The following is a 115,343-nucleotide window of genomic DNA, read 5'->3' on the forward strand; positions in this document are numbered from 1 at the left end:
CGGCCGCGAGATCAAGCGGCAGGAGCGGCGGCGTAACAAGGTGCCGTCGGTCGCGATCGCCGGATACACCAACGCGGGCAAGTCCTCGCTGCTCAACCGGCTCACCGGCGCGGGCGTGCTGGTGGAGAACGCGCTGTTCGCCACCCTCGACCCGACCGTGCGCCGGGCCGAGACCCCGAGCGGCCGGATCTACACCCTGGCCGACACGGTCGGATTCGTCCGGCATCTGCCGCATCACCTCGTCGAGGCGTTCCGCTCCACGATGGAGGAGGTCGGTGACTCCGATCTGATCGTGCATGTGGTGGACGGTTCGCACCCTGCGCCGGAGGAGCAGCTGGCCGCCGTGCGCGAGGTGATCCGCGATGTGGGCGCGGTGGACGTACGCGAGATCGTGGTGATCAACAAGTCCGACGCGGCCGATCCGCTGGTGCTCCAGCGGCTGCTGCGCGCGGAGCGGTACGCGATCGCCGTCTCGGCGCGTACCGGCCAGGGAATCGGCGAACTGCTCGCGCTGATCGACGAGGAACTGCCCCGGCCCGAGGTCGAGGTCGAGGTGCTTCTGCCGTACACCGAGGGCGCGCTGGTCTCCCGGGTTCATGCCGAGGGCGAGGTGCTCTCCGAGGAACACATCCCGGAGGGCACGGTGCTCAAGGCGCGTGTTCACGAGGAGCTGGCCGCCGCGCTCGCTCCGTATGTGCCGGTGGCCCGCTGACCGTAGGCCCCGGCAGCCCGCACAGGACGAAGGCCCGCCCCCTCCGCGAGGAGGAGGCGGGCCTTCGTGCCGTACGGCCGCTGTCCGCGCCGTTGCCGGCTGTTACTGGCCCGCGAACTTGTCGCTCATGGCGGTGTAGATCTCCTCGGCGCCCGCGCCGAGCCTCGGGCCCGCCAGCCAGCCCGACGTGACCGGGCCGATGGAGGTGTTGGAGACCAGGACGAGCTTGCCGCCCGGCTGCGTCGCGAACCATCCTCCGCCCGAGGAACCGCCGGTCATCGTGCAGCCGATCCGCCACATCGTCGGCGTACCGGGGGAGACCGAGAGCCGGCCGGGCCTGTCGACGCACTTGTGCATGATCAGGCCGTCGTAGGGCGGGGCGGCCGGGTAGCCCCAGGCGCCCATGCCCTCGACGTTCGCCGCCTCGGGAAGGTTGAAATCGACATCGAGGGCGACGCCCACGGTCTCTTCGAGCGACTTGCCGCCGTTCTCCGGCTTGACGTGCATCACGGCGTAGTCGTACGCGGCGCCCGCGCCCCCGGTCGGACCGCCGTCGCTGATCCACTCACCGGAGGTGGAGACCCAGTCGGCCCAGTAGACACCGTACGGCGCGATCTCCTGCGGCCGGGCGTTCTCCAGGGCGGCCGCGGACTTGCCCAGGTCGTTGTAGGCCGGGACGAACGCGAGGTTGCGGTACCAGCCGCCCTCCTGGCCCGCGTGGACGCAGTGGCCCGCGGTCCACACCAGGTTGGACTTGCCGGGGTTCTTCGGGTCCTTGATCACGGTCGCGGAGCAGACCATCGAGCCCTCGGGAGCGTCGAAGAAGACCTTGCCGACCGGCGCCGCGTTCTGGTGGTACGGAGTCTTCTCCGCCTCGGCCCGGACCGGGCGGGGCTCCGGGTCGGTGACCCCCTGGTCGCCGGAGATATCACCGGCCGCGAGGGTCTTCGTCGGTGACTTGGCGCTCTTCATCCGCTCGGGCTTCCACATACCCTCGATCACCGGGTTGACGAAGTCCTTGGCCTCACGCAGCCAGGTGTCCTTGTCCCAGTTCTTCCACTCGCCGTTCTTCCACTTCTCCGGGTCCACGCCGTGCTTCTTGAGCGTTTCGGCCAGGTCGCCGGGGATCTCCGCGCCGCCCTGGCCGGCGGCGGGGCTGGAGGCGGCGGGTCCGGCCGCTCCGTCCTCCTCAGGTCCGCAGCCGGTGGCCGTCAGCGCGAGGGCCGCGGCCATGCCTGTGGCGGCCAGCAGTGGACGTATGGATCGCATGAGACAAGTCCCCCTGAGAATGCTGAGAATGCAAAGGTGAAGCGATTGGCATGAGCGTGTCATGTCGAGGCTCGGCGTCCCCGCGGGAACCTTTGGCGGGGGCCCTCGGCCGTCGTGCCGAAGGCCCCCGGTGGCCTCGTACTCGCCGGGCCCATGACGGGCCCGCGCGTCACTGACCGGCGAACTTCTTGCTGACCCCGTCGTAGACACCCTTGGCGACATCACCGAGACGCGGCCCGGCGAGCCAGCCGGCCGTGACCGGGCCGATGGAGGTATTGGACACCAGGGCGGGCTTGCCGTCCGCGCCGTTCGCGACCCAGCCGCCACCGGACGAACCACCGGTCATGGTGCAGCCGATCCGGTACATCGTCGGGTCGCCGGCCGTCAGCGACAGCCGGCCCGGCTTGTCCTCGCACTGGAAGAGCTTCTGGCCGTCGAACGGCGGCGCCGCCGGGTAGCCGGTCGCCGTCATGGCGTCGATCTGCGGGGTGGCCGGAGCGTTGAACTCCACGGGCAGCGCGGAACCGACCGTCTCCTCCAGGGACTTGCCGGTGCCGCCCTTCTCCGGGGTGACATGGATGACCGCGAAGTCGTACGGAGCGCCCTGGCCGCCGGTCGAGGCGCCCTGCGAGATCCACTGCTCGGAGGTCTGCGCCCAGTCGGCCCACCACACGCCCTCCGGAGCGATCTGCTCCTTGGGGGCCGTCTCCAGATCGGCCGTCGACAGACCGCTGTTGTTGTACGACGGGACGAAGGCGAGGTTGCGGTACCAGCCGCCGGTCTTGCCCGCGTGCACGCAGTGGCCCGCGGTCCACACCATGTTGGACTTGCCGGGGTGGGCCGGGTCCTCGACCACGGTCGCGGAGCAGACCATCGAGCCCTCGGGACCGTCGAAGAACAACTTGCCCGCCTCGGCCGCGTTCTCGCGGTACGGCGCGTTCACCGCCTGCGCGGTGACCGGCTCCGGAGTCGGGTCGGTCACGCCCTCGTCGCCGGAGATGTCCTGGTCGTCGACCGGCTTCTCCGGGTGCTTCTCCGCGTCCCGCATCCGGTCCGGGTCCCAGAGTCCCTCGATGATCGGGTTGATGTAGTCCTTGGCCTCACGCAGCCAGGTGTCCTTGTCCCAGTTCTTCCACTCGCCGTTCTTCCACTTGTCCAGATCGAACCCGCGCTCCTTGAGCCGGTCCTTGAGCTCGTCGGGTATCTGGATCTTGCCGTCGGGCGAGGCGGTGGCGGCGTCGCTCGCCTGGCCGGTGGCGTTGTCCTCCTCCGGCCCGCAGGCCGTGGCCGTCAGCGCGAGCGCCGTGGCCATCGCGGCCGCGGCGAGGACGGGGGAGGTTCTGCGCCGCGTGCTCCTTCCACGGCGTGCGGAGAGCGTGGAGCGAATGGGTCGCATGGCGTGAATCCCCCTGGGACTTCGGACAATTCGGAACAGTGAAACGGATGGTGCGCCCCGGCGGCGGTGCCGGAGCCGGGACACGGCCCCCCACTATGCCGGTGCCGATGGGGACGGTGTGCGGCAGGGCCGCGGTTCCGCGTCCCAAGGATCTTTCGACTGCCCGTGATCCCGGGCACTCCCCGTCGTTTGTACGTACGGGACGGGCGCTCCGTCTCAAGTCGGCGTCCCCCGTCGAACATTCGGCGGGTGAGCGCCGTACTGACAGGCGACTGACTGTGACATGAAGTGTGACAACGGGAGGACCGACAGCCGTGGCCGTGACCGAACCCCCTCCAGCGGCACCGACCGTCGCCCACGAGGGCATTCTCCGGCGGCAGTCCTTACGGGAGTCGGCGGCCCGCACGTATGCGAGGTCCCTCCCGATCGTGCCCGTGCGCGCACGGGGGCTGACCATCGAAGGCGCCGACGGGCGGCGGTACTTGGACTGCCTGTCCGGCGCGGGCACGCTGGCCCTGGGACACAACCATCCGGTCGTTCTCGACGCGATCAGGAAGGTCCTCGACTCCGGGGCCCCGCTCCATGTCCTCGACCTCGCCACCCCCGTCAAGGACGCCTTCACCACCGAGCTGTTCGCCACGCTGCCGCCGCGGTTCGCCGAGAACGCCCGGGTGCAGTTCTGCGGCCCCGCGGGCACCGACGCCGTCGAGGCCGCGCTCAAGCTCGTCCGTACCGCCACCGGCCGCGGCGGGCTCCTCGCCTTCACCGGCGCGTACCACGGGATGACGGCCGGCGCCCTCGCCGCCTCCGGGGGAGCCGAGGACGTACGGGTGACCCGGCTGCCCTATCCGTACGAGTACCGCTGCCCGTTCGGCATCGGCGGGGAGCGCGGCGCCGAACTCGCCGCGCGCTGGACCGAGAACCTCCTCGACGACCCCAAGGGCGGTCTGGCCGCCCCCGCCGGAATGATCCTCGAACCGGTGCAGGGCGAGGGCGGGGTGATCCCCGCCCCCGACAGCTGGCTGCGCAGGATGCGCGAGATCACCGCCGACCGTTCCATCCCGCTCATCGCCGACGAGGTACAGACCGGGGTCGGCAGGACCGGCACCTTCTGGGCCGTGGAGCACAGCGGGATCACCCCCGATGTGATGGTGATGTCCAAGGCCATCGGCGGCTCCCTTCCCCTGGCCGTGATCGTCTACCACTCGGATCTCGACTGCTGGCCGCCCGGCGCCCACGCGGGCACCTTCCGCGGCAACCAGCTCGCGATGGCGGCGGGCGCGGCCACCCTCGCCTACGTACGGGAGAACCACCTCGCCGACCGCGCCGCGATCCTCGGCGCGCGCATGCTGGGGCAGCTCCAGGGGCTGGCCGCCAACCATCCCTGTATCGGAGACGTACGGGGCCGTGGTCTCATGATCGGTGTGGAACTCGTCGCCCCGGAAGCCGGCGACCCGGCCCCGCCGGATCCGGCCCTCGCCACGGCCGTCCAGCGGGAGTGTCTGAGCCGCGGCCTCATCGTGGAACTGGGCGGACGCCGGGCCGCTGTCGTACGGCTGCTCCCGCCGCTCACGCTCACCGACGAGCAGGCCGTCGCGGTCCTCGACCGCTTCGCCGACGCCCTGGCCGCCGCCGAGCGCGCGGCACTCCGCCGGAAAGAAACCGGCCCCTAGAACTGCCCCCGGACCCCCCCACAAGGAAGCCCCTCCGTGAACTCCACTCCCGCACCTGACGCCCCCGAGGCCGCCGGCCGCCCCACCGCCCACCCCGGAGGACACGACCGGGTGCAGGACGCGTCCCACGCCGCCGGCGCCGTCGAGCCGACGACGGTGCCCCGGCAGCCGACGGGCGGCTTCGACGGCCAACTCGCCACCGGTGCCGATACGTTCGCCGGTGCCGATACGTTCGCCGGTGTCCCGGTGGCCGACCAGCTCGACCACCCCGACCCGCTGAAGGCGGCCGACGCGGCCGCCGTCGAGAATCTGCTGCGCTGCTGGGTCAGGGAGAACGCTCTGCCCCGCCCCGAGGGCCAGGTCCTCCGGATCCCCCTCCACGCCAGTGGCACCGCGCTCCTCGTCCCCGTCCGGTACTGGTCGGAGACGGGCTGGCACCGCTTCGGGATGCCGTTCCTGGAGAGCGCCCCCCGGGACGCCCCCGCCGCCGAGGCGGTCACCGTCGCCGCGCTCCTCGGCCGGGAATCGGGCCGCTACCAGGGCGGGGAGCTGGTCGGCAGGGTCGCCAACTCCCTTCTCCACACAGCTGACTTCCTCGCCGACCGGCGACGCGCCCCCCAAGCCGCGCCCGACGCCGACCTGTTCCTCACCGCCGAGCAGTCGCTTCTCCTCGGCCATCCGCTGCATCCCACGCCCAAGAGCCGGGAAGGGCTCTCCGAGGCCGAGGCCCGGCTCTACTCACCGGAGTCGCGCGGCTCCTTCCCGCTGCACTGGATGGCCGTCGACCGGTCCGTACTCGCCACCGACTCCGCCTGGACCGAGCAGGGCCGCGTCCTGCCCGCCGACCAGCTCACGGCACGCCTCCTCGGTGACGTCCCCCTTCCGGAGAACACCGTCGCCCTGCCTCTCCATCCCTGGCAGGCACGTGAGTTGAGGCACCGGCCCGCCGTGGCCCGCCTTCTCGACGCCGGGCTCCTCCACGATCTGGGCCCGCACGGCGCCCCCTGGCACCCCACCTCCTCGATCCGTACCGTCTACCGCCCCGGCGCCCCCGCCATGCTCAAGCTCTCCCTCGGGGTACGGATCACCAACTCCCGCCGCGAGAACCTCCGCAAGGAGCTGCACCGCGGCGTCGAGGTCCAGCGGCTGCTGCGCACCGGACTCGCCAAGGAATGGCAGACTGCCCACCCCGGCTTCGACATCGTCCGCGACCCCGCCTGGCTCGCCGTCGACACCGAGGACGGCGAAGCCGTGACCGGACTCGATGTCATGCTGCGCCACAACCCGTTCACCGCCGGGGACGACGCCGTCTGCATCGCCGGACTCACCGCCGCGCGCCCCTGTCCCGGCCGTACCGGCATGCGGTCGCGGCTGGCCGAGATCGTCTCCACGCTCGCCGCCCGCACCGGCCGCCCCGGCGGGGCCGTGGCCGCCGAGTGGTTCCTGCGCTATCTGGACCAGGTCGTACGCCCGGTGCTCTGGCTGGACGGTACGGCGGGCATCGCCCTGGAGGCGCACCAGCAGAACACGCTGGTACTGCTCGACGCCGAAGGCTGGCCCGTCGGCGGACGCTACCGCGACAACCAGGGCTACTACTTCCGCGAATCCCACCGTGCCTCGCTGGAACGCCGGCTGCCCGGGATCGGCGCCGCCAGCGACACCTTCGTCTCCGACGATGTCACCGACGAGCGCTTCGCCTACTACCTCGGCATCAACAACGTTCTCGGTCTGATCGGCGCGTTCGGCGCTCAGGGCCTCGCCGACGAACGCGTCCTGATCGCCGCCTTCCGCCAGTTCCTCACCGGGGCCGTACGGCTCGGGTCACCACTGCCCGAGCGGCTGCTGGAGACCCCCACCCTCCGCTGCAAGGCCAACATGCTCACCCGGCTGCACGGCCTCGACGAACTCGTCGGCCCCGTCGACACCCAGTCCGTCTACGTCACCATCGCCAACCCCCTTCGCCGTTGAAGGGCACGAATCGTCCGCACTGCCGAGAGGAGAGCGCCACTGTGCCTCCCACCGATGCCGGCACCGACACCGGAGCCGGCCCCACCCCGCGTACGGGCGGGGGCGCCGATGACACCCTCGATATGCGGTGGTCCGACGAGCTCGTCGCACTGTTCGGAGAGGGTGGTCCGATGGCCCTGACCCCGTCGTACGACGACCCCCCGGGCGGCGATCTGCTCGACGCCCCCGCCGGATGGGGGCCCGCCGCCACCTCCGCGGGCGTCTTCCAGCTCGTGCCGGTACGTGTCACCCGCGATCTGGCGCTGATCAGCCGCTGGATGAACGACCCCGCCGTCGCCGCCTTCTGGGAGCTGGCCGGGCCGGAAGAGGTCACCGCCGGCCATCTGCGCCCACAGCTCGAAGGCGACGGCCGCAGCGTCCCCTGTCTCGGAGTGCTCGACGGAGTCCCGATGAGCTACTGGGAGATCTACCGCGCGGACCTCGACCCGCTCGCGCGGCACTACCCGGCACGCCCGCACGACACCGGGATCCATCTCCTGGTGGGGGGCGTCGCCAACCGTGGCCGCGGAGTCGGCACCACCCTCCTGAGAGCCGTCTCCGATCTCGTCCTCGACCACCGTCCCCGCTGCGGGCGCGTCATCGCCGAGCCCGACCTCCGGAACACGCCCTCCGTCGCCGCCTTCCTCAACGCCGGCTTCCGGTTCTCCGCGGAAGTCGACCTGCCCGACAAACGAGCCGCGCTCATGGTCCGCGAACGCGCCCTGCGCGACCGGCTGTGAACGATCGGCTCCGCCGGCCACCCGCTCGGTAGCCACCCCGCCCGCCGCCCGCCCCGCTCGACGCTCTCGTTCCCATCGGTTCCCTCCCGAGGAGTCCACGTGCCGACGCCCCCTGCGACCCATGACTCCGCCGGCCCCACCGGCCCCATATCCCCCGGCGACTCGACCGGTTCCACCGAGCCGGCCGGGCTGTTCTCGCCACCCGAGCTGAACCCGCGGAGCTGGGAGCGGGCCGCCGGCCGTCTCCTCGCCAAGCTGCTCGGTGAGTTCGCGTACGAGGAGATCATCGAGCCGGCGCCCGTCCCGCCGGCCGACGAGGCCGCTCCGCACGCCCCGACGGACGGCCTCCCGTACGCCCTCACGCTCGATGGCGGCGAGACGCTCACCTTCCGTGCCACGCGCGGCGCCTACGGCAGCTGGCGCGTCGATCCCGGCTCCCTCGCCTGCGACGGCCGGCGCTTCACCGATCCCCTGCGCTTTCTGCTGCTGTCCCGCCGGCTGCTCGCCCTCGACGGCGCGACTCTCGGACATCTCGTCCGCGAGCTGACCACCACCATCGCCGCCGACGCCAAGCTCGACCACACCGCTCTGAGTGCCGCGCGCCTCGCCGACCTCGGCTACGCGGAGCTCGAAGGACACCAGACCGGCCACCCCTGGATCGTCCTCAACAAGGGCCGGGGCGGCTTCTCCGCCACCGACGCCGACCGCTGGGCGCCCGAGGCCCGCACACCGACCGAACTCCCCTGGATCGCGGCCAGCACCTCACTCGCCACCTACCGGGGAGTCGGCTCGCTGGAAACGCCTGATCTGCTCTACGCCGGCGAACTCGACGACACTGTCCGCGAACGTTTCGACTCCCTGCTCCGCGGCCGGGGGCTCGACCCCGCCGGCTATCTCTACCTCCCCGTGCACCCCTGGCAGTGGGACGAGGTACTGCTCCAGCTCTACGCCCCCGCCATAGCCGAGGGAGCGATCGTCCCGCTCCCCACCGACGGTGATCTCCGGCTGCCGCAGCAGTCCATCCGCACCTTCCTCAACCTCGGACGGCCCGACCGGCACACGGTCAAACTGCCGCTGTCCATCCTCAACACCCTCGTCTGGCGCGGCCTGCCCACGGAGCGCACGCTCGCCGCCCCCGCCGTCACCGCGTGGATGCACGGGGTGCGTGACGCGGACGTCTTCCTCCGCGACGACTGCGGGGTGATCCTGCTCGGTGAAGTCGCCTCCGTCACGGTGGAACACCCCCTCTACGATCACCTCCCCGAAGTTCCTTACCAGTACAAGGAGTTGCTCGGCGCGATCTGGCGCGAGCCCCTCCAGGCCCGGCTGGCACCCGGTGAGCGCGCCCGTACGCTCGCCTCCCTCATCCATACGGATCCGGACGGCCGGGCGTTCACCGCCGAACTCGTCGCGCGTTCGGGACTCACGCCCGCCGACTGGCTCCAGCGGCTCTTCTCCGCGCTGCTTCCGCCCCTGCTGCACTTCCTCTACCGCTACGGGACGGTCTTCTCCCCGCACGGCGAGAACGCCATCGTCGTCTTCGACGGCCAGGACGTGCCGGTACGGCTCGCGATCAAGGACTTCGTCGACGATGTGAACATCAGCGCGCGCCCGCTGCCCGAGCACGACTCGATGCCCGAGGATGTGAAGAGCGTCCTCCTGACAGAAGAGCCCTCCTTCCTCACCCAGTTCATCCATTCAGGGCTCTTCGTCGGCGTCTTCCGCTACCTCGCGCCGCTGTGCCAGGACCAACTGGACGTGTCCGAGGAGGAGTTCTGGTCCCTCGTACGGGCGGAGATCCTGCGGTACCAGGCGCGGTTCCCGGAGCTGAAGGAGCGGTTCGAGACATTCGACCTGCTCACGCCCCGTATCCAGCGCCTCTGCCTCAACCGGAACCGGCTGCATCTCGACGGCTACCGTGACCGCTCCCACCGGCCGCACGCCGCCGTGCACGGTACGGTTCCCAACCCGCTCGCCGTGCGGCGGCCGAGCGAGTGACCTCCGTTGTCAGCGGCGCCCCGTAGGGTGGTCGGGCTATGACGAAGCCATCACTCCCCGAGCTCCTCCACGCCGCCGTCAGCTCCGTCGGCGGTGTGGAACGGCCAGGCCAGGTCACCATGGCCGAGGCCGTCGCCGAAGCCATCGACGCCCCGTCCCATCTGCTCGTCCAGGCCGGCACCGGCACCGGTAAGTCACTGGGCTATCTGGTGCCCGCCCTGGCCCACGGCGAGCGGGTCGTGGTGGCCACGGCCACCCTGGCGTTGCAGCGCCAGCTCGTGGAGCGAGACCTTCCGCGTACGGTCGACGCGCTGCATCCCCTGCTGCGACGGCGGCCCGAGTTCGCCATGCTCAAGGGCCGCTCGAACTATCTCTGTCTGCACCGGCTGCACGAGGGGATGCCGCAGGACGAGGAGGACGGCCTCTTCGACCAGTTCGAGGCCGCCGCGCCCACCAGCAAGCTGGGCCAGGACCTGCTGCGGATGCGGGACTGGGCGGACGAGACCGAGACCGGCGACCGCGACGATCTCACGCCCGGTGTCTCCGACCGCGCCTGGTCCCAGGTCTCCGTCTCGTCACGGGAGTGCCTGGGGGCGACGAAGTGCGCCTATGGCGCGGAGTGCTTCGCCGAGCTGGCGCGTGAGCGCGCCAAGCTCGCCGAGGTCGTCGTCACCAACCACGCGCTTCTGGCGATCGACGCGATCGAGGGCGCTCCGGTGCTTCCGCAGCACGAGGTGCTGATCGTCGACGAGGCCCATGAGCTGGTCTCACGCGTCACCGGCGTCGCCACCGGCGAGCTGACCCCGGGGCAGGTCCACCGGGCCGTTCGCCGCTCTGCGAAGCTGGTGAACGAGAAGGCCGCGGACGCCCTGCAGACGGCGGCCGAGACCTTCGAGCGGCTGATGGAGCTGGCCCTCCCGGGACGCCTCGAAGAGATCCCCGAGGACCTCGGCTACGCCCTGATGGCGCTGCGCGACGCGGCCCGTACGGTCATCTCGGCGCTCGGCTCGACCCGCGACAAGTCCGTCCAGGACGAGGATGTCGTACGGAAGCAGGCGCTCGCCTCCGTCGAGTCCGTCCACAGCGTGGCCGAGCGGATCGCCAATGGCTCCGAGTGGGACGTCGTCTGGTACGAACGGCACGACCGGTTCGGCGCGTCCCTCCGCGTCGCCCCGCTCTCCGTCTCGGGGCTGCTGCGCGAGAAGCTCTTCACCGACCGCTCCGTCGTGCTCACCTCCGCGACGCTGAAGCTCGGCGGCGACTTCAACGGCGTCGGCGCCTCGCTGGGCCTGGCGCCGGAAGGCACCGAGGGCGACGACGTCCCGCAGTGGAAGGGCATCGATGTCGGCTCGCCCTTCGACTACCGCAAGCAGGGCATCCTCTATGTCGCGCGCCATCTGGCCACGCCGGGCCGGGAGGGCTCGCGCGGCGACATGATGGATGAGCTGGCGGAGCTGGTGGAGGCGGCGGGCGGCCGTACGCTCGGGCTGTTCTCCTCGATGCGGGCCGCCCAGGCGGCGGCCGAGGAGCTACGGGGCAGGCTCGACGCCCCGATCCTGCTCCAGGGCGAGGAGACGCTCGGCGAGCTGATCAAGGCGTTCGCCGCCGATCCGAAGACCTGTCTGTTCGGCACGCTGTCCCTGTGGCAGGGCGTTGATGTGCCGGGCCCCAGCTCCCAGCTTGTGGTGATGGACCGGATTCCGTTCCCCCGTCCCGACGATCCGCTGATGAGCGCGCGGCAGAAGGCGGTCGAGGAGGCCGGCGGCAATGGGTTCATGGCGGTGGCGGCGACGCATGCCGCCCTGCTGATGGCCCAGGGCGCCGGACGTCTGGTGCGGGCGACCGGGGATCGCGGCGTCGTGGCCGTACTGGACCCGAGGCTGGCCAACGCCCGGTACGGAAGTTTTCTGCGGGCGTCACTGCCCGACTTCTGGTACACCACGGACCGTAATCAGGTACGGCGTTCCCTGGCGTCGATCGACGCCGTGGCCCAGGCGGAGGGACGCTAGTCCCGGCAACGTTTGCCCCGTCGCGACCAAAATTGCCGGTCGCGGCACTAGAACCTGTTGCGCCGCTTGGAGACACAGCAGGGCCCCGGAACCGGCGCAGTGGGTTCCGGGGCCCGGTCGGAGCCGGTGGAGTACTCACACCCGGCGCAGGACCGCCACCACCTTGCCGAGGATCGTCGCCTCGTCACCGGGGATCGGTTGGTACGCCGCGTTGTGCGGGAGCAGCCAGACATGGCCGTCCTCGCGCCGGAAGCGCTTGACCGTCGCCTCGCCGTCCAGCATCGCGGCGACGATGTCGCCGTTCTCCGCGACGGGCTGGCGGCGGACCGTCACCCAGTCTCCGTCGCAGATCGCGGCCTCGATCATCGAGTCACCGACGACCTTCAGCACGAACAGCTCTCCGTCACCCACCAGCTGGCGGGGGAGCGGGAAGACATCCTCGACGGACTCCTCCGCGAGGATCGGTCCGCCGGCGGCGATCCGGCCGACCAGCGGGACGTACGAGGCGGCGGGCTTGCCGGTCGTGTCCGTCTGCTGGGTGCTCGGCTGGTCGGAGCCGCGTACCTCGTACGCCCTCGGCCGGTGCGGATCGCGGCGCAGGAAGCCCTTGCGCTCCAGAGCCATCAGCTGATGGGCGACCGACGAGGTGCTGGAGAGGCCCACGGCCTGGCCGATCTCCCGCATGGAAGGCGGGTAACCGCGCCGCTGCACGGAGTCACGGATGACCTCGATGACCCTCCGCTGCCGGTCCGTGAGACCCGAGCTGTCCGCCCTGATTCCTGGAGGCCGGCCGGGCAACGAACGCGTGGGCTTGGCGCCCTCCGGGTTCGTGAGTACGTCATTCATGGCATGCACCGGCTCGAGTCGGCTCTGGGAGCGGTCCTGGGCAGTGATGGTGGCGCTGTCTGCGGTGGTGGTCACGTCGGCCCCTCTCGAAATGTTCTCCCTAGCTGGACAACGGTAGTAGCTTTCGAAAGGTTGCGCCAAACACACGTTCGAGTGAAAAATTGCGGAGAGTCCGCATTGAGCATCTGACTGGGTGTATAGGCGGGCTCCATGGCTGCGGTACGGGGCCGCTCGCCACCGTACCGTCCCGTTCCCGGCCGCTGCCGTCCGCGGCGGGGACCAGTGTTCCACCGGGCGGTCCGGAAGGCCGCGTGGCGCGCCCTTCCCGTACTCTCGTGGCCGGTCCGTGGGCCCCGGGCAACCGTCCCGGCACCCGCCTCGACACGCGACACGCACTGGGGCTTAGGATGCAGTCAAACCCCAGATCTAGTGGTTGGATTGTCGCAGCCACCCAGAAGTTGTGGTCCCCCCGCTTTCGGGGGTGAGGTCATCGCCTATGCTGGGGGTGCTTCGAGGGGCTCGTTTCCGGGCCCTGACGAGGCTATTCAGTCGCGCTGTGAAGGAGGGTAGGGAACCATGCACTGTCCCTTCTGCAGGCACCCCGACAGCCGTGTCGTCGACAGTCGCACCACCGACGACGGGACGTCGATCCGCCGCCGCCGTCAGTGCCCCGACTGCTCCCGCCGTTTCACCACGGTGGAGACCGCCTCACTGATGGTGATCAAGCGCAGCGGCGTGACCGAACCCTTCAGCCGTACCAAGGTCATCTCCGGCGTGCGCAAGGCATGCCAGGGACGGCCGGTCACCGAGGACGCCCTCGCGCAGCTCGGCCAGCGGGTCGAGGAAGCGGTGCGCGCCACCGGGAGCGCCGAGCTGACCACCCACGACGTGGGGCTGGCCATACTCGGCCCACTGCAGGAGCTCGACCTCGTCGCGTACCTGCGCTTCGCATCCGTGTACCGGGCGTTCAACTCGCTCGAAGACTTCGAGGCCGCCATCGCGGAACTGCGCGAGCGGCCCCCCTCAGAGGAAACCGGCGTCGACGGGGCCAGCGAGGTCCCCGTGCCCGCCACCGCCGCGGACTGACCGGCCGGCCCGATCCTGGCCGCTCCGCGGTGGCAAAGACTTGTCACGGGTGCCTGTGCGCACCCGCGGCATCAGACACACACGCCGTGCCACGGGAAGAACATGGCACTTCAGCGCGTTTTTGTACGTATATGGGAGGCGGCATGACAGAGACGGCGAGCGGCTCGGCACGAGGTTCCCGGGCCAAGGGGACCAAGGCCGGCAAGGGTCTGCGTATCGAGCGCATTCATACGAGCCCCGGCGTGCACCCGTACGACGAGGTGGTCTGGGAGCGCCGTGACGTCGTCATGACCAATTGGCGCGACGGCTCGGTCAATTTCGAGCAGCGCGGCGTCGAGTTCCCCGACTTCTGGTCTCTGAACGCGGTCAACATCGTCACCAGCAAGTACTTCCGCGGGGCCGTCGGCACCCCGCAGCGCGAGACCGGCCTCAAGCAGCTCATCGACCGGATCGTGAAGACGTACCGCAAGGCCGGCGAGGAGTACCAGTACTTCGCCTCGCCCGCGGACGCCGAGATCTTCGAGCACGAGCTGGCGTACGCCCTCCTGCACCAGGTCTTCAGCTTCAACTCGCCGGTGTGGTTCAACGTCGGCACGCCCCAGCCGCAGCAGGTCTCCGCCTGCTTCATCCTCTCCGTCGACGACTCCATGGACTCGATCCTCGACTGGTACAAGGAAGAGGGGATGATCTTCAAGGGGGGCTCGGGCGCCGGTCTGAACCTCTCCCGGATCCGTTCCTCCAAGGAACTCCTCTCCTCCGGGGGCAATGCCTCGGGCCCGGTCTCCTTCATGCGCGGTGCCGACGCCTCCGCCGGGACGATCAAGTCCGGTGGGGCCACCCGCCGCGCGGCCAAGATGGTCATCCTGGATGTCGACCACCCCGACATCGAGGACTTCATCCAGACCAAGGTCAAGGAAGAGGAGAAGATCCGCGCCCTGCGTGACGCGGGCTTCGACATGGACCTGGGCGGCGACGACATCACGTCCGTCCAGTACCAGAACGCCAACAACTCGGTCCGGGTGAACGACGAGTTCATGAAGGCCGTCGAGGCCGGCGGCAAGTTCGGCCTGCGCGCCCGGATGACCGGCGAGGTCATCGAAGAGGTCGAGGCGAAGTCCCTCTTCCGCAAGATGGCCGAGGCGGCATGGGCCTGCGCCGACCCGGGCATCCAGTACGACGACACGATCAACCGCTGGCACACCTGCCCCGAGTCCGGCCGGATCAACGGCTCGAACCCGTGCAGTGAGTACATGCACCTGGACAACACCTCGTGCAACCTGGCCTCGCTGAACCTGATGAAGTTCCTCAAGGACGACGGCAAGGGCAACCAGTCCTTCGAGTCCGAGCGCTTCGCCAAGGTCGTCGAGCTGGTCATCACCGCGATGGACATCTCCATCTGCTTCGCGGACTTCCCGACGCAGAAGATCGGTGAGAACACCCGCGCCTTCCGTCAGCTCGGCATCGGTTACGCCAACCTCGGCGCCCTGCTGATGGCCACGGGCCACGCGTACGACTCCGACGGCGGCCGTTCGCTGGCCGGCGCCATCACCTCGCTGATGACCGGCACCTCGTACCGCCGCTCCGCCGAGCTCGCCGCGGTCGTCGGCCCGTACGACGGCTACGCCCGTAACGCCGAGCCGCACAAGCGCGTCATGAAGCAGCACTCCGACGCCAACGCCACCGCGCCCCGGGTCGACGACCTGGACACCCCGGTCTGGGCCGCGGCCACGGAGGCCTGGCAGGACGTTCTCCGGCTGGGCGAGAAGAACGGCTTCCGCAACGCGCAGGCCTCGGTCATCGCGCCCACCGGCACCATCGGTCTCGCGATGTCCTGTGACACCACCGGCCTGGAGCCCGACCTCGCGCTGGTCAAGTTCAAGAAGCTGGTCGGCGGCGGCTCGATGCAGATCGTCAACGGCACCGTCCCGCAGGCCCTGCGCCGGCTGGGCTACCAGGAGGAGCAGATCGAGGCGATCGTCGCCCACATCGCCGAGAACGGCAATGTGATCAACGCGCCGAGCCTGAAGCCCGAGCACTACGAGGTCTTCGACTGCGCGATGGGCGAGCGCTCCATCTCCGCCATGGGCCATGTCCGCATGATGGCGGCGATCCAGCCGTGGATCAGCGGCGCGCTCTCCAAGACGGTGAACCTGCCGGAGACCGCCACCGTCGAGGACGTCGAAGAGGTTTACTTCGAGGCGTGGAAGATGGGCGTCAAGGCGCTCGCCATCTACCGCGACAACTGCAAGGTCGGTCAGCCGCTCTCCGCGAAGAAGAAGGACGAGAAGGTCGCGGAGAAGGCCGAGGAGACCATCCGCCAGGCGGTGGAGAAGGTCATTGAGTACCGCCCGGTCCGCAAGCGTCTCCCGAAGGGCCGTCCCGGCCTGACCACTTCCTTCACGGTGGGCGGCGCCGAGGGCTACATGACCGCCAATTCCTACCCCGACGACGGTCTCGGCGAGGTCTTCCTCAAGATGTCCAAGCAGGGCTCGACCCTCGCGGGCATGATGGACGCCTTCTCGATCGCGGTCTCGGTCGGTCTGCAGTACGGCGTCCCGCTGGAGACCTACGTATCGAAGTTCACCAACATGCGCTTCGAGCCGGCCGGTATGACGGACGACCCGGACGTACGGATGGCGCAGTCGATCGTCGACTACATCTTCCGCCGTCTCGCGCTGGACTTCCTTCCGTTCGAGACCCGCTCCGCTCTTGGCATCCACTCCGCCGAGGAGCGTCAGCGCCACCTGGACACCGGTTCGTACGAGCCGTCCCTGGACGATGACGACATCGACATCGAGAACCTGGCCCAGTCGGCCCCGCGCCGGCAGGAGACGCTGAAGGCGGTGACCCCGACCCCCGCCGCGCCGGCGGCGGCCGTGGTCCCGGCGCCCAAGGAGGCGCACACTTCGGCCGAACTGGTCGAGATGCAGCTCGGCATCAGTGCCGACGCACCGCTCTGCTTCTCCTGCGGTACGAAGATGCAGCGGGCCGGGTCCTGCTACATCTGCGAGGGATGCGGCTCCACCAGCGGCTGCAGCTGAGCCGTAGCGCACTAAGCCCCCGAGGGGCGGCGGCCCGAGCGGCCGTCGCCCCTCGGGGGCTGTGGCTGCTCGGGCTGTAGGCCAGGCGCTTGCAGGTCAGGCGCTGTGGGTCAGGCGCCGCCCATCAGGGCGCCGAAGGACTGGAGGTCGGTGTCGAATCCACGGACCGTCGCGTGGAAGCGCCAGGCCCCCGAGGAGTCACGGGTGAACTCCGCGAACGTCGCGGCCGTGGAGCCCGACACCCCGGCGAAGTCATGGGCGGCCAGCTCCGTGTAGCCCTCCAGGACGCGGGCCGAGGCATTGGCTATGTCGCCGAACGTCCGCCGCCCGTCGCGCTGCTGGATGGCGACGCCCACCACCACACGGGTGTAGGAGGGCGCCAGCCGCACCAGCTCCAGCGTCATCTCCTCGTCGGAGCCGAAGCCCTGGCCCGTCCGGCTCTGCCGGTCCAGTGTGATCGTGCCGTCCGGTGAACGGCTGTCGAAATGGACCAGATAGGCGGGGGCGGCGCTCGGGGCGTCGGAGGTGTACGTCGCGGCGACCAGGTCGAGATCGTGCGGGGACGCGCCCAGGGGACTCGGGTCCCATTTGAGCGTGACCTCGATCTTCTCCACCCCTCTGTTGAGGCTGCTCACCAGTCTTCCCCCTCTTCGGAACCGGGCCGGATCTCCGAGCCTTGGACACAAGGCTAGTCCCGGGCACTGACAACCCGTGGCGCGAACAGTCCAGTTGACGCCACGTTGGCCGATACTCGCCTCGTCAGCTGTCCGTACAGCGTCTCTCTCACGTCCACAACGGGCGTGACCGATGCCACGTTCCGCGCCGTACGATGGCGCGGTGCTGGTCAAGTGGATTCGCTGCACCGTGACCGACCGTCGAGGGTTCGAACGCGGGCAGCGGAAATGGGCGGGGTTGCTCGGTGAGCCGGGGTTCCGGGGGCAGAGCGGAGGATGGAGCAGAGCGAGGCCGGGCGTCGCGCATGTCTTCTCGTTCTGGGAGAGCCGCGCGTTCTACGACTCGTTCATGGCGCGCTCACACGACCGGCTCGCCGCCGCACAGGCGGGGACACATCGCGACATCCAGGTCAAGCTCTTCGACTACCGCTTCGATGTGAAGACCGGTTTCGAGCCGCGCTTCACCGACGCCGATGTGGTGCGGGTCGCGCACTGCAAGGTGCACGAGGACCGGGTCGAGCATTTCGCGCTGATGCAGGAGAAGGTCTGGAACCCCGCGATGGCGGGGTCGCCCGGGATGGTGCGCGGGCTGTTCGGAGAGGCGCCCGGTCATGAGTTCATAGTGCTGTCCATGTGGCAGTCGGCGGCCGAGCACGGAAAGTACCGGGTCGAACGGGTGGAGCGGCTGACGCTGCGCGCGCAGACGGCCGCGGATGTGGCGGCGCTGGCGGGAGACGTCGTCGACCTCGAATCGACCTGGACGGTGTGACCCGGCCGCGTATCCGGGAGCCCGCTACGCCGGATGGTCTCCGCCGGCACCGGGCGGTCGCACGGCCCGATCCGGACCGTTCTAGGGTCGTGGCATGGCACGACCACGGCGCATCGTTCTCGTCCGGCACGGCGAGTCGGTAGGCAACGCCGACGACACGGTGTACGAACGCGAGCCCGACCATGCCCTGAGGCTCACCGAGAAGGGCCGGCGGCAGGCCCTGGAGACCGGCGTACGGCTGCGTGAGCTGTTCGGCCGGGAGCCCGTCAGCGTCTTCGTCTCCCCTTATCGCCGCACCCACGAGACGTTCGAGGCGTTCGGCCTCGACCCGGACCTGGTGCGGATACGGGAGGAGCCCCGGCTGCGCGAGCAGGACTGGGGGAACTGGCAGGACCGGCAGGACGTACGGCTGCAGAAGTCCTACCGGGACGCGTACGGGCACTTCTTCTACCGCTTCGCGCAGGGCGAGTCGGGCGCCGATGTCTATGATCGCGTCGGCGCGTTCCTGGAGTCTCTCCACCGGAGCTTCGAGACGCCCGACTCGCCGGAGAACGTGCTGCTGGTGACCCATGGACTGACCATGCGGCTGTTCTGTATGCGGTGGTTCCACTGGTCGGTGGCGGAATTCGAATCCCTGTCCAACCCGGGCAACGGTGAGACGAGGACCCTGCTGCTCGGCGCGGACGGCAGATACACCCTGGACCGGCCGTTCGAGCGCTGGCGCACGCCCGAGCCCTATGGGCGTACTGGATAGAATGACCGTGCGATGACCGCTGATCCCACTGATTCGACACCCGCTGATTGCACACCCGCTGAATCCTCAGCCGACCGGCCAACCGATCCGCGCTGCGACCGTGCCCTGGCGAGCCTGCGCGGGCTGGCCGTGGGGGACGCTCTGGGTTCCCAGTTCTTCGTCCCTTCGAACTATCCGATGCTGAAACGGCGCGAGCTGCCGCCGGGACTCTGGCAGTGGACCGACGACACCGAGATGGCCGCGTCGGTACTGGCCGTACTGGCCGCGCATCACCGTATCGACCAGGACGCGCTGGCCCTGTCCTTCGCCGCGCACCATGACTTCGACCGCGGCTACGGGCCCGCCGTGAACCGGATGCTCCGGTTGATCCGCGAGGGCGGCGACTGGCGTGAACTGGCCGCCGCGCTGTTCAACGGGCAGGGCTCGTGGGGCAATGGGGCCGCCATGCGGATCGCGCCGCTCGGCGCCTGGTACGCGGGCGATCCGGAGCAGGCCACGCATCAGGCCGAGATCTCCGCGTACACCACACACCAGCACCGCGAGGCCGTGGTGGGCGCGATGGCGGTGGCGGCGGCAGCGGCTCTCGCCGCGGATCCCGCGGGGCCGCCGGCGCCGGAGGCGCTGCTCGACGGCGTGGTGGCGCTCGTGCCGCGCAGCGCGGTCGGGGCGGGGCTGCGCCGGGCGCGGGACATGCTGGACTACGACGACGCGGGCACGGTGGCCGCGGTGCTCGGCTGCGGGCGGCGTACCAGCGCGCATGACACGGTGCCGTTCGCCCTCTGGTCGGCGGCGCGGGCTCTCGGCGATTTCGAGCGGGGGTTCTGGACCACGGCCCAGGTGGGAGGCGATGTCGACACGACGTGCGCCATCGCGGGAGGCGTGATCTCCGCGGCAAGGACCGGCGCGCCGCCGGCGCACTGGCTGCAGCGGACGGAAGAACTCCCGGGCTGGCTCTCGTCCTCGCTGTAGTTGTCACGGTCCTGCCACACCTGCCCCCGGGAACGGGGAAGGGTGGCGGCACGCGGTTACTCTGTCGGCCACGCCGCCCCCGGTGATCTTCGAGGGGCGTGCGCCGACGAGACGCCGGGCCGTACGCGCCACTCCGCTGCCGCGAAGGGACCCGGCCGGGAGGGGGTCCCGTGACAGAACCGGGCAGAAGACCGGAATCCGGCGAGGAGCAGGGGCAGGAGCCGGCCGACGGACAAGGGCCGGGCGGTGAGCAGAGGCCGGGGGACGCCGCCCGTCGGTCCTCCGCCGCACCCGTACTCACCAAGCAGCGTCAGGGCGCGCCGCCCGCGCCCGACTGGCATCAGTGGCAGCCGCAGCGCAGCGAGCCGCCCCTCTGGCTCACCGAGATCCAGCCGGGCACGCCTGCCCCGATCCGTACCGCCACGCTCTGGTCGGTCCTGGCGACAGCCCTGCTCAGCGCTCTGCTGCTGGGTGACGGACTCGGCCTGAATCTGCTGATCGTGGCGGTGCCGGCGGCGCTCGCCGCCCACTTCGCGGCCCAGGCCGCCGGGCGCCGGCCGCGCCCATGGACGCTGGTCTGGGCTCTCGGCGGCATCGCTCTGCTCGCCGTCCCTGCCCTGCGGGACGCCGGGCTGCCGACCTTCCTCGCGGTCGTCTCCGCGCTGGCGCTCGGCTCGCTCGCCCTGCATGGCTGCCGTACCTGGCCGGGCGTGGTGTTCGGCCCGCTGGGTCTGCTCGGTTCCCTCGGACCCGGCGCGGTCTGGGGGTGGCACGGCCTGCGGGCACGCGCCGGAGGATCGCGCGGTCGCGTGATGCCGGTCGTCCGTGCCGTCGCGGTCGCGGCCGTACTGCTGATCGTGTTCGGCACCCTCTTCGCGAACGCGGACGCGGCGTTCGCCGATCTGCTCGGCCAGTTGAGCCCCGACGTCTCGGTCGGAGACGGGCCGTGGCAGTTCCTGCTGTTCGCGGTCGGACTCACCGGCGCGCTCGCCGCCGCCCACACCGCCGCCGCGCCGCTGCGCTGGGACCGGATCACCGTAAGCCCCGGACGGGCCCGCGGCCGGATCGAGTGGGCGCTTCCCCTTATCGTCCTCAATCTTCTCTTCGCGGCCTTCATCGCCATCCAGCTCGCCGTGCTCTTCGGCGGATACGACAAGGTCCTGCGGGAGACCGGGCTGACCTACGCGGAGTACGCGCGCCAGGGCTTCTGGCAGCTGCTCTGGGCCACCCTGCTCGTCCTTCTCGTGATCGGACTGGCCCGGCGATGGGCTCCGCGCGACGGAGCCCATGACGCCACCCTGGTCCGGGCCGTGCTCGGCGTCCTCTGCGCGCTGACCCTGGTCGTGGTCGCCGCGGCGCTGCGCCGGATGGATCTGTATGTCGACGCCTACGGGCTGACCCGGCTGCGCGTCTCGGTGGCGGCAATGGAGCTGTGGCTCGGTGTGGTGATCGTACTGATCCTGGTGGCCGGGGCCGTCGGCGGACGGTGGCTGCCGCGCGCCGTCGCCGCGAGCGCCGGGGCCGCCGTACTGGCCTTCGGCCTGATCTCGCCGGACGCGCTGGTCGCGGAGCGGAACGTGCAGCGGTACGAGCGCTCGCACAAGATCGACATCGAGTACTTCCAGGACCTCTCGGCCGATGCCGCGCCGGCGCTCGACCGGCTGCCCGAGCCGCTGCGTTCGTGCGCCCTGGCCGGCATCGACCGGAATCTGGGGGACGCGTCCGAGCCCTGGTACGCGACGAGCTGGTCGGAGAGCAGGGCCCGCGAGATCGTGGCGAAGCGGGAGATCGACGCGACCTCCGCCTGCTACGGGCTGGGGCGCGAACTCGACAGGCCATGAGCGTCGCCTGGCGGGTACGGGGACGCCCCTTCAGGCTCCCCGTACCCGCTGTCGGCGACACGACGGTCCCTCATGTGTGTGACACGTCCGCCGCGCGATTCCACGGGCTGATTCTCGGCAGTGTCACCGAGCCGTCCGCCCGACTCGTCGGAGAGGCCGTGAACCGGGGGCCCGCGCGACGAGATCCGTCCCGATGCCACCGGCGGGCACCACGGCCGGTACCCGGTCTGTCGCGTGGCGTTCGGGCGGCGTAACCTGGCTGGTGCCATGCCGTACGAACCACCCACGCACACCGTCGAGCGCTCGCTGCGCGCCACCACCGAGGCCAGGATCATCGCGGGCGTCGATGAGGTCGGGCGCGGAGCGTGGGCCGGTCCGGTCACGGTATGCGCGGCCGTCACGGGGTTGCGCAGACCTCCGGCCGGCCTCACCGACTCCAAGCTGATCAGCCCCAAGCGCCGTACGGAGCTGGCCGATGAGCTGGAGAAGTGGGTCACCTCGCACGCGCTGGGACATGCCTCTCCGGAGGAGATCGACGCCCTGGGGATGACCGCGGCGCTCAGGCTCGCCGCCGTACGCGCCCTGGAGGCGCTGCCGGTACGGCCCGACGCGGTGATCCTCGACGGCAAGCACGACTATCTCGGAGGACCCTGGCTGGTGCGTACAGTCATCAAGGGCGACCAGTCCTGCGTCTCGGTGGCTGCCGCTTCGGTACTCGCCAAGGTGCGCAGGGACGCCATGATGGCCGAACTCGGCGCGGGGGCCGAGGAGTACGTCCCCTACGCGTTCGGCGCCAACGCGGGCTACCCCTCACCGGTGCACAGAGCCGCACTGGAGGAGTGGGGGCCCACACCGCAGCACCGGCTCTCGTGGGCCTATCTCGACGCGCTGCCCCGGTGGCGGCACCTCAAGAAGGTCCGGGTCTCCGTGGAGGCCGCCGCTATGGAAAGCGGGGGCCAACTCGGCTTCGACTTCTGAACTGCCGATTTCTGGAAGGTCCGATTTCCGGAACTTCCGGTGAACCTTGAATCTGTGTGGCTCGCGCCCGCAGACATGGGTACGAATATCCCCACCTGCCGATGCTTTTCGCACCGGTGTTTGATAGACATCCAGTCATGCCTCTCATCCCTCAGGAGCCTCAGATTCACGAGAGAGCCCAGGGTGCCAGCGCCACTCCGGCCACCGGCCGTACGGCGCCCAACCCTCGTCCTGTACCCGGTCCGCGTCCCGTCCCCGGGCCGCGCTCCGCGACGACACCGCGGCCCGGACGTCCGGGCCCCGGTCCCGCGAGGCCCGCGCCGCCGGCGCAGCGCTCGCACAACTCCGCCGGGCAGCCCCAGGCTTCCGGCGCCACCACTCCCGCCGTCCCCCAGATCCAGCTGATTCCGGCTCCGGCCGGTGGTGCGCTCGACGCCGCCGAGGAGGCGGTCGATCTGCTGCTCGACTCGGGGCGGGCGCCGGGCGACATCCTGGTGCTCACCACCGGGGAACAGCACCCGTGGGCCACCCACGAGCTGTCCTTCGGCGAAGCCGCCTACTGGGCTCAGCACGACGCCCGCGAGGACGTGTTCTTCGCGGACGGCGGCGCGGTCGCCCGTGCGCAGTCGCGGCCCGTCGTGGTCGTCGCCGTCAACGGAGGCGGTGACGACGCCGTCGCTCAGGTGCTCCCCCTGGCCAAGGAGCGGGCCGCCGCGCTGCTCGTCGTGTGCGGTGACTCGGAGCGGATCAACACCGTGCTGGGCGCGGGCGTCTGAGCCGTACGGCGTCGGTCCGGCCGTGACCCGGCTGCCCGTTCAGGGGGCGGCCGGGCCGCTGTGACGGCCCTGGCGAGCGGCGGCCGCCCGGCTGCTCAACGGGCAGCCGTGCGGCGCAGTACCTCCACCGCTCCGCCGCCGCTGCGCACCGGCGACGGCTCGGGGTCGGCCAGAGCGGCGGGCGGGGTCTCGGAGTTGGGCCGTCGGCCACCGCGGCCCTCGCCCAGCACCTGCCAGCCGCCTCGGGTCAGCGTGATGTACGCGCCACAGCGCAGTCCATGGAGGGTGCAGGCGTCCCGCAGCCCCCACATCCAGGCTCCGTCCTCCTCCGTCCAACGCTCGTCGCCCTCACGGCAGTAGAGCAGCACGGCGGTGCGTACGGGTGTACGGCGACGCAAATCGTGCGGGATGACGCGGCGCAGATGCGCCAGCAGTGCGTTGCGGAACTCCCATCCGTCGACCGGCGCGGCACGCGGTGCGAACGAGGCGCTGGCGGCGAGCCGTTCCTCATGGTCGAGTACGGCCACGACGGCGGTCGACGGGGTCGGCCGGTGCCGGCTGTGCAGACCGCTGACCACCTCACGGGGGTTGCGCAGCAGTGGAATGCCCGCCTCCGCCCATTCGGCGGGTTCGAGCATTCTGGCGAGGCGGCTGACGGAATCGGCGGGTGTACTGACCGAAGTGGCTGCGGACGGAGCGAATCCGAAGGTCACGTTCCTCCCTTCGCATACGCGCCCACAGTGCGGGCTGGGTCGGATGGGGGCGCACCGCGGCACGGCCTCGACGGACCCCGAGGGGCCGTGCGGGGGCGGTTCCAATTCTCGCTGGCGTATCGGCGTGCGGCAACGAGCAATTGGCACCGTCGTCCGCAATGCGCGGATATGGCAGTCATATCCCTGCCTGAACTCGTCCACTGGTGCTGTTCCATGTCACGTCTGAACGGCGAGGACCAGCGGAAACACCCCCTCCGCTCCGGCCCTGCGCAGCAACCGCGCCGCCACCGCGAGCGTCCAGCCACTGTCCGAGAGATCATCGACGAGCAGTACGGGGCCGCCCGCGGAGACCAACGTCTCGGCCAGCTCGGGCGGTACGGTCAGTGTCTCGTGCAGCGCCCGTACGCGCTGCGCGCTGTTGGTGCGGGAGATCCGGGAGTCGGCCGCCCCCGGTGCGTACGCGACCGTGCCGAGCAGCGGCATCCTGCCGACCTCCGCGATCCGGCTGCCGAGCGAACCCACGAGCTGGGGCCTGCCGCGCGACGCCACGGTGACCACCCCGACGGGCCGGGGCGGCGCGTCGGGCGCGCCGGAGGCCCAACCGCCGGGCCCCTTCGCCCAGTCGGCGAGCACACTCACCACGGCGGTCACCACATCGTCCGGTACCGGCCCGTCATGGGCCTGTGCCGCGAGCATCGGCCGCAGCCGGTTGCCCCAGCCGATGTCCGACAGCCGGCCCAGCGCCCGGCCCGGGAAGTACTGCTCGCCCTGCGGGATACGGCCCTTGAGGTCGACGCCGACGGCGGTGAGCCCGGTCGGCCACATCTTCCGGGGCTCCACCTCCACGCCCGGCCTGCCCAGCTCGCCGCGCGCGGCATCGAGGGCGGCGGCGGTCACCTTGTCCTCGAACCGCGCCCCCGCGCAGTTGTCGCAGCGCCCGCAGGGGACCGCCTCCTCGTCGTCCAGCTGCCGCCGCAGGAACTCCATCCGGCACGCGGTCGCCGAAGCGTAGTCACGCATCGCCTGCTGCTCGGCCTCCCGCTGGCGCGCCACCCAGGCGTACCGCTCGGTGTCGTACACCCAGGGCCGGCCGGTCGAGGTCCAGCCGCCCTTCACCCGGTGTACCGCCCCGTCCACATCGAGGACCTTGAGCATCGTCTCCAGCCGCGTACGCCGCAGCTCGACCAGCGGCTCCAGGGCCGGCAGTGACAGCGGCCTGTCCGCTCGGCCCAGGACATCGAGTGTGCGGTGGACCAACTCCTCGGGCGGAAAGGCGACCGAGGCGAAGTACTTCCAGATCGCCTCGTCCTCCCGGCCGGGCAGCAGCAGTACCTCGGCATGCTCCACCCCACGGCCCGCACGCCCCACCTGCTGGTAGTACGCGATGGGGGAGGAGGGCGAACCGAGATGCACCACGAATCCGAGATCGGGCTTGTCGAACCCCATGCCCAGCGCGGACGTGGCGACCAGCGCCTTGACCCTGTTCGCCAGCAGATCGTCCTCGGCCTGCTGCCGGTCGGCGTTCTCGGTACGGCCGGTGTACGAGGCGACCGTATGCCCGCACTGCCGCAGATACGCCGTGACCTCCTCGGCCGCTGCGACCGTCAGCGTGTAGATGATCCCGGAGCCGGGCAACTCGCCCAGATGATCGGCCAGCCAGGCCAGCCGGTGCGCAGCGTCCGGCAGCTTGAGCACATGGAGGCTGAGACTCTCCCGGTCCAGCGCCCCGCGCAGTACCAGCGCGTCCGTCCCCGCCCCCGTCCCCAGCTGCTCGGCGACATCGGCGGTCACCCGGGCGTTCGCCGTGGCGGTCGTGGCGAGCACCGGAACACCCGCCGGCAGTTCGGCGAGCATCGTGCGCAATCGCCGGTAGTCGGGCCGGAAGTCATGGCCCCAGTCGGAGATGCAGTGCGCCTCGTCGACCACCAGCAGGCCCGTGGCCGCCGAGAGCCGGGGCAGGACCTGGTCGCGGAAGTCCGGATTGTTCAGCCGTTCCGGGGAGACCAGCAGGACATCGACATCGCCCGCGGCCACTTCGTCCTGAATCGTCTCCCATTCCTCGGCGTTGGACGAGTTGATCGTCCGGGCCCGGATCCCGGCCCGTGCCGCCGCCTCCACCTGATTGCGCATCAGCGCGAGCAGCGGCGAGACGATCACGGTCGGGCCCGCGCCGAGCTCGCGCAGCAGGGAGGTCGCGACGAAATACACCGCGGACTTGCCCCAGCCGGTGCGCTGGACGACCAGCGCCCTGCGCTTGTCGGCGACGAGCGCCTCGATGGCCCGCCACTGGTCCTCGCGCAGCCGGGCGGTGCCGGTGGTGTCACCGACGAGGCGGGCGAGTACGGAGTCGGCCGAGGCCCGGAGAGCCGTGCGGTCTGCGTTGGTCATGCCCCCATGCAACCCGATGGCTCCGACAAACCGCGAATGTGCCGACCAGCCTGTGGATAAAGTTATCCACAGGGGTCGCGGGATCCGGTCCGGCGCGGGACCGTCGAGCCATGAACAAGCACCACGAACCGACCGGATCCGCCGACGAGCAGCAGATCACCCTGCGCAGTCCCGCGGAACTCGCCGACGCTCTCCCGTATTTGCTCGGATTCCACCCCACCGATTCCATTGTCATGGTCGCGCTTCAGGGCGACCGGGGACGCTTCGGCGGTCGGCTCAGGCTCGGCATCCCGCGCTCGCCGAAGGAATGGCCGCCGGTGGCCGATCAGCTCGCCGAGTGCCTGATCGAGGGCAGCGAGCGGCGCGGCGGGCGTCCCGAGGGAATCGTCGTCTTCCTCTGCCAGGACTCGCGGGCGGGGGAGACGGGCCGGCAGGTGATGGAGCGGCTGCGCCCCCTCGCACAGCGGCTGCGGACCGCGTGCGGAAGTCTCGACGTCCCCGTGCACGAGGCGCTCTGTATCTCCGACGGACGCTTCTGGTCCTACTGCTGCCCGGATGTCCGCTGCTGTCCTCCCGAGGGGACCGGGCTGGCCCTGCCCGGTACGTCGGTGATGGCCGCGGCCGCCGCGTACGCCGGTGTCCAGGTGCGGGGATCGCTGCGGGAGATGGAAGCCCGCCTGGAGCCCTGGCGTACGCCGGCCGCCGAGGAGCAGGAGCGGGCGCTGGACGACGCGGGCGCGGCGCTCGTGCCCAGAATCCTGGGCGGCGGAAGCCGGGAACGGGTCGGCGAGGACACACTGCGGCTGGCGCGCGCTCTGATCGGGCGGCTGAAGGAGGCGCCGGGCACGGGCCGGGGCGGCACGGACGCCGAGGACGACCGGCTCATCACCCACGAGGAGGCGGCCACCGTCATCCTCGGGCTCCAGGACAAGGAGACCCGCGACCGGGCCGCGGAGTGGATGGAGGGGCCCGAGGCCGCGCCCGCCCTGCGGCTCTGGCGCGCGCTGTCCCGCCGCTGTGTCGGTCCGTACGCCGAGCACGCGACCGCCCCGCTGACCCTGGCCGGCTGGGTCGCCTGGTCCACCGGCGACGAGCCCAGCGCGCGGGTCGCCCTGGGACTCGCGCTGCGGCTCGATCCCCAGTACGTCTTCGCGCGCTTGCTCCACCAGGCGTGCAACGAGGGACTGGACCCCGAGACGCTGCGCCGCTGTCTGCGCGAGGAGCGCGCCGCACGGGCGCTGCCGGGCCCGCGCAGGGCGAGCGGGCGGCCCAAGCTCCGTCCGGTGCGCCGGCCCGTCCCCCGGAAGGCACTTCCGCCCAAGGGTTCCGCGTCCGGTGCGCCGGCCGTACGCGGCCGAGGTGCCAGGCGCAGCGGCCGGCGCGGGACCAGGAGCGGCCGATGAGAGCCGTGACCCGGCCGCCCGGGCAGCCGTTCACCTCTGTGGCGAAGTCGTACGAGCCGCGCCGCCGTACACCGCGCGGCTCTCCGGAGCGCACAGAAGGCAGAGCAGACCACCCATGGCCCTCACCGCCCTTCCCTCACACACCCATGGCACCTCAAGCGGCGAGTCGTCGCGGGCCGCGCCGTCTCGTGCCGCACCGTCCGCGGCCGTACGGAGCGGGGCTCTGCCGCACGGCGAGTTGCCCGACGTACATCGCGTGCTTCTCTGTGTCGCGCTGCCGTGTCTCGCCGTCTCGCCCGAGCACGGACAACTCAACGGCCAAGGGCTGGAAGGCTTCTACCAGTCGGGCCGCAGGCTCCTCTCCCGCTGTCTGCTGCGGATCGCCGGCCGGGACCCTCTCCCGTTGCAGGGCAGGCTGGTCGCCGCCGACCGGGCGCGGTTCAGCGCGGTGGTCCGTACATCGGCGGACGCCGGACCCGATCCGGAGATCAGTGTCGAGCGGCTGCGGGACGCCGACGGCACCGAACGCATCACGCTGCACAGCTCGGCCCGCGGAGTCCGCCGGTTCCCGGTGGAGATCACTCTGGGGACGGATCTGGCGGAACTGGCCGCGATCGCGGTCGGCCGCGCCGGGCCCGAACTCCCGGCGAGCGTCCACGCCGCGGGTCTGCGCTGGGCCACGGCCGACGGCGGACATGCCGTCGTCGCCGCCGACCCGGCCCCGCAGGACGCGCTTGCCTCGGCAGGACTGCTGCGCTGGGACATGGAGCTGGCGCCCGGGGCCTCCCGCACCATCGAGCTGCGGATCCGTACGGACCGGCCGGCGCGGCCGACCGGCCGGACCGCGAGCAACCCCCTGCCGGAAGCGGGCGCCGAGGGTGACGATCCCCGGGTGCGGCAGTTGTTCGCCGCGAGCCTCGGCGATCTCAGGGCGCTCCTGCTGCGCGGGCCGGGCGGTTCCACGGATGTCCACCCCGCCGCGGGCGTTCCCTGGCGCTGCGGGCCGCCGGCCGCGGAAGCGCTCTGGGCGGTACGGATGGCTCTCCCACTCGGCACGCGGCTGGCCGCGGGCACGATGCGAACGCTCGCCCGCACCCAGTTCCGCGGCCCCGGACGCGACTTCGGGCGCATTCCCGGACCGCTGCGGGACGCGGGGCCGCATCTGCCCCCGAGCTGTACGGGAGTTGAGGCGACGCTCGCCTTCCCCGTGGTCCTCGCCGAGGCGCGCCGCTGGGGGCTTCCCGAGGGTGACCTCGCCGAGCTGCTCCCCACGGCGGAGCGCTGTCTGCACTGGCTGCGCACCGCCCTCGGTGCCGACGGACTGCTGGGGGAGCCGGGCCCCACCGGGCCCCGGCGCGTCGAGACCCAGGCCCACGCACACCGCGCCGCGCTGCTCGGGGCCGATCTGCTGGAGGCCTGCGGCCGGCCGGGGGCCGACGGCTGGCGGGAGTGGGCGGGCGCGCTGCGGCTGCGGTTCCGGCGGACGTTCTGGGCCGGCGAGTCCACCGACGGTCGTCCGGCCGCGGCGCGGTGCTCCGACGGCCGGCTGCTTCCCCACGCGAGTGCCAGCGCCGCCCATCTCCTGGACACGGGGCTGCTCGGCGGAGGGAAGCAGGCCCCGGGACTGCTGGACGCCTCGGAGACCGAGCGGCTGGTCGCCATGCTCACGGGGGCGGACCTCGACTCGGGGTGGGGGCTGCGCGGCCTCGGGTGCAAGGAGCCCGGACACAATCCGTTCGGCCACCGCGCGGGAGCGGTACGGATCCATGAGACGGCCGTCGCGATCGGGGGCCTGATCGCGGCCGGATACGAGGAGGAGGCAGGCTCCCTGCTCCGGAGCGTGCTGGACGCGGCGGAGACGTTCGGCCACCGGCTCCCCGAGATGTACGCGGGGCAACGGCGCACCGCGGCCACAGCCCCCGTACCGCACCCCGCGGCGTGCCGTCCCGCGGCTGTGGCCGCGGCCGCCGGGATCCAGCTGCTCACCGCGCTCGCCGGTATCCGCCCGGACGCGCCCGCGCGTACCGTCGCGCTGCGCCCGGTCCGCAGCGCCCCTCTCGGGGCGGTACAGCTCACCGGGCTGCGGGTGGCGGAGGAGCCCTTCTCCGTACGGGTCAGCGCGCTCGGGCTCGGCATGGTCGAGGAGGCGGCGCCCGGCCTTCAACTGGGGGTCTGAGCCGGGCGGGCACGCGGGCCGGGCCGGGGACGTGAAGATCATGAAGATGGCGAAGAAGTAGGTAGCGCGAGTGACGGAAGGAGTGTTTATCGTCAGGCAGACGACTATGATCGCGGCATGTCGCCCTACGACCCGTCGGCCTTCCCCGCGTTCGCTGTCACCGTCGACCTGGTCGTGCTCACCGTGCGCCGCCACGCGCTCTGCGCGCTGGTGGTGCGGCGCGGGGAGCCGCCGTTCCAGGGCCGGTGGGCGCTGCCCGGCGGTTTCGTCAGGGCGGACGAGGACCTCGCCGAGGCGGCGGCGCGTGAACTCACCGAGGAGACGGGCCTGTGCGCACACGACCCGGTCTCCCCGGCACCCGGGAACGCGGCCCATCTCGAACAGCTCGCCACCTACGGGGATCCCGGGCGCGATCCCCGGATGCGGGTGGTCAGCGTGGCCCATCTGGCGCTCTCGCCCGACCTTCCCGCGCCCCGCGCCGGAGGCGACGCCAACAGCGCACGCTGGGCCCCGGTGGACGCGCTGCTCAACCAGGAGGGCGGTTTCGCCCGCGAGGACGAACAGCCCGCCCAACTCGCCTTCGACCACGCCCGGATCCTCGCGGACGGGGTGGAACGGGCCCGCTCCAAGATCGAGTACTCCTCGCTCGCCACCGCGTTCTGCCCCTCCGAGTTCACCGTCGGTGAGCTGCGCCGGGTGTACGAGGCGGTGTGGGGCGTGGTGCTCGATCCGCGCAACTTCCATCGCAAGGTGACCGGCACTCCGGGATTCCTCGTCCCGTCGGGCGGGACCACCACCCGGCAGGGCGGCAGGCCCGCCCAGTTGTTCCGGGCCGGCGGGGCGACCGTACTCAACCCGCCGATGCTGCGCCCGGAGGTCTGACGGGGCCACGTGCCGGACGTCTGACACCCGGGGGCGCCACCCTGCGCCACAAGTCGGACATGTCGCGTTATCTTGCTGCGGTACCCACCCTGCCGCCGAGCGGTCTCACCTCCCCGCGAGAGAAGCGATGCTCCAGGCCATCGGACTGACCAGCAACCCCCGTCGAGACCTCCCGCCCGCTGTGGACGATCTGACCTTCGAGGCGCGGTCCGGCTCTGTCACGGCGCTTCTCGGCGCCCCCGGCGCGGGCAAGACCACCGCGCTCCGGCTGATGCTCGAACTCGAACCAGGACGCGGGGTCACCTACTTCCGCGGTCGCCCCCTCCACCGGATCGTCCATCCCGCCCGCGAGATCGGGATGCTCCTCGGCGATGTACCGGGCCACCCCGCGCGTTCCGTCAAGGGTCAGCTCCGGATGCTCTGCGCCGCCGCCGGAGTGCCCGCCTCGCGCGCCGACGAACTCCTCGATGTCGTCGGCCTGGGCGGTCTGCGCGACGAACGGCTCGGCTCGCTCTCGCTCGGCATGGACCGCAGACTCGGGCTCGCCTCCGCGCTGTTGGGGGATCCGCACACGCTGCTGCTCGACGCGCCGTCCGCCGATCTGTCACCCCGCGAGAACAGCTGGCTGTTCGGACTGCTGCGCGCGCACGCCGACCACGGCGGCACCGTTCTCTACACCACGCAGGACGCCAAAGAGGCCGCGCGCACCGCCGATCACGTCGTCACGATCGACGAGGGCCGGCTCGTCGCCGACCAGGACGTGGTCGCCTTCGCCCGTACCCGGCTGCGTCCCCGCGTCGCCGTCAGGACTCCGCACGCCGCCCGTCTCGCCGACGCGCTCAGCCGCGAGGCCCGCGCGGGCCGGCGCTCCGTCGAAGTGGTCTCCGAGCCCGGGGTGGGCAGTCTGCTCACCGTCTACGGCAGCAGCTGCCCGGAGATCGGTGAGACCGCCTTCCGTAACGGCGTCCTCGTCCATCAGCTCGCCGACGAGGTCGGCGACACGGGTCCGGCGCCGGTTTCCGCACCCGTGCCCGCGCCTGCCCCCGCCTATGACCACCCCGCCTATGACCACTCCGCCTATGACCCCGACTACGCGTACGGCTGCGAGGACGGCCCCTCTCCGCACCACGACCGCGGTCCGCTTCCGGCGCCGCTCTCGTCCGGGCCGGTACGCAGCCCTCTCCGGCCGCTGCGCTACGAACTCCGCCGTATGTTCGGGATCCGCACCACCGCACTGATCGCCGTCGCTGTCCTCGTCGCGTCCGTGGCCCTCGCCGTGCCGCTGGCCCGGACCGGCAGGACCCCGCTCTCCGGCCTGCTCGCCGCCTGGCCCGCGATCCTGCCCCTGCCGCCCGCGGCCCTCGGCGCGGGGCTGCTCGGGGCGTACTCGTTCGGCGACGAGTTCCGCTACCCCGCACTCGCCGGCGCCCGGGGCACTGTCCCGCGCCGCCTCGGCCTGCTGCTCGCCAAGCTCGTCGTGACGGCGGCGGCGGCCCTCGCGCTCGCGTTCCTGGCCGTGGCCGCCGACGCCGGGGCGCTGCGCCTGGTGTACGGCGCCGATGCCGTGCCCGTGCCCGGCAACTGGTTGGCGCTGAGCGCAGGTTGGGCCGGACTGACCGTCGGCTGCGCCTGGGCGGGGCTACTCGGGGCCGGGGTCTTCCGGGTCACGGCCGCGGGGGTGACGGCGGTCGTCGCCGTACCGACCCTGGTCGTACCGCTGATCCAGCGGGCGCTGGCCGGTCCGTCCACGCGTTCGGTCGCCGGACTCCCGGGCCGGTTGCGAGAGCTGGCCTGGCTGGACTGGCCCCGTCAGGCGGACCACTGGCTGATGGCCACGTTCAGACTCGTCGCCCAACCGGTCGCCGCGGCCCTGACGTTGTCGCTCTCGGCCCTGCTCTGCGCATATCTGCTCACCGGCCTTCGCCGTAGGGCCCGTTGGTGACCACGGAACGACCGGACCGTTCCCCGGTGTTCGCAACTCCCCTGATAACGCCCGCTTCTTTCCGATAAGGCGTCAATCGAGGGGCGAGCGCCGATCACCCTTTCGTGTGCTTTTCACCAAAGACCTCAAGGGTCGCGGAAGCAACGCCGACAAAGGATGCGTGAGTACCCTTGCGCACACCATGATGACCGCCGCCCGTTCCGTCGAGTCCGGCCTCGCCGAGCCGGGTGAACTCGACCGCTACCCCTTCGCGGAGGCGCCCGGCGCCGACCGCGTCGCCGCCCCCGTCTGGGACGGCGCCGACACCGACTTGGGCCGGGTGGGACGACGTACGACGAGCAGCCGCGGCCGCGGGCTGCACGGCCAACTCGTCCAGCAGCTCGGCCAGATGATCGTCTCCGGTGATCTGGGCGCCGACCGGCCGCTCGTACCCGAGGAGATCGGCCAGCGCTTCGAGGTCTCCCGCACGGTGGTGCGGGAGTCGCTGCGCGTGCTGGAGGCCAAGGGCCTGGTGAGCGCCCGCCCCAATGTGGGTACCCGTGTCCGTCCGGTGAGCGACTGGAATCTGCTCGACCCCGACATCATCGAATGGCGCGCTTTCGGGCCGCAGCGCGACGATCAGCGCCGCGAGCTGAGTGAGCTGCGCTGGACGATCGAGCCTCTCGCCGCGCGGCTGGCCGCCGGTCATGGCCGGGCGGATGTCCAGCAGCGGCTCTCCGACATGGTGGGGATCATGAGCCATGCCCTCGCGCAGGGTGATTCGATCACCTTTTCGCGTGCGGACGCCGAATATCACTCCCTGCTGATCCAGCTCGCCGGCAACCGCATGCTGGAGCATCTCTCGGGGATCGTCTCGGCGGCCCTCCAGGTCTCCGGCGGTCCGGTCACCGGATGCGACCGGCCCACCGAGGCGTCGCTCTCCCACCACGCGCGGATCGTCGACGCCCTCGCCGCCGGCGACGCGCACGCCGCCGAATCGGCCATGCGTCAACTGCTCACCGTCCAGCCTGAAGTGGAGCGCGTCGTTCCGGCACCGCGCGAGCACTGAGCGCCGCCGAGGGCCTGGCGTACGGGGATGTACGCGTCGTGTGTCGCCGGACCCGGAGGGTCCGGCGACGCGATTGTGGGGCCCTAAATCCCCCTTCTGGTCATTTTGTCGCAAATGGAGTGTGACTCGGGCCACGTGGAATGGGCGTAACACTCCTGGAGACAGCGCGATGACCTAAGAGGTGACAGCCGAGGAGGGAATACGTCCGCCACGCATGGCGCTGTATTCACCTCTGAGGTCCAAGCCCGCGCCGTCGGCACATCCCCAGCCGACGGTCGTCGGCTCCGGCCCGATCCTGGGCGGGGCCGGAAGCCGTTTCCATCGTTCCGAGAGGTTGTTCGTGTCGGCCAGCACATCCCGTACGCTCCCGCCGGAGATCGCCGAGTCCGAGTCTGTGATGGCGCTCATCGAGCGGGGAAAGGCTGATGGGCAGATCGCCGGCGATGACGTGCGTCGGGCCTTCGAGGCCGACCAGATTCCGCCAACCCAGTGGAAGAATGTTCTGCGCAGCCTCAACCAGATCCTCGAGGAAGAGGGTGTGACGCTGATGGTCAGTGCCGCGGAGTCGCCGAAGCGCACCCGCAAGAGCGTCGCAGCGAAGAGCCCGGTCAAGCGCACCGCCACCAAGACCGTCGCGGCCAAGACGACCACGACGAAGACCGTCGCGGCCGCCACCTCGGCCCCGGCGGCAGAGATCGTGGAAGCCGCGGCCGACGAGGCCGGCGCCCCCGCCAAGAAGGCGGCCGCGAAGAAGACCGTCGCCAAGAAGGCCACGGTCAAGAAGACCGCCGCGAAGAAGACGACGGCCAAGAAGGCCGTCGGCAAGAAGGACTCCGACGAGGCCGCCGACGGCGAAGAGCCCACAGATGAGGTGCAGGGCGGCAAGGGCGAGGAGGAGGAGACCGAGGGCGAGAACAAGGGCTTCGTACTCTCCGACGACGACGAGGACGACGCGCCGGCCCAGCAGGTCGCCGTCGCCGGTGCCACCGCCGACCCGGTCAAGGACTATCTGAAGCAGATCGGCAAGGTCCCGCTCCTCAACGCGGAGCAGGAGGTCGAGCTCGCCAAGCGCATCGAGGCCGGTCTCTTCGCCGAGGACAAGCTGGCCAACTCCGACAAGCTCGCGCCGAAGCTCAAGCGCGAGCTGGAGATCATCGCCGAGGACGGCCGCCGGGCCAAGAACCACCTGCTGGAGGCCAACCTCCGACTGGTGGTCTCGCTGGCCAAGCGCTACACCGGCCGCGGCATGCTCTTCCTGGACCTGATCCAGGAGGGCAACCTCGGTCTGATCCGCGCGGTCGAGAAGTTCGACTACACCAAGGGCTACAAGTTCTCCACGTACGCCACCTGGTGGATCCGTCAGGCGATCACCCGCGCCATGGCCGACCAGGCCCGCACCATCCGTATCCCGGTGCACATGGTCGAGGTCATCAACAAGCTCGCGCGTGTGCAGCGCCAGATGCTCCAGGACCTGGGCCGCGAGCCCACCCCGGAGGAGCTGGCCAAGGAACTCGACATGACCCCCGAGAAGGTCATCGAGGTCCAGAAGTACGGCCGTGAGCCGATCTCGCTGCACACTCCGCTGGGCGAGGACGGCGACAGCGAGTTCGGAGACCTCATCGAGGACTCCGAGGCGGTCGTCCCGGCCGACGCCGTGAGCTTCACGCTCCTCCAGGAGCAGTTGCACTCGGTGCTCGACACGCTCTCCGAGCGTGAGGCGGGCGTGGTCTCCATGCGCTTCGGTCTCACGGACGGCCAGCCGAAGACGCTGGACGAGATCGGCAAGGTCTACGGCGTGACGCGTGAGCGCATCCGCCAGATCGAGTCCAAGACGATGTCGAAGCTGCGCCACCCTTCGCGTTCGCAGGTTCTGCGCGACTACCTGGACTAGGGCCTGTCTCCAAAGTCCCGCCTGCCCGGCGACGCCCGGCACGCACGTTCGCGGCGTTGTCGGGATCTCCCCAGTACGTCCAGTACTGGGGAGACCCTCCGCCTTGCGATCGCACGCACCAGACGCTGCGGCCTGATCCGCGAAGATCGGCCGGACAGGACCTAGGCCCAGGGGGCGCGCGAAGCACGAGTGAAGGCCCGGATGCCACCGAGGATCCGGGCCTTCGCGCTGCGCGCGGGGGTGCGAGACTCGACCGGTGGGGTGACTCTGGGTAGATCGGAGTCCACCGGAGAGTCAGGAGACTGTATGCGTCGTTCCGTAGCCCGAGTGCTGACCGCCCGAGCGCTGACCGGAGGACTGGCCGTGATCACCGCGGGGGCGGTGCTGCCACTCGTCGCGCCTGTCCCCGCCGCCGCCGATCGGGTGATCGTCGGCGGTCAGGCGGTGCGGATCGCCGACAGCCCTTGGGTCGTGGCTCTGTCCAGCCGTGACCGCTTCGGGGGTACGCGTGCGGGCCAGTTCTGCGGAGGCGTGGTGGTGGCGCCGACGAAAGTGCTGACCGCCGCCCACTGCGTGGGCAAGGACGTCCTCGGGGCGGCCCCGAAGGACGTACCGGACCTCCGCGTCATCGCGGGCCGTGAGCGGCTGCGCGGCTCGGGCGGGCGCGAGATCGCCGTACGGTCCGTTCAGGTGGATCCGGCGTACGAGCCGCGCACCAACGAGTCGGACCTCGCCGTACTGACGCTCTCGCGCGCGCTGCCCGCGGAGTACGCGATCCGGCCCGCGGAGCCGGGAGACCCGGCCGCCGCGCCGGGCACCGACGCGGCGGTCTACGGCTGGGGTGATACCTCGGGCGACGCCGACTACGCTCAGGCGCTGCGCTCCGCGCCTGTGAAGGTGCTGCCGGACTCCAGCTGCGAGCGGGCGTACCCAGGAGGCTCAGGAGACCGCTACGAGGCCTCCACGATGCTCTGTGCGGGCGATCCCCGGGGCGGGCATGACGCGTGCCAGGGGGACAGCGGCGGGCCGCTGGTGGCCAAGGGACGGCTTATCGGGCTGGTGTCCTGGGGGAGCGGCTGCGGGCGCGCGGACAGTCCGGGGGTCTACACCCGGATCACCATGGGCGCGCGGCCCGTCGCCGACGCGGTCGGAGCACGGGCCCCGCGCTGATCGGAGTGCGGGCCCCACGACGACGAGAACGGGCGGTCACCCTGCGGTACAGGGGTGGCCGCCCGTCGGCCGGCTCGGGACCGGCCCCTGGCTCGTCGTGGATGCGAGGTGTCAGTGTTCCTCTTCACCGCCGCCGGCCGGTACGGCCGTCAGTCGGTCGGTCTCATCCTGTATTTCCGCGGCGATCTTCTTGAGTTCCGGCTCGAACTTGCGTCCGTGGTGGGCGCAGAAGAGCAGTTCACCACCGCTGGACAGGAGGACGCGCAGATAGGCCTGGGCGCCGCACCGGTCGCAGCGGTCAGCCGCGGTCAGCGGGCTCGCGGGGGTCAGAACAGTAGTCACGTCGCCTCTTCTCTAGCTCGACGAGCTGTCGTACCAGGGTCAACATCCAACCAGGCCGAAAACGTTCCCGCTCTCGGCTTTTCCTCGAAAGTTTCTTCCGTTGTGGCTGACTGCTGACGGTTGGCGGCGAATGGGCCGTATTGCTCGCGGGGCTTCGCACTACGGGTTTCGCGTTGCTTGACGTTGCTTGTCAGGGGGATCGCCCTCGCCGGCCGGCTTGCCGGTTGTTGATGAGGACGTGCCCGGAGCCTAAATGGTTCATGCCTGGAAGGGAACGTGATGTGTGCTTCACTCCATCGAAGGATCGAACACCTATGCGACCTTGGACTAGCATGAGAATTCGCGAGGGTGGCGTGACAACGGCTCTACCAGGCCTCTGTACCCTCTGACCGGTGACAGACGCCGGGCCTTTACCCCACGGGGGCCCATCTCAAATTCAGCGAGGAGCGAACCGCGTGACCGCCGATACGTCCGTGCCGTCCACTGCGCTGCTGACAGCAGACCGTGACGGCTCCAACTACACCGCGCGGCACCTGCTCGTCCTTGAAGGGCTCGAAGCGGTCCGCAAACGCCCCGGAATGTATATCGGCTCGACCGACAGCCGCGGCCTGATGCACTGCCTCTGGGAGATCATCGACAACTCGGTCGACGAGGCCCTGGGCGGGTACTGCGACCACATCGAGGTGATCCTCCACGAGGACGGCTCGGTCGAGGTCAAGGACAACGGCCGGGGCATCCCCGTCGACGTCGAGCCCAAGACCGGCCTCTCCGGCATCGAGGTCGTGATGACCAAGCTGCACGCCGGCGGAAAGTTCGGCGGCGGCTCGTACGCCGCCTCGGGCGGTCTGCACGGCGTGGGCGCCTCCGTCGTGAACGCCCTCTCCGCCCGGCTGGACGTCGAGGTGGACCGCAACAGCGCCACGCACTCGATCAGCTTCCGGCGCGGTGTCCCCGGGATGTTCACCGAGCAGGGCCCCGACAGCCCCTTCGATCCCGCGAACGGGCTGCGCAAGGGCAAGCGGGTGCCCAAGACCCGTACCGGCACGCGCGTCCGCTACTGGGCCGACCGGCAGATCTTCCTCAAGGACGCCAAGCTCTCCCTGGACACGCTCCACCAGCGTGCCCGGCAGACCGCCTTCCTGGTCCCCGGACTGACGATCGTCGTCAGGGACGAGCGGGGCCTCGGCGAGAGCGAGGGCAACGGCACGATCGAGGAGACGTTCCGGTTCGACGGCGGTATCAGCGAATTCTGTGAATATCTCGCGCAGGACAAGGCCGTCTGCGATGTGCTGCGGCTGACCGGGCAGGGCACCTTCAAGGAGACCGTGCCGGTCCTGGACGACCGGGGGCACATGACTCCCACCGAGGTCACCCGCGAGCTGGGCGTCGATGTCGCCCTGCGCTGGGGCACCGGGTACGACACCACCGTCAAGTCGTTCGTGAACATCATCGCCACCCCCAAGGGCGGCACGCATGTGACCGGATTCGAGCGTTCCCTGACCAAAACGGTCAATGAGGCGCTGCGCTCGGCGAAGATGCTGCGCGTCGCGGAGGACGACGTCGTCAAGGACGACGCCCTGGAGGGCCTCACGGCCGTGGTCACGGTACGGCTCGCCGAGCCGCAGTTCGAGGGCCAGACCAAGGAGGTCCTCGGTACGTCCGCGGCCAACCGGATCGTCGCCAACGTCATCGCCAAGGAGCTCAAGGCGTTCCTGACCTCGACGAAGCGCGACGCCAAGGCGCAGGCCCGCGCCGTGCTGGAGAAGGCCGTCGCCGCCGCCCGTACGCGGATCGCGGCCCGCCAGCACAAGGAGGCGCAGCGCAGGAAGACGGCGCTGGAGTCCTCCTCGCTGCCGGCCAAGCTCGCCGACTGCCGCAGTGACGACGTGGACCGCAGCGAGCTGTTCATCGTGGAGGGCGACTCCGCGCTCGGTACGGCCAAGCTCGCCAGGAACAGCGAGTTCCAGGCGCTGCTGCCGATCCGGGGCAAGATCCTCAACGTCCAGAAGTCATCCGTCTCGGACATGCTCAAGAACGCCGAGTGCGGGGCGATCATCCAGGTCATAGGGGCGGGCTCGGGCCGGACCTTCGACATCGACGCCGCCCGTTACGGCAAGATCGTGCTGCTGGTCGACGCCGATGTCGACGGCGCCCATATCCGCTGCCTGCTGCTCACGCTGTTCCAGCGCTATATGCGGCCGATGGTGGAGGCGGGCCGGGTCTTCGCCGCCGTACCGCCGCTGCACCGGATCGAGCTGGTCCAGCCCAAGAAGGGCCAGGACAAGTACGTCTACACGTACTCGGACAACGAGCTGCGGCAGACGCTGCTGGAGTTCCAGCGCAAGAACGTGCGGTTCAAGGACGCCATCCAGCGCTACAAGGGCCTTGGCGAGATGGACGCCGACCAGCTGGCGGAGACGACGATGGACCCGCGCCACCGCACCCTGCGGCGGATCAACATCGGGGACCTGGAGTCGTCGGAGCAGATCTTCGACCTGCTGATGGGCAATGAGGTGGCTCCTCGCAAGGAGTTCATCACCAGCTCGGCGGCGACACTGGACCGCTCGCGCATCGACGCCTGAGTCGGGACGCCCGGGGCATCCGGGACAACGGCCTCCACCCACGGGTGGAGGCCGTTCCTCCACCCGTGATCAACCCCCGCGCCGATGCTCCGACCTGGTGTTTCTCCGTAGCGTCGAAGTCGTTGAACTTCTTCGTCCCCGGAGGCCCCGATGTCCTCGCTCCTCAATGTGCTGGTGGCCGTCGCGGTGGTCGCCCTGATCGCCGCCCGCCAGTCCAAGCCACAGCGGGTCACCGCCGAAGGGCACCGCTGGCTGGTGATGCCCGTCATCCTGGTCGTGATCGCGCTGGGTGAGCCCGGCCTGCTGGACGCGCGGGAGCCGTCGCTGTCGGCGCTGCTGCTGGGCGTCGAGCTGGTCGTGGGGGTGCTGATGGGCGCCGGCTGGGCCAGGACCAGCCATATCTGGACCGAGCGGGACGGGTCGGTGTGGTCGAAGGGCACGAAGGCCACCGCCAGGGTCTGGATCGCCGGCATCGCCCTGCGGCTGGGGCTCATGGGCGTCGGAGCGCTGATCGGGATCCATCAGGGCAGCGGGGCGCTGCTGCTCGCGCTCGCCGCCTCGGTGCTGGTCCGCAGGGGGCTGCTGGTGTGGCGGGCCCGCGCCGCCCGGCCGTCGTACGGTGACGGCGTAGCCGCCGCACCGTGGAAGGGCCGTGTGTGACTCCCGAGGCCTGGACGAACTGGCCCGCCCGGGAAGCTCTCTCCCGGGCGGGCCGCACCGATGCGCGGCGATGGCTGAACCGGGGCGTACGCGTGCTGGCCCTCGGCGCCCTGCTGTGGTCCACCTTCAGCGAGCGCCATGTGGCCGGCTGGGGCGCGGTCGCGGCCGTCGCGGGCGTACTGCTCACCGGATTCCTCGCCTGGTGCTTCTACCGCACCACGCTGCGCAACGATCTCTGGCCGTCGGTCGGGCTGCTCGTACTGCTGATGGGCGGGGCGGTCGTCGCGCGGCACGGCGGGTTCGAGATCCCGGCCACGGTGCTCTGGTGCGGCTGCGCGGTCGTCGCAATGGAACGGCTGCCGCTCGTCGCCGCGCTGCCCACCACCCTCGTCGCCCTCGGCGGTTTCGCGGCGTACAACCAGGACAGCCGGCTCACCACCACGATCACCACCGCGGGGCTGCTCCTGGCCGGATATGTACTGCGGCTCGACGCGGAGGCGCGTGGCAACGCCCAGCGGCTGCTGGCGCAGGAGCGCGCCGCCCGCGCCGCCGAGGCGGAGTCGGCAGCCCTCGCGGAACGGGCCAGGATCGCCCGGGACATCCATGACGTCCTGGCGCACAGCCTCTCCGCGCAGCTCGTCCATCTGGAGGCGGCCCGGCTGCGGATCGAGCGCGAGCCGCACAGCCCGTTCCGCGACCAGATCCTGGAACGGGTCGTCGCCGCGCGCTCCATGGCACGCGAAGGGCTCGCCGAGACCCGCCAGGCGCTCTCCGCGCTGCGCGGCGAGATGGCGCCCCTCGGCGACTATCTGCGTGAACTGGCCGCGATGGACGGCGCCGAGGTCGAGATCGGCGGCGAGCCGAGGCCACTGCCCGCGGAGGCGTCCCAGACCGTGCGCAGGGTGGTGCAGGAGGCGCTCACCAACGTACGGAAGCACGCCCCGGGCGCGCGGGTGCTGATCCGGCTCACATACGGCGCGGACGAGGTGACGCTGGACGTACGGGACTCCGGCGGGAAGGGCCCGGCACCGGCCGGGCTGGGGGCATCGGGCTCCGGGTACGGTCTGCTGGGGATGAAGGAGCGCGCCGAACTGCTCGGCGGCACTCTGGAGGCGGGTCCCGGAGGCCCGGAAGACCCCGACGAGAAGGGTTTCAGCGTGCGTTTGCGAGTGCCCGCATGACGGCGAGGGTGATCGTCGCCGATGATCAGGCCGTGGTGCGCGAGGGCATTGTGATGCTGCTCGGGCTGCTGCCCGGTATCGAGGTCGTCGGCGCGGCGCGGGACGGCGAGGAGGCCGTGGCCCTCGTGGCCGAACTCGCCCCCGATGTGGTCCTGATGGATCTGCGGATGCCGCGCTGCGACGGCGTGGAGGCCACCCGCCGTATCCGCGCGGAGCACCCGGGCACGCAGGTCGTGGTGCTCACGACATACGCCGACGACGATTCGCTCTTCGCCGCGCTCCGGGCCGGTGCCCGCGGCTATCTCACCAAGGACGCGGGCGGTGAGGAGATCGTGCGGGCCGTCGACGACGTACTGGCGGGGCAGGCCGGGCTGGCGCCCGCCGTACAGCGCCGGCTGCTGGAGCGGGTCACGGCCCCGCCCGCCGCGCCCGCCCCCGCGGAGCTGCCCGACGGGCTCACCGCCCGCGAGGCCGAGGTGCTCTCGCTGGTCGCCGAGGGCCTCTCCAACAAGGAGATCGCGCAGCGGCTGCATATCGGGGCGGCCACGGTGAAGACCCATATCAACAACCTCTTCGCGAAGACCGGTGTGCGCGACCGCGCGCAGGCCGTGCGCTACGCCTATCAGCGCGGGCTCATCCCGCCACCCGGGACAACCATCACCTGATGGAGTGAAGCCGGGGGAGAGAAGAGTCCGGGATCTTCCCACTCTGTCCATCCTTCTTGCACGCGGCCGAAACGGTTCGCCGACAAGGAGAGTTGACCGGTGGAGAAGCAGGAAGGGCGTGCCGCCGCGGCGGTACGGCTCGACGTCCCGTGGTACGAGGCGCTGTCCCCGGACTGGGGCGAGTGGGGCGGTACGGACAGCTCCGCGGCGCCCGCCGCACAGGGCCCCGACTCCCGGGGCGCGACCGAGACCGCCGACATCTACGCCGAGGTCCGGCGCAGCGCGGCCTTCCAGGAGGTGCGCGGTCGTTACCGCCGGTTCGTCATCCCCGCCTCGCTCGCCTTCCTCGGCTGGTACGTGGCGTATGTGGTGGCGGCGACGGCCGCGCCGGAGCTGATGGCCCGGCCGGTCGCGGGCGCGGTGAATGTGGCGATGGTCGCGGGCCTCGGCCAGTTCCTCTCCACCTTCCTGCTGACCTGGGCGTACGCGCGCCATGCCCGGCTCCACCGGGACCGCGCGGCGCTCGAACTGCGCTGGGCCGTGTTCGACCGGCGGACGCGCGGCGCCGAGGGGGACGCGCGGTGAGCGGCGACCACCAGCCCCTGGCGCTGCTGCTGTTCAGCGCGTTCGTCGCGGTCACGCTGGGGATCACCACCTGGGTGAGCCGCCGCAGGCAGGGTTCCGCCGAGGAGTTCTACGCGGGCGGCCGGCTCTTCTCGCCCATGGAGAACGGATTCGCCATCGCCGGGGATTACATGTCCGCGGCCTCCTTCCTCGGGATCTCGGGCCTGATCGCCCTGTTCGGCTACGACGGCATGCTCTACTCCGTCGGCTTCCTCGTCGCCTGGCTGGTCGTGCTGTTCCTGGTGGCCGAACTCGTCCGTAACGTCGGGCGGTTCACCCTCGCCGATGTGGTCGCGGCCCGGATGCGTGAACGTCCCGTACGGATCGCCGCGGGCACCTCCTCGGTCACCGTCTCCGTGCTCTATCTGGTCGCGCAGATGGTCGGCGCGGGCAGCCTCGTCGCGCTGCTGCTCGGCGGCACCAGCGGTGCGGCGCGCACCTGGACCGTGATCGGCGTGGGCGCGCTGATGGTCATCCATGTCTCGCTCGGCGGTATGCGCGCCACCACCTGGATCCAGATCGTCAAGGCCGTCCTGCTGATGGCCGGCGCGATCGCGCTGACCGTGCTCGTCCTGGTCCGGTTCCACGGAAACGTCAACGAGCTGCTGAACACCGCAGCGGAACAGAGCGGCCACGGCAGGGAATTCCTCGCGCCGGGACTGCGGTACGGCGGGGACTGGACCGCCCGGATCGACTTCATCAGCCTCGGGCTGGCGCTCGTCCTCGGCACGGCCGGACTGCCGCACATCCTGTCGCGCTTCTACACCGTGCCGACCGCGCTCGCCGCCCGCCGCTCGGTCATCTGGTCCATCGGGCTGATCGGCGGCTTCTATCTGATGACGATCGTGCTCGGGTTCGGCGCGGCGGCGCTGGTCGGCACGGACGCGGTACGTGCCTCCAACGCGGCCGGGAACACCGCGGTCCCGCTGCTCGCCCTCGACCTCGGCGGCGGGGCGGGATCGACCGGCGGGACGGTGCTCTTCGCGGTGGTCGCGGCGATCGCCTTCGCGACCATCCTCGCCGTCGTCGCGGGCATCACGCTCGCCTCCTCGGCCTCCGTCGCCCATGATCTCTACGCCTCGCTCAAGCGTGCGCACACCGAGCGGCGAGGTGAAGTCGCCGTGGCACGGCTGGCGGCGGCCGGGATCGGCGCGGTGGCGATCGCGCTCAGTCTGCTGGCCCGGAACCTGAACGTGGCCTTCCTGGTCGGGCTCGCCTTCGCGGTCGCGGCCTCCGCCAATCTGCCCGTGCTGCTCTACTCGCTGTTCTGGCGGAACTTCACCACGCGCGGCGCGGTCTGGTCGGTGTACGGCGGGCTGATCCCGGCGGTCCTGCTGGTGGTGGTCTCGCCGGTGGTCTCGGGGAGCCCCGAATCGATCCTGCCCGGCGTCGACTTCGCGTACTTCCCGCTCCAGAACCCGGGGGTGGTCTCCATTCCGCTGGGCTTCCTCGCGGGCTGGTTCGGTACGGTCACCTCCACCGAGCCGCCGGACGAGGCGAGGCACGCGGAGACCGAGGTCAGATCGCTGACCGGGGCGGGAGCGGTCTGAGGCAGGGGACACGGACACGGGCGCCGAAGCAGGGGAGTGTCCCTCAGCCGCTCGTCGCCCAGGCGTAGCGGTGCTCCGGACGCCCCGTCTCCCCGTACCGCAGCGTGAGCCGTACCCGCCCGGCCCGCTCCAGCAGCTTGAGATAGCGCTGCGCGGTCTGCCGGCTCATCCCCGCGCGCTCCGCGATCTCCTGCGCCGAGAGCGGTCCGTCGGCGCCCATCAGCACCCTGCGCACCACCTCAGCGGTGGTGGGGGAGTGGCCCTTGGGGAGCGCAGGGGCGCTCGCGGCGGAGAGCGCCCCGAACATCCGGTCCACCTCCGACTGTTCCGCCTCGCCGCCGCCCTCCAGGGTGCGGCGCAGCGTCGCGTACGCCTCCAGCTTGGCCCGTAGCCCGGCGAAGTTGAACGGTTTGACCAGGTACTGGAGCGCGCCGTGGCGCATCGCGGACTGGACGGTGGCGACATCGCGCGCCGCCGTCACCATGATCACGTCGGTCTGATGGCCGAGCCGCCGCAACTCCTGTACCACCGCGAGCCCGTTCTCGTCCGGCAGATAGTGGTCGAGGAGGATGAGATCGACGGGGTGTTCGGCGAGCCGGTCGAGGGCCTCGGCGGCCGTGTGCGCCTGGGCCACCACCCGGAAGCCCGCGACCTTGGCCACATAGGCCGTATTGATCCGCGCGACCCGGACGTCGTCGTCCACGACCAGTACGTCGATCATCGTGTCTCCCCTGCCGTGGCCTGCTCGCGGGCCGTCCCGGGTGGCGCCCCGGACTCCGTGGTCGCGTCCGGTTCCATGCTCCCGCCCGGTTCCGCTTCCGTCAGCGCCTCCGGCAGGACGACCGTGAACTCCGCGCCGCCGTGCGCCGCCGCGCCGACCCGTGCGCTGCCGCCCTGCCGCTCGGCGAGCCTGCGCACCAGGGCCAGCCCCAGGCCGCGTTTGCCGTGGGCCGGTGGTTCCTTGGTCGACCAGCCCTCGGAGAAGACCAGTTCGCGCTGGTCGGCCGGGACGCCGGGGCCGCTGTCGGAGATCACGAGCACGACCGTACGGCCTTCGGCGCGCAGTTCCACCTCGATCCGCGGGTCCTCGGAGCCGGCCGCCGCGTCCAGCGCGTTGTCGACGAGGTTGCCGACGACCGTGACCAGGCCCTGCGGGTCGATCAGCCGGTCCGGCAGCAGCGTGCCGGTGGAGAGCCGCAGCGAGACGCCCCGCTCCGCCGCGACCGTGGCCTTGCCGACCAGCAGCGCGGCCGGCAGCGGATCATGGATCCGCTCGGTGATCTGTTCGGCGGTGGCCCGGTGCACCCCGACGACCTCGGTGACGAACTCCACCGCCTCCTCGTGCATCTCCAGCTCCAGGAGTCCCAGCAGCGTATGCATCCGGTTCGCGTGCTCGTGGTCCTGGGCGCGCAGGGCGTCGATCAGCCCCTTGGTGGCGTCCAGCTCCCGGCCGAGCCGCTCCAGCTCCGTACGGTCGCGGAGGGTCACGACGGCCCCTCCGTCGTCCGTGGGCATCCGGTTGGCGACCAGGACGCGGCTGCCCTGGACGGCCAGCAGATCCTCGCCGACCACCCGCCCCGCCAGCACCTCGGTGGTGCGCCCGGCGCCGAGCACCTCGTCCAGCGGCTGTCCGGTGGCGTCGGGGCCGAGCCCCAGCAGCCGCTGCGCCTCGTCGTTCATCAGCCGGATCCGGCCGCTCCCGTCCAGCGCCACGACGCCTTCCCGCAGGCTGTGCAGCATGGCCTCGCGCTCGGTGAGCAGCGCCGAGATATCGGAGAAGGCCAGGTCATGGGTCTGCCGCTGGAGACGCCTGGAGATCAGATAGGCGGCGAGCGCCCCGGCGGCCAACGCGCCGCCCGCGTACGCGAGCAGCCCGGGGATCGCGGCCAGGAACCGGTCGCGGACGCTGTCGTACGCGATACCGACCGAGACGGCTCCGACGATCCGCCCGCTCTCGTCGCGCAGCGGCACCTTGCCCCGGGCGGACCGGCCGAGCGTGCCGTTGTCCAGCTCCATGACGTCCTTGCCCGCGAGGGCGTCGCTGGGGTCGGTGGAGACGACCCTGCCGATCTCGTCCAGGTCGGTGTGCGACCAGCGCACCCCGCGTCTGTCCATGATCACCACATACTCGGCGCCGGTGGACTGCCGGATGCGCTCGGCCTCGGCCTGTACGGGGCCGTCGGCCGTCGGATCCGTGGCCACGAGATCGGCGGCCACATCCGTGGAGGCCGTGGTCTCGGCGATCGCCAGCGCGCGGCGCATCGCCTGGTCGTCCAGCTCGGCGCTGAAGGGCGCGAGGAAGAGGCCCGTGGCCAGCACGGTGACGCCCGCGGCGATGGCGAGCTGCATCAGCAGCACCTGCGAGAAGACCCGGCGTGGCCAGCCGAATCGCCGTCGTCTGCCCGCGGTGCTCAGTGCGGCGTTCATATGTACGAACGGTAGAGGGCCGGACGCCCTTTTCGAAACTTCCACATTGACGCAAATGACTTGCGTAATTTGCGGTGCACTTACGGTTCCCTGCTGAGCGGCCGGAAAGCGGCGCGTGAGGCACACGGGCGGCCAACTCGGGTGGGGAACCGGGTGATTTGGTTCTGTCCGGGCGGTGGACGCACTCGCATTTCTCTGCAACTCTCTGACCGCAAAACGCAAAAGACTCTGTTCAGCAGTGCAGAAATGCCTGTCCTACAGGTACGCAGCCAGAGCCGCGCCCTCGTCGCCCCCGCGCCGAGGCCGAAGATCGGGGATCCATGAGATCGCTACGCCGGAGATGGCGGGTCCTCTCCGCCGCCATAGCCACCAGTCTTTTGATGATCGGCTGGCCGTCGATGACCGCTGCGGCGGCCGACGGTCCCAACATCGCCGCGGGGCGGACCGCGGCGGCGAGCGCGACATCGGGCGACGGGACCGCCCGGAACGTGACGGACGGGGATCAGTCCACGTACTGGGAGGGCGACGGCAAGAAGTTCCCCCAGTGGGTGCAGACCGACCTGGGGTCGAGCAAGCGCGTCGACCAGGTGGTGCTGAAGCTCCCCGCAGGGTGGGAGTCCCGGAAGCAGACGCTCTCCCTCCAGGGCAGCGCGGACGGCACCAGCTTCTCGACGCTGAAGTCCTCCGCCACGTACAGCTTCAGGAAGGGCGCGGGCAACAAGGTCACCGTGTCGTTCCCGGCCACCAAGGCACGCTTCGTACGGGCGAACATCACGGGCAACACGGCGGGGAAGAAGGCCCAGCTCTCCGAGCTGGAGGTGCACACCGCCGCTGCGGCGTCCGTCAATCTCGCCCTCGGCAGGACGCTCACGGCGAGCAGCTTCACCGAGGTCTACGGGCCGGGCAACGCCAATGACGGCAACAAGGCCAGCTACTGGGAGAGCAGGAACAACGCCTTCCCGCAGTGGATCCAGGCCGACCTCGGCTCCTCGGTCCGCGTCAACCAGGTGGTGCTGCGGCTGCCGGACGGCTGGGGCGCCAGGGATCAGACGCTGAAGATCCAGGGGAGCGAGAACAACTCCGCCTTCACCGATCTGACCGCGTCCAAGGCGTACACCTTCAACGCCGCGGGCGGCCAGGCGGTGACGATCCCCTTCGACGCCGTCACCACGCGCTATGTCCGCGTGCTGATCACGGCCAACACCGGCCAGCCCGGCGGCCAGCTCTCCGAACTGGAGATCTACGGCCCCGAGACCGGTGACACCCAGGCGCCCACCGCGCCCACGGAGCTGGCCTACACCGAGCCGGTCACCGGTCAGATCAAGCTGACCTGGAAGGCGTCCACCGACAACACGGGCGTGACCGGCTACGACATCTACGCCAACAACGAGCTGCGCACCAGCGTCGCCGGCGATGTCACGACGTTCACCGACACCCAGCCCACCGGTACGACCGTCGCGTACTACGTACGGGCCAAGGACGCCGCCGGAAACGTCTCGGGCAACAGCAACACCGTCACCCGCCAGGGCGACAGCGGTGACACGCAGGCGCCCACCACCCCCGCCAACCTCGCCTTCACCGAGCCGTCCTCCGGCCAGATCAAGCTGACCTGGGGCGCCTCGACGGACAACACGGGCGTGACGGGGTACGAGATCTACGCCAACAACGCGCTGCGCCAGACCGTGGCCGGCGATGTCACCACGTACACGGACACCCAGCCCGTCGGCACGACCGTCTCGTACTACGTACGGGCCAAGGACGCGGCGGGCAACCGCTCCGGCAACAGCAACACGGTCACCAGGAACGGCAGCAGCGGATCGGCGTCGAACCTCGCCGTCGGCAAGCCGATCAGCGCGTCCTCCGTGATCCACACCTTCGTCGCGGAGAACGCCAACGACAACAGCGTCACCACTTACTGGGAGGGCGCGGGCGGCAGCTACCCCAACACGCTCACGGTGAAACTGGGCGCCAACGCGGACACCCAGAGCGTGGTCGTCAAGCTCAACCCGGACAGCAGCTGGGGAGCGCGGACGCAGAACATCCAGGTCCTGGGACGTGAGCAGAGCGCCTCGGGTCTCACCAGCCTGGTGGCGGCCAAGGACTACGCGTTCAGCCCGGCGAGCGGGAACGCGGTGACCATCCCGGTCAGCGCGCGCGTCGCCGACGTCCAGCTGAAGTTCACCTCCAACACCGGCTCCGGCGCGGGGCAGGTGGCGGAGTTCCAGGTGCTCGGCGAGCCGGCGCCCAACCCGGACCTCCAGGTCACGGCGGTCAGTGCGGCCCCCGCGGCGCCGGTCGAGTCCGACCCGATCACCCTGTCGGCGACCGTACGCAACTCCGGGGCTGTCGCCGCACCGGCCAGCACGGTCGAGTTCCAGCTCGGCGGCAGCAAGGCGGCCACCGCTTCGGTGGGCGCCCTGGCGGCCGGGGCCTCGGCCACCGTCACGGCGGACATCGGCCCGCGCGACGCCGGTTCGTACCAGCTCGGCGCGGTCGCGGACCCGGCCAATCTGATCATCGAACAGAACGAGACCAACAACTCCTACACCAGCCCCACCGCGCTGGTGGTGAGGCCGGTCTCCAGCTCGGACCTGGTCGCCGCGACCGTCTCCACCTCACCGTCCTCGCCCTCGGCCGGGGACACCGTCACCTTCTCGGTGGCGGTCAAGAACCAGGGCACGGTGGCCTCCGCGGCCGGCGCCCATGGCATCACGCTCTCGCTGCTCGACTCCAAGGGCGCCACGGTCAAGACCCTGACCGGCGCGTATAACGGCACCATCGCCGCCGGGGCGACCACCCCGCCGGTCGGCCTCGGCACCTGGGCGGCGGCCAACGGCTCGTACACCGTGAAGGTCGTCCTCGCCGACGACGCCAACGAACTGCCGGTGAAGCGCGCGAACAACACCAGCACACAGCCGCTGTTCGTCGGGCGCGGCGCCAATATGCCGTACGACATGTACGAGGCGGAGGACGGCACGACGGGCGGCGGCGCACAGGTCGTCGGCCCGAACAGGACTGTCGGCGATGTCGCGGGCGAGGCGTCGGGCCGTAAGGCCGTCACGCTCAACAACACCGGCAACTACGTCGAGTTCACCACCAGGGCCAGTACGAACACGCTGGTCACGCGGTTCTCGATACCGGACTCGGCGGGCGGCGGTGGCATCAACTCCACCCTGAACATCTATGTCGACGGCACGTTCCTCAAGGCGATCGACCTCACCTCCAAGTACGCGTGGCTGTACGGAGCGGAGACCGGCCCCGGCAACTCGCCCGGCTCCGGCGCGCCCCGGCACATCTACGACGAGGCGAACGTCATGCTGGGCAAGACCGTCCAGGCGGGCAGCAAGATCAGGCTCCAGAAGGACGCGGCCAACACCTCCACCTACGCGATCGACTTCATCAACCTGGAGCAGGTCACGCAGATCGCCAACCCGGACCCGGCCACGTACACCGTGCCGGCCGGATTCACCCACCAGGACGTGCAGAACGCCCTGGACCGGGTGCGGATGGACACCACGGGGAAGCTGGTCGGCGTCTATCTGCTGCCCGGTGACTACCAGACGTCCAGCAAGTTCCAGGTGTACGGGAAGCCGGTGAAGGTCGTCGGCGCCGGTCCCTGGTACACCAGGTTCCATGCCCCGGCGGCGCAGGAGAACACCGATATCGGCTTCCGCGCGGAGGCCGCGGCGAAGGGCTCGTCCTTCACCGGCTTCGCGTACTTCGGCAACTACACCTCGCGTATCGACGGTCCGGGCAAGGTGTTCGACTTCTCGAATGTCTCCGACATCGTGATCGACAACATCTGGAACGAGCACATGGTCTGCCTCTACTGGGGCGCCAACACGGACAGCATCACGATCAAGAACTCCCGGATCCGCAACATGTTCGCCGACGGCATCAACATGACCAACGGCAGCACGGACAACCATGTCGTCAACAACGATGCGCGGGCCACGGGCGACGACAGCTTCGCGCTGTTCTCGGCGATCGACGCCGGGGGCTCGGACATGAAGAACAACGTCTACGAGAACCTGACCTCGATCCTCACCTGGCGAGCGGCGGGTGTGGCCGTCTACGGCGGCTACAACAACACCTTCCGCAACATCCATATCGCGGACACGCTCGTGTACTCGGGCATCACGGTCAGCTCGCTGGACTTCGGATATCCGATGAACGGCTTCGGGACCGATCCGACGACGATCGAGAACGTGTCGATCGTCCGGGCCGGCGGCCACTTCTGGGGAGCGCAGACCTTCCCGGGGATCTGGCTGTTCTCGGCGTCCAAGGTGTTCCAGGGGATCCGGATCAACAATGTCGACATCGTCGATCCGACCTACAGCGGCATCATGTTCCAGACCAACTACGTGGGCGGTCAGCCGCAGTTCCCGATCAAGGACACCATCCTCAGCGACATCTCGATCTCCGGGGCGCGCAAGAGCGGTGACGCGTTCGACGCCAAGTCCGGCTTCGGGCTGTGGGCCAACGAGATGCCGGAGGCGGGTCAGGGCCCGGCCGTCGGTGAGGTCACCTTCAACGGTCTGACGCTCAACAACAACGCCCTGGACGTGAAGAACACCACGCCCAACTTCAAGATCAACATCAACCCGTAGGAGGGGGCGCAGGGCCCCGCGGGCCGTAGTGTGGTGCCGGCCGGTCGTCTCCGGCCGGCACCTCGCTCCACCGGCCCCTTTACGCCCGGATTACGCTCTCAAGCAAGTAGCTTGCATCCCTTGCGATAGTCTTGCGTGTATGACGCGACGACTTGCTCAGGTGGCGAAGAAGGTTGGGGTCAGCGAGGCCACGGTCAGCCGGGTACTCAATGGCAAGCCCGGGGTCTCGCAGGCCACGCGCCAGTCGGTGCTGACCGCGCTGGACGTCCTGGGCTACGAGCGGCCGACGCAGCTGCGCGGCGAGCGCGCCCGGCTCGTCGGTCTGGTGCTGCCGGAGTTGCAGAACCCCATCTTCCCGGCGTTCGCCGAAGTGATCGGCGGGGCGCTGGCCCAGCAAGGACTGACGCCTGTGCTGTGCACGCAGACGAAGGGCGGCGTCTCCGAGGCGGACTATGTGGAACTGCTGCTTCAGCAGCAGGTCTCCGGGGTGGTCTTCGCCGGCGGGCTGTTCGCACAGGCGGACGCCCCGCACGACCACTACCGGCTGCTCGCCGAGCGCAAGATCCCGGTCGTCCTGATCAACGCGCCGATCGAGAATCTCGACTTCCCCTGTATCTCCTGCGACGACGCCGTGGCCGTCGAGCAGGCGTGGCGCCATCTCGCCTCGCTCGGCCACGAGCGCATCGGTCTCGTCCTCGGCCCGTCGGACCATGTGCCCTCCCGGCGCAAGCTCGCGGCGGCGCTGGCGGCGGCGAAGGCGGCCCGGGTGAAGCTTCCCGACGAGTGCGTCGAGCGGACCATGTTCTCGCTGGAGGGCGGGCACGCGGCGGCGTCCCGGCTGCTGGACCGGGGGGTCACGGGCATCATCTGCGCGAGCGACCCGCTGGCGCTCGGTGCGGTACGGGCCGCCCGCAGGCGGGGTCTCGACGTACCGCGCGAGGTGTCCGTCGTCGGCTTCGACGACTCCGCTTTCATGAACTGCACCGAGCCGCCGCTGACCACCGTCCGGCAGCCCATCGAGGCCATGGGACGGGCGGCCGTCGAGATGCTGAGCGCCCAGATCCAGGGCGGCGCGGTGCCGCCCGGTGAGCTGCTGTTCGAGCCGGAGCTGGTGGTACGAGGTTCCACGGCGCAGGCCCCGCGCGCCTGACGGGCGGGCACGTCGGGCGGCACGACAGCACGACAGCACGACGGCAGGCAGGATCCGGGCCCCGCACGCGAACAGCGTGCGGGGCCCGCCGCGTTGCGGGGCCGTTCCGCATACAGATGACCGGACATGCGCACCAACTGTCAAGTATTTGCGAAATCGGGGCGACATATTGCGGACATCCGTAGTTGGTGGTTGAGTGAGCGCCGCCACACAGCGAGCAGCTGTGGGTTTCCCACGCTCCTGCCCAAGAGGGGTCCCACCGATGAGAAGTTCCGGGTTCCGCCGCACCTGCACCGCCGCCATAGCCTCCGCGCTCGCCCTCACTGGTCTGGCCGCGTGCGGCTCGGGCGGTGAGGACACCGCCGGGGGCAAGACGCGTATCACCGTGAACTGCATGCCGCCGAAGAGCGCCAAGATCGACCGGCAGAACTTCGAGGACGACATCAAGACGTTCGAGAAGGCCAACCCGGACATCGACGTCGTCGGCCACGACGCCTTCCCCTGCCAGGACCCGAAGACCTTCGACGCGAAGCTCGCCGGCGGTCAGATGGAGGACGTCTTCTACACGTACTTCACGGACGCCACGCACGTCGTCGACATCAACCAGGCGGCGGACATCACCTCGTACGTGAAGGAGATGAAGGGCTACAGCGACATCCAGCAGTCGCTGCGCGACGTCTACACCGTCGACGGCAAGGTCTACGGCGTCCCGCGCACGAACTACTCGATGGGCCTCCTCTACAACAAGAAGCTCTTCCAGCAGGCCGGCCTCGACCCCGCCAAGCCGCCGGCCACCTGGGAAGAGGTCCGCGCCGCCGCCAAGAAGATCGCGGGACTCGGCAAGGGCTATGTGGGATACGCCGATTACAGCGCGCAGAACCAGGGCGGCTGGCACTTCACCGCCGAGATCTACTCGCAGGGCGGCGATGTCGTCACGGCAGACGGCAAGAAGGGGAGCGTCGACACCCCCGAGGGCAAGGCCGTCCTGCAGAACCTCAAGGACATGCGCTGGACCGACAACTCCATGGGGACCAAGCAGCTCCTGATCCTCAACGACGTCCAGCAGATGATGGGCTCCGGCAAGCTCGGCATGTACATCTCCGCGCCGGACAACGTGCCGATCCTGGTCAAGGAGAAGGGCGGCAAGTACGAGGACCTCGCGCTCGCCCCGATGCCCGGCGGCAAGGGCACGCTCATCGGCGGCGACGGCTACATGTTCAGCAAGAAGGCCTCGCCCGAGCAGATCAGGGCCGGCCTGAAGTGGCTGGAGTTCCAGACGAACGCCCCGGGCACCGGGCTCAACAACTGGAAGCGCGCCGCCGATCTGAAGGCCCCCGTCGGTCTCCCCGAGCCCCGGCTGTGGACCGGCGCCACGGACGCCAAGGACCAGGAGCTCAAGAAGCAGTACGCCAACGTCCCGGTCGAGAACTACCAGGCGTTCCTGGACGGCAGCCAGCAGCTCACCGCGAAGCTGGAGCCGCCGAAGGCTCAGCAGATCTACTCGGTCCTCGACGGAGCGGTCTCCTCGGTCCTCACCAAGAAGGACGCCGACATCGACGGTCTCCTGAAGGACGCGCAGTCCAAGATCGACGGAATCCTGGCGCGAGGCTGACGCGTCGATGAAGACTGCCCAGGCCCCCCACCGGTCCGCCGCCGCGCCGCCCGCCACCCCGGGGCCGCGCCCGGCGGGCCGCGCCGCCGCGGCCCCTCTCCGCCGCAGGCTGTCCCATCAGGCGCGCGCCTACGGGTTCCTGCTCGGCGGCCTCATCTGCTTCGCGCTGTTCTCCTGGTACCCGGCGATCCGCGCGGTGATCATCGCCTTCCAGAAGTACACCCCCGGATCGGCTCCGGAGTGGGTCGGGACCGCCAACTTCACCCATGTCTTCGACGACCCCGAGTTCGGGGCGGCCTGGCGCAACACGCTCACCTTCACCCTGATCGCCCTGCTCATCGGCTTCGCGGTCCCGTTCGTGATGGCGCTCGTCCTCAACGAACTGCGCCACGCGAAGGCGTTCTTCCGGGTGGTCGTCTATCTCCCGGTGATGATCCCGCCGGTGGTCAGCGCCCTGCTGTGGAAGTGGTTCTACGACCCGGGCGCCGGTCTCGCCAACGAGGCGCTGCGCTTCCTCCACCTGCCCACCTCGAACTGGACCAACGGCGCGGACACCGCGCTCCTCTCCCTCGTCATCGTCGCGACCTGGGCGAACATGGGCGGCACGGTCCTGATCTATCTCGCCGCGCTCCAGGGCATCCCGGGGGAGCTGTACGAGGCCGCGGAGCTGGACGGCGCCAACATCTGGCAGCGCGTGCGCCATGTGACCGTCCCGCAGACCCGCTTCATCATCCTGATGCTGATGCTGCTCCAGATCATCGCCACGATGCAGGTGTTCACGGAGCCCTTCGTGATCACCGGCGGCGGACCGGAGAACTCCACCGTCACGATCCTCTATCTCATCTACAAGTACGCGTTCCTCTACAACGACTTCGGCGGGGCCTGCGCCCTGAGCGTGATGCTGCTGATCGTGCTCAGCCTCTTCTCCGCCCTCTATCTGCGGCTCACCCGCACCGACGACTGAGAGAGGAGCGCGGCGCATGATCCGACGTACCCCGGCCGTAGGCACCCCCGCTGTACGCACCCCGGCCGTACGCACCCTCGTCTCCCCGCTCGCGCTCGCGAGCACCCGGGGCAGGACGCTCTACTGGATCGTCTTCGGCGGTGTCGTCCTCGCGTTCGTCCTGGCCTTCCTGTTCCCCGTGTACTGGATGGCCTCCGGGGCCATGAAGTCCCCGGACGAACTGGTGCGGACGCCGCCGACGCTGGTTCCCGGCACCTGGCATCTCAGCGCCTACACCGATGCCTGGGACCTGATGCAGCTGCCCACGCATCTGTGGAACACCGTGGTCCAGGCCACCGGTGCCTGGGTCCTCCAGCTCGTCTTCTGTACGGCGGCGGCCTACGCCCTGTCGAAACTGAGGCCGGCGTTCGGGAAGGTGATCCTGGGCGGCATCCTCGCCACCCTGATGGTCCCCGCCCAGGCGCTGCTCGTACCGAAGTACCTGACCATCGCCGATCTGCCGCTGATCCACACCAGCCTGCTCAACGACCCGCTGGGGATCTGGCTGCCGGCCGTGGCCAACGCGTTCAACCTCTATCTGCTGAAGCGGTTCTTCGACCAGATCCCGCGCGATGTGCTGGAGGCGGCGGAGATCGACGGCGCGGGAAAGCTCCGTACCCTCTGGTCGATCCTGCTGCCCATGTCACGGCCGGTGCTCGGCGTGGTCTCCATCTTCGCGCTGGTCGCCGTCTGGCAGGACTTCCTCTGGCCGCTGATGGTCTTCTCGGACACCGGCAAACAACCCATCAGCGTCGCGCTGGTCCAGCTGTCGCAGAACATCCCGCTGTCGGTACTCATCGCCGCCATGGTGATCGCCAGTATCCCGATGGTCCTGATGTTCCTGGTGTTCCAGCGCCACATCATCGCCGGCATCAGCACCGGCAGCACCAAGGGCTGACCAGGACCCCAGGGCCGAACATCGTGAAAGGAAGTCGTATGGAAGGCAGCCCTCTGGCGCCCGCCGACACGCATTGGTGGCGGGACGCCGCCATCTACCAGATCTATGTACGCAGCTTCGCCGACGGTGACGGAGACGGCACCGGAGATCTCGCGGGCGTACGGGCGAGGCTGCCGTATCTCGTGCAGCTCGGGGTGGACGCCATCTGGTTCACCCCCTGGTATCTCTCGCCCCTCGCCGACGGCGGCTATGACGTGGCGGACTACCGCGCCATCGACCCCGCCTTCGGCACCCTCGCCGAGGCCGAGAAGCTCATCGCCGAGGCGCGTGAACTGGGTATCCGTACGATCATCGACGTCGTCCCCAACCATGTCTCCGACCAGCACGCCTGGTTCAAGGCCGCGCTGGCCGCCGGCTCCGGCAGCCCCGAGCGCGAACTGTTCCACTTCAGACCCGGGCGCGGCGAGAACGGTGAGATCCCGCCGAACGACTGGATCTCCGAATTCGGCGGCACGCCCTGGACCCGGCTGGACGACGGCGAGTGGTACCTCCATCTCTTCGCCACCGAGCAGCCCGACCTCAACTGGGCCCATCCCGCGGTGCGCCGGGAGCACGAGGACGTGCTGCGCTTCTGGTTCGAGCGGGGCGTCGCGGGCGTACGGATCGACTCGGCCGCGCTGCTCGCCAAGGACCCGGCGCTGCCGGACTTCACCGCGGGCCGCGACCCGCATCCCTATGTCGACCTCGATGAACTGCACGACATCTACCGCTCCTGGCGCGCCATCGCCGATGAGTACGACGCCATCTTCGTCGGCGAGGTCTGGCTGCCCGACACCGAGCGGTTCGTGCGCTATCTGCGCCCGGACGAGCTGCACACGGCGTTCAACTTCACCTTCCTGGCCTGTCCCTGGGACGCGGATCTGCTGCGGACCGCGATCGACGAGACGGTCGCCGAGCACGCGCCCGTCGGCGCCCCGGCCACCTGGGTGCTCTGCAACCACGATGTGACCCGCACGGTCACCCGGTACGGGCGGGAGGCCAGCGGCTTCGACTTCGCGGCCAAGGCGTTCGGCACCCCGACGGACACGGAACTCGGCACCCGTCGGGCGCGCGCCGCCGCGCTGCTCTCGCTGGCGCTCCCCGGCGCCGTCTACCTCTACCAGGGCGAGGAACTGGGGCTGCCCGAGGCGGAGATACCGCGCGACCGGATCCAGGACCCGATGCACTTCCGCTCCGGCGGCACGGACCCGGGGCGTGACGGCTGCCGGGTGCCACTGCCCTGGACGGCGGACGCGCCGTACGCGGGGTTCGGCTCGGAGACCGAACCGTGGCTGCCGCAGCCGGAGTCATGGGCCTCGTACGCCGCGGATCTCCAGGGCACCGATCCGGCGTCGATGCTCGCCCTCTACCGCGAGGCCCTGCGGCTGCGCCGTACGGAACAGGGCTTCGGGGACGGGCCGATGAGCTGGCTGGAGGCCGCTCCCGGGGTGCTGTCCTTCGCCCGTACCGACGGTCTGGTCTGTGTCGTCAACCTCGCGGAGGAACCGGCGGAACTCCCCGCCCACACACGTGTCCTGCTCACCAGCGGCCCGTTGGACGACGGGCGCCTCCCCAGGGACACGGCGGCCTGGCTGCGGAGCTGAGTCGCCAGGCACCCGCCATGGCCGTGCCGTAATGCCTCCGTCAAGGCCCCCCGTCCGCTCCGTTCGGATCCGTCCCGCTCAGGGCAGATCCCTGGGCGGACGGGGGCCGTTGTACCGGCCGCTCGGCCGCATCCGCAGCGGCCGTTCCCCGTACTCCTCGATGGCGTGCGCGATCCACCCCGCCGTACGGGCGACCGCGAAGACCGTCTCGCCCGCCTCGGCCGGCATGCCGGCGGTCACCGACAGCGCCGCCAGCGCCAGATCGACATTGGCGTGCAGCGTCACATGGCGGGCGGTGGTCGCCTCCACCTCGCGCGCCGCCGCCAGCACGGGACCCGCGCCCGGCAGCTCGGCCAGTACGGTGAACAGCGCCTCGGCGCGCGGGTCCCGGCCCGGATAGAGGCGGTGGCCGAGCCCCGGCACCCGGCGGCCGGCCCGCAGATGGTCCGCCACCACGGCCGCCGCGCTGCCCCGCTCCAGTACGTCGGTCAGCATCCGGTGGGCGAGGCCGCTGGCCGCGCCGTGCAGCGGTCCCTCCAGCACGCCGAGCCCCGCCGACACCACGGCATAGGGGTGCGCGCGGGCGGACGCGGCGACCCGGACGGCGAGCGTGGAAGCCGCCAGATCGTGGTCGATGAGCAGCGAAAGGGCCATGTCCAGGGCGCGTACGCCCGGTTCACCCGCCTCGCGCGCGGTCAGCCGCGACCACAGCCGGCGGGCCAGCAGACCGTCACCGTCCCGGGGCGGGCCGGCCGCGGGCAGCGCGTCCACGAGCGTCGGGATGAGCGTACGGGCGGTGGCCAGCACGGCGTCCCGCGAGAGGTCGAAGCGCAGCGGATCGGCGACCGACGCCGCGATCGCCGCCACCCGCAGCCGGTCGGTCGGGCCGCTGTGCGCGGGCAGTGCCCCGACCGCGCGCCGGGCGGCGGCGAGGGCCTCGGCGGGGGCGGTGAACCGTACCCCCGTCCGCAGCGTGTCCGTCCAGAGCCAGTCGGCGATCTCCTCGTAGTGGAAGCGCCGGGCCAGCTCCGTCGCGTCCACGCCCCGGAAGTAGTAGCGGTCCCTGTCGATGAGCGTGACGCCGGTACGGATCTGGAGGGCGTCGCCGCCCGTCGAGGGCTCGCGCCTTCCCCTGCGGACGAGCGCGTCGACCTCTCTGGCGTCGAAGGTGCTGCCGCGTCCCGTCGGATCGCGGCGGCTGGACAGCTGGCCGCGGCTGACATACGCGTAGACCGTCTCCGGCTTCACCCCGAGCCGCTCGGCCGCCTCCCGGGTGGTCAGCCGCTGTTCCTCGTCGTCCATGTCCTCACCGTACATGTATTGATTCAATCAATATTGACAGTGATTGAGTACAGCATGGACAGTCGGATCAAGCCCAAGGAGGAATCATGCCGACCACCGGGACCACCACCCCCGCCACCACGCCCGCCGTCACCCCGGCCAGCGCTCCGGCCCCCGCCGCCGTACCGCGCGGACTCGCCGGCGTCGTCGTCACCGACACCGCGCTCGGGGATGTCAGGGGAGCCGAGGGCTTCTACCACTACCGCCAGTACTCGGCCGTCGAACTCGCGCAGAAGAGGGGCTTCGAGGACGTCTGGTATCTGATGTTCCACGGTGAACTGCCGGACGCGGCCCGGCGGGCGGAGTTCACCGAGCGGACCGCCCGCCTGCGCCGGCTGCCCGAGGACGTCAGGGCCGCACTGCCTGTCATCGCCGGAGCCTCCGCCCGGTCAGGACCGCTCGCCGGGCTGCGCACCGCCCTCTCGCTCTTCGGCGCCTCCGCCGGGCTGCGCCCGCTGTACGACATCGACGCCGATGAGCGCCGTACGGACGCCCTCGCGGCCTGTGCCGCCGTACCGACCATGCTGACCGCCCTGTACCGGCTCGGCCGGGGACTGGAACCGGTCGAACCGCGCGACGATCTGCCCCACGCCGCCAACTACCTCTATATGCTCACCGGTTCGGAACCGGACCCCGAGCGGGCGCGGGCGATCGAGCGCTATCTGATCTCCACCATCGACCACGGCTTCAACGCCTCCACCTTCACCGCCCGGGTCATCGCCTCCACCGGCGCCGATCTGGCCGCCGCTCTGGTGGGGGCAGTCGGGGCGCTCTCGGGGCCGCTGCACGGCGGCGCGCCCAGCCGGGCCCTCGACACTCTCGACGCCATCGGAACCGTGGACCGTATCGACCCCTGGATCAGGGAACGCGTCGGCGCGGGGGACCGGATCATGGGCTTCGGGCACCCCGTCTACCGCACCGAGGACCCCCGCTCCCGCATGCTGCGCGAGATCGCCGAGAGCTTCGGCGGCCCGCTGACCGACTTCGCCGTCCAGGTCGAGTCCCGGGTCGAGGCGATCCTCGCCGAACTGAAGCCGGGCCGCGAGCTGCACACCAATGTGGAGTTCTACGCGGGCGTGGTCATGGAGCTGTGCGGGCTGCCGCGCGCGATGTTCACGCCGACCTTCGCCGCCGCGCGGGTGGTCGGCTGGAGCGCCAATATCCTGGAGCAGGCGGAGGACTCCAAGATCATCCGCCCGGCGGCCCGTTACGTGGGACCGCCCCCGCCCCAGCCGGTGCCGGCCGGCTGAGCGGGACGGAACCGACCCGGCACGGAGGCGCGCGCGTGAGCAGGAAGCAGATCCCGGTGGTCGTCCTCACCGGCTTTCTGGGATCGGGCAAGACCACCTTGCTCAACCATCTGCTGCGCCGCCGCGCGGGTAACAGGATCGCGGTGGTCGTCAATGACTTCGGCGCCATCGAGATCGACACCATGACCGTCGCCGGACAGGTCGGCTCGACGGTCTCGCTCGGCAACGGCTGTCTGTGCTGCGCCGTGGACGCGAGCGAACTCGACGGCTATCTGGAGCGGCTGACCCGGCCGTCCGCCCGGATCGACATCGTCGTCATCGAGGCCAGCGGACTGGCGGAACCGCAGGAACTCGTCCGGATGATCCTCACCGGCGACCATCCGCACGCCGTGTACGGGGGACTGGTCCAGGTCGTCGACGCCGCCGAGTTCGACGCCACCCGGGCACGCCATCCCGAGATCGACCGGCATATCTCGATCGCCGATCTCGTGGTGCTCAACAAGACCGACCGGGTGGCGGAGACGGAACACCGGCGCATCCTCGCCACCCTGGACGGACTGGGCCCGGGGACGCCGGTGGTCTCCGCCACGTACGGACGGATCGACCCGGAACTGCTCTTCGACCCCGCGGTCCGTCCCGACGAGGAGGAGAAGGCGCGCCAGCTCTCCTTCGAGGACCTGTACGAGGACGCGCACCCCGCCCACGACGATCACGCGTCCCACGACGGCCATCTCCACGCGGCCTACGAGAGCGTGTCGTTCACCGCCGGGGCCCCGATGAACCCGCGGCGGCTCATGGCCTTCCTCGACTCCCGGCCCCCGGGGCTCTACCGGATCAAGGGATTCGTCGACTTCGGCCCTGCCGACCCGGCCAACCGCTACGCCCTGCACGCGGTCGGCCGGGCGCTGCGCTTCCACCCGGCGCCCTGGGGCCGCGGCGAGGAACGTCTCACCCAACTGGTGCTGATCGGCTCGGGAATCGACCGGGAGGTCCTGCTCAAGGAGCTGCACGCCTGCCAGGAGACGGAACCGCGGGCAGCGCGGGACGCCGCCGCGGACCAGAGCGGCATGTGGGGCGTCCTGCGCTATGTACCCGATCTGACCGAGCCCGAGCCCGGGTACGAGACCGGCTCCGGGCCCGAAGGCCCGGAGCCGGACATGCCGTGAGCGAACCGCTCGTCAGTGCGCGGGACCGGCCAGTGACTCGACCGCCTTCGTGAACGGCGTGCCGGAGCCGTCCCGGCGCGGGTCGGGCTCCGGCAGCTCCACGGGAGCGCCGGCCTTGGTGGCCGCCCGTGCCGGACTCGCTCCCGCCCAGGCCAGGACCAGCATGTCCTCGCCCTTCAGGAACCGGTGACAGCGCACACCGCCCGTCGCCCGGCCCTTGCGCGGGTACTGGTCGAACGGGGTGAGCTTGGCCGTACGCACCGAATCGTCCAGCGTGCCGTGCGAGCCGGTGACCGTGAAGACCACGCCGTCCACCGCCGGATCGACCGCCGTGAACGAGATCACCGAGGCGCCCTCGGTGAGCTTGATGCCCGCCATACCGCCCGCGGGCCGGCCCTGCGGCCGTACCTGCGCGGCCGGATACCGCAGCAGTTGGGCGTCGGAGGTGATGAACACCAGATCCTCCTCGCCCGTCCGCAGCTCAGCGCCGCCGACGATCCGGTCGCCCTCCTTGAGGCTGATGACCTCCAACTCGTCCTTGTTGGACGGGTAGTCGGGCACCACGCGCTTGACGACGCCCTGGAGCGTGCCCAGCGCGAGCCCCGGGGACGACTCGTCCAGCGTGGTCAGACAGACCAGCTCCTCGTCACCCTCCAGCGCGAGGAACTCCGCAACGGGCGCCCCGCCCGACAGACTCGGCGCCGAGGCCGTGTCCGGCAGCTGGGGCAGATCGATCACCGCGATCCGCAGCAGCCGTCCGGTGGAGGTCACCGCGCCGATATCGCCGCGCGCCGTCGCCGGCACGGCCGAGACGATCACATCGTGCTTGACGCGCTTGCCGTCACCGCCCTCCAGGGGCTCGCCGTTGACCGTACGGGCCAGCAGACCGGTGGACGAGAGCAGCACCCGGCACGGGTCGTCCGCGACCTCCAGCGGCACCGACGCGACGGACGAACTCGCGGACTCCAGCAGCACCGTGCGCCGGGGAGTGCCGAACTTCTTCGCCACCGCGGCCAGTTCGGACGAGACCAGCTTGCGCAGCTCGGCGTCCGACTCCAGGATCCCGGTCAGCTCGTCGATCTCGCCGTTGAGCCGGTCGCGCTCGCTCTCCAGCTCGATCCGGTCGAAGCGGGTGAGCCGGCGCAGCGGCGTGTCCAGGATGTACTGCGTCTGGATGTCGCTGAGCGAGAAGCGCTCGATCAGCCGCTCCTTGGCCTGCGCGGAGTTGTCGCTCGACCGGATGAGCCGGATGACCTCATCGATGTCGATGAGCGCGACGAGCAGTCCCTCGACCAGGTGAAGCCGGTCACGCCGCTTCGTCCGCCGGAACTCGCTGCGCCGCCGTACCACCGTGAAGCGGTGGTCGAGATAGACCTCAAGCAGCTCCTTGAGGCCCAGCGTGAGCGGCTGGCCGTCGACCAGCGCCACATTGTTGATCCCGAAGGTCTCCTCCATCGGCGTGAGCTTGTAGAGCTGCTCAAGCACCGCCTCGGGCACGAAACCGTTCTTGACCTCGATCACCAGGCGCAGTCCGTGCGCGCGGTCCGTGAGGTCCTTGACGTCCGCGATGCCCTGGAGCTTCTTGGCGGAGACCAGATCCTTGATCTTCGCGATCACCTTCTCGGGACCGACCGAGAACGGCAGTTCCGTGATGACCAGGCCCTTGCGGCGCGCGGAGACGTCCTCGACCGTCGCGGTGGACCGGATCTTGAACGTGCCCCGGCCCTTCTCGTAGGCGTCCTTGATGCCGGTCAGCCCGACGATCCGGCCACCGGTGGGCAGATCGGGACCCGGCACGAAACGCATCAGCGTCTCCAGGTCCGCGCCCGGGTGCTTGATCAGATGGCGCGCGGCGGCCACGACCTCCCCCAGGTTGTGCGGCGGCATGTTCGTCGCCATGCCGACCGCGATCCCCGAGGCGCCATTGACCAGCAGGTTCGGATACGCGGCCGGAAGCGTGACCGGTTCCTGCTCCTGGCCGTCGTAATTCGACTCGAAATCGACGGTGTCCTCGTCGATCGACTCCGTCATCAGTGACGTGGCGTCGGCCATCCGGCACTCGGTGTAACGCATGGCGGCCGGCGGGTCGTCGTTACCGAGCGAACCGAAGTTGCCATGGCCGTCCACCAGCGGCAGCCGCATCGAGAACGGCTGTGCCATGCGGACCATGGCGTCATAGATCGACGCGTCTCCGTGCGGGTGGAGCTTGCCCATCACCTCACCGACGACGCGCGCGCACTTCACATAGCCGCGGTCGGGGCGCAGGCCCATCTCGTTCATCTGGTACACGATGCGGCGGTGCACCGGCTTCATACCGTCGCGGGCGTCCGGCAGGGCCCGGGAGTAGATCACCGAGTAGGCATACTCAAGGAAGGAGCCCTGCATTTCATCGACCACGTCGATGTCGAGGATCTTCTCCTCGAAGTCCTCCGGCGGCGGGGTCTTCGTGCTGCGGCGGGCCATCGCTGCTGCGGCTCCTTCACAGGTTTTGAACGGCAACTTCTCTGACTGACGCGGACCATTGTGGACCGCGCCACTGACAACCCCGACCTCGACCCGTCGTTGGGCACGCGTCGGGGGTGTGCGGCACCGGGAACTTCGCCAGGTGCGAGCACGCTTGCATACAGTGGCAGGACTTCTCCATATCGCGATCGAAGGGACGTACATGCCCATGGGTCACACGGCCACAGCGCAGGCCGGTTCCGGCGGCCTGACAGCGACCGAGCACCGCCTGGCCAACGGCCTGCGCGTGGTGCTCTCCGAGGACCACCTGACCCCGGTCGCCGCGGTGTGCCTCTGGTACGACGTCGGCTCACGCCACGAGGTCAAGGGCCGTACGGGACTCGCCCACCTTTTCGAGCACCTGATGTTCCAGGGCTCGGCGCAGGTGAAGGGGAACGGCCACTTCGAGCTGGTGCAGGGGGCCGGCGGCTCCCTGAACGGCACCACCAGCTTCGAGCGCACCAACTATTTCGAGACGATGCCCACCCACCAGCTGGAGCTGGCGCTCTGGCTGGAAGCCGACCGGATGGGCTCACTGCTCGCCGCGCTCGACGACGAGTCCATGGAGAACCAGCGGGACGTCGTCAAGAACGAGCGCCGCCAGCGGTACGACAATGTGCCCTACGGTACGGCCTTCGAGCGGCTGACCGCGCTCGCGTACCCCGAGGGGCATCCGTACCACCACACCCCGATCGGCTCGATGGCCGACCTGGACGCGGCCACCCTGGAGGACGCCCGCGCGTTCTTCCGTACGAACTACGCGCCGAACAACGCGGTGCTCTCGGTCGTCGGCGACATCGACCCCGAGCAGACGCTCGGCTGGATCGAGAAGTACTTCGGCTCGATCCCGTCCCACGACGGCAAGCAGCCGCCGCGCGACGGCTCGCTCCCCGACACCATCGGTGAGCAGCTGCGCGAGGAGGTCCACGAGGAGGTCCCGGCGCGCGCGCTGATGGCCGCCTACCGGCTGCCGCACGACGGCACCCGCGAGTGCGACGCCGCGGATCTGGCACTGACCGTCCTCGGCGGCGGCGAGTCCTCCCGGCTGCACAACCGGCTGGTACGCCGTGACCGGACCGCGGTCGCCGCGGGCTTCGGGCTGCTGCGCCTGGCGGGCGCGCCCTCCCTCGGCTGGCTGGACGTGAAGACGTCCGGCGGTGTCGAGGTCCCGGAGATCGAGGCCGCGGTCGACGAGGAGCTGGCACGCTTCGCCGTCGAGGGCCCGACCGCCGAGGAGATGGAGCGGGCCCAGGCCCAGCTGGAGCGCGAGTGGCTGGACCGGCTCGGTACGGTCGCCGGCCGCGCCGACGAGCTGTGCAGGTTCGCCGTTCTCTTCGGCGACCCGCAGCTGGCGCTGACCGCCGTGACCCGCGTGCTGGACGTCACCGCCGAAGAGGTACGGGCCGTCGCCGCGGCGCGGCTGCGCCCCGACAACCGCGCGGTGCTGGTCTACGAGCCGGTCACCGCCGACGGCGACGACGCCTCCGCCGATGAAGACGAGACCGACGAGCACGAGGGGGCGGACCAGTGACCGACGCTGCCGTGACCATGGACTTCCACCCGCGCCCGACGGCCGGCGAGGCCCGGCCCTGGGCCTTCCCCGCCCCCGAGCGCGGCGCTCTCGACAACGGCCTGACGGTGCTGCGCTGTGACCGTCCCGGGCAGCAGGTGGTTGCGGTCGAGATCAATCTCGACGCCCCGCTGGACGCCGAGCCCGAGGGGCTCGACGGCATCGCCACGATCATGGCGCGGGCGTTCTCCGAGGGCACCGACAAGCACAGCGCCGAGGAGTTCGCCGCCGAGCTGGAGCGCTGCGGCGCCACGCTCGACGCGCACGCCGACCACCCGGGCGTCCGGATCTCCCTGGAGGTCCCCGTCTCCCGGCTGCCCAAGGCGCTCGGCCTGCTCGCCGAGGCGCTGCGGGCCCCCGCCTTCGCGGACAGCGAGGTCGAGCGGCTCGTACGCAACCGCCTCGACGAGATCCCGCACGAGACCGCCAACCCGAGCCGCCGCGCCGCCAAGCAGCTCTCCAAGGAGCTGTTCCCGGCGTCCTCGCGCATGTCACGGCCGCGCCAGGGCACCGAGGAGACGGTGGAGCGCATCGACGCCGCGGGCGTGCGCGCCTTCTACGAGGCGCATGTACGCCCCGCCACGGCCACCGCCGTGATCGTCGGTGATCTCACCGGCGTCGATCTGGACGAGGTCCTCGCCGACACCCTCGGCACCTGGACCGGCGACACCGCCGCGCCCCGTCCCGTACCGCCCGTGACCGCCGACGACACGGGCCGCGTGGTGATCGTGGACCGGCCGGGCGCCGTCCAGACCCAGCTGCTGATCGGCCGCATCGGCGCCGACCGGCACGACCGTGTCTGGCCCGCGCAGGTCCTCGGCACGTACTGCCTGGGCGGCACGCTCACCTCCCGGCTCGACCGCGTGCTGCGCGAGGAGAAGGGCTACACCTACGGTGTACGGGCCTTCGGCCAGGTGCTGCGCTCCTCGTCGCCCGACGCCCCGGGCGGTGCGACCGGCGCGGCGATGCTCGCCATCAGCGGCTCCGTGGACACCGCGTCCACCGGCCCGGCGCTGGACGACCTCTGGCAGGTCCTGCGCACGCTCGCGGCCGAGGGGCTGACCGACGCCGAGCGCGATGTGGCCGTCCAGAACCTGGTGGGGGTGGCCCCGCTGAAGTACGAGACGGCGGCCTCCGTCGCGAGCACGCTGGCCGACCAGGTCGAGCAGTTCCTCCCGGACGACTTCCAGGCGCGGCTGTACGCGCGGCTGGCCGAGACCGGCACCGTCGAGGCGACGGCCGCGGCCGTCAACGCCTTCCCGGTGGACCGGCTCGTGACCGTGCTCGTCGGCGACGCCGCGCAGATCAAGGAGCCGGTCACGGCTCTCGGGATCGGCGAAGTGACGGTCGTCACCGGCTGATCCGGCCTCTTCGGGGAACCCCGGCGGCATCGGCCGCCGGGGTTCCCCTTTATGTCCCTATTTGTTGGGGAGAGTGGCCGTCTGCCCTGTGGTGTGCGCTACAAAGGGGCCTGTCTGTTTGGTGATTGAAAGACGACCCGCTTAACGTCGGTCCGGCTGTTCGCCAGTTCGCCGCGTCCGCGGCATCGGACAGTCATCGCCGAGTCCCCGTCAGGCGCGAGCCCGGGGAGCCGGGGACCCGTGAAGTCCCTGGGGTGAATCGGGTGTCGTCTGCTGCCCTGTGCGGCAGAAGCGCCCGTAGGAGACCTTCCTGCTCCGAACCCGTCAGCTAACCCGGTAGGCGAGAAGGAAGGAAAGGACCAGCCACTCCATGGCGTTCACCCGTGCCACCGGGAAGCATCGTGCCCGCGGCCGTATGAGCCGCGGGAGCGTGCGCGTCGCGGGTGCCGCGACGCTCACCGCCACCGGTGTCATCAGCACCCTCGCCGCTTCCCCGGCGCTCGCCGCCGACACGGACGTAGCCGCCGCGCAGACCGGTCTGACCCAGGCCCTGGTCATCAACGACTCCCTCGCCGGCACCATCGACGCCCAGGCCGACGCGCAGCGCCGGGCCGCCGCCGAGGCCAAGGCCAGGGCCGCAGCGAAGGCGGAGGCGGCGCGCAAGGCCGAGGCCCGCGCCCAGGAGATCCGCGCGGAGAAGGAGCGCGCGGCCAGGACCGCCGAGCGCGAGCGCCTCAACGCCTTCCAGCTCCCCATAGCCGGCTCGTACGTCACCACCGGGTACCGGGCGGGTGGCTCGCTCTGGTCCTCCGGCAGCCACTCGGGCGTCGACTTCCGCGCCGCCTCCGGCACATCCGTCGTGGCCGTCGGGACGGGCACCGTGGTCGAGGCGGGCTGGGGCGGCTCGTACGGCAACAACATCGTGCTGCGGATGAGCGACGGCACCTACACCCAGTACGGCCACCTCTCCTCGATCGGCGTCGCCGTCGGCCAGAGCGTCACCCCGGGGCAGCGGATCGGCCTCTCGGGCGCGACCGGCAACGCCACCGGACCGCACCTCCACTTCGAGGCCAGGACGGGCCCCGACTACGGCTCGGACATCGACCCCGTCGCGTATCTGCGCGCGCACGGCGTGAACGTCTGACCACTCCGCTCCTCAGGACTGTCCGCTGGCCAAAAGATATCCATGGATTCCGGGCACCCATCGGAAATTCGCGATGATTGCAATAGAGTCACGGAACAGGCGTCAATCGGCAGCGTTTCGCGCGGATTAAGGCGGAGGTTCGGACATGCGCATTCCCGCGCACTCGGTATGCACGGCGATTCGCGACGACATCGTGTCCGGCGTATTCGAACGTGGCAGCCGGCTCACGGAGGAGCAGCTGGCACGGCGCTACGGCGTCTCCCGCGTCCCGGTGCGCGAGGCCCTGCGCACGCTGGAGTCGGAGGGCTTCGTGACCACCCGCCGCCATGTCGGCGCCTGCGTGGCCGAGCCCACCGAGCAGGAGGCGGCGGACCTGCTCGAAGTGCGGCTGCTGCTGGAGCCGCTCGGCGCCGCGCGCGCCGCCCAGCGCCGTACGGAAGCCCATCTCAAGGTCCTGCGCGGCCTGGTCAGACTGGGTCAGGAGCGGGCCCGCAGAGGCCAGGGCGAGGATCTGCGCTCGCTCGGCGCCTGGTTCCACGAGACGCTCGCCCAGGCGTCGGGAAGCCCGGCGCTCACCGCCCCGCTCACCCAGCTCCGGCACAAGATCGCCTGGATGTACGTGGTCGACCAGCCCGCCAGCCCCGCGGAGTCCTGGGCGGAGCACGGCGCGATCGTGGACGCCGTGGCGCGCGGCGACGCGGAGCGGGCGCGGACGCTGACGGCGCTGCACGCGGAGCGGACCGCGGCGGTGCACCGGCTGAAGCGGCCGGAGCGCGGCCAGGAAAAGGTGAGGGCTTCGCAACATGCCGTAAACATCGCGAGCGTCCGCAATTAACAATCACGCCGTATACAAAGAAGAGAAATAGTCGGGGCGCCCTTTTTGCTGCCCGTGCGATTCCCCGCTGTTTCCGCTGCCCGCACGGAAAACGGAGCCGCGGTCCACTGGAATTCAGCGGACCGCGGCTCCGTCGTGGAAATACGTTCAGACCGTCTCGGGAAGCTCGTCGAGCCCTTCGGCGACCAGCTTCGCCAGCCGGTCCAGAGCGGCGTCCGCGCCCTCCGCCTCGGAAGCGAGCACGACCTCCTCGCCGCCCTGCGCGCCCAGGCCGAGCACCGCGAGCATCGACGCGGCGTTGACGGGGTTGCCGTCGGCCTTCGCGATCGTCACCGGGACGCCGGCGGCCGTGGCGGCGCGGACGAAGATGGAGGCGGGACGGGCGTGCAGGCCCTCGGCCCAGCCGACATTGACGCGGCGCTCAGCCATGGTGTTGCCCTTCAAGTCTCAAAAACGATGTCTAGACCAGAGTCTCATGTGCCGCGGAGTGCCCCCGTGCCGACCCCGGACGGACCTCCACCGCGACATCGGAACCGCCCCGGAACCGCCCCGGAACCGCCCCAGGACCCGGGCCGCGGCGCCGCCCGCGCCGTAGGCTTTGCCCATGGAGACGCCGCCGGACCATGCGTACCCCGATCACTGGGAAGCGGACGTGGTGCTGCGCGACGGAGGCACCGCGCGGATCAGGCCCATCACCACCGCCGACGCGGAACGGCTGGTCAGCTTCTACGAACAGGTCTCCGACGAGTCGAAGTACTACCGGTTCTTCGCCCCCTACCCACGCCTCTCCGACCGGGACGTGCACCGCTTCACCCACCACGACTACGTGGACCGGGTGGGCCTCGCCGTCACGGTGGGCGGCGAGTTCATCGCGACCGTACGGTACGACCGCATCGACGAGCGGGGGCTCCCGGCGACCGCGCCCGCCGACGAGGCCGAGGTCGCCTTCCTCGTCCAGGACGCGCACCAGGGACGCGGTGTCGCCTCGGCCCTGCTGGAGCACATCGCGGCGGTCGCCCGCGAACGGGGTATCCGGCGCTTCGCCGCCGAGGTGCTCCCCGCCAACAACAAGATGATCAAGGTGTTCCGGGACGCCGGATACACGCAGAAGCGCAGCTTCGAGGACGGCTCGGTACGCCTCACCCTGGACCTCGAACCCACCGCCGAATCGCTCGCCGTCCAGCGGGGCCGCGAGCAGCGCGCCGAGGCGCGCTCGGTGCAGCGCCTGCTCACGCCGGGCTCGGTCGCGGTCGTCGGCACCGGACGCGTGCCCGGCGGGGTCGGCCGCACCGTCCTGCGCAATCTGCTCGAAGCGGGCTTCACCGGACGCGTGTACGCGGTGAACCACGCCTTCGCCGAGGATCTGCGCGCGCTCGACGGCGTCCCCGCCTTCCGGTCCGTCGCGGAGATCGGTGACCCCGTCGACCTCGCGGTCCTCGCCGTACCGGCCAGGCAGGTGCCGGAAGCGGTCGCGGACTGCGGCCGGCACGGCGTCCGCGGTCTGGTGGTCCTCTCCTCCGGTTACGCGGAGAGCGGGCCCGAGGGCCTGGAGCGCCAGCGCGAACTGGTCCGGCAGGCCCGCTCGTACGGGATGCGCATCATCGGCCCCAACGCGTTCGGGATCATCAACACGGCGGAAGCCGTCCGGCTGAACGCCTCGCTCGCGCCCGAGCCGCCCGACCGCGGCCGTATCGGACTGTTCACCCAGTCGGGAGCCATCGGTATCGCCCTGCTCTCCGGGCTCTACCGGCGCGGTGCGGGCCTGTCGTCCTTCATCTCCGCGGGCAACCGCGCGGACGTCTCCGGCAACGACATCCTCCAGTACTGGTACGAGGACCCGGACACCGATGTCGCGCTCCTCTACCTCGAATCGATCGGCAACCCGCGGAAGTTCACCCGGCTCGCCCGGCGTACGGCGGCGCTGAAGCCGGTCGTGGTCGTGAAGGGCGCGCGGCACAGCGGCAGCGCGCCGCCCGGACACGCGGTCCCGGTCACCCGTATCCCGGACGCGACGGTCTCGGCGCTGCTGCGGCAGGCCGGGGTGATCCGGGTCGACACGGTCACCGAACTGGTCGACGCGGGCCTCCTGCTCGCCTCGCAGCCCCTGCCGGCCGGCCCGCGCGTCGCGATCCTCGGCAACTCCGAATCCCTCGGTCTGCTCACCTACGACGCCTGCCTGACGGAGGGCCTGCGCCCCTCGCCGCCGCGCGACCTCACCACCGCCGCGACCCCGGAGGACTTCCGCGCCGCCCTCACGATGGCCCTGTCCGACCCGGCCTTCGACGCGGTCGTGGTGACCGCGATCCCGCACGTGGGGGAGACCGGGACCACCGACCCCGCCAACGGAGGCGCCCTGGGCACCGCACTGCGCGAGGCCGTGGCCGGCGCCCCGGGGAAGCCGGTCGCGGTGGTCCATGTGGAGATCGACGGCCTGGCGGAGGCGCTGGCCGCGGTGGAGGGCAGCGCGCGTGGCCCGGTCGCGCCAGAGGCCACGCCCCCGCGCCCCGCCAGTGCACCGCCCGCCCCCGCTGAACCGCCCGCATCCGCCTCCTCCGGCCGCGTCCCCGCCTACCCCGCCGCCGAACGCGCCGTCCGCGCGCTCGCCGAAGCCGTCCGGTACGCGCAGTGGCGACGCCAGAGCGCCGAGCCCGGCAAGGTCCCCGAGTCCCTCGACGACGCCATCGACGAGAGCGCCGCCGCCGCGCTCATCGAGCGGCTGCTCGGCGACACCCCCGACCCCCACGGCGTACCGCTCGGCGCCGCCGACACACGGGAACTGCTCGGGCTGTACGGCATCCCCGTACGCCCCACCCTCCCCGCGCCCGGCCCCGACGACGCCGTCGCCGCGGCGGAGCGGCTCGGCTACCCCGTCGCGCTGAAGACCACCGCGCCCCATCTGCGCCACCGCTCCGACCTCGGGGGCGTACGGCTCGACCTCGCCGACGAGGCACAACTGCGCCTCGCCCACCGTGAGCTGACCGAGACCCTCGGCGGCCCCGCCGAGCTGCGGCCCGTCGTCCAGGCCATGGCCCCGCGCGGCGTGGACACCGTCGTACGGGCCGCCATCGACGCCGCCGCCGGAGCCGTGCTCTCCTTCGGACTCGCCGGAGCGCCCTCCGAACTGCTCGGCGATCTCGCCCACCGGCTCGTACCGGCCACCGACCGCGATGTCGCCGAACAGATCAGATCCATCCGCTCGGCGCCCCTGCTGTTCGGCTGGCGCGGCTCCACACCGGTCGACACCCCCGCCCTGGAGGAACTGCTCCTGCGGGTCTCCCGGCTGGTCGACGACCATCCCGAGATCGTCTCCGTCACCCTGGAGCCCGTGGTCGTCGCCACGCGCGGACTCACCGTCCTCGGCGCGAACGTCCGCCTCGCACCGCCGCCCGCCCGCGACGACCTCGGCCCGCGCCGGCTTCCCAGCTACTGAGCGCCGCTCGTGTCCTGGAGGTTCCGGCCGGATGAGCCCCGTACGGGGCGTCTCCGGCAGCCATCCGGCCACCGTAGGATGGAGCCCATGGCGAAGACCGGTACGACGACCCAGGGGCTGCGCACGGCGATCGAGCGCAGCGGCTACTACCCGGCTCTCGTGGCCGAGGCGGTGGAGGCCGCAGTCGGTGGCGAGCCGATCGCGTCGTACGTGGTGCACCAGGAGACCACCTTCGACGCCAACGAGGTGCGCCGGCATGTCACCGTCCTCGTCCTGACCGCCCACCGCTTCATCGTGAGCCACACCGACGAGCAGGCCGCCGACTCCAGCTCCCCGACCCCGTACGCCACCACCTCCACCGAGTCGGTCAAGCTCGACCGGATCTCGTCGGTCGTGGTCAGCCGCGTCGTCGCCAACCCGGAGTCCTACACCCCCGGCACCCCGCCGCGCGAAGTCGTCCTCACCATCGGCTGGGGCGCCGTCTCCCGGATCGATCTGGAGCCCGCCGCCTGCGGCGACCCCAACTGCGAGGCGGACCACGGCTACACCGGCAGCTCCACCGCCGACGATCTGAGCCTGCGCGTCAGCGAGGCCGGAGACGGCCCGGACACCGTCCGCCAGACGCTCGCGTTCGCCCAGGCACTCTCCGAAGCCACCGCCGCCGGCACGGCGCCCGGCCGCTGATGGCCGCCGAAGCCCTCTGGCAGGACCCCGTCCCGCTCGCCCTCGACACCGCGCCGCTGCCCGAGTACGGCAGCGGCTCGCTCGCCGATCTGCTGCCCACGCTCGCGGCCGGCCAGGGCGTACCGAACCTGACCGCGGGCATCCCCGAACTGACCCCCGCCGACCGGAACTGCGTCTTTCTGATCGACGGCCTCGGCTGGGAACAGATCAAGGCCCACCCCGACGAAGCTCCGTATCTGACCTCGCTGCTCGGCAGCTCGCGCGGCAACACGGGCCGCCCCCTCACCGCGGGCTACCCGGCCACCACCGCGACCTCCCTCGCCTCCGTCGGTACGGGCCTGCCGCCCGCCGCACACGGCCTGCCCGGCTACACCGTCCGCGACCCCGCGACCGGCGCGCTGATGAACCAGCTCCGCTGGAAGCCCTGGACCGCGCCGCACGTCTGGCAGCCGTACCCCACCGTCTTCCAGCTCGCCGACGCCGCGGGCGTCCACACCGCCCAGGTCTCGTCGCCGACCTTCGCCCACACCCCGCTCACCAAGGTCGCGCTCAGCGGCGGGACCTTCCTCGGCCGGCTCTCCGGCGAGGAGCGGATGGATCTCGCGGCCGAGCAACTCGGCGCGGGGGACCGGTCGCTGGTCTACACGTACTACAGCGAGGTCGACGGCAAGGGCCATCGCTTCGGTGTCGACTCCGACGCCTGGCGCGGCCAGTTGATGTATGTCGACCGGCTCGCCCAGCGCCTCGCCGAGCAACTGCCGCCCCGGGCCGCGCTCTACGTGACCGCCGACCACGGCATGATCGACATCCCCTTCGACGAGGAGTCGCGCATCGACTTCGACGAGGACTGGGAGCTGCGCGCCGGGGTGGCGCTGCTCGGCGGCGAGGGCCGGGCCCGCCATGTCTACGCCGTACCGGGCGCCGAGAGCGATGTGCTCACCGTCTGGCGCGAGGTGCTCGGCGACCGCTTCTGGGTGGCGAGCCGTGACGAGGCGATCGCGGCGGGCTGGTTCGGACCGCCCGGCGCGATGGACGAGCGGGTGTACGACCGGATCGGCGATGTCGTCGCGGCGGCCCACGACGTGGTGGCGATCACCGCCTCCGTACAGGAGCCGCACGAGTCGGCGATGGTCGCGATGCACGGTTCGATGACCCCCGTCGAGCAGCTGGTCCCGCTGCTCGAAGTACGCTCTTAGGGCCTGACGGACCGCTTGTCGCGGTTTCCGGGCTCTCCTCCTGTCACCGAAAGGCCGTCACCCCCTCATGCCAGAGCTGGTGTTCTTCTCCGGAACGATGGACTGCGGAAAGAGCACCCTCGCTCTTCAGATCGAGCACAACCGGTCCGCGCGCGGGCTCCAGGGCATGATCTTCACCCGCGACGACCGCGCGGGCGAGGGAAAACTCTCCTCCCGGCTCGGCCTGGTGACCGACGCCGTCGAGGCCGCCGAGGGCTTCGACTTCTACGCGTATCTGGTGGACCGGCTCTCCAAGGGCGGCCGGTGCGACTATGTCATCGCCGACGAGGCCCAGTTCCTCGCGCCCGAGCAGGTCGACCAGCTCGCGCGGGTGGTGGACGATCTGGAACTGGACGTCTTCGCCTTCGGCATCACCACCGACTTCCGCTCGAAGCTCTTCCCCGGATCGCAGCGGCTGGTGGAGCTGGCCGACCGCGTCGAGGTCCTCCAGGTCGAGGCGCTCTGCTGGTGCGGCGCGCGGGCCACGCACAACGCGCGGACGGTCGGCGGCGCCATGGTGGTCGAGGGAGCGCAGGTCGTGGTCGGGGATGTCCACCAGAACGGGAGCGAGGTCGGGTACGAGGTGCTGTGCCGGCGCCATCACCGCCGCCGGATGACCGCGGCCACCGCGCGGGCGGCCACCCTCTCCCCGGACGTCCTCCCGGTCTGAGCCGCCGCGTCCGAGACCGCCCGCCCGCATCTCGGACCGGGGCCGGGCCGGCGGCGGCCGGTACGCCGCCGGTCAGCGCGTGGCCGACCGTACGATCGTGAAGACCGCGCCCTCCGGGTCCGCGACCGTCGCGAGCCGCCCGTCCTCCCCCTCGTGCGGTGGCGTGATCACCTGCCCGCCCAGTTCGGTCACCAGCCCCGCGGCGGCGTCCGTGTCGTCCACCTCGAAGTACGTCATCCAGTGCGAGCCCAGATCGCGGTTGAGCGACCGGCCCACGCCGCGCAGTGAGGCGACGGGCCGGTCCTCCAGACGCAGCGTCATGAAGTCGAGGTCGGCGGAGACGACCTCCTCCACGTCATAGCCGAAGAGCGTTTCGTAGAACTTCCCGACCGAGGATGTCTCACGCGTGATCAGTTCGTTCCAGACCGGTGTGCCATGCGCTCCGGCCACGGCCGTGCCGATATGCGCGGCCGCCTGCCAGATCCCGAAGACCGCACCCGACGGGTCCGCGGCTATGGCCATCCGGCCGGCCTCCGCCGCGTCCAGCGGTCCCACGCCGACGGTGCCGCCGCAGCTCCTGATCGTCTCGGCCGTCAGATCGGCGTCGTCCGTCGCCAGATAGGTCATCCAGGAGATGGGCAGCTGCCGGTCGGGCGGCAGCTGGCCGATGCCCGCGATCGCCTTGCCGTCGAGCAGTCCGCGGACATACGGTCCGAGCTGCTGCGGTCCCGGCTGGAACTCCCAGCCGAACAGCGCTCCGTAGAACTCCTCGGTCGCGGCAAGGCCGTGCACCATCAGACTCACCCAACAGGGTGTGCCGGGTGTGCGCCGGATCGCTGCCTCGGTCATCGTCACTCTCTCCTCGGACCTTCGTGATGGCGGCCCTGGGCCGAGCGCGAGCCGCCGTGCGGGACATGGCCGTACAGCCGTGAAGATGCTGTCACCCACCGCCATCCGGCGCCGGATGACCGCGCCGCATTTGGCGGGATCTCGATTCGCTGTTTACCCCCCGTTTCTCCACCGTTATGAGCGGCCCGGATCGTACGCGAGGATGGCGTCCATGACAGCCATCATCACCGCGGCGGAACTCGCCTGCGAGTCGGCCGGACCCCGCCCGCCCGTCCTCCTCGACGCCCGCTGGCAGCTCGGCGGTCCGCCCGGCCGCGCTCAGTACGAGGCCGGCCATCTGCCGGGCGCCGTCTATGTCGACCTCGACCAGGAACTGGCGGGCCCGCCAGGCGCGGCCGGCCGGCACCCGCTGCCCGATGTGGCGGCCTTCGGCGCGGCGATGCGCCGGGCCGGAGTCTCGCAGGACAGGCCGGTCGTGGTGTACGACGGCGGACAGTCCTGGGCGGCGGCCCGCGCCTGGTGGCTGCTGCGCTGGGCGGGCCACCCGGACGTCCGGGTCCTGGACGGCGGACTGGCCGGCTGGACCGGCCCCGTGACCACCGAGATCCCCGCGCCGGAAGAGGGCGACTTCACCCCGGCGCCCGGCGCGCTCCCGCTGCTGGACGCGGCCGCCGCGGCGGCCCTCGCCCGCGAGGGGCTGCTGCTGGACGCGCGGGCGGCCGAGCGCTACCGCGGCGATGTCGAGCCGATCGACCCCGTCGGCGGCCATATCCCCGGCGCGCTGTCGGCGCCGACCGCGGAGAACGTGGCTGAAAACGGTGGGTTCCTCCCGGCCCAGGACCTCGCGGCCCGCTTCGCGGCGCTGGGGGTCACCGGTGATTCGAAGGTCGGCGTCTATTGCGGCTCGGGGGTTTCGGCAGCCCATGAGGTGCTGGCCCTGGAGATCGCGGGCATCCCGGCGGCGCTGTACGCGGGTTCCTGGTCCGAGTGGTCCGCCGACACCTCGCGTCCGGTCGCCAAGGGACCGGATCCCCAGTAAGCCGGATCCCCGGTAGGTCCCGAGCACACCGAAGGGGCCGGTACTCACCCGTCATGGTGAGTGCCGGCCCCTCCTGCTCCGTATGTACGGACGTGCTAATCCTGCTTCTTGCGGCGCGTACCGAACACGATCTCGTCCCAGCTCGGCACCGCGGCCCGCCGGCCCGGACGTACGCCGTCCGCCTCCGCCTGGCGGTCCGTCGTGCCCGTGAGCCGGTCCCGGTGACCGGCCACCGAACGCGGCATCAGCACATCCGCGTACGCCGACCCGGCACCGGCGGAGGCGGCGGGCGCCACCGGCTCCTCGGCGTCCGGCTCCTCTTCCTGGTCCGCGGCCGGACCCGTCGGCTGCTCGGGCACCACCATGTCGCCGCGGAAGCTCGGCACGGCCTCCAGCAGGCTGGTCAGCGAATCGCGCTCGCTCGTATCGTCCGGCTCCGGCGCGACCGGCCGCTCCAGCTGCCGGTCGAGGGAACGATCCAGCGGCCGGTCGCGCGGCAGCCGGGCGATCCGGGGCACGAACGGGAAGCTCGGCTCCTTCGCGGCGACCGTGTCGTCCGTGTCACCGATCAGCGCGCGCGCCTCGTCGTCCACGGCCTGCACGAGCCGCCGGGGCGGGTCGTACGTCCAGCTCGCGGAGTGCGGCTCGCCCGCGACCAGATAGACCAGCAGGACTTCCCAGGTGCCGTCGTCGCGGCGCCAGGAGTCCCACTGCACGGTCTCCTTGTCGGCGCCGCGCAGCGTCAGCCGCTCCTGTACGGCCTCACCGAGCTGGGGCCCGGTGTTCTCGCCGGGGCGGCGCACGGCCGTCTTCCTGGCCCGCTCCGCCATGAAGGCGCGCTCGGCGAGCACCGGCCCCTCGAAGCGGCGGACCCGGTCCACCGGGATTCCGGCGTGCTGCGCGACCTCCTCGGCGGAGGCACCGGCTCGTATCCGCGCCTGGATGTCACGCGGTCTGAGGTGGCTCTCCACCTCGATCTCGATCTGGCCGAGACGCGCGCGGTCATTGCGCACGGCGGCGCGCAGCCGCTCGTCAATCGGAAGCGTGTATTCCGTGCTGTCGGCAGCTTTGAGCACCAGTCGTGTGCCGTCGTTGGAGACGGCCACGACACGCAGTTCGGGCATGGGGACCTCCCGGGTGGTGCCTGCCGACGTCACGTGCGTCGCTGCTTCCGCTAGTCGAGTGTGGCCTGCCCGGGTGCAGCCTGCCACAACCTTTCCGTGCTGCCCGGCGTGTCGGGCATGGGTCCTGGATCGCCGATGACACGGTTACCTGTTTGCGACGCAGAGTGACGAACCGGGTCACTCTCTGCAGCAGGTGCCCGTACGGTGCCACGGCTCCGCCGGATCGAGTGCCACGTTCGGCCCCCTTCCCGTAGGTCCCGGACGCCCATGAGGGAGTCCGGCCCCAGGGCTCGCCACAGTACTCCATTCGGGCCACGGGGGTGGACCGGCGCGCCGCCCAAGTTCTCCCAGGGTAGGGGAGTTGGGTCCTGGTGACGATCCCGAACGGGTGTCCTGCTTCACAGAATCCCCGAAATCGGAACTATCCGTTTCGCTCAGTTGTCCTTTCCTGGTGCAAGGTGGGACAGATGGGCGATCAGGGACTGTAGATGGATCAGAGGCCGGGCAGCGGTACGCGACAGGACGAGAGCGAGGTATCCGGGGAGCGGCGGGCGCAGCGGCTCGAACTGAGCGTGCCGCAGGTCGCGGGCAGCGCGTTCGCGGCGGTCGCGGCGGCCGTGCTCGCCTCCCGGCTCGGCGTGTACGGGACGATCGTCGGCGCCGGTGTGGTCAGCGTGATCGCCACCTGCGGCGGCCCGGTCCTCCAGCATCTGTTCCGGCGCACCGGCGAGCAGATACGGGAGGTCACCGTCCAGGTGAAGCCGGGCGGCCGGCAGGTGCCGGTACGGGACGATCCCGCCGATCCGCCCGTGCTGGACGGGGAGTTCGGGGAGGCCACCACCCATGGCACCCGGGTACGGGGCTGGAAGCGCCCGCTCCGCGCGGCCGTTGTCGTCTTCGTGGTGGCGATGGTCGGCATCACCGGGTTCGAACTGGCCGCCGGGCAGGATCTGAACGGGGGCAAGGGGACGACCGTCGGATACGTCGTACGCGGCGGTGGCGGCGATTCCACCCCGTCGAAGGACCCCGCCAACTCGCCGGACCCCGGCGGCGATCCGAGCGGGACACCGGACGGGCGGTCGTCGGGCGGCACCGGCGGTACGGACCCGGGCGGATCGCCCGGCACCGGACCGAGCACGGGTACGGACACGGGACAGGGCGGCGGCACGGATCCGTCGGCCACCCCGTCCACCACGCCCTCCGCCACCCCCTCCGGCTCCGGCGCCTCCAGCCCGGCACCGACGCCCTCCGACGGCTCCGGAAGTACCGGAACGAGTGACCCCGGAACGGGCAACTCCGCGACGACCGGCCCGTAGCCGGACCGCCACGAGGACGGAGGACGGGGGAGCGGGGTGCGGGACGGGCATCGGCACTCAGTCCCCGAGGACCCGCCGCAGATAGTCGTTCCCGAACAGCCGGTCCGGATCGAGCCGGTCCCGTACCGCCGTGAACTCACCGAAGCGCGGATACACCCCGGACAGATAGGCCGCGTCCCTGGTGTGGATCTTCCCCCAGTGCGGCCGGCCGCCGTGCGCGGTCATGATCCGTTCCACCGCGGTGAAGTAGGAGCGGTACGGCGTGCCCCGGTACAGATGCACCGCGATGTACGCGGTCTCCCGGCCCGACGCCGTCGAGAGCGCGATGTCGTCCGCCGGGGCCGTCCGTATCTCCACGGGGAAACTCACCCGTAGCGGGGAACGCTCGATCATCGCCTTGACCTCGCGCAGCGCTCCGATCGCGGCCTCGCGCGGCAGTGCGTACTCCATCTCCACGAAGCGCACCCGGCGCGGGGAAGTGAAGACCTTGTAAGGGATGTCCGTGTACGTACGGGCGGAGAGCGCGCGGCTGGAGATCTTGGAAAGAGCGGGGATGGTGGCGGGAACGGCGCGGCCGAGCGAACAGGCCACCTGGAAGGCGCCGTTGGAGAGGAGTTCGTCGTCGATCCAGCCGCTGAGCCGGCCGGGCGGGGCCGCGATACCCGCGCTGCGGTTGTTGCGCTTGGTGTTGCAGTTGCCGGTGTGCGGGAACCAATAGAACTCGAAGTGCTCGTTCTCCGCGACGTGCTGGTCGAACTCGGCCGTGACCCGGTCGAAGGTCATCGGCTCCTCACGGGCCGTCAGCAGGAAGACGGGCTCCACCGCCAGGGTGACCGCGGTGACCACACCCAGCGCGCCGAGCCCGATCCGGGCGGCGGCGAAGACCTCCGGGTTCTCCTCGGCCGAGCAGCGCAGCAGCGAGCCGTCGGCCGTGATGAGCTCCAGGGCCCGGATCTGGGCGGCTATGGACGCCGAGTCCCGGCCGGTGCCATGGGTGCCGGTGGAGGTGGCGCCCGCGACGGTCTGCTCCATGATGTCGCCCATATTGGTGAGCGACAGTCCCTCCCTGGCCAGCGCCGTGTTCAGCCGTTTCAGCGGGGTGCCCGCCGCCACGGTGACGGTGCCCGCCGCCCGGTCGGTCTCCCGGATGCCGGTGAGCAGATCGGGGCGTATCAGCACCCCGTCGGTGGCGGCGGCCGCGGTGAAGGAGTGGCCCGTACCGACGGCCTTGACCCGGAGCCCGTCCCGCGCCGCCCGGCGTACGACCCCGGTCAGCTCCTCGACGGAGGCCGGCGTCACCACGCGGGCCGGACGGGCCGTGACGGTCCCCGCCCAGTTACGCCACGCTCTCGTGGCCGTTGTACGGTTCCTGGTCATCCGTCCCGCGCCCTCCCCGACTCGGCACCGGCCCGCGCAGCCGGCGATACCCCAGGAACGCCACCACGGCCGCGGCCGTGCCCGCCGCGACGGGCACCCCGTACCCCGCCTCGGCGCCGGCCGCGTCGACCACCCAGCCGGCGGCCGACGAGCCGAGCGCCACGCCGACCGCGAGCCCGGTACTGGTCCAGGTCATGCCCTCGGTCAGCTTGGTGCGCGGTACGTGCGCTTCGACGAGGGCCATGGTCGTCACCATCGTCGGTGCGACGGAGAGGCCCGCGACAAAGAGCGCCACGGCCAGGAACGGCAGGTTCCCGGCCAGTTGGAGGGGGATCATACTCACGGCCATCACGCAGATACCCACCAGCCACCTCCGCGCGGGGGGACCGGTGAGATGCAGCAGCCCGAACACCACCCCGGCGAGGCAGGACCCGAGCGCGTACACGGCCAGCACCAGACTCGCCGCCGCCTTGTGACCCCGTTCCTCCGCGAAGGCGACCGTCACCACATCGACCGCGCCGAAGATCGCTCCGGTCGTGACGAAGGTCGCCACCAGGACGCGCAGCCCGGGGGAGCGGAGCGCCGAACCCCCGGTGTGCTGCTCGCGCGGCTGCGGTACGGGCTCGGTGGCGCGCTGCGCGGTCAGCCAGACGACACCGATGACCAGGAAGACGGCCGCCAGCAGCGGGCCCGCCTCCGGGAACCATGCGGTCGAGAGCCCGATGGAGACGATCGGGCCGAAGATGAAGCAGACCTCGTCGACGATCGACTCCCACGCGTACGCGGTATGCAGTTCGCGCGGTGAGCCCCGGTAGATCGCGGCCCAGCGCGCCCGCACCATCGCGCCGAGGCTCGGCACACAGCCGGCGCCCGCGGCGAAGACGAACAAGGTCCAGTCGGGGGCGGACTGCTGGGCGCAGACGAGCAGCCCCGCCACGGACGTCACCGCGACCAGGGTCGCCGGCCGCAGGATCCGGCTCTGACCGTGCCGGTCGATGAGCCGGGAGATCTGCGGACCGAGCAGCGCGGCGGACATCGCCAGCGTCGCGGAGAGCGCCCCCGCCAGCCCGTAACGCCCGGTGAGCTGGGAGACCATCGTCACGATGCCGATGCCCATCATGGCGAGCGGCAATCTGCCGATCAGTCCGGCCGCACTGAATCCCTTGGTACCGGGAGCGGCGAATATCGCGTGGTAGGAACTGGGCAACGGACGCTCCGGTAAGGAATGAATCTGGCGATACAGCTTACGGTCGCGGGTCCGGCGCGCGCGCCCCGATTTCCGGCCGGGCGGCGCGGGGCGATTCCGGGCGGGGTCCGGGCGGGGCGCGGTTGCCGGGCGCGGAGAGCCGGGTGGGAGGATCGGACACATGCCAGAACAGCTCGCGACTTCCCCCTACGACGCTCTGCTTCTGCTGTCCTTCGGCGGTCCCGAGGGCCCGGACGATGTGGTTCCGTTCCTGGAGAACGTGACCCGGGGCCGTGGCATCCCCAAGGAACGGCTGAAGGAAGTGGGCAAGCACTACTTCCTGTTCGGCGGGGTCAGCCCGATCAACGAACAGAACCGCGCCCTGCTGGACGCCCTGCGCAAGGACTTCGCCGAGCACGCCGTGGATCTGCCGGTCTACTGGGGCAACCGCAACTGGGCGCCGTATCTGACCGACACCCTGCGCGAGATGGTCGCGGACGGCCGGCGCCGTATCGCCGTCCTCGCCACCAGCGCGTACGCCTCGTACTCGGGCTGCCGCCAGTACCGCGAGAACCTCGCGGACGCGCTCGCCACCCTGGCCGACGAGGGGCTCGCGGTGCCCCGGGTGGACAAGCTGCGCCACTACTTCAACCACCCCGGTTTCGTACGTCCCATGGTCGACGGCGTGCTCGCCTCGCTCGCGGACCTGCCGGAGGACGTACGCGCGGGCGCGCATCTCGCCTTCACCACCCACTCCATCCCCGACGCCGCCGCCGACACCTCGGGGCCCGTCGAGGCCCACGGCGAGGGCGGTGCCTATGTGGCGCAGCATCTCGATGTCGCCCGGCTGATCGCGGACGCGGTCCGCGAGGAGACCGGCGTCGAGCATCCCTGGGAGCTCGTCTACCAGTCGCGCAGCGGCGCCCCGCACATCCCGTGGCTGGAGCCGGACATCTGCGACCACCTGGAGACCCTGCACGGCGCCGGCGTCCCGGCCGTCGTGATGGCCCCCATCGGCTTCGTCTCCGACCATATGGAGGTCCTGTACGACCTCGACACCGAAGCCACCGCCAAGGCCGCCGAGCTGGGGCTCCCCGTACGCCGCTCGGCGACGGTGGGGGCGGACCCGCGTTTCGCCGCGGCCGTACGTGATCTCCTCCTGGAACGCGCCGCCACCGAGCGGGGGCGCGCGGTGGAACGCTGCTCCCTGGGCGCGCTCGGCCCGAGCCATGACCTCTGCCCGGTCGGCTGCTGCCCCGCCCGTGCCCCCAGGCCCGCCGCGGCGGGCGCCGACAGCCCGTACGCCTGAAGGAGCCCGCTGTGACCGACGCCCCGAACGAGGACGCCCCGAACGAGGACGCCCTGAGCGACGAACTGCTGGCACTCGCCCTGGAGGCGGCGAGCCGGGCCGGCGCGCTGCTGCGTGACGGCCGCCCCGACGATCTGGCCGTCGCCGCCACCAAGTCCAGCCCCATCGACGTCGTCACCGAGATGGACATCGCGGCCGAGAAACTGATCACCGGCTATCTCTCCGAACACCGCCCCGACGACGGCTTCCTGGGTGAGGAAGGCGCCAGCTCGGCGGGCAGCAGCGGGGTCCGCTGGGTCATCGACCCGCTGGACGGCACGGTCAACTACCTTTACGGGCTGCCCACCTGGGCCGTCTCCATCGCCGCCGAACGCGACGGCGAGACGCTGGCCGGAGTCGTCGCGATCCCGCTGCGCCGCGAGATCTTCCGCGCGGTGCGCGGCGGCGGAGCGTTCCTCAATGACCGCCCGATCGGATGCCGCCCCGCTCCGCCGTTGGAGCGCGCCCTGGTGTCGACGGGCTTCAACTACGTCACCGCCGTCCGCACCCATCAGGCGGGGATCGCCCAGCGGCTGATCCCCCAGCTGCGCGACATCCGCCGCGGCGGTTCGGCGGCGGCCGACCTCTGCGATGTCGCGGCGGGGCGGCTCGACGGCTACTACGAGCGCGGACTGCACCCCTGGGACCTGGCGGCCGGTGATCTCATCGCCCGCGAGGCGGGCGCGCTCACGGGCGGCCGTCCCGGCACCCGGCCGGGCTACGACCTGACGGTGGCCGCCGTTCCCGGCGTCTTCGAGCCCCTCCAGGCGCTGCTGGAGGAGTACGGCGCCTGGCACGACTAGGACAGAGCACCGATCGGAGAGCCGGTCGGACGGGTACATGGAAGGGCCCCGGCACCGTTCCCCTCGGCGCCGGGGCCCTTCTCTGTAGGTATCTACGGCTCTGTAATTGTCTAGATTCTGTATGTCTGTACGGCTACGGCTGTACGACGGTGTCTGTACGACCGCGGTGCAGGTCAGACGCCACTGGCGGCGCCGACCTCCACATCCACGCCGTGCTCGGCGGCAAGCCGGCGAAGGTCGTCCAGCTCTTCCTGTTCGACATCCGCGAGGAAGTCGTCGCCCGTTTCACGGGCATGGGTGAGATCCGTTTCCGTGGCCTTTATACGCTGCAGAAGCCCGGCGGTGAACGCGTCCATTGCGCCCCCTCGTCGTGGGTCAGTGGCACGGGGGTGTGCCGACGTCGTGGTCGGTGGCACGGGGGTGTGCCGACGGCGGGAAGATCACGCACCCACTGCCTCTGGATGACAGATAAGGGTGTGGCATGCCACAAACAGGGCGTGATCTCGGGTGTGAAATCGTCTTCCCCACGGTCCGCCGCCGAGAAACCTCAACGCATCAACAAATCCGGTCCATTCCCGGAGGTGCCAGGTCATCCGGCATCGTCTTACCGCCGGTTTATGGCCGTTAAGGGCAGGATGGGCCCGCACAGCCAGTGATACAACCTGCCCTGATCACGGGTGACGGGCCCAGAGGAAGGAACAGCGACGTGCGCGTACTCGTCGTCGAGGACGAGCAACTGCTCGCCGATGCGGTGGCCACCGGACTGCGCCGGGAGGCCATGGCCGTCGACGTCGTGTACGACGGAGCGGCGGCCCTGGAGCGCATCGGGGTGAACGACTACGACGTGGTCGTGCTCGACCGCGACCTGCCCGTCGTCCACGGCGACGACGTCTGCCGGAAGATCGTCGAGCTGGGGATGCCCACCCGGGTCCTCATGCTCACGGCCTCGGGCGATGTCAGCGACCGGGTCGAGGGGCTGGAGCTGGGCGCGGACGACTATCTGCCCAAGCCCTTCGCGTTCAGCGAGCTGACCGCGCGGGTACGGGCGCTCGGCCGCCGTACGACCGTACCGCTGCCTCCCGTGCTGGAGCGCTCCGGGATCAAGCTCGACCCCAACCGCCGCGAGGTCTTCCGCGACGGCAGGGAGATCCAGCTCGCCCCCAAGGAATTCGCGGTGCTCGAAGTCCTCATGCGCAGCGAGGGCGCGGTCGTCTCGGCCGAGCAGCTGCTGGAGAAGGCGTGGGACGAGAACACCGACCCGTTCACCAATGTCGTCCGCGTGACCGTCATGACGCTGCGCCGCAAGCTCGGTGAGCCACCCGTGATCGTCACGGTGCCCGGCTCCGGATACCGGATCTGATGTCCGTGGCGAGTACACCCGCGCCCCCCGCGGCGCCCCCGAAACCGACCTGGGACCCCAGACGCCCGGACCAGTCGCTTCCTTGGGTGCGTCCGACCATCCGGATACGGCTCACGCTGCTCTACGGCGGCATGTTCCTGATCGCCGGCATCCTGCTGCTCTCGATCATCTATCTGCTGGCCGCACAGGCCCTGCACGTGGGCAGCGAGCTGCCCTTCAAGATCGTGACGGGCAAGGTGAGCAGCGACGTCTGCAACTTCCCGGACCAGGCACCCCCGGAAGAGTTCAACGCGGCGATGAACGCCTGCGTCAACCACCAGCGCCAGCAGGCGCTCGACGATCTGCTCAGCCGCTCGCTCTTCGCGCTGGTCGGCCTCAGCGTCATCGCGTTCGCCTTCGGCTACGCGATGGCCGGCCGGGTCCTCTCGCCGCTGGGCCGGATCACCCGTACCGCGCGTCGCGTGGTCGGCTCCGACCTGTCCCGGCGCATCGAGCTGGACGGCCCCGACGACGAGCTCAAGGAGCTGGCCGACACCTTCGACGAGATGCTGGAGCGGCTGGAGCGGGCCTTCAGCGCGCAGCAACGGTTCGTCGCGAACGCCTCGCACGAGCTGCGTACACCGCTCGCGATCAACCGCACCCTGCTGGAGGTCCATCTCTCCGATCCGGGGGCGCCCGTGGAGCTCCAGCAGCTCGGCAAGACCCTGCTCGCGACCAATGAGCGCAGCGAGCAGCTGGTGGAGGGCCTGTTGCTGCTGGCCCGCAGCGACAACCAGATCGTGGAGCGAAAACCGGTCGATCTCGGCGAGGTCGCGACCCGGGCGGTGGACCAGGCGCTCTCCGAGGCGGAGGCGAAGGCGGTGGAGATCCGTGGCGAACGTGTGCCCGCCATCGTGCAGGGCAACGGCGTCCTGCTGGAAAGGATCGCGCTGAATCTGGTGCAGAATGCCGTCCGGTACAACATCCCGGAGGGCGGCTGGGTAGAGGTCACCACCGCGATCGAGCAGGGCCAGGCGATCCTGGTGGTATCGAACACCGGTCCCGTGGTTCCCGCGTACGAGATCGATAATCTCTTCGAGCCGTTCCGGCGGCTACGGACGGAGCGCACCGGCAGTGACAAGGGCGTTGGCCTCGGTCTTTCGATCGCCAGATCCGTCGCGCGCGCCCATGGCGGACGAATTCACGCCGAACCGCGCGAAGGCGGTGGACTCGTGATGCGTGTCACTCTCCCGGTCTGAGAGACTGCGCGGAGTGTTCGGGCAGAAGATTGCTTTGTTCGCTTTGCGCGGAATTCTCGGCGTCAGTTTCCGGCGGACCCATGTGTGATCGATCACAGGGTCGAATTCCCGCCTATCCACTCTGCGTGATCAAGCCTTCAACGGAAAGCCGGTAAAGTCCGGGTTTCCAGGGGTCGGGATCACGGGAAGTACACGGGGTGGCGCCCGTGAAGTACGACATTGGGACCGTGTACGGTCCCCTTCGCCACCCGAAGCCGATCACTCCACGTGAGTCCGGTTGGGTGTCGATTGAGTAACAGACCTTGATGTGAGGCAAAATCTCCGCCTCAGGTCGGGCACAAGTCCGGCCTCTCACGCGTTACCCGCGCTGAGACACCACAGACACCCAGAGGGGGAGAGCGACATGGCAACGGATTACGACACCCCACGCAAGACCGATGACGACGTCGATCAGGACAGCCTTGAAGAGCTGAAGGCCCGTCGGAACGACAAGTCCACGTCAGCGGTCGACGTCGACGAGTTCGAGCAGGCCGAGGGCCTGGAACTGCCCGGCGCGGATCTCTCCAACGAGGAGCTGTCCGTCCGGGTGCTGCCCAGGCAGGCGGATGAGTTCACCTGCATGAGCTGCTTCCTGGTGCACCACCGCTCCCAGCTCGCCAGGGAGAAGAACGGCCAGCCCATCTGCCGCGACTGCGACTGAGGTCAGGCCGGCCGTGGCAGGCGACACACCGTTCCGGAAACGGCGCTTCCGGCGTAAGGGTTCACCGGAGGTGTATGAGGGCGGCACAGGCCCGGCGGAAGGCGTTCAGCCCGCTGCCGAGCACTCCGCCCTGTCGCCCCGTTCCGGCGCGGGTGACGACGAGCGAGGCCGGCCGGCCTCGCTCGAAGCGGTCCGGGAAGACCACGGTGGTCCCAAGACCGGGGGCCGGCGCCTGGACACCGTCAAACGGGGTGTACGCAGGGGCGGCGACAGCGCCAAGGCGGCGCTGGCCCATCTCGCCGACCGGATCATCGAGAACGCTCCTCGGGTTCCGGTCCGCGATCTCGCCACGCTCCGCAAGCAGTTCCCGGGCCTCGGTCCGGAGGAGCTGGCGGACAAGCTGGTCGCGGGCGCCGCGAACAGCACCTCCACGGTCGGCGCGGGTATCGGCGCGGCCGCGATGATGCCCGTACCGCCCGCGATGCCGGCCGAGCTGGCAGCCGAGATCACCGCCGTCGCCGCGATCGAGCTGAAGCTCATCGCGGAGCTGCACGAGGTCTACGGACTGCGCCCGTCCGGCACGCTCAGGGAGCGCAGCGCCGCCTATCTGACGTCCTGGACGGAGGAGCGCGGGGTCGACATCACCAGACCGTCGACCTTCAACGGCGCGCTGAGCGGCCGGATGAAACGCGAGCTGCGGCAGCAGATCATGAAGCGCACGGTCCGCAGCCTGCCGAATCTCGTTCCGTTCATGATCGGAGCGGCTGTCGGCGCGATGATGAACCGGCGGGACACCAAGAAGGTCGCCGAGCGCATCCGCAAGGACCTGCGGGCCCGCCAGATCCCCTGGGACACGCTGCACGCGCTGCCGGCGCTGGAGCGGCCCACGGAGCTTCCCGCCGAGCTGCCCAGGGAACTGGGGCACTAGCCAGGTCGCCGCCCGCCGAGCGGGCTCTCAGGCGGCCCGTACCGCGTTCAGCGCCGCCGCCAGCGCCTTCGGGTCGCGGGTCGACACATAGACATACGGCGTCGGGTCGTCCGGGTCCGTGATCTCCACGCGCAGCGCCGTCGGCACATAGCTGCGCAGCAGCATGAAGGCGCGCGGGTCGGCCTTGTGCAGCCGCCAGGCCCGCGCCTCCTCGGCGTCGAGCACCTCGGCTTCACCGAGCGCCGAGACCGGGATCCTCGCCTCGCCCGCGACCAGCGAGTCCGCCACCACCCGGATCCGCGCCGAGCCGTACGAACTCACCCCGGCCGCCGCCAGCGCACCCGCGCCGATCACCCCGCCGAGCATCGGCAGCGGCCCCATCGGCAGCGTGATCAGGCCGCCCGCGACGGCGATCAGAGCGGCGATCCCCCACCAGGACGGGGGGGCGGTCAGGCGTTCGTCGTAGCGCGCGGCGGAAGGCTCCATGGAGCCAAGCTTGGCACGGTGCGGTTCGCGGGCGACCGCGCGGGTAAGGTCTGCGCCTGTGAGTAACGTGCCATCCCGGGGAGCGCCCCCCGGATCCCCCGCGGGGCCGGGGCCCCTGACACCGCCGGCTGACGCCGTACCGCCGGTACGGCACCCCGACGCCCCCGCCCCCGGTGAGCCGCTCGGGGCACACTACGAACACTGTTTCGGCTGCGGCGAGGCACAGCCCCACGGACTCCAGCTGCTGGCACGCGCCGGTGAGGGCGTCCGCATCACCGCCGAGTTCACCGTCAAACCCGCCCACCAGGGCGCCCCCGGGCTCGCGCACGGCGGTGTGCTGGCCACCGCGCTGGACGAGACGCTCGGCTCGCTGAACTGGCTGCTGCGGGTGATCGCGGTGACCGGCCGGCTCCAGACCGAGTTCGTACGGCCCGTACCGGTGGGCACGTCGCTGTATCTGGAGGCCGAGGTCACGGCCGTCCACGGGCGGAAGATCTACTGCACCGCCACCGGCAGGCTCGGCGGCCCCGAGGGACCCGTCGCCGTCCGTGCCGATGCCCTTTTCATCGAGGTCAAGGTCGACCACTTCATCGACAACGGCCGCCAGGAGGAGATCCGGGCGGCCATGGCCGATCCCGACCAGATCAAGCGCGCCCGCGCCTTCGAGGTGAACCCATGAGCCCTGCCCCTTCCGGCCCCCTTGACGTACTGATCCGCCGTGTCGATCCGGAGGCGCCGCTTCCGTCGTATGGACACCCGGGCGACGCGGGAGCCGATCTGGTCACCACCGAGGCCGCGGAGCTCGCCCCCGGTGAGCGGGCGGTCCTGCCGACGGGGGTGGCCATCGCCCTGCCCGACGGCTACGCGGCCTTCGTGCACCCGCGCTCCGGCCTCGCCGCCCGCTGCGGTGTCGCTCTGGTGAATGCCCCCGGCACGGTGGATGCCGGGTACCGTGGAGAGATCAAGGTGATCGTGGTCAATCTGGACCCGCGCGAGAGTGTTCGGTTCGAGCGGTTCGACCGGATTGCCCAGCTGATCGTCCAGCGGGTCGAGAAGGTGCGCTTCCACGAGGTGGCGGAACTTCCCGGCTCGGCGCGGGCCGAGGGGGGCTTCGGCTCCACCGGTGGTCATTCCGCCGTGGGCGGGGTACAGGGTGGGAATCGATACGCTTCGGTCGTATCCGACCGGGAAGGACAGTGACGTGTTCGGACGTCGCAAGAAGAGTGGTTCCGCAGAGGGCACGGCGGACGCAGCGGGCGAGGCCGGGCAGCTCACCGACGGCGTCGGCGTGGACGCCGATGACAGCGAGGCGGGGGACGCACCCCGCCGGGCGAACCTTCCGCCGGCGCCCAGGCCCGACGGTCCCTGGGACATCTCCGAGGTCTCCCAGCCCGAAGAGGGCCGGGTGGATCTGGGGGGCGTCTTCGTCCCCGCGGTCGACGGCATGGAGCTGCGGGTAGAGGTCGCCGGTGACGCGATCGTCGCCGCCACCGTCGTCGTGCGCGACAGCGCCGTACAGCTCCAGGCCTTCGCGGCGCCCAAGAAGGAAGGTATCTGGGGCGAGGTCCGCGAGGAGATCGCCTCCGGCATCACCCAGCAGGGCGGCATCATCGACGAGGTCGAGGGCCCGCTGGGCTGGGAGCTGCGCGCCCAGGTGCCCGTACAGCTGCCGGACGGCACCGGAGGCGTCCAGCTGGTGCGCTTCATCGGGATCGACGGACCGCGCTGGTTCCTGCGCGGTGTGATCTCCGGGCAGGGCGCGGTGCAGCCCGAGGCCGCGGGGCTGCTGGAACAGATCTTCCGGGACACCGTCGTCGTACGCGGCGAGGGACCGATGGCGCCCCGCGACCCGATCGTCCTCAAGCTGCCGGACGACGCGCAGATGGTGGCCGAGGGCGTCCAGCAGGAGGAGCAGGAGGGATCCCGCTTCTCCGGTGGCATGGGACAGCTCCAGCGCGGTCCGGAGATCACCGAAGTGCGCTGACACCTGACCGCGAATAGCGTGGGCCGCACCCCTTCACGGGGTGCGGCCCATCGTTGTTTTCACCGGTCTTTTCACAGGTCACGGGCGTGACCGTAGGAAGTGCGTCAAGCCGGAGCCCTCATCCGTATGAGACCCGTCAACGGAAGCGGAGTCCGCCGGATCAGCGGGTTTCCTCAGGGGGTCAGATCTTCCGCACTCATTCAGGAGCACCCGATGGCCGACCTGGCCTTCGTCGTCACCACGATCGCGGTCTTCGCGCTGGTGGCCCTCATCGCCAAGGGGGTGACGAAGCTGTGACCGCCGAGAACATCGTCGGCCTGGTCGTGGCCGTCGCCCTGCTGGGCTATCTCGTCCTCGCCCTCCTCTTCCCGGAGAGGTTCTGAGTGATGAGCCCCGTCCTCGCCGGTGTGCTCCAGCTGCTCGCCCTGATGGTGGCGCTCGCTCTGGCGTACCGTCCGCTCGGCGACTACATGGCCCGTGTCTACAGCTCGCCCAGGCACCTCAGGGCCGAGAAGTGGATCTACCGCGTCATCGGCGCCGATCCCGCCATCGAGATGCGCTGGCCCGCCTATCTGCGCGGGGTCCTCGCCTTCTCCGTGATCGGTGTCCTGTTCCTGTATCTGCTCCAGCGGGTCCAGGGCGGGCTTCCGGGCTCGCTCGGCTTCGCGTCGATCGACCCGGACCAGGCGTTCAACACCGCCGCGTCCTTCGTCTCCAACACCAACTGGCAGTCGTACTACGGCGAACAGGCCATGGGCCATGTCGTCCAGACCGGCGGGCTCGCGGTCCAGAACTTCCTCTCGGCCGCCGTGGGCATGGCCGTCGCGGTGGCGCTCGTACGCGGCTTCGCCCGCTCCCGCACCGGCGAGCTGGGCAACTTCTGGTCGGACCTGGTGCGCGGCACCGTCCGGATCCTGCTGCCGATCTCCGTCATCGGCGCGCTCGTGCTGGTCGCCTGCGGCGCCATCCAGAACTTCGCGGGCATCCACGAAGTGGGTCAGTTCACGGGCGGCTCGCAGCAGTGGAACGGCGGCGCGGTCGCCTCCCAGGAGGTGATCAAGGAGCTGGGCACCAACGGGGGCGGTTACTTCAACGCCAACGCCGCCCACCCCTTCGAGAACCCCAACGGGATCTCCAACCTCTTCGAGATCTTTCTGATCCTGCTCATCCCGTTCGCGATGACCCGCACCTTCGGCCGGATGGTGGGCAGCCTCCGGCAGGGGTACGCGATCCTCGTCGCGATGCTGACGATCTGGCTCGGCTTCACCGCGCTGATGATGTGGACCGAGTTCCACCACGGCGGCCCGGCGTTCGAGATCGCGGGCGGCGCCCTGGAGGGCAAGGAGACCCGCTTCGGGATCGGCGGCTCGTCGATCTTCGCGGTGGCCACCACCCTCACCTCGACCGGCGCGGTCAACTCCTTCCTCTCCTCGTACACCGGGTTCGGCGGCGGTATCGCGCTGCTGGGCATGCAGCTCGGTGAGATCGCGCCCGGAGGGGTCGGCTCCGGTCTCTACGGCATGCTGATCATGGCCGTCATCGCGGTGTTCATCGCGGGTCTGATGGTCGGACGTACGCCGGAGTATCTGGGCAAGAAGATCGGCGGCCGCCAGATCAAGTTCGCCGCCTGCTACATCCTGATCACCCCGGCGCTGGTGCTCTGCTTCACCGCCGTGGCCATGGCGCTGCCCACCCCGGGCCACTCCATGACCAACTCGGGGCCGCACGGCTTCTCCGAGATCCTGTACGCGTACACCTCGGGCGCCAACAACAACGGTTCGGCCTTCGCCGGGCTCAACGCGGACACCCAGTGGTTCAACACCACCATCGGGCTGGCGATGCTGCTCGGCCGCTTCGTGCCCATGGTGTTCGTCCTCGCGCTGGCGGGATCGCTTGCCGAGCAGCGCCCCGTACCCGAGACCGCGGGCACGCTCCGGACCGAGAAACCGCTGTTCAGCGGGGTGCTCGTGGGCACGATCGTGATCGTCGCCGGACTGACCTACTTCCCGGCGCTGGCGCTGGGGCCGCTGGCCGAGGGGCTGGCGTCATGACCACTCGTACGATCCAAGAGGACGCGATGTCCAGTACCACTCCGGCCCGCGCGCCGCACAGCGATGTCCCCACCGGGCACAAACCCGATGACGGACGCGTCGGCGGGGGCCTGTTCGATCCCACGCAACTGCTGCGCTCCTTCCCCGAGGCGATAAGGAAGCTCGACCCGCGAGTGATGGTTTCGTCGCCCGTGATGTTCGTGGTCCTCATCGGGTCCGTCATGAGTACGGTCCTGGCCGCGCTGCACCCCGGCGACTGGTTCGGTTGGGCCGTGGCCGCCTGGCTCTGGCTGACGACCATCTTCGCGAATCTGGCCGAGGCCGTCGCCGAGGGGCGCGGCAAGGCGCAGGCGGACACTCTGCGCAAGGCCAAGACCGATACCGTCGCCCGCCGGGTCATCGGCGTCCATGAGGAGCGGGTGCCCGGTACGGAGCTGCGCGTCGGCGATCTGGTCGTCTGCGAGGCCGGCGACATCATCCCCGGCGACGGAGACGTGGTCGAAGGCGTCGCCTCCGTCGACGAGTCGGCCATCACCGGTGAATCGGCGCCCGTCATCCGGGAGTCGGGCGGCGACCGCTCGGCCGTCACCGGCGGTACGAAGGTCCTCTCCGACCGCATCGTCATCAAGATCACCACAAAGCCCGGCGAGACCTTCATCGACCGGATGATCGCGCTGGTGGAGGGCGCGGCCCGGCAGAAGACCCCCAACGAGATCGCGCTGAACATCCTGCTCGCGTCCCTCACCATCGTCTTCCTGCTCGCGGTCGTCACGCTCCAGCCGTTCGCCGTCTACGCGGGGCAGCGCCAGCCGGTGATCGTGCTGATCGCGCTGCTGGTCTGTCTGATCCCGACCACGATCGGCGCGCTGCTCTCCGCGATCGGCATCGCGGGCATGGACCGGCTCGTACAGCGCAATGTGCTCGCCATGTCCGGGCGCGCGGTCGAGGCCGCGGGCGATGTGTCGACGCTGCTGCTCGACAAGACCGGGACGATCACCCTCGGCAACCGGCAGGCCGCCGAGTTCGTCCCGGTCAAGGGCGTGACGGAGGCCGAACTCGCCGACGCGGCCCAGCTTTCCTCGCTGGCCGACGAGACCCCCGAGGGCCGCTCCATCGTGGTGCTGGCCAAGGAGAAGTACGGTCTGCGCGAGCGTCACCAGGGCGAGCTGGCCGGCGCCGAGTGGGTCGCCTTCACCGCCCAGACCCGGATGTCGGGCGTCGATCTTGTCGAGGACGGGGCGGGGCGCAAGGTCCGCAAGGGGGCGGCCGGTTCGGTCGTCGCCTGGGCCGAGGAGCGCGGCGGCCCGGTGTCCGAGGACACCCGGGGACTCACCGCCGCGATCTCGGAGGCCGGCGGTACGCCGCTGCTCGTCGCCCTGGAGGACGCCGCCGGGGCGCGGGTGCTGGGCGTCATCCACCTCAAGGACGTGGTCAAGGAGGGGATGCGGGAGCGGTTCGACGAGCTGCGCCGTATGGGCATCAAGACCGTCATGATCACCGGCGACAACCCGCTGACCGCCCGGGCGATCGCGGAGGAGGCCGGTGTGGACGACTTCCTCGCCGAGGCCACCCCCGAGGACAAGATGGCCCTCATCCGGCGCGAGCAGGCGGGCGGCAAGCTCGTCGCGATGACCGGCGACGGGACGAACGACGCCCCGGCGCTGGCGCAGGCGGATGTCGGCGTGGCCATGAACACCGGTACGTCGGCCGCCAAGGAGGCCGGGAACATGGTGGACCTGGACTCCAATCCGACCAAGCTCATCGAGATCGTCGGCATCGGCAAGCAACTGCTCATCACCCGTGGCGCGCTGACGACCTTCTCCATCGCCAACGACGTGGCGAAGTACTTCGCGATCATTCCCGCGATGTTCGCGGTCGTCTATCCGAGCCTGGACAAGCTCAACATCATGCGGCTGTCCTCGCCGGAGTCCGCGATCCTCTCCGCGGTCATCTTCAACGCGCTGATCATCGTCGCGCTCGTACCGCTCGCGCTCAGGGGCGTGCGGTACCGGCCGATGAGCGCGGACCGGATGCTCCGCAGGAATCTGGGCATCTACGGCCTCGGCGGACTGATCGCCCCCTTCATTGGCATCAAGATCATCGACCTGCTCCTCTCCCTCATCCCCGGCATCGGGTGAACGGCATGACGTCCATGAACAGCTCGGCACGCAACACCGCACGGCTCCTCGGGGCCGGAGCGCGCGCTCTCCTCGTCCTCACCGTCCTGTGCGGGGTGCTCTACCCGCTGGCTGTCACCGGCGTCGCCCAGGGCCTCTTCCCCCATCAGGCGAACGGGTCCGAGGTCAAGGAGGCCGGCAAGGTCGTCGGCTCCTCGCTCATCGGCCAGCGCTACGACCTGCCGCTGAAGAAGGGCCAGGAGACCCCGGCGCCCGACCTCAAGTGGTTCCAGCCGCGCCCGTCCAACGGGCTGGGCAGCAACACCGTCAACACGCAGTACAAGCTGATCCTCTCCGGCGCGACCAACCGGGCCGGCGACAACGAAGAGCTGATCCAGTGGGTCAAGGACGCCAAGGCCGCGGTCGTCAAGGACAACTCCACGCCCGGTTACCGGGTCCCGGCCTCCGCCGTACCGCCGGACGCCGTCACCTCCTCGGGCTCCGGCCTCGACCCGGACATCTCACCGGCCTACGCCCGGCTCCAGGTCCACCGGGTGGCGGAGCGCAACCACCTCCCCGTCCAGCGGGTGGAGAAACTGGTCGAGGACCACACCCAGCAGCGCGTTCTCGGCTTCGTCGGGGAGCCCCGGGTGAATGTCCTCGCGCTGAACGTCGCGCTGCGGGAGCTGGTCGGCTGACCATCAGAATCGTGTCAAGACCGACTCACGAGACCGGTGCCGCCCCTTTTGCCCGCATCCCTGGCTGTAGTTTCGACACAGCCGGCGCGTCGGGCGCGGTGGCTCTTCTGGAAGACAATGGGGCCATGGGACGCGGCAAGCTTCGGATCTATCTGGGCGCGGCACCGGGCGTCGGGAAGACATACGCGATGCTTTCCGAGGCGCATCGCAGGGTGGAGCGCGGCACGGACTGTGTCGTGGCGTTCGTCGAGCATCATGACCGGCCGCGTACGGAAGTGATGCTGCACGGGCTCGAAGCGGTCCGGCGGCGCGAGCTGGAGTACCGCGGGACGGTCTTCACGGAGATGGACATCGACGCGGTGCTGGAGCGCCGTCCGGCCGTCGCCCTGGTCGATGAACTGGCCCACACCAATGTGCCGGGCTCCCGCAACGCCAAGCGCTGGCAGGACGTCGAGGAGCTGCTCAAGGCCGGGATCGAGGTCGTGTCCACGGTCAATATCCAGCATCTGGAGTCACTCGGCGATGTCGTCGAGTCGATAACCGGGGTACGGCAGCAGGAGACCGTCCCCGACGAGATCGTGCGGCGCGCCGACCAGATCGAGCTGGTCGACATGTCGCCCCAGGCGCTGCGGCGGCGCATGGCGCACGGCAATGTCTACAAGCCCGACAAGGTCGACGCGGCGCTCTCGCACTACTTCCGCCCCGGCAACCTCACCGCGCTGCGTGAGCTGGCGCTGCTCTGGGTCGCCGACCGGGTGGACGAATATCTCCAGCAGTACCGCGGCGAGCACAACATCCGCTCCACCTGGCAGGCCCGGGAGCGCATCGTCGTCGGCCTCACCGGCGGACCGGAGGGACGTACGCTCATCCGCCGCGCCGCCCGCATGGCGGCCAAGGGCTCCGGCAGCGAGATCCTGGCCGTCTACATAGCCAGGAGCGACGGCCTGACCGCCGCCTCGCCCAAGGAACTGACCGTCCAGCGCACGCTGGTGGAGGATCTGGGCGGCACGTTCCACCATGTCATCGGCGACGACATCCCCTCCGCGCTGCTCGAATTCGCGCGCGGGGTCAACGCCACCCAGATCGTGCTGGGCTCCAGCCGGCGCAAGACCTGGCAGTACATCTTCGGGCCGGGTGTCGGTGCCACCGTCGCGCGGGAGTCCGGGCCCGATCTGGACGTCCATATCGTCACGCACGAGGAGGCCGCCAAGGGGCGCGGGCTGCCGGTGGCGCGCGGGGCCAGGCTCGGCCGCTCCAGGATCGTCTGGGGCTGGCTGGCCGGGGTCGCCGCGCCCGTACTGCTCTCGGTGCTGCTGACGGCGCTGAACAACACGCCGGGGCTCGCCAACGATGTCCTGCTCTTCCTCTTCCTGACCGTGCTGGCCGCGCTGCTCGGCGGGCTGCGGCCCGCGCTCGCCTCGGCCGCCGTGGGCTCGCTGCTGCTCAACTTCTACTTCACGCCGCCCACCCACACGCTGACCGTGGCGGACCCGAAGAACCTGGTCGCGATCGTGATCTTCTTCGCGGTGGCCGTGTCGGTGGCGTCCGTGGTGGATCTGGCGGCCCGCCGTACCCACCAGGCGTCCCGGTTGCGCGCCGAGTCGGAGATCCTCTCCTTCCTGGCCGGCAGTGTGCTGCGCGGGGAGACCACGCTCGACGCGCTGCTGGAGCGGGTCCGCGAGACGTTCTCCATGGAGTCCGTGGCGCTGCTCGAACGTGTGAGCGATGTCGATCCCTGGACCCGGGCCGGCAGCGTCGGACCGCAGCCCGTCGACCGCCCCGAGTCCGCCGATGTGGACATGCCGGTCGGCGACCATATGGCGCTGGCGCTCTCCGGCCGCGTCCTGCCCGCCGAGGACCGCAGGGTGCTCGCCGCCTTCGCCGCGCAGGCCGCCGTCGTACTCGACCGGCAGCGCCTGGTGGGCGAGGCGGAACAGGCCCGCGCCCTCGCCGAGGGCAACCGCATCCGTACGGCGCTGCTCGCGGCCGTCAGCCACGATCTGCGTACGCCGCTCGCCGGCATCAAGGCCTCGGTCACCTCACTGCGCTCCGACGATGTCGAGTGGTCCGAGGAGGACCGGGCGGAGCTGCTGGAGGGCATCGAGCACGGTGCCGACCGGCTGGACCATCTGGTCGGCAATCTGCTCGACATGTCCCGGCTCCAGACCGGCACCGTCACCCCGCTGATGCGGGAGATCGACCTCGATGAGGTGGTCCCCTGGGCGCTCGGCGGCGTACCGGAGAACAGCGTGGAGCTGGACATCCCCGAATCGCTGCCCATGGTGACCGTCGACCCCGGTCTGCTGGAGCGCGCGGTCGCCAATATCGTCGAGAACGCCGTCAAGTACAGCCCCGAGGGACGGCATGTCACCGTCGCGGCCAGCGCGCTGGGCGCGCGGGTCGAGGTACGGGTCGTGGACCGGGGCCCCGGCGTTCCCGACGACGCCAAGGACCGGATCTTCGAACCCTTCCAGCGTCACGGCGACGCGCCGCGCGGGGCCGGCGTCGGCCTCGGCCTGGCGGTCGCCCGTGGCTTCGTGGACGCGATGGGTGGCACGCTGGCCGCCGAGGACACCCCCGGCGGCGGTCTGACCATGGTCCTCACCCTCTCAGCGGCGTCCGGACGCGAGCCGGTACGTCCCGAACCACCTGCCCGGTCGCTGACATGACCGGGCCCGCAGAAAGGCAGGCCCCTATGACCCGGGTGCTCGTGGTCGACGACGAGCCGCAGATCGTACGCGCGCTGGTGATCAATCTGAAAGCGCGCAAGTACGAGGTGGACGCGGCCTCCGACGGCGCGAGCGCGCTGGAACTGGCCGCCGCCCGCCACCCCGATGTCGTCGTGCTCGACCTCGGTCTCCCGGACATGGACGGCGTCGAGGTGATCAAGGGCCTGCGCGGCTGGACCCGCGTACCGATCCTGGTGCTCTCCGCGCGCCACACCTCCGACGAGAAGGTCGAGGCGCTGGACGCGGGCGCCGACGACTATGTCACCAAGCCCTTCGGCATGGACGAACTGCTCGCCAGGCTGCGCGCCGCGGTCCGGCGGGCCGAGCCGGTCGGCGGCGACGGCGACGAGACGCTCTCGGTCGTGGAGACCGAGGGGTTCACCGTCGATCTGGCCGCCAAGAAGGTTCACCGCGAGGGCAGGGACGTACGGCTCACCCCGACCGAGTGGCATCTGCTGGAGGTGCTCGTACGGAACACCGGCCGGCTGGTCAGCCAGAAACAGCTCCTCCAGGAGGTCTGGGGCCCGTCGTACGGCACCGAGACCAACTATCTGCGGGTCTATATGGCCCAGCTGCGCCGCAAGCTGGAGGCCGATCCGTCGCACCCCAGGCACTTCGTCACCGAACCGGGCATGGGCTATCGGTTCGAGCGTTGAACCGACGCGCCCATACCCCGGTACGCTTTCTCCATGAGTGCTGAGAAGCCGACCGGCCGCTTCCGCCGGATGCTCGACCGGCTCTCCAGCTCCCAGGAGGATCTGGAGTCCGAGGAGCTGCGGGAGGACGCGCAGGCATCGGGCTGTACGCGGATCTCCGACTGCAACGACCGCCAGATCGTCCGGGTGACTGGTACGTTGCGGACGGTCACCTTGCGTCCACGGGCCGGAGTGCCCGCGCTGGAGGCGGAGCTGTTCGACGGCACCGCGCCGCTGGACGTGGTGTGGCTGGGCCGGCGCTCGATCATGGGCATAGAGCCGGGCCGCAAGCTGATCGCCTCCGGCCGGATCTCCCTGAGCCACGGCCGGCGGGTGCTGTTCAATCCCAAATACGAACTCCGACCACTCGGACAGGAGTAGCCGGTGACGTCACCCGACAAGCCCGCCGCCTCGACCGCCTCATCTCCCTCAGCTGACTCCTCCGACACCTCGGCCGCCTCGGACGGTGATGCGAAAGCCGTCACCGAGGCGGCTCTTTTCGAGGCATTCGGCGGCCTGCGCGGCATGGTGGAGACGGTTCTTCCCGGCCTGCTCTTCGTCACGATCTTCACGGCCAACAAGGACCTGCACACGTCGGCGATCGCCGCGCTGGCCGTCTCGCTGCTGCTCGTCGTCGTCCGGCTGATCCGCCGGGACACCGTCAAGCACGCCTTCAGCGGGGTCTTCGGCGTCGCGTTCGGTGTCGTCTTCGCGATGATGACCGGCAACGCCAAGGACTTCTATCTGCCGGGCATGATCTACACGCTGGGGCTGGCGGTCGCGTACATCGTCACCACGCTCGCGGGCGTGCCGCTGATCGGGCTGATCCTCGGCCCGATCTTCAAGGAGAACCTCTCCTGGCGCACCCGTAACCCGGGGCGCAAGAAGGCGTACGCCAAGGCCAGCTGGGCCTGGGGGCTGATCCTGCTCGCCAAGTGCGCGATCCTCTTCCCGCTCTACTGGTGGGCGGACACCACCCAGCTCGGCTGGATCCTGATCGCGCTGAAGATCCCGCCGTTCCTGCTGGCGGTCTATCTGACCTGGGTCTTCCTGGCGAAGGCGCCGCCGCCGATCGATGTCTTCGCCGAGATGGAGGCGGAGGAGCGGGCCGAGAAGGAGCGCGCGGCCGCCGTCACCGCGACGACCGGGGACGGGTCGGGGCCACGACACCGCCGGTAGGCAGACCGTCCTTGCGGCGCCGGACATGACGGACGGGCGGGGTTTCGCCCGCCCGGCCCGTCCGGCGCCGGGGTGTCAGCCGGCCGCGTCCTCGCGGCGTACCGACAGCAGATCCTCCAACTGCTCCTCGCGGGCCTGGGCCGCCACGAACAGCAGCTCGTCGCCCGCCTCCAGCGTCTCCTCCGGGTTCGGGGTGAGGACGCGCGTCCCGCGGATGATCGTGACCAGCGAGGTGTCCTCGGGCCAGCTCACATCACCGACCTGCGTGCCGGTCACGGCCGACTCCGGCGGCAGGGTCAGCTCGACCAGGTTCGCGTCGCCATGGCTGAAGCGCAGCAGCCGTACGAGATCGCCGACGCTCACCGCCTCCTCGACCAGCGCCGACATCAGACGCGGCGTCGAGACCGCGACATCCACCCCCCAGGACTCGTTGAAGAGCCACTCGTTCTTGGGGTTGTTGACCCGGGCCACCACTCGCGGGACGCCGTACTCGGTCTTGGCGAGCAGCGAGACGACCAGATTGACCTTGTCGTCGCCGGTCGCGGCGATCACGACATGGCAGCGCTGGAGCGCCGCCTCGTCCAGCGAGGTGATCTCACAGGCGTCGGCCAGCAGCCATTCCGCCAGCGGCACCCGCTCCACCGAGATGGCGGTCGGTGCCTTGTCGATCAGCAGGACCTCGTGTCCGTTCTCCAGCAGCTCACCCGCGATGGAGCGGCCCACCGCACCTGCCCCGGCAATCGCGACGCGCATCAGTTCCCGCCTCCGTCCGGGCCCTCGGCGAATGCCGCCTCGACCTTCTCGATGTCGTCCGTACGCATCATCACGTGGACGAGATCGCCCTCCTGAAGCACTGTCTGGGACGTCGGCAGCATCGCCTCGCCCAGCCGGGTAAGAAACGCGACACGGACGCCCGTCTCCTCCTGGAGCGTGCTGATCTTGTGGCCGATCCAGCTCTCCGCGGTGTGCACCTCGGCGAGCTGTACGCCGCCGCTCGGATCACGCCACAGCGGCTCCGCGCCGGACGGCAGCAGCCGGCGCATCATCTGGTCGGCGGTCCAGCGGACCGTGGCCACGGTCGGGATGCCCAGCCGCTGGTAGACCTCGGCGCGCTTCGGGTCGTAGATCCGGGCGGCCACGTTCTCGATGCCGAACATCTCGCGGGCCACCCGGGCGGCGATGATGTTGGAGTTGTCGCCGCTGCTCACCGCGGCGAAGGCGCCGGCGTCCTCGATCCCCGCGTCCCGCAGGGTGTCCTGGTCGAACCCGACGCCGCTGACGCGCCGGCCGCCGAAACCGGAGCCGAGCCGCCGGAACGCGGTGGGGTCCTGGTCGATGACGGCGACGGTGTGCCCCTGCTGCTCCAGGTTCTGCGCGAGTGCGGCACCCACCCGGCCACAGCCCATGATGACAATATGCACGGCCCTACCCCGCACTCCTCATACCCCACCTGAACTGCGTATACATCCTGCTCATGTCTCTTCTCTCGGCTCGCCGGGCAACACATTGCGGGCACGTGAAGGCCCGCGGGGCGCCATGGCGCGACCGGCGGCCGGTCATGGGCCCGAGCGGTGCCGGGGATGTCGCCCTCGTCCGCGCTCACGCCCACCGTATCGGCAACCAGGGACAGGAGATCAGGCGTGTGCCCCGTCGGAGGGGGTACGGATCACCGGCGCCGACGGTGATCCGTACCGTGGCGGGGACACCCCATCACTTCCAGGCACGTTGGGACGCGGAGCATGGATCAGGAACAGGACCGTACGTACGACCGGGACCGTGCGCACGACCGGCGCATCGCTGAGCTGCTGGCCCGGATGACGGACGCGGAGAAGCTGGGCCAGCTCCAGCAGCTGGCGTGGACCGGGGACACCGGCCCCGGCGGCGGGCAGAACCATCTCATCGAGACGGCGGCCCGCGAGGGGGCGCTCGGCTCCGTACTCAACCTGCACGGCGCCGCGCACACCAACACCCTTCAGCGCATCGCCGTCGAGGAGTCACGGCTCGGTATCCCGCTGCTCTTCGGCTTCGACGTGATCCACGGTTTCTGGACCACCTTCCCGATCCCGCTCGCGCAGGCGGCGAGCTTCGACCCGGCGGTCGCCGAGCGGGACGGCGAGGTGGCGGCCGGCGAGACCCGGTCCAACGGGGTGCACTGGACGTTCGCGCCGATGATGGACGTCACCCGGGATCCGCGCTGGGGACGGATCGCCGAGAGCTGCGGCGAGGACCCGTATCTGACGGCGGCGTTCGCGGCGGCCAAGGTCCGCGGCCACCAGGGCGAGGACCTCCGCGACTCGCGCCGGATCGCCGCCTGCGCCAAGCACTTCGCCGCGTACGGAGGCGCCGAGGGCGGCCGTGACTACAACACCGTCGACGTCTCCGAGCAGCGTCTGCGCAATCTCTATCTGCCGCCGTTCAAGGCCGCCGTGGAGGCGGGCGCGGCGACGGTGATGGCCGCCTTCAACACCGTCAGCGGCGTCCCGGCCCACGCCCACCCGCATCTGCTCTCCGACATCCTCAAGGAGGAGTGGGGCTTCGACGGCGTCGTGGTGAGCGACTGGAACGGGGTCCATGAGCTGATCACGCACGGCTTCGCCGAGGACGCCGGGGCCGCCGCCGGGCTCGCGTTCGAGGCGGGCCTCGACATGGAGATGGTCAGCACGGATCTCGCCGACCACGGACGGGAGTTGCTGCGCGCGGGGGCGCTCTCGGCCGGGCGTCTGGACGACGCCGTGGCGCGGGTGCTGCGGCTGAAGTTCCGCCTCGGGCTGTTCGAGCGGCCGTACGTGGACGAGGGCGCCGCGCTGACCGGGCCGACGGCGGAGAGCCGGGCGGCGGCGCGGGAGACCGCGGGCCGGTGCGTGGTGCTGCTCAAGAACGAGGGGGACACGCTCCCGCTGAGCCGGGCCCTCTCCTCGGTCGCCGTGGTCGGCCCGTTCGCGGACTCCACCGATCTGCACGGCACTTGGTCGGGGCCGGGCGCCTCCCGCTTCCCCGCGGTCACCGTCCTCGACGGCATACGGGCGGCGCTCCCGGACGCCGCCGTCGTCCGGCACGCGGAGGACCACGACGCGGCTGTGGCGGCGGCGCTCTCCGCCGACTTGACCGTGGTGGTGGCCGGCGAGCCCACGGAACTCAGTGGAGAGGCGGCGTCGCGCAGTGACCTCTCCCTGCCCGCGGGCCAGGAGGAGCTGATCCGGGCGATCGCGGCGACGGGCCGGCCGTTCGTCGTCGTCCTCGTCGGCGGGCGTCCGCTCACCGTCGACGGCTGGATCGATCGGGCGCCCGCCGTGCTGGCGGCCTGGCATCTGGGCATCGAGGCCGGTCACGCGCTCGCCGATGTGCTGTTCGGCGAGGTGAACCCCGGCGCCAAGGTGCCGGTGAGCTTCCCCCGCTCGGTGGGGCAGATCCCCGTCTATTACAACCACGAGAACACCGGCCGCCCGTCGGAGCCGGACGAGCCGGGGGCGCCGTTCACCTCGTCCTATCTGGACGTCGGGCGCGGACCGCGGTTCCCGTTCGGATTCGGCCTCAGCTATACGGACTTCGAGATCGGTGAGCCGGAGCTGAGCCGGGACGCCGTCGGCGTCGCGGAGCTGTCGCGCGGCGCCGAGGTGGAGGTGGCGGTCGCCGTACGGAACACCGGGCAGCGCGCGGGTGACGAGGTCGTCCAGCTCTATGTGCGTGACCGGGCGGCGTCGGTCGTCCAGCCGGTGCGGCGCCTTCGCGGCTTCCGGCGCGTCACGCTCGGCGCGGGTCAGAGCGAGGTGGTGCGGTTCCGGCTCGGCGCGGAGGACCTCGGGTTCTGGACGAACGACCCGGCGGGCCGCTTCCTCGTGGAGCCCGGACGAATCGACCTGTACACGGGAAACAGCTCGCGGGCGACGGCGCGGCGCACACTCACCCTCACCCCGTGACGACCCCCCGCCAGCGGCCCGCCGACATGCCGGGCCGCAGGTGGGGGTGGTGCCCGCACACGGTGTTGTTCGAACGCATACGATCCCTTCCGTGTCCAAACTGACCGACGTGCCCAAACGCATCCTGATCGGGCGGGCGCTGCGTAGCGACAGGCTGGGGGAGACCCTCCTCCCCAAACGCATCGCCCTGCCCGTTTTCGCCTCCGACCCGCTGTCCTCGGTGGCGTACGCGCCGGGAGAAGTCCTCCTGGTCCTGTCCATCGCGGGTGTGTCGGCGTACCACTTCAGCCCGTGGATCGCGCTGGCCGTCGTGGTCCTGATGTTCACGGTCGTCGCGTCGTACCGGCAGAACGTGCACGCCTACCCGAGCGGCGGCGGCGACTACGAGGTCGCGACCACCAACCTCGGCCCCAAGGCCGGGCTCACCGTCGCCAGCGCGCTGCTCGTCGACTACGTACTGACCGTGGCGGTGTCGATCTCCTCCGGCGTGGAGAACCTCGGGTCCGCGATCCCCTTCGTGGTGGAGAACAAGGTCCTCTGCGCCATCGGGATAATCGTGCTGCTCACGCTGATGAATCTGCGCGGCGTACGGGAGTCGGGGAAGCTCTTCGCGATCCCGACGTATGTCTTCGTCGGCGGCGTGTTCCTCATGATCGTCTGGGGCGCCTTCCGCGGGCTCGTACTCGGCGAGACCATGAGCGCGCCGACGGCCGGCTTCGAGATCAAGCCCGAGCACCAGGGCCTGGCAGGCTTCGCGCTGGTCTTCCTGCTGCTGCGGGCCTTCTCCTCCGGCTGCGCCGCGCTGACCGGCGTCGAGGCGATCAGCAACGGTGTCCCGGCCTTCCGCAAGCCGAAGAGCAGGAACGCGGCGACGACCCTCGCCCTGATGGGCGGCCTCGCCGTCACGATGTTCTGCGGCATCATCGGCCTGGCCATGGCCACCGATGTGAAGATGGCGGAGTCGCCCGGCACGGATCTGCTCCGCGATGGCGTCCCGGTCGGCTCGGGCTATGTCCAGAACCCGGTGATCTCGCAGGTCGCCGCCGCCGTCTTCGGCAGCGGCACGTTCCTGTTCGTCCTGCTCGCCGCGGCCACCGCGCTGGTCCTCTTCCTGGCCGCCAACACCGCGTACAACGGGTTCCCGCTGCTCGGCTCGATCCTTGCCCAGGACCGCTATCTGCCGCGCCAGTTGCACACCCGAGGCGACCGGCTGGCCTTCTCCAACGGCATCGTGCTGCTGGCCGGGGCCGCCGCACTGCTCGTCGGTCTCTACGGGGCGGACTCCACCCGGCTGATCCAGCTCTATATCGTCGGTGTCTTCGTCTCCTTCACGCTCAGCCAGACCGGCATGGTCCGGCACTGGAACCGCCATCTGCGGACCGAGCGGGACCCGGCGAAGCGCCGCCATATGATCCGGTCCCGGGCGATCAACACCTTCGGCGCGTTCTTCACCGGTCTGGTGCTGGTCGTCGTACTGGCGACCAAGTTCACCCATGGCGCCTGGGTCGCGCTGCTCGGCATGGTGATCTTCTACGGGACGATGACCGCGATCCGTAGGCACTACGACCGGGTCTCCGCGGAGATCGCCGCCGCGGAGGGACCGTCCGACGACAGCGTCCGGCCGTCCCGGGTGCACTCGATCGTGCTGGTCTCCAAGGTCCACAAGCCCACGCTGCGCGCCCTCGGGTACGCCAAGCTGATGCGCTCGGACACGCTGGAGGCGCTCAGCATCAATGTCGACACGGCGGAGACGAAGCAGCTCAGGGAGGAGTGGGAGCGGCGCGGCATCAACGTACCGCTGAAGATCCTCGACTCCCCGTACCGCGAGATCACCCGGCCGGTGATCGAGTACGTACGCGGTCTGCGCACGGAGAATCCGCGTGACGCGGTGAGCATCTACATCCCGGAGTATGTGGTCGGCCGCTGGTACGAGCATCTGCTGCACAACCAGAGCGCGCTGCGGCTCAAGGGGCGGCTGCTCTTCACTCCGGGGGTGATGGTGACCTCGGTGCCGTATCAGCTGGAGTCCTCGGAGCTCGCGAAGAAGCGGGCGAAGCGGCGGGCGGCGTATGTGGCGCCGGGCGCGGTCAGGCGCGGTCCCGTGGACGCGCGGCCGAAGGAGCCGGACAGGAAGGACTGAGCGGCTGCGTGGGCTGCGTGGACTGCGCGGGCTGAGTGGACCGGGAGGCTGAGGGAGCTGAGCGGGCCGAGGCGGCTGAGCGGACTGGGAGGGGGGTTCGGCTCGTGGCGGCCGGGTGGGTGACGCGCACGTAGACTGGTGGGCTGTCCGGTGGGCTGCCGTCCGCCCTCCCCGTTTCCCCCTCACCTCTGATCTTTTGGAGCCACCTCCCATGTCAACAGAACCGCAGGCTTCGCTGATCGGGGAGGAGTACGAGGTCGAGGTGGGCCCCGTCGCCCATGGCGGCCACTGCATCGCCCGTACCGCCGAGGGCCGTGTGCTCTTCGTACGGCACGCGCTGCCCGGCGAGAAGATCGTCGCGCGGGTGACGGAGGGCGAGGAGGACTCCCGCTATCTCCGCGCCGACGCGGTGAAGATCATCGAGCCGTCGAAGGACCGGGTCGAGGCTCCGTGCCCGTACGCGGGACCGGGCCGGTGCGGCGGCTGCGACTGGCAGCACGCCAAGCCGGGCGCGCAGCGGCGCCTCAAGGGCGAGGTCATCGCCGAACAGCTCCAGCGGCTCGCGGGCCTCACCCCGGAGGAGGCGGGCTGGGACGGTACGGTCATGCCCGCCCCCGGCGACAAGCTGCCCGCGGGCGAGGTGCCGGCCTGGCGCTCGCGCGTGCAGTACGCGGTCGACGAGAACGGCCGCGCGGGGCTGCGCAAGCACCGGTCGCACGACGTCGAGCCGGTCGAACACTGCATGATCGCCACGGAAGGCGTCAGCGAACTGGGCGTCGAGCGGCGCGAGTGGCCGCAGATCGCCACGGTCGAGGCGATCGCCGCGTCGGGCTCCGGCGACCGGCAGGTGATCCTCACCCCGCGCGAGGGCGGCCGGCTGCCGCTGGTGGAGCTGGACAAGCCGGTGTCCGTCCTGCGGGTGGACGAACGCGACGGGGGAGTGCACCGGGTCCACGGCCGCGCCTTCGTCCGCGAGCGCGCCGACGGCCGTACGTACCGCGTCGGCATGGGCGGCTTCTGGCAGGTGCACCCGCAGGCGCCGCAGCTGCTGGTGGAGGCCGTGATGCAGGGCCTGATGCCGAGGAAGGGCGAGACGGCCCTCGATCTGTACTGCGGAGTGGGCCTGTTCGCCGGGGCGATCGCGGAACGCGTCGGTGAGACGGGCGCGGTGCTCGGCATCGAATCCGGCAAGCGAGCGGTCGAGGACGCCAGGCACAACCTCCAGGACCTGCCCCGGGTCCGGATCGAACAGGGCAAGGTCGACCAGGTGCTGCCGCGCACCAGGATCACCGAGACGGACCTCATCGTCCTGGACCCACCCCGCGCGGGCGCGGGCAAGCAGACGGTCAAGCACCTCTCGGGCCTCGGCGCCCGCCGCATCGCCTACGTGGCCTGCGACCCGGCCGCCCTCGCCCGCGACCTGGCGTACTTCCAAGAGGGCGGCTACCGCCCGCGCACGCTGCGGGCGTTCGACCTCTTTCCGATGACACACCATGTGGAGTGCGTGGCGATTCTGGAGCCCGTCGCGAAGGGCTCCTGACCTGCGGTTTTGCGCGTGCGCATTATGTGCGGTGCGGGCGTTACGGGCGATATCTTGACGCCGAAATGACGCTCGTGACGCTCATTTGACGCTCGTTCTGATGGGGTGTCAGGCGCACTGTTGAGCAGGTCAGGCCCTGTCGAGGTGGCGAATGTCGACGGGGTGCCAAGGGCAGGTGACGCTGGAGCGCAGCGCCGCTGATTCGGCTGATCAGATGTCGCGGAAGGGACCAGCCATCCCCGTGACCTGTAGTGCTGGACGACTGTGTGTCGCTGACATGCACAGATGGCCTTTTCACTGTTCCACGGTCATGCCTGTTGATGCAGCCGGAAGTCCCAGAAAGTCCTAGAGCGCCCCCAACGGTGACGGCGACTCTTTCGAGTTGTGCAGCAGGTGGGGCGCACTGCGGGCGGGTACTTCCAGTCCCGCGATCGGGCGGTGGGCGGTGTTGGTGAAGGAGCATGGTCTCCTCGACGGCGATTCCATCGTCGGACGTTGCGAAGCTGATCACGCCATGGCGCCGGCTCGGAGTCCCACCATCAATTGCGGTGCAATGCTCCCGGTGGTGGTACACGACTCTCGGCCTGCCGCGGCATTGCCTGGGACACGCACTGCGTCAGGACATGCTGCTCTTCGTCGGGGGCGCGCGGATGATCTCCGCGGTGCCGGTTCGAGGCCGGTTGGGAGCAGTCGTGCCAGCCCCGAGGCGCAGACGGCCGCGGCCTCACCTCGGCAGTCTGTGGGCCCATGGTCGGGATACTGATCCCGCTCGACTCCCTTACCACTGGCGTCGCGTCATCACCCGGCGGAAGTCGGTGTCCGGCCGGTCGCCGATGTAGAGCCCCGCCGCTACCTGGGCGAACTCCGGCTGTGCGAGGTACTCGCCGATGCGGCCGGCCTGGTCCGAGGCGAGCGCGTTCATCGGATACAGCAGAACGGCCTTGACCCCACGCTGGCCCAGAACCCTCTTACGGCGCGGCACTGGTCGAGCGCCGGGACGAGGAACGACTCGGTCTTCCTAGAACCCGTGCCCGCCGTGACCAGCGTCGGCAGGGCGGGCCGTGGAGCGTGCTCAGCCGCTCGTACGCCTTCGCCTGATGCCGATACGGGGCGAACCCCGGGACCCACTCCAGGTGCTTCTCCCAGCCGGCCTCGGCCTTGTGGAAGGGAGTCCTGATCCGCAGAAAGGGACCGCGGAGCATCCCGGTCTCGGCATGCTCCAGACACCTCTCCAGCACCCGCCGGGTGTCCTCGCCGGTGAGCGCGCACGTCGTCGTGAGGTACTGGGTGAGACGGCCCCGCAACTGCGCGGCGGCCAGAGTGGGCCTCACGACGTTCCCCCCTGATTCACACCAGGTCGGTGAGCTGCGTCAACGGCATACGGAGCTGCCGACATCGCTCCTGGCAATGACGGTCCGCGAATGATTCCAGCCAGTGACTGGCCAGTGCCGCCGAGTGCCCCGCTCAGCGGCGGCACACTCACGTACAGTCTTCGGACCTGTGGGGGCGAGCTTGGGGGAGCGGTATACATGACCGAGACGGGGCACCCGTATCCCGTTGAGGAGTTTCTGACGGCCGTGCGCGCCGAGATCCTCGCGGAACACCGGAGCGACGCCGACGGGGCCGTGAAGGTTGCCCTCTCCAAGGGGCGGCTTCTCGCGCACTCCGGGGGGACACGCGAGTATCTCTTCGAGTGCCGCACTTGGCAGGACAGCCTGGACGGTGTCCCCGTCCTCGCCCGGCCGTCACGTTCCCGGAAAGCATGGGACCCGGCCGAGGCATCCCGCACTCCGGACGGGACCGTACGGCTCGTGACGAGAGCCGATCTCGGAACCGCGCCCGCGAACGTCCAGATCCGCAAGGACGACGCGGCCGGCTGGGCCGCCCTGGCCGAACGCCTGGAGACGGCCGACGGGCAGGACAGCCCCGTCGATCCTGGCCACGCCGGCTGGCTGGTCGGGCGGGGCAACCCCCGTACCGGCCGTTCCGAGAACCCGGGGCGATGGGTGGCGAACTGGGCGGGACTCCAGCTGAACCCGCGTCAGCGTGACGCCGTCGCACAGGCCCTCGCCAGCGACGTGCTCTTCCTGTGGGGGCCGCCCGGCACCGGCAAGACGGATGTCGTCGGCCACATCGTCGAAGGCAGTTTCCGCCAAGGGCTCAGGGTCCTCTTCCTCGCCCCCACGAACGTCGCAGTGGACCAGGCGCTGGAGCGGATGTGCTCCCTGCTGGAGCACGAGGAGGGCTTCGCCGAGGGAATCGTCCAGCGGGCCGGGAACATCGTCCTGCCGTCGCTGCGCAGCCGCTACGGCGACCAGGTCGACCCTGCCCGTATCGCCGCTCTGCTCGTGGAGAGCATCGACCGGCAGATCGGCACGGCTACCGACCAACTCAAGGGAGCGAGGGCGGCGATAGCCCTGCACGACCGCGTCCGCGACCTGGAGTCGGACCTGGCCACCGCCACGGCGGAGATGGCCGAGGCCGGTCGCGACCAGGCTGCGGCGGCTCTGACGGTGGCGACCGCGGATACCCTGGCCGTACAACTGCGTTCGAAGATGGAGAAAGTGGGACCCCCGACCGGATTCCGTGCGGAGCGCAGAGCGGCGAAACTGAGTGACCTCTGGACGGCCCTGGCGGCCGAAGAGGACCGCGCGGCACAGGCCAGGGAGGCTGTCGCGCGCGCCGTCCGTCGCCACACGGCGGGCGAGAAGCAGGCGACCGAAGCCCGCCGGGTCCTCTCCGGGGCCTACGCCGCCGTCGTGGGGATCCCGCCCCGGCAGACCGTCGTCGAGTCCGCCGTCGCACTCCAGAAGCTCATCGACGAGCTCGGGCAGAGACGCAAGCGCATCCAGGACGAGGTCCGGTCCCACTGCCGGGTGCTCGGAGCGACCGTGGCCAAGGCCGTCCAGTCGAGGAAGCTGCTCGACGAGATCGATGTCGTGGTGATCGACGAGGCCGGAATGGTCAACCTGCCCTCGGCATGGTTCGCCGCCGGTCTCGCCCGCAAGCGCGTGATCGTGGCGGGCGACTTCCGGCAGTTGCCCGCCGTGACCAAGGGCGACAGCGACCGGGAGGCGAGCGAGGAGGAGCGGGCCCACTCCCGCGAATGGACAGCGCGAGACGCCTTCCACGCCGCCGGTCTGGTCGACCCTTCCGGTCGGGTGGGCCACGACCCTCGTCTGGTGGCGCTCGACACTCAGTATCGGATGAGGGAACCGATCTGCGCGGTCGTCAACGAGGTGGCGTACCCCGACGCACCGCTCAGGACCGGGCGGGACGAAACGAGCCGCCTGCCGTTCGCCCCGCTCATCGACTCCCCGGTGATCCTGATCGACACATCCGGCCGTCGGATCGCCGGCGGCGGTCGCAAGCCCCACATGACGAACGCTGTCCATGCCGCCGTCATCCACGAACTGGTCCGAGGGCTCCAGTTCGAGGGAGTCCTCCCCGGCCGCAAGTGGCAGGAGGTTCCTGAGGGAGAACGGGCGACCGACCGGCTCGCCGTCATCTCGCCGTACCGGGAGCAGGTCAAGGCCCTCAAGAGTAGCCTGGCCCACCGATTCGGGGATGATTACGACGGCTTGGTCGACACCGTCCACCGGTTCCAGGGCAGCCAGCGCCCCGTCGTGCTCCTCGACACAGTGGCGGGCGCCGGCAAGGACCCCGGCTTCTTCTACAGCGGAACGGGGCTGTCCTCGCAGACCTGCCGCCTTCTCAACGTCGCTCTGAGCCGGGCCCAGGACCACTTGGTCGTCGTGGCGGACGTCGCCTTCCTGCGCAAGCACCTGGCCCCGCACAGCGAGGCACTGGCGATGATCGACCATTTGGAAGCGCACGCGCAGACCATCTCCGCCGATCAGCTGATCCCTATCCGGGATGCGGACCAGCTTGCCGTTCTGTCGGAGGAGGAGCTGGCACGGCCCGCGTTCTTCGAACACAGCGAGGTCCTGAGCGCGGTGGAGTGGGACGTGGAGCGCGCCCGGCGCAGCATCGAGCTGTACTCGGCGTTCATGGACGCGCCTCCGGTCCGCCGGTGGGCCCGGATGCTCGGGCCGAGGACGGCTGCCGGAATCCAGGTGACGGTCTTCACCCGCCCTCCGGAAGAGCAGCAGGAACCGTCCCGCGTGGCACGGCACCGGGAACTCGTGCAGCAACTGGAGGCTGTCGGCTGCCGGGTCGAGTTCCGCGACCGCATGCACGAGAAGGTTCTCATCCTCGACGGCTCGGTCCTGTGGCATGGTTCGAAGAACCTGCTCGCGAACATCGGGCCGACGGATCTGATGATGCGCTACACCGACCCGGCCTCCTGCGACCGCGTACGGCGGCTGATGGAGCGCACCCGCATGGAACGCCCGGCGCGGGGGCCGTGGCGCCCGGCCGAGCAGGCTGCTCCGGCGCCCGAGGTGCCGGCCCAGCGAGCGGAGGAGGCCGACAAGGTGTACCCGGGGCTGATCCGAAACGGCCGCCTGTACCTCAAAGTCCCGTATGCGCAGAAGGACGAGGCGAAGCGCCTGCTCAGAGCCCGGTGGGACAAAGAGGCCGAGCACTGGTGGGTCGACGCGGCCAAGGTCACCCGGGAGCAGGCGGCGCGCTGGCTGCCGTAGCTGCTGATGCCGGGCGCTGCGCGGTACCCCGGCCGTCAGACGCTTGCGGCCAGACAGCGGCCGTACAAGGACAGCTGATCCTTCGCTGGGGTGCGTGGTGGCTGCCGCTGTCCTCCGGTGACATGTCTTCACGTCCGTTCCCTCGCAGGAGTGGCTTCCTTCCACCGTGACCGTCACATCGTTGGCCGCTGTACCTTCGGAGCCCGGTGAGAGGGGGAGCTGATGCCGAGGATTCGTTACGACCAGCGTGTGCTGGTGCTCGTCGAGGTACGGGGGGAGCAGCGCGACTGGGACGAGGCGGAGCGGGTGTTCGACCAGCAGGGCTGGCCGGTCGTGACCGCGTTCGCCCGGAGTGAGGGCGCGTCGCGGGGTGTGCTGAGCGAGGCCGACCCGGCACGGTTGTACTCCGTCGAGGTGCGGTTCTTCGGGGCCCGCAACCGGCGCACCGAGCGGGCGGCCACTTGGCGGGTGGAGTGGCTGGCACGGGCGGCCGGGTTGGAGATGTACGCCCGGCGTTGCGAGCTGGTGGACCGGGACCGGGAGCAGCTGACCGGCTGGCGGGCGCATACGGTGGCCCATAGACCACCGCGCGCACCCGTCCCCAGGCCGCGGACGTCGATGGAGGGGTTGCGCAACGCGGCGGTGCTGGCGCGTGCGCGATTCTCGGAGAGGCGTGGCTACCACGACACGGGCATGGTGGTCACGGGTACGGCGTCGGAAGCCCGCCGGCTCTCCCGCATGGACTTGCCCGGCGGTTCCGCTCCGAGGGCTGTGATCGACGTACGGCCGCTCTACGGCCGGGAGCGAAGGCACATCGTGCCGCGTCGCGACGAAGACAGTCGGCGTCGTACGTTCCGCCTCGTGGCCTGGCTGCTCGCCATGGCATTCTGCGCCGTGGTCGCCCGGCACCACAGCGGTGTGCGGATGTGGGTGTGGGCCGGTGCAGCGGTGTTGTGCTTTGCCGGAGGAGCCCGATTGGCATATGGCATGTTCGCGACCGGCGGTCGCGTGGCGAGCCTTTTCATGGCCGGGGTGCTGTCCGTCTACCTTCTTGTCGTCGCGTTCGGCGCGGGCATGGGGGACGACAGAGGCTGGACCCCGGTGGAGATGCTGTCGCTCTTTGCCATCACGGCGACGGTGGGAGGGATCTGGCTTCTGGTCCGCCAGTGGACGTGGGGCGAATGGCTAGCCTGGGCGGCGCCGCTCGTGTTCACGGCTTTCGTGTCGTTCGTGGTGGCATCTGGATCGGTGCTGCACGCGCTGTACGCGGACAGTCTCGGGCTGACACCCGACGACCTCGACGTTTTGGGGATCTGGCAGGCCGCATCGGCGGTGAAGCTGTCGAGCTTGCTCAGCTACGCCCTGTTCGTTCCGGCTCTGTGGGGGATTGCGAAGCATGTGCACGCCCCGTTCGTCAGCCCTGTCGAACGGGGCGGCGTCCCGCTGTACGTCCTCACCCAGGTGACGGTGGTGGCGATGTGCGCGCTGGGGGCGCTGGACTCGGCGGGAGAAGCGGTGAAGGACTTCCGCACGGCCGCAGTTCGGAAGACGGATCCGCCTTCGTACTTCGGGGTGACGCCGGAGTGGACGTGCGTCGAGCCGACGGTCCCTGCGGCGAAACTCGGCAGCCGAGGCGGCGTGCTCCGTCCCGAGCGGCCGTACCTCTCGTTCGGGGCGGCCGGAGGAACGGTGTCACTGTGGGAAGAGATGGCGGGCACGGCGCTCCAGATGCCTGCCGAGCAGGTGCGCCTCGTCCCTGCGGCCGATGGCCGGGTTCGGTGCTCCTTCTCGTACGCGAGCTTGCCGAAGGACGGCTGACCCGTACCAGCCCGGGGAGCACTCGTCGGGCTCGAAGAACGACATCTGGTCCCGATCAGGGGTTGCTTCGCCTTGCCGGCTTCCAGGGGAGGAGCCGGGGCCCGCTTCTTGGCCTGGCGCCTGCCCGCCTTGCGGGAGTGGGCAGGTCGTTGTCGCTCCCGCACCGTCTCCCCAGGGTGGCGGCCGTCCCCGAGCTCTGCCGCGATGGTGACGGAGTATCCCTCCAGGGCCCGCTCTGCACCGAGGGCGGGCGGCTCCTCTTGGGAGGTCCCGGTCCCGGCCAGCCCGTGCTTGACCAGCTCGCGGCTGGCCGGCATGGCTCCATGATGTCGGTCGGACATATGGTGCGGGGCATGACGTGAGCTGGCGTCCGGAGCCTGCGGAGGCTGACCCGCTGGGAGAGCTGGCTTTGGCAGCCTGTTCACCGACTGTCGGCTGTGACGCTCGTTTGACGCTCCAGGTACCCACACGCAGGACGGCGAGCTGAGAAATGGTCTCTGACCTGGGCTTTTCCGTGATGCGCTCAGGCCGACACCTTTCCGATGACGCATCATGTGGAGTGCGTGGCGATCTTGGAGCCTGCGAGGAAGGGCGCCTGACCGGCACGTTCGGGAGCGGGTGCCGGCGCAGGAGTCGTATGTGTGGCGGCATCCGCGCAGCGGGGGCCACGTCGGTTTCCGGAGGTCGGGCGCATGAGCCGCCACTGCCGCTCACGATCGTGTGGCGGTCCCGCACCCTGCTTCGTCGGCCTCACGCATGCGCGCGTCCATGGATGTGCTCCGGTCGTACGGGTCGACCTCGGGGCCGTCTCCCGAGCCCGTGGCCGCGCGC

At 70.5% G+C, this 115,343-nt stretch carries 90 protein-coding genes, 1 pseudogene and 1 riboswitch (2 of these 92 cut by a window edge); of the genes and pseudogenes, 68 read left to right on the forward strand and 23 right to left on the reverse strand.

The window, feature by feature from the left end:
• On the forward strand, nucleotides 1-712 hold the end of the coding sequence (gene hflX / locus IF11_RS0104685; protein ID WP_030350117.1) for a GTPase HflX. Its footprint begins 779 nt before the window's first position; the window shows 712 of its 1,491 coding nt (coding positions 780-1,491); its start codon lies beyond the left edge, outside the window; it ends in the stop codon at nucleotides 710-712.
• 102 nt (nucleotides 713-814) lie between these two features.
• Here the strand turns inward: hflX and IF11_RS0104690 are convergent, their stop codons facing one another.
• Nucleotides 815-1,981, reverse strand: a complete 1,167-nt coding sequence (locus IF11_RS0104690; protein ID WP_030350118.1) for a trypsin-like serine peptidase — start codon at nucleotides 1,979-1,981, stop codon at nucleotides 815-817.
• Nucleotides 1,982-2,150: 169 nt separating this feature from the next.
• The gene (locus tag IF11_RS0104695) at nucleotides 2,151-3,377 is read right to left on the reverse strand and encodes a trypsin-like serine peptidase (RefSeq protein WP_206300757.1); all 1,227 of its coding nucleotides are present in this window, start codon (nucleotides 3,375-3,377) and stop codon (nucleotides 2,151-2,153) included.
• Between the two features lie 314 nt (nucleotides 3,378-3,691).
• Here IF11_RS0104695 and IF11_RS0104700 point away from each other — a divergent pair, with 314 nt between their 5' ends.
• The 5 genes from IF11_RS0104700 to IF11_RS0104720 all read left to right on the forward strand — a co-directional run bounded on the left by IF11_RS0104700 (nucleotide 3,692) and on the right by IF11_RS0104720 (nucleotide 11,804).
• Entirely contained in the window at nucleotides 3,692-5,050 is a 1,359-nt protein-coding gene (locus IF11_RS0104700) for a diaminobutyrate--2-oxoglutarate transaminase family protein (protein ID WP_030350120.1), read from the forward strand.
• A 36-nt stretch (nucleotides 5,051-5,086) separates the two neighbouring features.
• Nucleotides 5,087-7,018, forward strand: coding sequence for an IucA/IucC family protein (locus IF11_RS0104705; protein WP_030350121.1), 1,932 nt, complete (start codon nucleotides 5,087-5,089; stop codon nucleotides 7,016-7,018).
• A gap of 41 nt (nucleotides 7,019-7,059) precedes the next feature.
• Nucleotides 7,060-7,797, forward strand: a complete 738-nt coding sequence (locus tag IF11_RS0104710; RefSeq protein WP_030350122.1) for a GNAT family N-acetyltransferase — start codon at nucleotides 7,060-7,062, stop codon at nucleotides 7,795-7,797.
• Nucleotides 7,798-7,896: 99 nt separating this feature from the next.
• Nucleotides 7,897-9,795 carry an IucA/IucC family protein gene (locus tag IF11_RS0104715; RefSeq protein ID WP_078490463.1) on the forward strand — a complete coding sequence of 633 codons (1,899 nt, stop codon included), beginning with the start codon at nucleotides 7,897-7,899 and terminating at the stop codon, nucleotides 9,793-9,795.
• Nucleotides 9,796-9,833: 38 nt separating this feature from the next.
• On the forward strand, nucleotides 9,834-11,804 hold the full coding sequence (locus IF11_RS0104720) for an ATP-dependent DNA helicase (RefSeq protein ID WP_030350124.1): 1,971 nt from the start codon (nucleotides 9,834-9,836) through the stop codon (nucleotides 11,802-11,804).
• A 135-nt stretch (nucleotides 11,805-11,939) separates the two neighbouring features.
• On the opposite strand, the gene lexA is transcribed toward IF11_RS0104720, so the two are convergent.
• Nucleotides 11,940-12,725 (reverse strand): transcriptional repressor LexA, encoded by a 786-nt coding sequence (gene lexA / locus IF11_RS0104725; protein WP_030350125.1) that lies wholly within the window; start codon nucleotides 12,723-12,725, stop codon nucleotides 11,940-11,942.
• 501 nt (nucleotides 12,726-13,226) lie between these two features.
• On the opposite strand from lexA, the gene nrdR reads away from it, so the two are divergent.
• Entirely contained in the window at nucleotides 13,227-13,736 is a 510-nt protein-coding gene (nrdR, locus tag IF11_RS0104730; RefSeq protein ID WP_030350126.1) for a transcriptional regulator NrdR, read from the forward strand.
• Nucleotides 13,737-13,879: 143 nt separating this feature from the next.
• Nucleotides 13,880-16,777 (forward strand): vitamin B12-dependent ribonucleotide reductase, encoded by a 2,898-nt coding sequence (locus IF11_RS0104735; protein ID WP_030350127.1) that lies wholly within the window; start codon nucleotides 13,880-13,882, stop codon nucleotides 16,775-16,777.
• A gap of 110 nt (nucleotides 16,778-16,887) precedes the next feature.
• Here IF11_RS0104735 and IF11_RS0104740 read toward each other — a convergent pair whose 3' ends face one another.
• On the reverse strand, nucleotides 16,888-17,412 hold the full coding sequence (locus IF11_RS0104740; RefSeq protein ID WP_030350128.1) for a TerD family protein: 525 nt from the start codon (nucleotides 17,410-17,412) through the stop codon (nucleotides 16,888-16,890).
• A 202-nt stretch (nucleotides 17,413-17,614) separates the two neighbouring features.
• Between IF11_RS0104740 and IF11_RS0104745 the strand changes: the two genes are divergently transcribed.
• The 6 genes from IF11_RS0104745 (at nucleotide 17,615) to IF11_RS0104770 (ending at nucleotide 23,538) form a co-directional block, all read left to right on the forward strand.
• Complete coding sequence (locus IF11_RS0104745; protein WP_030350129.1) at nucleotides 17,615-18,220, forward strand: YdbC family protein; 606 nt, start codon at nucleotides 17,615-17,617, stop codon at nucleotides 18,218-18,220.
• A 94-nt stretch (nucleotides 18,221-18,314) separates the two neighbouring features.
• Complete coding sequence (locus IF11_RS0104750; RefSeq protein WP_030350130.1) at nucleotides 18,315-18,974, forward strand: histidine phosphatase family protein; 660 nt, start codon at nucleotides 18,315-18,317, stop codon at nucleotides 18,972-18,974.
• A 12-nt stretch (nucleotides 18,975-18,986) separates the two neighbouring features.
• Nucleotides 18,987-19,943 (forward strand): ADP-ribosylglycohydrolase family protein, encoded by a 957-nt coding sequence (locus IF11_RS0104755; protein WP_051745509.1) that lies wholly within the window; start codon nucleotides 18,987-18,989, stop codon nucleotides 19,941-19,943.
• A gap of 170 nt (nucleotides 19,944-20,113) precedes the next feature.
• Entirely contained in the window at nucleotides 20,114-21,784 is a 1,671-nt protein-coding gene (locus IF11_RS0104760; RefSeq protein WP_240627993.1) for a DUF4153 domain-containing protein, read from the forward strand.
• A 267-nt stretch (nucleotides 21,785-22,051) separates the two neighbouring features.
• Nucleotides 22,052-22,762, forward strand: coding sequence for a ribonuclease HII (locus IF11_RS0104765; protein ID WP_030350133.1), 711 nt, complete (start codon nucleotides 22,052-22,054; stop codon nucleotides 22,760-22,762).
• A 137-nt stretch (nucleotides 22,763-22,899) separates the two neighbouring features.
• Nucleotides 22,900-23,538, forward strand: a complete 639-nt coding sequence (locus IF11_RS0104770; RefSeq protein WP_030350134.1) for a hypothetical protein — start codon at nucleotides 22,900-22,902, stop codon at nucleotides 23,536-23,538.
• A 95-nt stretch (nucleotides 23,539-23,633) separates the two neighbouring features.
• Here IF11_RS0104770 and IF11_RS0104775 read toward each other — a convergent pair whose 3' ends face one another.
• On the reverse strand, nucleotides 23,634-24,251 hold the full coding sequence (locus tag IF11_RS0104775; protein WP_030350135.1) for a hypothetical protein: 618 nt from the start codon (nucleotides 24,249-24,251) through the stop codon (nucleotides 23,634-23,636).
• A 216-nt stretch (nucleotides 24,252-24,467) separates the two neighbouring features.
• Nucleotides 24,468-26,639, reverse strand: coding sequence for a RecQ family ATP-dependent DNA helicase (locus IF11_RS0104780; RefSeq protein WP_030350136.1), 2,172 nt, complete (start codon nucleotides 26,637-26,639; stop codon nucleotides 24,468-24,470).
• 110 nt (nucleotides 26,640-26,749) lie between these two features.
• Between IF11_RS0104780 and IF11_RS0104785 the strand changes: the two genes are divergently transcribed.
• The 7 genes from IF11_RS0104785 to IF11_RS0104815 all read left to right on the forward strand — a co-directional run bounded on the left by IF11_RS0104785 (nucleotide 26,750) and on the right by IF11_RS0104815 (nucleotide 37,151).
• Nucleotides 26,750-28,042, forward strand: a complete 1,293-nt coding sequence (locus IF11_RS0104785; RefSeq protein ID WP_030350137.1) for a DUF4192 domain-containing protein — start codon at nucleotides 26,750-26,752, stop codon at nucleotides 28,040-28,042.
• Nucleotides 28,043-28,157: 115 nt separating this feature from the next.
• Complete coding sequence (locus IF11_RS0104790; RefSeq protein WP_078490465.1) at nucleotides 28,158-30,218, forward strand: glycogen debranching N-terminal domain-containing protein; 2,061 nt, start codon at nucleotides 28,158-28,160, stop codon at nucleotides 30,216-30,218.
• A 117-nt stretch (nucleotides 30,219-30,335) separates the two neighbouring features.
• Entirely contained in the window at nucleotides 30,336-31,100 is a 765-nt protein-coding gene (locus IF11_RS0104795) for an NUDIX hydrolase (protein WP_030350139.1), read from the forward strand.
• Nucleotides 31,101-31,227: 127 nt separating this feature from the next.
• A complete protein-coding gene (locus IF11_RS0104800; RefSeq protein WP_030350140.1) occupies nucleotides 31,228-33,042 on the forward strand; it encodes an ABC transporter ATP-binding protein in 1,815 nt (604 codons plus the stop codon).
• Between the two features lie 160 nt (nucleotides 33,043-33,202).
• The gene (locus tag IF11_RS0104805) at nucleotides 33,203-34,090 is read left to right on the forward strand and encodes a FadR/GntR family transcriptional regulator (RefSeq protein WP_078490466.1); all 888 of its coding nucleotides are present in this window, start codon (nucleotides 33,203-33,205) and stop codon (nucleotides 34,088-34,090) included.
• A gap of 340 nt (nucleotides 34,091-34,430) precedes the next feature.
• Complete coding sequence (locus tag IF11_RS0104810; protein WP_030350142.1) at nucleotides 34,431-35,981, forward strand: RNA polymerase sigma factor; 1,551 nt, start codon at nucleotides 34,431-34,433, stop codon at nucleotides 35,979-35,981.
• 306 nt (nucleotides 35,982-36,287) lie between these two features.
• On the forward strand, nucleotides 36,288-37,151 hold the full coding sequence (locus IF11_RS0104815; protein ID WP_051745511.1) for a S1 family peptidase: 864 nt from the start codon (nucleotides 36,288-36,290) through the stop codon (nucleotides 37,149-37,151).
• Nucleotides 37,152-37,262: 111 nt separating this feature from the next.
• Here the strand turns inward: IF11_RS0104815 and IF11_RS0104820 are convergent, their stop codons facing one another.
• Nucleotides 37,263-37,493 (reverse strand): DUF7455 domain-containing protein, encoded by a 231-nt coding sequence (locus IF11_RS0104820; protein ID WP_030350144.1) that lies wholly within the window; start codon nucleotides 37,491-37,493, stop codon nucleotides 37,263-37,265.
• Between the two features lie 455 nt (nucleotides 37,494-37,948).
• Between IF11_RS0104820 and IF11_RS0104825 the strand changes: the two genes are divergently transcribed.
• From IF11_RS0104825 to IF11_RS0104850, 6 genes are all read left to right on the forward strand, one after another.
• Nucleotides 37,949-40,075 carry a DNA gyrase/topoisomerase IV subunit B gene (locus tag IF11_RS0104825; protein WP_030350145.1) on the forward strand — a complete coding sequence of 709 codons (2,127 nt, stop codon included), beginning with the start codon at nucleotides 37,949-37,951 and terminating at the stop codon, nucleotides 40,073-40,075.
• Between the two features lie 150 nt (nucleotides 40,076-40,225).
• Complete coding sequence (locus tag IF11_RS0104830; RefSeq protein ID WP_030350146.1) at nucleotides 40,226-40,735, forward strand: CcdC protein domain-containing protein; 510 nt, start codon at nucleotides 40,226-40,228, stop codon at nucleotides 40,733-40,735.
• Nucleotides 40,732-41,916: a sensor histidine kinase gene (locus IF11_RS0104835; RefSeq protein ID WP_030350147.1), complete on the forward strand. Its 1,185-nt coding sequence runs from the start codon at nucleotides 40,732-40,734 to the stop codon at nucleotides 41,914-41,916. Before IF11_RS0104830 ends, IF11_RS0104835 begins: the two co-directional genes overlap by 4 nt.
• Nucleotides 41,913-42,581: a response regulator transcription factor gene (locus tag IF11_RS0104840; RefSeq protein WP_030350148.1), complete on the forward strand. Its 669-nt coding sequence runs from the start codon at nucleotides 41,913-41,915 to the stop codon at nucleotides 42,579-42,581. Before IF11_RS0104835 ends, IF11_RS0104840 begins: the two co-directional genes overlap by 4 nt.
• 99 nt (nucleotides 42,582-42,680) lie before the next feature.
• The gene (locus IF11_RS0104845) at nucleotides 42,681-43,166 is read left to right on the forward strand and encodes a DUF485 domain-containing protein (RefSeq protein WP_030350149.1); all 486 of its coding nucleotides are present in this window, start codon (nucleotides 42,681-42,683) and stop codon (nucleotides 43,164-43,166) included.
• A complete protein-coding gene (locus IF11_RS0104850) occupies nucleotides 43,163-44,755 on the forward strand; it encodes a solute symporter family protein (protein WP_030350150.1) in 1,593 nt (530 codons plus the stop codon). Before IF11_RS0104845 ends, IF11_RS0104850 begins: the two co-directional genes overlap by 4 nt.
• A gap of 43 nt (nucleotides 44,756-44,798) precedes the next feature.
• Here IF11_RS0104850 and IF11_RS0104855 read toward each other — a convergent pair whose 3' ends face one another.
• On the reverse strand, nucleotides 44,799-45,476 hold the full coding sequence (locus IF11_RS0104855; protein WP_030350151.1) for a DUF7342 family protein: 678 nt from the start codon (nucleotides 45,474-45,476) through the stop codon (nucleotides 44,799-44,801).
• Nucleotides 45,473-47,182 (reverse strand): sensor histidine kinase, encoded by a 1,710-nt coding sequence (locus tag IF11_RS0104860; protein ID WP_030350152.1) that lies wholly within the window; start codon nucleotides 47,180-47,182, stop codon nucleotides 45,473-45,475. The genes IF11_RS0104855 and IF11_RS0104860 overlap by 4 nt, the downstream gene beginning before the upstream one ends.
• 320 nt (nucleotides 47,183-47,502) lie before the next feature.
• Here IF11_RS0104860 and IF11_RS0104865 point away from each other — a divergent pair, with 320 nt between their 5' ends.
• The 6 genes from IF11_RS0104865 to IF11_RS0104890 all read left to right on the forward strand — a co-directional run bounded on the left by IF11_RS0104865 (nucleotide 47,503) and on the right by IF11_RS0104890 (nucleotide 58,098).
• Nucleotides 47,503-51,792 carry a galactose-binding domain-containing protein gene (locus IF11_RS0104865; protein ID WP_051745513.1) on the forward strand — a complete coding sequence of 1,430 codons (4,290 nt, stop codon included), beginning with the start codon at nucleotides 47,503-47,505 and terminating at the stop codon, nucleotides 51,790-51,792.
• A 139-nt stretch (nucleotides 51,793-51,931) separates the two neighbouring features.
• Nucleotides 51,932-52,942, forward strand: a complete 1,011-nt coding sequence (locus tag IF11_RS0104870; RefSeq protein WP_030350154.1) for a LacI family DNA-binding transcriptional regulator — start codon at nucleotides 51,932-51,934, stop codon at nucleotides 52,940-52,942.
• 262 nt (nucleotides 52,943-53,204) lie between these two features.
• The gene (locus IF11_RS0104875) at nucleotides 53,205-54,554 is read left to right on the forward strand and encodes an ABC transporter substrate-binding protein (RefSeq protein ID WP_030350155.1); all 1,350 of its coding nucleotides are present in this window, start codon (nucleotides 53,205-53,207) and stop codon (nucleotides 54,552-54,554) included.
• 7 nt (nucleotides 54,555-54,561) lie between these two features.
• Entirely contained in the window at nucleotides 54,562-55,518 is a 957-nt protein-coding gene (locus IF11_RS0104880; protein ID WP_030350156.1) for a carbohydrate ABC transporter permease, read from the forward strand.
• A gap of 16 nt (nucleotides 55,519-55,534) precedes the next feature.
• A complete protein-coding gene (locus IF11_RS0104885) occupies nucleotides 55,535-56,455 on the forward strand; it encodes a carbohydrate ABC transporter permease (RefSeq protein ID WP_051745515.1) in 921 nt (306 codons plus the stop codon).
• A gap of 38 nt (nucleotides 56,456-56,493) precedes the next feature.
• Nucleotides 56,494-58,098: a glycoside hydrolase family 13 protein gene (locus IF11_RS0104890; protein ID WP_030350158.1), complete on the forward strand. Its 1,605-nt coding sequence runs from the start codon at nucleotides 56,494-56,496 to the stop codon at nucleotides 58,096-58,098.
• A 78-nt stretch (nucleotides 58,099-58,176) separates the two neighbouring features.
• On the opposite strand, the gene IF11_RS0104895 is transcribed toward IF11_RS0104890, so the two are convergent.
• Nucleotides 58,177-59,400, reverse strand: a complete 1,224-nt coding sequence (locus IF11_RS0104895; protein WP_030350159.1) for a citrate synthase — start codon at nucleotides 59,398-59,400, stop codon at nucleotides 58,177-58,179.
• An 86-nt stretch (nucleotides 59,401-59,486) separates the two neighbouring features.
• On the opposite strand from IF11_RS0104895, the gene IF11_RS0104900 reads away from it, so the two are divergent.
• Both IF11_RS0104900 and IF11_RS0104905 read left to right on the forward strand, forming a co-directional pair.
• Nucleotides 59,487-60,689, forward strand: coding sequence for a citrate synthase (locus IF11_RS0104900; RefSeq protein WP_030350160.1), 1,203 nt, complete (start codon nucleotides 59,487-59,489; stop codon nucleotides 60,687-60,689).
• A gap of 35 nt (nucleotides 60,690-60,724) precedes the next feature.
• The gene (locus IF11_RS0104905; protein WP_030350161.1) at nucleotides 60,725-61,855 is read left to right on the forward strand and encodes a CobW family GTP-binding protein; all 1,131 of its coding nucleotides are present in this window, start codon (nucleotides 60,725-60,727) and stop codon (nucleotides 61,853-61,855) included.
• Nucleotides 61,856-61,867: 12 nt separating this feature from the next.
• Here IF11_RS0104905 and IF11_RS0104910 read toward each other — a convergent pair whose 3' ends face one another.
• The gene (locus IF11_RS0104910; RefSeq protein WP_030350162.1) at nucleotides 61,868-64,318 is read right to left on the reverse strand and encodes a DNA gyrase/topoisomerase IV subunit A; all 2,451 of its coding nucleotides are present in this window, start codon (nucleotides 64,316-64,318) and stop codon (nucleotides 61,868-61,870) included.
• 202 nt (nucleotides 64,319-64,520) lie between these two features.
• On the opposite strand from IF11_RS0104910, the gene IF11_RS0104915 reads away from it, so the two are divergent.
• The 4 genes from IF11_RS0104915 to IF11_RS0104930 all read left to right on the forward strand — a co-directional run bounded on the left by IF11_RS0104915 (nucleotide 64,521) and on the right by IF11_RS0104930 (nucleotide 69,267).
• Entirely contained in the window at nucleotides 64,521-65,888 is a 1,368-nt protein-coding gene (locus tag IF11_RS0104915) for a M16 family metallopeptidase (protein ID WP_206300697.1), read from the forward strand.
• Nucleotides 65,885-67,288 (forward strand): M16 family metallopeptidase, encoded by a 1,404-nt coding sequence (locus IF11_RS0104920; RefSeq protein ID WP_030350164.1) that lies wholly within the window; start codon nucleotides 65,885-65,887, stop codon nucleotides 67,286-67,288. Before IF11_RS0104915 ends, IF11_RS0104920 begins: the two co-directional genes overlap by 4 nt.
• Before the next feature lie 187 nt (nucleotides 67,289-67,475).
• A riboswitch (cyclic di-AMP (ydaO/yuaA leader) is annotated at nucleotides 67,476-67,645 on the forward strand.
• Between the two features lie 13 nt (nucleotides 67,646-67,658).
• A complete protein-coding gene (locus IF11_RS0104925; protein WP_030350165.1) occupies nucleotides 67,659-68,432 on the forward strand; it encodes a M23 family metallopeptidase in 774 nt (257 codons plus the stop codon).
• A 145-nt stretch (nucleotides 68,433-68,577) separates the two neighbouring features.
• Nucleotides 68,578-69,267 (forward strand): GntR family transcriptional regulator, encoded by a 690-nt coding sequence (locus IF11_RS0104930; protein WP_030350166.1) that lies wholly within the window; start codon nucleotides 68,578-68,580, stop codon nucleotides 69,265-69,267.
• Nucleotides 69,268-69,414: 147 nt separating this feature from the next.
• Here IF11_RS0104930 and IF11_RS0104935 read toward each other — a convergent pair whose 3' ends face one another.
• Nucleotides 69,415-69,696 carry an HPr family phosphocarrier protein gene (locus tag IF11_RS0104935; protein ID WP_030350167.1) on the reverse strand — a complete coding sequence of 94 codons (282 nt, stop codon included), beginning with the start codon at nucleotides 69,694-69,696 and terminating at the stop codon, nucleotides 69,415-69,417.
• 175 nt (nucleotides 69,697-69,871) lie between these two features.
• Between IF11_RS0104935 and IF11_RS0104940 the strand changes: the two genes are divergently transcribed.
• The 4 genes from IF11_RS0104940 to IF11_RS0104955 all read left to right on the forward strand — a co-directional run bounded on the left by IF11_RS0104940 (nucleotide 69,872) and on the right by IF11_RS0104955 (nucleotide 75,286).
• Nucleotides 69,872-72,697 (forward strand): bifunctional acetate--CoA ligase family protein/GNAT family N-acetyltransferase, encoded by a 2,826-nt coding sequence (locus IF11_RS0104940; protein ID WP_030350168.1) that lies wholly within the window; start codon nucleotides 69,872-69,874, stop codon nucleotides 72,695-72,697.
• Between the two features lie 87 nt (nucleotides 72,698-72,784).
• Nucleotides 72,785-73,381 carry a DUF5998 family protein gene (locus IF11_RS0104945; RefSeq protein WP_030350169.1) on the forward strand — a complete coding sequence of 199 codons (597 nt, stop codon included), beginning with the start codon at nucleotides 72,785-72,787 and terminating at the stop codon, nucleotides 73,379-73,381.
• On the forward strand, nucleotides 73,381-74,577 hold the full coding sequence (locus IF11_RS0104950; RefSeq protein ID WP_030350170.1) for an alkaline phosphatase family protein: 1,197 nt from the start codon (nucleotides 73,381-73,383) through the stop codon (nucleotides 74,575-74,577). The genes IF11_RS0104945 and IF11_RS0104950 overlap by 1 nt, the downstream gene beginning before the upstream one ends.
• 67 nt (nucleotides 74,578-74,644) lie before the next feature.
• Nucleotides 74,645-75,286: a thymidine kinase gene (locus IF11_RS0104955; RefSeq protein ID WP_030350171.1), complete on the forward strand. Its 642-nt coding sequence runs from the start codon at nucleotides 74,645-74,647 to the stop codon at nucleotides 75,284-75,286.
• Between the two features lie 72 nt (nucleotides 75,287-75,358).
• Here IF11_RS0104955 and IF11_RS0104960 read toward each other — a convergent pair whose 3' ends face one another.
• Nucleotides 75,359-76,135, reverse strand: coding sequence for a VOC family protein (locus tag IF11_RS0104960; RefSeq protein ID WP_030350172.1), 777 nt, complete (start codon nucleotides 76,133-76,135; stop codon nucleotides 75,359-75,361).
• 211 nt (nucleotides 76,136-76,346) lie between these two features.
• Between IF11_RS0104960 and IF11_RS0104965 the strand changes: the two genes are divergently transcribed.
• Nucleotides 76,347-77,174 carry a sulfurtransferase gene (locus IF11_RS0104965; protein WP_030350173.1) on the forward strand — a complete coding sequence of 276 codons (828 nt, stop codon included), beginning with the start codon at nucleotides 76,347-76,349 and terminating at the stop codon, nucleotides 77,172-77,174.
• A gap of 95 nt (nucleotides 77,175-77,269) precedes the next feature.
• Here IF11_RS0104965 and sepH read toward each other — a convergent pair whose 3' ends face one another.
• A complete protein-coding gene (sepH, locus tag IF11_RS0104970; RefSeq protein ID WP_078490468.1) occupies nucleotides 77,270-78,331 on the reverse strand; it encodes a septation protein SepH in 1,062 nt (353 codons plus the stop codon).
• A gap of 455 nt (nucleotides 78,332-78,786) precedes the next feature.
• Between sepH and IF11_RS0104975 the strand changes: the two genes are divergently transcribed.
• The gene (locus IF11_RS0104975) at nucleotides 78,787-79,614 is read left to right on the forward strand and encodes a hypothetical protein (RefSeq protein ID WP_030350175.1); all 828 of its coding nucleotides are present in this window, start codon (nucleotides 78,787-78,789) and stop codon (nucleotides 79,612-79,614) included.
• 57 nt (nucleotides 79,615-79,671) lie between these two features.
• On the opposite strand, the gene IF11_RS0104980 is transcribed toward IF11_RS0104975, so the two are convergent.
• Nucleotides 79,672-80,991, reverse strand: a complete 1,320-nt coding sequence (locus IF11_RS0104980) for a D-arabinono-1,4-lactone oxidase (protein ID WP_030350176.1) — start codon at nucleotides 80,989-80,991, stop codon at nucleotides 79,672-79,674.
• Complete coding sequence (locus IF11_RS0104985) at nucleotides 80,951-82,198, reverse strand: MFS transporter (RefSeq protein ID WP_030350177.1); 1,248 nt, start codon at nucleotides 82,196-82,198, stop codon at nucleotides 80,951-80,953. Before IF11_RS0104985 ends, IF11_RS0104980 begins: the two co-directional genes overlap by 41 nt.
• 160 nt (nucleotides 82,199-82,358) lie before the next feature.
• Here IF11_RS0104985 and IF11_RS0104990 point away from each other — a divergent pair, with 160 nt between their 5' ends.
• Both IF11_RS0104990 and IF11_RS0104995 read left to right on the forward strand, forming a co-directional pair.
• Nucleotides 82,359-83,486 carry a ferrochelatase gene (locus tag IF11_RS0104990; protein ID WP_030350178.1) on the forward strand — a complete coding sequence of 376 codons (1,128 nt, stop codon included), beginning with the start codon at nucleotides 82,359-82,361 and terminating at the stop codon, nucleotides 83,484-83,486.
• Between the two features lie 11 nt (nucleotides 83,487-83,497).
• Nucleotides 83,498-84,328 (forward strand): inositol monophosphatase family protein, encoded by an 831-nt coding sequence (locus IF11_RS0104995; RefSeq protein WP_051745517.1) that lies wholly within the window; start codon nucleotides 83,498-83,500, stop codon nucleotides 84,326-84,328.
• 173 nt (nucleotides 84,329-84,501) lie between these two features.
• On the opposite strand, the gene IF11_RS0105000 is transcribed toward IF11_RS0104995, so the two are convergent.
• Nucleotides 84,502-84,684 carry a hypothetical protein gene (locus tag IF11_RS0105000; RefSeq protein WP_030350180.1) on the reverse strand — a complete coding sequence of 61 codons (183 nt, stop codon included), beginning with the start codon at nucleotides 84,682-84,684 and terminating at the stop codon, nucleotides 84,502-84,504.
• A 350-nt stretch (nucleotides 84,685-85,034) separates the two neighbouring features.
• On the opposite strand from IF11_RS0105000, the gene IF11_RS0105005 reads away from it, so the two are divergent.
• The 4 genes from IF11_RS0105005 (at nucleotide 85,035) to IF11_RS0105020 (ending at nucleotide 88,554) form a co-directional block, all read left to right on the forward strand.
• Nucleotides 85,035-85,688, forward strand: a complete 654-nt coding sequence (locus IF11_RS0105005; RefSeq protein ID WP_030350181.1) for a response regulator transcription factor — start codon at nucleotides 85,035-85,037, stop codon at nucleotides 85,686-85,688.
• Nucleotides 85,689-85,693: 5 nt separating this feature from the next.
• Entirely contained in the window at nucleotides 85,694-86,926 is a 1,233-nt protein-coding gene (locus IF11_RS0105010; RefSeq protein WP_030350182.1) for a sensor histidine kinase, read from the forward strand.
• 403 nt (nucleotides 86,927-87,329) lie between these two features.
• Nucleotides 87,330-87,626 carry a DUF4193 domain-containing protein gene (locus tag IF11_RS0105015; RefSeq protein ID WP_030350183.1) on the forward strand — a complete coding sequence of 99 codons (297 nt, stop codon included), beginning with the start codon at nucleotides 87,330-87,332 and terminating at the stop codon, nucleotides 87,624-87,626.
• A gap of 13 nt (nucleotides 87,627-87,639) precedes the next feature.
• The gene (locus IF11_RS0105020; protein ID WP_030350184.1) at nucleotides 87,640-88,554 is read left to right on the forward strand and encodes a hypothetical protein; all 915 of its coding nucleotides are present in this window, start codon (nucleotides 87,640-87,642) and stop codon (nucleotides 88,552-88,554) included.
• Between the two features lie 27 nt (nucleotides 88,555-88,581).
• Here the strand turns inward: IF11_RS0105020 and IF11_RS0105025 are convergent, their stop codons facing one another.
• Nucleotides 88,582-89,040 (reverse strand): DUF3093 domain-containing protein, encoded by a 459-nt coding sequence (locus tag IF11_RS0105025; RefSeq protein ID WP_030350185.1) that lies wholly within the window; start codon nucleotides 89,038-89,040, stop codon nucleotides 88,582-88,584.
• 58 nt (nucleotides 89,041-89,098) lie between these two features.
• On the opposite strand from IF11_RS0105025, the gene IF11_RS0105030 reads away from it, so the two are divergent.
• The 12 genes from IF11_RS0105030 to IF11_RS0105085 all read left to right on the forward strand — a co-directional run bounded on the left by IF11_RS0105030 (nucleotide 89,099) and on the right by IF11_RS0105085 (nucleotide 100,493).
• Complete coding sequence (locus tag IF11_RS0105030; RefSeq protein WP_240627771.1) at nucleotides 89,099-89,719, forward strand: PaaI family thioesterase; 621 nt, start codon at nucleotides 89,099-89,101, stop codon at nucleotides 89,717-89,719.
• Nucleotides 89,716-90,240, forward strand: coding sequence for a dUTP diphosphatase (gene dut / locus IF11_RS0105035; RefSeq protein WP_030350187.1), 525 nt, complete (start codon nucleotides 89,716-89,718; stop codon nucleotides 90,238-90,240). The genes IF11_RS0105030 and dut overlap by 4 nt, the downstream gene beginning before the upstream one ends.
• A gap of 1 nt (nucleotide 90,241) precedes the next feature.
• Nucleotides 90,242-91,024, forward strand: coding sequence for a DUF3710 domain-containing protein (locus tag IF11_RS0105040; protein WP_030350188.1), 783 nt, complete (start codon nucleotides 90,242-90,244; stop codon nucleotides 91,022-91,024).
• A 126-nt stretch (nucleotides 91,025-91,150) separates the two neighbouring features.
• Nucleotides 91,151-91,321, forward strand: coding sequence for a hypothetical protein (locus IF11_RS40715; protein WP_157848407.1), 171 nt, complete (start codon nucleotides 91,151-91,153; stop codon nucleotides 91,319-91,321).
• On the forward strand, nucleotides 91,318-91,407 hold the full coding sequence (kdpF, locus tag IF11_RS38190; protein WP_037727062.1) for a K(+)-transporting ATPase subunit F: 90 nt from the start codon (nucleotides 91,318-91,320) through the stop codon (nucleotides 91,405-91,407). The genes IF11_RS40715 and kdpF overlap by 4 nt, the downstream gene beginning before the upstream one ends.
• Nucleotides 91,408-91,410: 3 nt before the next feature.
• Nucleotides 91,411-93,075 (forward strand): potassium-transporting ATPase subunit KdpA, encoded by a 1,665-nt coding sequence (gene kdpA, locus IF11_RS0105055; protein WP_030350189.1) that lies wholly within the window; start codon nucleotides 91,411-91,413, stop codon nucleotides 93,073-93,075.
• Nucleotides 93,076-93,101: 26 nt separating this feature from the next.
• Nucleotides 93,102-95,213 carry a potassium-transporting ATPase subunit KdpB gene (gene kdpB / locus IF11_RS0105060; RefSeq protein WP_030350190.1) on the forward strand — a complete coding sequence of 704 codons (2,112 nt, stop codon included), beginning with the start codon at nucleotides 93,102-93,104 and terminating at the stop codon, nucleotides 95,211-95,213.
• A 14-nt stretch (nucleotides 95,214-95,227) separates the two neighbouring features.
• Nucleotides 95,228-95,890 carry a potassium-transporting ATPase subunit C gene (locus tag IF11_RS0105065; protein ID WP_030350191.1) on the forward strand — a complete coding sequence of 221 codons (663 nt, stop codon included), beginning with the start codon at nucleotides 95,228-95,230 and terminating at the stop codon, nucleotides 95,888-95,890.
• 125 nt (nucleotides 95,891-96,015) lie between these two features.
• Nucleotides 96,016-98,559, forward strand: coding sequence for a sensor histidine kinase (locus tag IF11_RS0105070; RefSeq protein ID WP_030350192.1), 2,544 nt, complete (start codon nucleotides 96,016-96,018; stop codon nucleotides 98,557-98,559).
• A gap of 26 nt (nucleotides 98,560-98,585) precedes the next feature.
• Entirely contained in the window at nucleotides 98,586-99,275 is a 690-nt protein-coding gene (locus IF11_RS0105075) for a response regulator (RefSeq protein ID WP_030350193.1), read from the forward strand.
• 33 nt (nucleotides 99,276-99,308) lie between these two features.
• Complete coding sequence (locus IF11_RS0105080; protein ID WP_078490470.1) at nucleotides 99,309-99,695, forward strand: OB-fold nucleic acid binding domain-containing protein; 387 nt, start codon at nucleotides 99,309-99,311, stop codon at nucleotides 99,693-99,695.
• A gap of 3 nt (nucleotides 99,696-99,698) precedes the next feature.
• Entirely contained in the window at nucleotides 99,699-100,493 is a 795-nt protein-coding gene (locus IF11_RS0105085) for a DUF3159 domain-containing protein (RefSeq protein WP_030350195.1), read from the forward strand.
• A gap of 75 nt (nucleotides 100,494-100,568) precedes the next feature.
• Here the strand turns inward: IF11_RS0105085 and IF11_RS0105090 are convergent, their stop codons facing one another.
• Together IF11_RS0105090 and IF11_RS0105095 are read right to left on the reverse strand one after the other, a co-directional pair.
• Complete coding sequence (locus tag IF11_RS0105090) at nucleotides 100,569-101,246, reverse strand: potassium channel family protein (RefSeq protein ID WP_030350196.1); 678 nt, start codon at nucleotides 101,244-101,246, stop codon at nucleotides 100,569-100,571.
• Nucleotides 101,246-101,914, reverse strand: a complete 669-nt coding sequence (locus IF11_RS0105095; RefSeq protein ID WP_030350197.1) for a potassium channel family protein — start codon at nucleotides 101,912-101,914, stop codon at nucleotides 101,246-101,248. The genes IF11_RS0105090 and IF11_RS0105095 overlap by 1 nt, the downstream gene beginning before the upstream one ends.
• Before the next feature lie 318 nt (nucleotides 101,915-102,232).
• Between IF11_RS0105095 and IF11_RS0105100 the strand changes: the two genes are divergently transcribed.
• The 3 genes from IF11_RS0105100 to IF11_RS0105110 all read left to right on the forward strand — a co-directional run bounded on the left by IF11_RS0105100 (nucleotide 102,233) and on the right by IF11_RS0105110 (nucleotide 108,090).
• Nucleotides 102,233-104,410 carry a glycoside hydrolase family 3 N-terminal domain-containing protein gene (locus IF11_RS0105100; RefSeq protein WP_051745519.1) on the forward strand — a complete coding sequence of 726 codons (2,178 nt, stop codon included), beginning with the start codon at nucleotides 102,233-102,235 and terminating at the stop codon, nucleotides 104,408-104,410.
• 91 nt (nucleotides 104,411-104,501) lie between these two features.
• A complete protein-coding gene (locus IF11_RS0105105; RefSeq protein WP_030350199.1) occupies nucleotides 104,502-106,550 on the forward strand; it encodes an APC family permease in 2,049 nt (682 codons plus the stop codon).
• Between the two features lie 211 nt (nucleotides 106,551-106,761).
• Nucleotides 106,762-108,090, forward strand: coding sequence for a class I SAM-dependent RNA methyltransferase (locus IF11_RS0105110; protein ID WP_030350200.1), 1,329 nt, complete (start codon nucleotides 106,762-106,764; stop codon nucleotides 108,088-108,090).
• 778 nt (nucleotides 108,091-108,868) lie between these two features.
• Here the strand turns inward: IF11_RS0105110 and IF11_RS41890 are convergent.
• Nucleotides 108,869-109,012 carry a DEAD/DEAH box helicase family protein gene (locus tag IF11_RS41890; RefSeq protein ID WP_240627773.1) on the reverse strand — a complete coding sequence of 48 codons (144 nt, stop codon included), beginning with the start codon at nucleotides 109,010-109,012 and terminating at the stop codon, nucleotides 108,869-108,871.
• 46 nt (nucleotides 109,013-109,058) lie between these two features.
• Nucleotides 109,059-109,421, reverse strand: coding sequence for a hypothetical protein (locus IF11_RS0105120; protein ID WP_030350202.1), 363 nt, complete (start codon nucleotides 109,419-109,421; stop codon nucleotides 109,059-109,061).
• Between the two features lie 198 nt (nucleotides 109,422-109,619).
• Between IF11_RS0105120 and IF11_RS38490 the strand changes: the two genes are divergently transcribed.
• Nucleotides 109,620-112,694, forward strand: coding sequence for an AAA domain-containing protein (locus IF11_RS38490; protein ID WP_078490471.1), 3,075 nt, complete (start codon nucleotides 109,620-109,622; stop codon nucleotides 112,692-112,694).
• A gap of 306 nt (nucleotides 112,695-113,000) precedes the next feature.
• A complete protein-coding gene (locus tag IF11_RS0105135) occupies nucleotides 113,001-114,512 on the forward strand; it encodes an NnrS multi-domain protein (RefSeq protein ID WP_240627774.1) in 1,512 nt (503 codons plus the stop codon).
• 710 nt (nucleotides 114,513-115,222) lie between these two features.
• Here the strand turns inward: IF11_RS0105135 and IF11_RS0105140 are convergent.
• Nucleotides 115,223-115,343 (reverse strand): annotated as a pseudogene (locus tag IF11_RS0105140) (hypothetical protein); its annotated part runs 872 nt beyond the window's last position; the annotation flags it as partial.

This window comes from Streptomyces scopuliridis RB72 (assembly GCF_000718095.1).
In the GTDB taxonomy this organism is placed as follows: Bacteria; Actinomycetota; Actinomycetes; order Streptomycetales; family Streptomycetaceae; genus Streptomyces; species Streptomyces scopuliridis.

Excerpts from the sequence above, each read along its gene's own strand:
- IF11_RS0104690 (WP_030350118.1), bottom strand. The coding sequence starts at position 1,981 with ATGCGATCCATACGTCCACTGCTGGCCGCCACAGGCATGGCCGCGGCC.
- IF11_RS0104695 (WP_206300757.1), bottom strand. The coding sequence starts at position 3,377 with ATGCGACCCATTCGCTCCACGCTCTCCGCACGCCGTGGAAGGAGCACG.
- IF11_RS0104720 (WP_030350124.1), top strand. The coding sequence starts at position 9,834 with ATGACGAAGCCATCACTCCCCGAGCTCCTCCACGCCGCCGTCAGCTCC.
- nrdR (WP_030350126.1), top strand. The coding sequence starts at position 13,227 with ATGCACTGTCCCTTCTGCAGGCACCCCGACAGCCGTGTCGTCGACAGT.
- IF11_RS0104735 (WP_030350127.1), top strand. The coding sequence starts at position 13,880 with ATGACAGAGACGGCGAGCGGCTCGGCACGAGGTTCCCGGGCCAAGGGG.
- IF11_RS0104750 (WP_030350130.1), top strand. The coding sequence starts at position 18,315 with ATGGCACGACCACGGCGCATCGTTCTCGTCCGGCACGGCGAGTCGGTA.
- IF11_RS0104755 (WP_051745509.1), top strand. The coding sequence starts at position 18,987 with ATGACCGCTGATCCCACTGATTCGACACCCGCTGATTGCACACCCGCT.
- IF11_RS0104765 (WP_030350133.1), top strand. The coding sequence starts at position 22,052 with ATGCCGTACGAACCACCCACGCACACCGTCGAGCGCTCGCTGCGCGCC.
- IF11_RS0104770 (WP_030350134.1), top strand. The coding sequence starts at position 22,900 with ATGCCTCTCATCCCTCAGGAGCCTCAGATTCACGAGAGAGCCCAGGGT.
- IF11_RS0104780 (WP_030350136.1), bottom strand. The coding sequence starts at position 26,639 with ATGACCAACGCAGACCGCACGGCTCTCCGGGCCTCGGCCGACTCCGTA.
- IF11_RS0104785 (WP_030350137.1), top strand. The coding sequence starts at position 26,750 with ATGAACAAGCACCACGAACCGACCGGATCCGCCGACGAGCAGCAGATC.
- IF11_RS0104790 (WP_078490465.1), top strand. The coding sequence starts at position 28,158 with ATGGCCCTCACCGCCCTTCCCTCACACACCCATGGCACCTCAAGCGGC.
- IF11_RS0104795 (WP_030350139.1), top strand. The coding sequence starts at position 30,336 with ATGTCGCCCTACGACCCGTCGGCCTTCCCCGCGTTCGCTGTCACCGTC.
- IF11_RS0104800 (WP_030350140.1), top strand. The coding sequence starts at position 31,228 with ATGCTCCAGGCCATCGGACTGACCAGCAACCCCCGTCGAGACCTCCCG.
- IF11_RS0104815 (WP_051745511.1), top strand. The coding sequence starts at position 36,288 with ATGCGTCGTTCCGTAGCCCGAGTGCTGACCGCCCGAGCGCTGACCGGA.
- IF11_RS0104830 (WP_030350146.1), top strand. The coding sequence starts at position 40,226 with ATGTCCTCGCTCCTCAATGTGCTGGTGGCCGTCGCGGTGGTCGCCCTG.
- IF11_RS0104840 (WP_030350148.1), top strand. The coding sequence starts at position 41,913 with ATGACGGCGAGGGTGATCGTCGCCGATGATCAGGCCGTGGTGCGCGAG.
- IF11_RS0104855 (WP_030350151.1), bottom strand. The coding sequence starts at position 45,476 with ATGATCGACGTACTGGTCGTGGACGACGACGTCCGGGTCGCGCGGATC.
- IF11_RS0104860 (WP_030350152.1), bottom strand. The coding sequence starts at position 47,182 with ATGAACGCCGCACTGAGCACCGCGGGCAGACGACGGCGATTCGGCTGG.
- IF11_RS0104865 (WP_051745513.1), top strand. The coding sequence starts at position 47,503 with ATGAGATCGCTACGCCGGAGATGGCGGGTCCTCTCCGCCGCCATAGCC.
- IF11_RS0104870 (WP_030350154.1), top strand. The coding sequence starts at position 51,932 with ATGACGCGACGACTTGCTCAGGTGGCGAAGAAGGTTGGGGTCAGCGAG.
- IF11_RS0104875 (WP_030350155.1), top strand. The coding sequence starts at position 53,205 with ATGAGAAGTTCCGGGTTCCGCCGCACCTGCACCGCCGCCATAGCCTCC.
- IF11_RS0104880 (WP_030350156.1), top strand. The coding sequence starts at position 54,562 with ATGAAGACTGCCCAGGCCCCCCACCGGTCCGCCGCCGCGCCGCCCGCC.
- IF11_RS0104885 (WP_051745515.1), top strand. The coding sequence starts at position 55,535 with ATGATCCGACGTACCCCGGCCGTAGGCACCCCCGCTGTACGCACCCCG.
- IF11_RS0104890 (WP_030350158.1), top strand. The coding sequence starts at position 56,494 with ATGGAAGGCAGCCCTCTGGCGCCCGCCGACACGCATTGGTGGCGGGAC.
- IF11_RS0104895 (WP_030350159.1), bottom strand. The coding sequence starts at position 59,400 with ATGGACGACGAGGAACAGCGGCTGACCACCCGGGAGGCGGCCGAGCGG.
- IF11_RS0104900 (WP_030350160.1), top strand. The coding sequence starts at position 59,487 with ATGCCGACCACCGGGACCACCACCCCCGCCACCACGCCCGCCGTCACC.
- IF11_RS0104910 (WP_030350162.1), bottom strand. The coding sequence starts at position 64,318 with ATGGCCCGCCGCAGCACGAAGACCCCGCCGCCGGAGGACTTCGAGGAG.
- IF11_RS0104915 (WP_206300697.1), top strand. The coding sequence starts at position 64,521 with ATGCCCATGGGTCACACGGCCACAGCGCAGGCCGGTTCCGGCGGCCTG.
- IF11_RS0104925 (WP_030350165.1), top strand. The coding sequence starts at position 67,659 with ATGGCGTTCACCCGTGCCACCGGGAAGCATCGTGCCCGCGGCCGTATG.
- IF11_RS0104930 (WP_030350166.1), top strand. The coding sequence starts at position 68,578 with ATGCGCATTCCCGCGCACTCGGTATGCACGGCGATTCGCGACGACATC.
- IF11_RS0104935 (WP_030350167.1), bottom strand. The coding sequence starts at position 69,696 with ATGGCTGAGCGCCGCGTCAATGTCGGCTGGGCCGAGGGCCTGCACGCC.
- IF11_RS0104940 (WP_030350168.1), top strand. The coding sequence starts at position 69,872 with ATGGAGACGCCGCCGGACCATGCGTACCCCGATCACTGGGAAGCGGAC.
- IF11_RS0104945 (WP_030350169.1), top strand. The coding sequence starts at position 72,785 with ATGGCGAAGACCGGTACGACGACCCAGGGGCTGCGCACGGCGATCGAG.
- IF11_RS0104950 (WP_030350170.1), top strand. The coding sequence starts at position 73,381 with ATGGCCGCCGAAGCCCTCTGGCAGGACCCCGTCCCGCTCGCCCTCGAC.
- IF11_RS0104955 (WP_030350171.1), top strand. The coding sequence starts at position 74,645 with ATGCCAGAGCTGGTGTTCTTCTCCGGAACGATGGACTGCGGAAAGAGC.
- IF11_RS0104960 (WP_030350172.1), bottom strand. The coding sequence starts at position 76,135 with ATGACCGAGGCAGCGATCCGGCGCACACCCGGCACACCCTGTTGGGTG.
- IF11_RS0104965 (WP_030350173.1), top strand. The coding sequence starts at position 76,347 with ATGACAGCCATCATCACCGCGGCGGAACTCGCCTGCGAGTCGGCCGGA.
- IF11_RS0104975 (WP_030350175.1), top strand. The coding sequence starts at position 78,787 with ATGGATCAGAGGCCGGGCAGCGGTACGCGACAGGACGAGAGCGAGGTA.
- IF11_RS0104980 (WP_030350176.1), bottom strand. The coding sequence starts at position 80,991 with ATGACCAGGAACCGTACAACGGCCACGAGAGCGTGGCGTAACTGGGCG.
- IF11_RS0104990 (WP_030350178.1), top strand. The coding sequence starts at position 82,359 with ATGCCAGAACAGCTCGCGACTTCCCCCTACGACGCTCTGCTTCTGCTG.
- IF11_RS0105000 (WP_030350180.1), bottom strand. The coding sequence starts at position 84,684 with ATGGACGCGTTCACCGCCGGGCTTCTGCAGCGTATAAAGGCCACGGAA.
- IF11_RS0105015 (WP_030350183.1), top strand. The coding sequence starts at position 87,330 with ATGGCAACGGATTACGACACCCCACGCAAGACCGATGACGACGTCGAT.
- IF11_RS0105025 (WP_030350185.1), bottom strand. The coding sequence starts at position 89,040 with ATGGAGCCTTCCGCCGCGCGCTACGACGAACGCCTGACCGCCCCCCCG.
- dut (WP_030350187.1), top strand. The coding sequence starts at position 89,716 with ATGAGCCCTGCCCCTTCCGGCCCCCTTGACGTACTGATCCGCCGTGTC.
- IF11_RS40715 (WP_157848407.1), top strand. The coding sequence starts at position 91,151 with ATGAGACCCGTCAACGGAAGCGGAGTCCGCCGGATCAGCGGGTTTCCT.
- kdpA (WP_030350189.1), top strand. The coding sequence starts at position 91,411 with ATGAGCCCCGTCCTCGCCGGTGTGCTCCAGCTGCTCGCCCTGATGGTG.
- kdpB (WP_030350190.1), top strand. The coding sequence starts at position 93,102 with ATGTCCAGTACCACTCCGGCCCGCGCGCCGCACAGCGATGTCCCCACC.
- IF11_RS0105065 (WP_030350191.1), top strand. The coding sequence starts at position 95,228 with ATGAACAGCTCGGCACGCAACACCGCACGGCTCCTCGGGGCCGGAGCG.
- IF11_RS0105070 (WP_030350192.1), top strand. The coding sequence starts at position 96,016 with ATGGGACGCGGCAAGCTTCGGATCTATCTGGGCGCGGCACCGGGCGTC.
- IF11_RS0105075 (WP_030350193.1), top strand. The coding sequence starts at position 98,586 with ATGACCCGGGTGCTCGTGGTCGACGACGAGCCGCAGATCGTACGCGCG.
- IF11_RS0105080 (WP_078490470.1), top strand. The coding sequence starts at position 99,309 with ATGAGTGCTGAGAAGCCGACCGGCCGCTTCCGCCGGATGCTCGACCGG.
- IF11_RS0105090 (WP_030350196.1), bottom strand. The coding sequence starts at position 101,246 with ATGCGCGTCGCGATTGCCGGGGCAGGTGCGGTGGGCCGCTCCATCGCG.
- IF11_RS0105100 (WP_051745519.1), top strand. The coding sequence starts at position 102,233 with ATGGATCAGGAACAGGACCGTACGTACGACCGGGACCGTGCGCACGAC.
- IF11_RS0105110 (WP_030350200.1), top strand. The coding sequence starts at position 106,762 with ATGTCAACAGAACCGCAGGCTTCGCTGATCGGGGAGGAGTACGAGGTC.
- IF11_RS41890 (WP_240627773.1), bottom strand. The coding sequence starts at position 109,012 with ATGAACGCGCTCGCCTCGGACCAGGCCGGCCGCATCGGCGAGTACCTC.
- IF11_RS38490 (WP_078490471.1), top strand. The coding sequence starts at position 109,620 with ATGACCGAGACGGGGCACCCGTATCCCGTTGAGGAGTTTCTGACGGCC.